This window comes from Burkholderia sp. AU45388 (assembly GCF_030481585.1).
Taxonomy (GTDB): Bacteria; Pseudomonadota; Gammaproteobacteria; order Burkholderiales; family Burkholderiaceae; genus Burkholderia; species Burkholderia sola.
This window is the reverse complement of the sequence record NZ_JAUJPV010000018.1, coordinates 54520-158446: the sequence shown is the minus strand read 5'-3', so window position 1 is coordinate 158446 and position 103927 is coordinate 54520. Positions and strand designations below refer to the sequence as shown.

Here is a 103927-nt window from a genome sequence, read left to right as displayed (position 1 = left end):
CGACTACGTCTGGTCGCGCTACTCAAAGAAGAACGGCCCGCTCGAAAATTCGAGCGGGCCGTGAAGGCTGTGCCAAAACGCTATGCCGTCCGTGTCCTTAAAAAGAACCTTAACTGAACGGCATTAGCGCCGCGGCGCCCGTTTTTTCCGTCCGGCGGCGGCCGGCAACGTGCGTCACGCGTCGTCCGCGTCGGCGCCTTCGGCCCCGTCCGCGCCGAGCAGCCCCGCCGCCGTGTCGCCCGGCAGCGCCTCGACCTGCTTCAGCTTGCGGCTCATCACACGCGTGCGCTGCTCGGCGGACTCGATCGAGCGCGTGACCGTTTCGAGCTGCGCCTTCGTGCGCGCGAGCACGTCGCCGAACTTGCCGAACTCGGTCTTGACCGCGCCGAGCACCTGCCAGACCTCGCTCGAGCGCTGCTCGATCGCGAGCGTGCGGAACCCCATCTGCAGACTGTTCAGCAGCGCGGTGAGCGTGGTCGGCCCCGCAACCGTCACGCGGTAGTCGCGCTGCAGCAGGTCGGTCAGCCCCGGGCGGCGCAGGATTTCCGCATAGAGCCCCTCGGTCGGCAGGAACAGCAGCGCGAAATCGGTCGTGTGCGGCGGCGCGACGTACTTCTCGGCGATCGTGCGCGCCTCCATCCGCACCCGCGCCTCGAGCGCACGCGCCGCCTCCTCGACGGCCACCGCATCGGCGCGCTCCTGCGCGTCGATCAACCGCTCGTAGTCTTCGCGCGGAAATTTCGCGTCGATCGGCAGCCACACCGGCGGCGCGTCGCGCGTGCCGGCGTCGCGCCCCGGCAACCGGATCGCGAATTCGACGCGCTCGGTGCTCTTCGGCACCGTCGCGACGTTCTTCGCGTACTGGTCGGGCGTCAGCATCTGTTCGAGCAGCGCCTCGAGCTGCACTTCGCCCCAGGTGCCGCGCGTCTTCACGTTGGTCAGCACCTTCTTCAGGTCGCCGACGCCGGCCGCGAGCGTCTGCATCTCGCCGAGCCCGCGATGCACCTGTTCGAGCCGGTCCGACACGAGCTTGAACGATTCGCCGAGCCGCTGCTCGAGCGTCGCGTGCAGTTTCTCGTCGACGGTGCGGCGCATCTCCTCGAGCTTCGCCGCGTTGTTCGTCTCGATTTCCTTCAGCCGCTGTTCGAGCGTCGCACGCACTTCGCCGATCCGACGGTCGTTCGCCTCGGTCAATTGCGTGAGCTGCCGGTTCAGCGTGTCGCCGAACACGCGCAGCGCGCCCGCCTGTTCCTCGCGCGCCTGCTGGGCCTGGCGCTGCACGCTCTCGCGCATCGCGTCGAACTGCTGCGCATTGCCGGCGACGAGCTTGCCGAGCTGCTGCGCGAACCCCTCGATCTGGTTGTTCTGCACGGTCGCCACGCTCGTCAGTTGCGCGGCGAGCGTCTGCTGCAACTGGGCGAAGCTGCCGGCCAGCTCGGTGCGCGAGCCGCGTGCGTTCTCGACGATCTCGCCGCGCAATTCGCGTTCGAGCCGCTCGACGGCACGCGCCTGCGCATGCGCGGCGTCCTCGATCTGGTCGCCGAGCACGGCCGCATCGTCGTGGCGGCCGCCGCCGCGCACGAGCGCGACGATCGCCGCCGCGAGCGCGACGGCCAGCACGACGACCGCCGCCAACAACAACGTCATCGTCATGCGCGCGGCTTCCCGATCACGTCGGGGTTGATCGGATTCGGCGGCTGCCCCGCACGCGGCCCCTCGCCGAGCGCGGCGATCAGGTTGTCGGCAGCGAGGTTCGCCATCGCGCGGCGGGTCTTTTCGGTCGCGCTCGCGATATGCGGCGTCAGCACGACGTTCGGCACCTCGAGCAGCGCCGGATGCACGCTCGGCTCGCCCTCGTACACGTCGAGGCCGGCCGCGGCGATCGTCCCGTCGCGCAGCGCGGCGGCCAGCGCCGCGTCGTCGACGATCCCGCCGCGCGCGATGTTGGTCAGCGTCGCCGTGGGTTTCATCTTCGCGAGTTCGGCCGCGCCGATCGTGTGATGGTTCTCCTTCGTGTACGGCAGCACGAGCACGACATGATCGGCGCGCGCGAGCAGCACATCCTTCGACACGTATTCGGCATTCAGCTCGGCCTCGATCTCGGGCGCGACGCGCGACCGGTTGTGATAGATCACCTGCATCCCGAAGCCGCGCGCGCGGCGCGCGAGCGCCTGGCCGATACGCCCCATCCCGATCACGCCGAGCGTCGAGCCGTGGATGTCGGTGCCGAGGAAGCCGTCGTACGCCCACTTCCGCCAATGACCGGCGCGCAACCAGTGTTCGGATTCGGCGATCCGGCGCGCGGCGGCCATCATCAGCGCCCAGCCGAAATCGGCGGTCGACTCGTTCAGCACGTCGGGCGTGTTGGTGCCGAGCACGTTCGCCGCGTTGAATGCGGCCATGTCGAAGTTGTTGTAACCGACCGCCATGTTCGCCACGACGCGCAGGCGCGGCGCCGCCGCGAGCGTCGCCGCGCCGACCGGATCGCCGGCCGTCAGCGCGCCGTCCTTGTCGGCCAGGCGCGCGGCGAGCGCGTCGGGCGCGAGCGCGTCGCCGTCGTTCCAGTCGACGTCGAAATACTGCTTGAGCCGTTCGATCACGTCCGGAAAGATCGGACGCGCGACCAGGATCTTCTGCATCGCCATCTCCGCATGCCGCGAACGGATCGCGGCGCGCCATGCGCCGCCGGAGCCGCCCGCTCGGGGTTGAAAAACGTCAGCTTACGCCGTGAAGAAAAGCCACGACGTCAGCAGGAATACCGGTATCAGCACGACGAGCGCCCAGCCGAGGTACGCGAAGAAGCTCGGCATCTTCACGCCGCGCGATTCGGCGATCGCCTTCACCATGAAGTTCGGCGCGTTGCCGATATAGCTGTTCGCGCCCATGAACACCGCGCCGGCGGAAATCGCGGCGAGCGTCGACGCGCCGGCCGTCATCAGCGTCTGCGCATCGCCGCCGGCGAGGTTGAAGAACACGAGGTAGGTCGGCGCGTTGTCGAGGAACGACGACAGGATGCCCGTCGCCCAGAAGTACATCGCGTCGACCGGCTTGCCGTCGGGCCCGGTGACGAGATGGACGATCTGCGCGAACGCGCCGTCGGCGCCCGCGCGCAAGATCACGATCACCGGCGCGATCGTCACGAAGATCCCCGCGAACAGCTTCGCGACTTCCTCGATCGGCGCCCAGTTGAATGCGTTGCCCTCGCGCGCGGAACGCGGCGTCAGCGCGAGCGACGCGAGCGTCACGACCACGAGCGCGACATCGCGCACGAGATTCTGCAGCGCGACGTGCGTGCCCCACACGTCGAACGAGATGCCCGGCTTCCACACGCCGCTCATCAGCACGAGCGCGATCACGGCCGCGAGCAGCACGAAGTTGATCTTGCCGTCGATCGACAGCGCCGCGCCGTCGGGCGTCGGATCGAGCGCGGCCGGCCGCTCCTCGCCGCCCTTCCGGTAGAAGTACGTATCGAGCGCGAAGAACAGCGTCAGCAGCACCACGCAGATGAACAGCATCGGCAGCGCGAGATGGGTGGTCGTCCAGAAGAAGCTCACGCCGTTCAGGAAGCCGAGGAACAGCGGCGGATCGCCGAGCGGCGACAGCGAGCCGCCTGCGTTCGCGACGAGGAAGATAAAGAAGATCACGACGTGCACGACATGCTTGCGGTTGTCGTTGGCGCGCAGCAGCGGCCGGATCAGCAGCATCGCGGCGCCCGTCGTGCCCATCACGCTCGCGAGCAGCGTGCCGAGCGCGAGGATCGCGGTATTCAGCTTCGGCGAACCGTGCAGGTTGCCGTTCACGCAGATGCCGCCCGCGACCGTATAGAGCGCGGTGAGCAGCACGATGAACGGAATATATTCCTCGAGCAGCGCATGCACGAGCGTGCCGAACGCGGCGCCCGCGCCGAACGCGACCGCGAACGGCGCGAGGAACACGATCGCCCAGCCGGCCGCGATCTTGCCGAAGTGGTGATGCCAGAACACGGGGGCGACGAGCGGGAACAGCGCGATGGACAGCAGGATCCCGGCGAACGGGATGCCCCAGAGCGCGGATAACGTGGCACCGTCGAGCGTGGCGGCCGATGCGAGCGCGGGAGCGGCGCCAAGCGCGATTCCCGACGCCATGCCTGCCCAGGCGGCATGTCGTTTCATGCGGAACTTCCTTGTTCGAAACTGTGAATGGGGCGGGCGCGTCATGCGCCCCGTACGACGATCGCGTGCACGCGGTACGGGCCGTGCGCGCCCAGAATGATCGTTTGCTCGATGTCGCCCGTGCGCGACGGGCCCGACACGAAATTGACCGCGCGCGGCAACTCGCCGCACTCCGCGCGAATCAGCGCGAACGCGTCTTCATGACCGGCGACGATACGCGACGCCGGCACGATCGCGAGGTGGGTTTCCGGCAGCAGGCCGGCCGATGCGTAAGTGTCGGGGCCGGACAGCAGCACCAGCGACCCCGTTTCGGCGGTTGCGCAGAAGCAGCCGGTCAGGCCGACGAGATCGCCGTCGCGCGGCTTGCGGCACTCGACCGACAGGCCGGCGCCGGCCCAGTCGAGATCGGCCAGCGTGCGCCATGCGACGGCCTGCGTCGGCAGACCATGAGCGGCAAGATAGCGGGCGGCGGCGGCAGGCACGTCGGCCAGCGTCGCGACTTCGTCGACCGTGGTCGACAGGCGCCCCGCTTCGTCGACGAACGCGGCGACGAGATCGACCGGCGCCGGCGGGCGCGGACCCTGCGGATGACGGGCGAGATAGTCGGCGACGCCGTCGCGCTCCGCTGCATCGGGTTCGGCCGCGCGCCCCTGCGCCGCGCGAATGCGCGCGAGGATCTGGCGACGGGCAGCGGAAGTGTCCATGAACGGTCCTCGTGACGTTGGCGTGCAATACGTCGGATTATACCGGCCACCCCTGCCGCGACACACCTTCGGCCGAACGGCCAACGCCTACTTCGACGTGTCTTCCTCGACCGGCTGCGCGATGCCGAACACCTGGCGCAGGTACGCGAGATAGGCCTTGTCGTCGCACATGCTCTTGCCCGGCGAATCCGACAGCTTCGCGACCGGCTGGCCGTTGCAGCGAACCATCTTGATCACGATCTGCAGCGGCACGTAGCCGAGATCGTTGGTGAGGTTGGTGCCGACGCCGAACGCAAGCTTGCAGCGGCCGCGGAACCGTTCGTACAGCTGCATGACCTTCGGAATGTCGAGCGCGTCCGAGAACACGAGCACCTTGGTGCGCGGGTCGCAGCGGTTCGCCTCGTAGTGGCGCAGCATCCGCTCGCCCCAGTCGAACGGGTCGCCCGAATCGTGGCGCGCGCCGTCGAACAGCTTGCAGAAGTACATGTCGAAGTCGTTCAGGAACGCGTCCATGCCGTAGACGTCCGACAGCGCGATCCCGAGGTCGCCGCGATATTCCTTCGCCCACATCTCGAAGCCGTAGATCTGCGAATCGCGCAGCCGCGGGCCGAGCGCCTGGCACGCCTGCAGGTATTCGTGCGCCATCGTGCCGAGCGGCGTGATGTCGTGCTTCATCGCGTACAGCACGTTGCTCGTGCCCGCGAACTGCGGGCCGAGCCCGTCGCGCAGCGTGAGCGCGACTTCCTCGTGCCAGACCTTCGAGAAGCGCCGGCGCGTGCCGTAGTCGGCGATCTTGCAGTCGGCGAATTCCGGCTTCGCGCCGAGCAGCTTGATCTTCTCGCGCAGCCGCTCGCGCCCCTCGCGATAGTCCGGCTCGCGCTGCGTGTTGCGGAAATACACTTCGTTGACGATCGCGAGCACCGGGATCTCGAACAGGATCGTATGCAGCCACGGCCCCTCGATCACGACGTCGATCTCGCCGTTGCCCTTCGGCGACGGGGTGATCGAAATGTACTTCTCGTTCAGGTGGAACAGCGCGAGGAAGTCGACGAAGTCGCTCTTGATGAAGCGCATCCGCCGCAGGTAGTCGAGTTCGACGTCGGCAAAGCGCAGCGAGCACAGGCCGCGCACCTCGTCGCGAATCTCGTCGATGTACGGCACGAGATCGACGCCGGGCGTGCGGCAGCGGAACCGGTATTCGACGTTTGCAGCGGGAAAGTGATGCAGGACGACCTGCATCATCGTGAACTTGTAGAGATCCGTGTCCAGCAGCGAAGTGATGATCATGATGACGGCAGCGCCAATATCGTGACAGGGCACCGGCGCACCGCGCGCCGCCCGGTCTGCCGGCCATGTTACCCGAATGCGGGCCGGACCATCGTGAAACCGCGCCGCCGCGTCGCCCCATCGCGCCCGTGCGTGGCGTGCGGGTACGCGTGTCGCGCATCCCATAAACTAATCACGAAACGATATAAGCCGGATAGCCGAGCTCGTCATGCGGTTTTGGCGCTTCAGTTACAATGCCGCTTTTGGCGCAAACGCCACCCCATATATACCGCCAAGCAGGAGCGTTTTGATGACTCACGTTGTGACCGAAGGCTGCATCAAGTGCAAATACACGGATTGCGTGGATGTGTGCCCGGTGGATTGCTTCCGTGAAGGTCCCAACTTTCTCGCCATCGATCCGGACGAGTGCATCGACTGCGCCGTGTGCGTCGCCGAATGCCCGACCAATGCGATCTATGCCGAAGAAGACGTTCCGGGCGACCAGCAGCAGTTCACCGAGCTGAACGCGGAGCTGGCGAAGAACTGGCCGTCGATCACGAAGACCAAGCCGGCGCCGGCCGACGCGGACGAGTGGAAGGACGTGCAGGACAAACTGCACCTGCTCGAGCGCTGATCGCACGGCGGCGACTGCAAAAAATTTCATGCGGCGCGGCTTTGAAGTGTTGACAGGTTAGCGAACACTCCATACAATCTCGTTTCTCTGCTGTTGTTGTTTGTTCCCCGATAGCTCAGTCGGTAGAGCGCCGGACTGTTAATCCGTAGGTCCCTGGTTCGAGCCCAGGTCGGGGAGCCAAAAACACAAAGGCCCGTTGAAAGTGGACGGGTTTTTTGTTGGACGACACAACACGCAGATGTACCGATTTATTCCCCGATAGCTCAGTCGGTAGAGCGCCGGACTGTTAATCCGTAGGTCCCTGGTTCGAGCCCAGGTCGGGGAGCCAAACAGCGAAAGGCCCGTCATTCGACGGGCCTTTTTGTTTTTCCGGCCACCGCGATCCATTTTCCTGCTTGTCGTGGCCCGGTCATGCGCATGCTAGAGTCTCTGTCCCGCATCCGCACTCGGTTCCGTCGATGAAGCATCGCCTCCTGCGTTTCGCCCCCGCCGCCCTCCTGCTCTCCGCCGTCGCCGCCGCACCGCTCGCGCACGCGGAGGAAGTCGGCAGCGTCAACACCCATTTCCGCGTCACGGGTTCCGATCGCGTGGTCGTCGAGGCCTATGACGATCCGGTCGTGAACGGCGTGACCTGCTACGTGTCGCGCGCGCGCACCGGCGGGATCAAGGGCACGCTCGGCGTCGCCGAGGATCCGAGCGAAGCGTCGATCGCCTGCCGGCAGGTCGGCCCGATCAGCTTCAAGGAACCGCTCAAGCAGCAGGCCGACGTATTCAGCGAACGCATGTCGTTCATCTTCAAGACGCTGCACGTCGTGCGCGTGGTCGACAAGAAACGCAATACGATCGTCTACCTGACCTACAGCGACCGTATCGTCAGCGGCAGCCCGAAGAACGCCGTCACCGCGGTGCCGATGCCGGCCGGCACGACGATTCCGGTCAAGTAAGCCCGCATCCGACGGGCGCGCGAGCGATACACTGTCGGTTCGACCGCTCCCGCGCCCGATCATGTCCGCCACCCGCCTTCCCGATTCCGCACGCTACTGGCGCACGCCGCTCGTGCCGGACGCGGATCTGCTCACGGCCACCTATCGCGATCACGCGTTCGCGCCCCACTGGCACGATGCGTACACGATCCCCGTGATTCTCGAAGGCGCGGAACGCTTCACCTATCGCGGCACCGGCCATGTCGCCGAAACGGGCACCGTGCCCGTGATCAATCCGGGCGAAGTGCATACGGGGTCGCGTGCCGCCGACGAGGGCTGGTGCTATCGCGTCAGCTACATGCCGATCGAATTCATCCGCGAACTTGCGAGGGCCATCGCGGGCCGTCCGCAGGCTGCGCCTTGGTTTGCCCCCGACGTGATCCGCGACGCCGATCTCGCGGCCCGGCTCACGCGCGCGCACCGGATGCTGGAAGCCGGCAGCGAGCGCGCGCTATCGTCGCATGCGGCCGACGCTCCGGCGGCCGGCGATCCGGCGGCCGGCGATCCGGCGGCCGGCGCTCCAGCTCCCGACGCGCCGCGCCTCTACGATCCGCTCGCCGCCGAAACCGCGATGCTCGATGCGCTGTCGACGCTGATCGCGCGCCATGCCGACGTGCGGCCGCAGCCGGCGCGGCTCGCGGCCGACGAACCGCGCGTCGACGCGATGCGCGAGCGGCTCGCCGCCGATCTGACGTCCACGGTGACGCTCGACGACGTCGCGCAGGCGGTCGGCCTGTCGCCGTTTCATGCCGCGCGCCTGTTCACGCGCACGACCGGCATGCCGCCGCATGCGTGGCGCAACCAGTTGCGGCTGCAGCGCGCGCTGGCGCCGTTGCGCGCGGGCGTGCCGGTCGCCGATGTCGCGGCGGCCAGCGGTTTCGTCGACCAGAGCCACTTCACGCGGCATTTCAAACGGATGTTCGGCGTGCCGCCCGGGCGCTGGCAGGCAAGCTGACGCACGGCTTCCCGCCGTCGTCGGCCGCGCCGCACGGCGATCCGCGCCGGCCGGCACTCAGGCACCGGCAGCGGCCTCGCGCCGGCGAGCGCAAGAACATACAAGCCGGCCGGCCACCGGCCCGCTATCCTCCAGCGCATGGAGGAGCGTTTCTTGAACAAGACACCCGCATCGTCCCCGCGCCGCCCGCTCAACGAATGGCTCGACGGCGCGCGCGACACGATTCCGATGATGATCGGCGCGGCGCCGTTCGGCGTGATTTTCGGTACGCTCGTCGGCAGCGGCCCGCTCGCCGCCTGGCACGGCGCGCTGATGTCGCTCGCCGTATTCGCAGGCTCCGCGCAGTTCATCGCGCTCGGCCTGATCGCCGGCAGCGCGGGTTTCGCCGTCGTGCTCGCCACGACGCTGATCGTGAACCTGCGCCATCTGCTGTACAGCGCGACGCTCGCGCCCTATGTCGCGCATCTGCCGCTGCGCTGGCGCGCGACGCTCGGCGCGTTGACGACCGACGAGGTGTTCGCGGTCGCCTACGGGCACTACCGGCACCATCCGCCCGGCACGATCGGCCCCCACTACTTTTTCGGCTCCGGGCTCGCGATGTACCTGAACTGGCAGGTCTGGACGCTCGCGGGCATCGGCTTCGGCACGGCGTTCCCCGGCCTGCAGTCGCTCGGCCTCGATTTCGCGATGGCGGCGACCTTCATCGCGATCGTCGTCCCGCAACTCGGCACGCTGCGCTACTTCGCGGCGGCCGCCACGGCCGGCACGCTCGCGTACTTCTGGCAGGGCTGGCCGTACAAGCTCGGGCTGCTCGGCGCGGTCGCCGCCGGCGTCGCGATCGGCGTCGTGCTCACGCTGCGGCACGATCGCACGCGCGCCCGCTCCCGCCCGGAGGCCGCCTCGTGAGCTACGCGCTGTTGATCCTCGGCATGGCCGTCATCACGTACGCGATCCGCTCGACACTGTTCCTGTTCGGCGAGCGGCTGACGTTCCCGCCGCTCGTGCGGACCGCGCTCGGCTTCGTACCGGTCACCGTGCTGACCGCGATCATCGTGCCGATGACCGTCTCGCCGCACGGCGGCACGGCCGAGCTGACCTGGCGCAATCCGCAGCTCGTCGGCGCGCTCGCGGCCGTGCTCGTGTCGGCCGCGACCCGCCGCCCGCTCATGACGATCGCCGCCGGCCTCGCGGTGTTCTTCCTGTGGCAAGGGGTCGTCCTGCCGCATTGGCCGCCCGCCTGAGCGCCCGCTCCATTACACGCGCTCAAGTTTCCGTCCGGTGCGCCGATATAGAAGAGGAAGACCGCCACCGGCCCCGGCGCGCATCGGTCAGTCGACGCTGCGCCCGTTCCGGTGCGCCGTGCCGGCGCCGGCTTGCGCGGGGCGCCATCGAGACGATTCATGGGCCAGATCACCCTTTCCCTCAAGGACGACACGCTCGAGTCCCTGCGCAAGGACTACGACGCGTTCGTGCGCGTGTCGCTGAAACTCGACCCGCAATTCGCGACGCCGTCGTTCGAGGATTTCCTGCGCGCCAAGCTGCTCGACAACATGGTGCCGCTCACCGAGCACGCCGTGCAGCGCATGCTGCAGGGCGGCCAGTATGCGTGGGCCAAGCGCACGCTCGACAAGGAATTTCCGGACGTCGTCGCGATCCTGATGCGGCAGGCCGGCGAATTCGGCTTCGGCTTCGCGTCGCGCTCCGAATGGACGCCCGACGAACTCGCGAAGGCATGCCGCGACTGGGCGAAGGCGATCGTCGCCGAAGCGCAGGGCGACGCGTCGCTGATCGACCCGCTCGCGGCGCAGATCAAGGGCGCGGCGCAGGACATCCAGACGCTCGAGGAACTGATGCAGACGCCTGCGTGGCGGCTCGCGGAATCGCTGCGGCAGCGGATCTACGAGGCCAAGCTCGCGTGCGAGATGAGCGTCGGCAGCACCGCGCGCGACAAGCTCGGCGAACTGCGCGGGCTGCTGCGCCTCGGGCTCGCGCACGGCTCGTTCCAGAAGCAGGAAGCGCAGCAGATCATGGAATACCTGCGGCTGTTGAAGCCGGAAATCTTCGTCGAGGAACCGTACGACGTCTTCGCGCGCCTCGCCGCGTGGCTGCGCAGCGTATTCACCCCGGCTGCGGTGCGGCCGGCCCAGGGGCAGGGGCAAGGCCAGCGCCGGCCGTAAGCGCGCGTCCGGCCGCACGTATCGCCTCATGAAAACGGCCCGATTCGCGCGAAGCGAACCGGGCCGCCAGAGGATCGCCCGTCGCGACACGCCGTCCGAACACGCGCGTCGCGACGAGCGCCGGGCACCGCTTACTGCGTGGCGCCCTGCGCCGATGCACCGCCCTGCGCGCCGACCGAGGCGCCGCCTTCGGTCGCGTCGTCGGCCTTCTTCTTGGCCGAGCCCGCATGGCTCTTGGCCGACTTCGCCGCATGCTTCGTGTGCTTCTTGGTCGAATGGACGGCCGACGATGTCGTATCCTTCGCGCCATCGGCTGCCGCGCCGACCGCATCGGTCGCCCCGCCCGCCGCATTGCCCGACGCGTTCGCGCCGGCACCGCCCTGCACGCCTGCACCGACGCCTGCCGCCGGCGTCTGCGCCTGCATGCCGGCACCGGCCGCGCCTTGCGCCGTCGTGCCCGTCTGGGCGAATGCGGCCGACGTGGCGAACGCCGTCAGCGCGGCACCGATCAGCATCGTACGAATCTTGGACATGGCAATTCTCCTCGAGAAGTTGTGAGCGCCGACCGCGGCGATGCGGTCCGTCGCTTCCCCGCCGCAACACGCGACAGGTACGACAGAAGACCCGCGGCCCGCGCGGCCGGTTCGCGAATCTCTCAGACTGTTACCCACCGTTTCATTTGCTGACGAATCGCTCACAGTCCTTTACAACGTGCGGCGGCGGCCCGCGCTCGCGTGCCGGCCCGCGGTGCCGTATGATGCGGAGCGTTTCCTCCCGCGCGTCGCGCCCCTTCCTCGTCATGCCCAATCTGGATTTCACGCTGACCGGCGAATACGTCGAGCTGCACAACCTTCTCAAGATCACCGGCCTCGCGGACAGCGGCGGCACCGCGAAGCTGATCGTCGCGTCCGGCGCCGTGAAAGTCGACGGCGCGGTCGAGCTGCGCAAGACCTGCAAGATCCGCGCGGGCCAGGTCGTGCTGCTCGGCGACACGCGCATCGCGGTACGCGAGGCGTAAGGCCCGTTCATGCCGATAACGGGCTTGCGCCGGCCCCCTGGGCCGTTCCCCTGCCCGCGACATGGCCATCGGCGCACGCGTTCGACACGGTACGAATAAAGCCGTAAGCTAGCCGTCTCTCAAAATAACGACAAAAGCGCGGGCCCGCACCCGCGCGAGCGCCCATTCCATGTCGCATTCCGGTCTCACGCGGACGGCCGCCGCGCCGCCGTCCCTGTCCAGTCACGCCGCCGATACCGCGCGCCTTGCCGCCCCGCTCGCGATCGCGCAACTGTCCCAGATGGCGATGAGCGTCACCGACACGGTGCTGCTCGGTTCGCTCGGCCCCGACTCGCTCGCGGCGGGCGGGCTCGGCGCGAACTTCTTCTTCGTGATCGTGACGATCCTGCAAGGCGTGCTGTCGTCGGTCAGCGTGAGCGTCGCGCACGCGCGCGGCGCACAGGCCGAGGATCGCGTGCCGCACATCTACTGGACGGGCTTCGCGCTGTCCGTGCTGCTCGCGATTCCGGCGATCGTCGCGCTGTCGCTGGCCGAACCGATCCTGCTGATGTTCCACGAGCCGCCGCTGCTTGCGCATCACGTCGGCGAATACACGGGCATCCTGCGCTTCGCGGCGCTCGGCAGCCTGATCGGCGTCGGGCTGATGCGCGCGTTCCTGCCGGCGATCGGCGCCGCGCGGCGGCTGTTGTGGGTGTCGATCGGCGGCGTGGGCGTCAACGGCGTGCTGAACTACGGGCTGATCCATGGCGCATTCGGGCTGCCGCGGCTCGGCTTTCTCGGTTCGGCCGTCGCGACGACGATCACGATCTGGCTCACCGCGCTCGCGCTGATCTGGCTGCTGCACGGCCGGCAGCGCTTCCGCCATTTCGTGACCGCCGCGCGCCCGAGGCTGCCCGTGATGGGCGAACTGATCGGCATCGGCTGGCCGGTCGCGATCACGTACGGAGTCGAATCGACGCTGTTTCTCGCCACCGGCCTCACGGTCGGCGTGCTGGGCGCGACGTCGCTCGCCGCGCACCAGATCGCGCTGAACGTCGCGTCGGTGTCGTTCATGGTGCCGCTCGCGATCGGCCAGGCGGCCAACGTGCGCGTCGGCTACTGGATCGGCGCGGGCTCGCCCGTCGCCGCGCGGCACGCGGGCTTCGTCGCGCTCGCGCTCGGCGTCGGCTTCATGTCGCTGTCGGGCCTCGTGATGATCGTCGCGCCGCATACGATCGTCGGCCTGTACCTGCACCTCGACGACCCGGCCAACGCGGGCACGGTGTCGCTCGCCGCGTCGCTGCTCGGCATCGCCGCGGTGTTCCAGATCGTCGACGGGATGCAGACCGTCGGGTCCGGTGCGCTGCGCGGCCTGAAGGACACGCGCATCCCGATGCTCGCCGCGACCCTCGGCTACTGGGGCATCGGCTTCCCGACCGGCTACTGGTTCGCGTTCCACGCGGGCATGGGCGCACGCGGCCTGTGGTGGGGGCTCGCGGCGGGCCTCGCGAGCGTCGCCGTGCTGATGGCATGGCGCTTTCACCGCAAGACCGCGTCGCTCATCGCGGCGGCGCGCTAGCGTCGGCTTGCGCGCGTCACGCGCCGTCGGCGCGACACGACACGAAATCGCGGCCGGCGCTATGCTTGTCGGCTGAACCCGTCGAGACGCCGCACCAGCGGCGCGGTTGCCTCACGATACGTCCGATTACGTCTGACGCCGCGCGACGACGCGCGGCCTTTCCCCTTTCCAGGAGGAGTGCATCATGAATGAAGCAGTTCGGATGGAACGCGACACGTTCGGCGAGATCGCCGTGCCGGCCGACCGGCTCTGGGGCGCGCAGACCGAGCGCTCGCTGCAGAATTTCCGGATCTCGACGGAGAAGCAGTCGCCCGAGCTGATCCATGCGCTCGCGATCGTCAAGCGCGCCGCGGCGGCCGTGAACCAGTCGCTCGGCGTGCTCGCCGACGACAAGGCCCACGCGATCATCGAAGCCGCCGACGAGATCATCGCCGGCAAGCATTCGCGCGAATTCCCGCTCGCGGTGTGGCAGACGGGCTCCGGCACGCAGACCAACATGAACCTCAACGAGGTGATCGCGAACCGCGCAAGCGAGTTGCTGGGCGGCGAGCGCGGCGAGGCGCGCAAGGTTCATCCGAACGACGACGTGAATCGCGGCCAGTCGTCGAACGACGTGTTCCCGACCGCGATGCACGTCGCGGCCGCGTATGCGATCGTCAATCACCTGCTGCCGGCGCTGTGCACGCTGCGCGCGACGCTCGACGCGAAGTCGAAGGCGTTCGCCGACATCGTGAAGATCGGCCGCACGCACTTGCAGGACGCCACACCGCTCACGCTCGGCCAGGAGTTCTCCGGCTATGTCGCGCAGCTCGACCAGGGCATCCGTCACGTCGAATCGGCGCTGCCGCACCTGTACGAGCTCGCGCTCGGCGGCACCGCGGTCGGCACGGGGCTGAATGCGCATCCGGAATTCGCGGTGCGCGTGGCCGACGAGATCGGCCGGCTCGCGAAGCTGCCGTTCGTGACGGCGCCGAGCAAGTTCGAGGTGATGGCGGCGGCCGACGCGCTGGTCTTCGCGCACGGCGCGCTGAAGACGGTCGCGGCGAGCCTGATGAAGATCGCGAACGACGTGCGCTGGCTCGCGAGCGGGCCGCGCTGCGGGCTCGGCGAGCTGTCGATCCCGGAAAACGAGCCGGGCAGCTCGATCATGCCGGGCAAGGTGAACCCGACGCAGTCGGAAGCCGTGACGATGCTGTGCTGCCAAGTGTTCGGCAACGACGTCGCGGTCAACGTCGGCGGCGCGAGCGGCAATTTCGAGCTGAACGTGTTCCGGCCGATGATCGCGCACAACGTGCTGCAGTCGGTGCGGCTGCTTGCCGACGGCGCACAGAGCTTCAACGATCACTGCGCGGTGGGCATCGAGCCGAACCGCTCGCGCATCGACCTGTTGCTGAACGAATCACTGATGCTCGTGACGGCGCTCAATCCGCACATCGGCTACGACAAGTCCGCGCAGATCGCGAAGAAGGCGCACAAGGAAGGCACGACGCTGAAGGCGGCCGCGCTCGCGCTTGGCTACCTGACCGAGGCGGAATTCGATGCATGGGTGCGTCCCGAGCAGATGATCGGGACGCGATAAAGGCAGGACGGGGGCGCGACGAGCGCGGCGCCCGCGGCACTCAGACGGTGCCCTTCGCGACCTCTTCCGGCTTCATCTCGACGATCTTGTCGAGCGCGGCCCGCACGTCGGCCGCATATTTCGCGAGCACCTTCTGCTCGTCGGTCTCCGGCACGAACGGCGGCACCGGCACCGGGTTGCCGTTCTCGTCGACCGCGACGAACACGACGAGGCAATCGGTCGTCTGGCGCAGCACGCCGCCTTTCGGATCGCCGGCGTGCACCGACACGTGGATGTGCATGCTGGTGCGGCCCGTCGCGACGACGCGCGCCTTCAGCTCGACCAGATTGCCGACCAGGATCGGACGCTGGAAACGGATGTTGCCGACGCTGACCGTCACGCAATAGCGGCTCGACCAGACGGCCGCGCACGCATACGCGACCTCGTCGATCCACTTCATCAGCGCGCCGCCATGCACCTTGCCGCCGAAGTTCACGGACGAAGGCTCGGCAAGGAAGCGGAATACGGTTTCGGTGCGGTCGAGAGCGGCCGGCACGGGGGACGGTTGGGGCATCGTTATGGCTCCAGGCGGCAGGGGCGCTGTAATCGGGCCATTATACGTTGCAATGCGGCAATGCGTCGCGGCAAGCCCCGCGTGGCGGGGCGCCGGCGCCCATGCCGGCTCGCGCGCGGAACGGCGGTCAGCGGCGCACCGTGACGCCCTGGTCGATCGTCCCGTACATCTCGATACTGCCGCTGCGCTCGCCGGTCGTGCCCGTACCCGCGCCGCCCGACGCACAGGCCGCACACACGAGCGCGGCCGCCAACACACAGAAAATCGTCTTCATCGTTGCATCGCGTCACGTGCGGCGGCCCGCTGCCGCCGCGTCCGGCCATTCTACGCGTGCCCTGCAACGGGCCGCAGTCCGGTCCGCGCAGGCGCCCCGCCGCCGTATCCGACATTTCATCCGGAAGCGAAACATCGAATGCGCGCCCGGACTACACTGCCTGTCATCCCGCTCGACGAGACACGACGATGACCGATCAAGACGACCACCATTTTCCGGGCCTGAGCCGCATCGGCGCACTGATCGCCGATCCCGGCCGCGCCGCGATGCTGTGGGTGCTGATGGACGGCAGCGCGCGACCGGCCGGCGAACTGACGATGATCGCGGGGCTGTCGCCGTCGGCGGCGAGCGCGCACCTCGCTCGCCTGACCGAGGGCGGGCTGCTGGCCCTCGAGGTGCGCGGCCGGCATCGCTACTACCGCATTGCGTCGGCCGACATCGGCGCCTCGCTCGAAGCGCTCGCGAACGTCGCCCGCGCGGCCGCGCCGCATCGGCCGGTTCCGCCTCCGTCGCGCACGGTCCCGGCCGAACTGCGCTATGCACGCACCTGCTACGACCACATGGCCGGCGAGCTCGCGGTGCGCATCTTCGACGGCCTCACCGCGCGCGGCTGGCTGCTCGCCCACGGCGACGCGATCGAGACCACCGAACTCGGCACGCAGGCGCTCGCGCAATGGGGCATCGACGTCGCGCAGCAGCGCGCGCGCCGGCGCCGCTTCGCGTGCGGCTGCCTCGACTGGAGCGAGCGGCGCGCGCATCTCGGCGGCGCACTCGGCGCCGCGCTGCTGGACAGCTTCTGTGCACACGGCTGGATCGAGCGCGCCGCCCGACCGCGCGTGCTGCGCGTCACGGTGCCGGGACAACAGGTTTTCGACGCATGGCTTACGTCCGCTTGACGCCGGGATTGCAGCTGCACGACAACGGCGCGCGATGGACAGGTTTTGTTACATCGCGTGCCACTCGACTTACAAAACACCGTGCCTTGAAACAGGCCAAGCGGATATCGTGAACTGCACGGCACGAATCGACGCGCCGCGATCACAACGATGACGCTCACCATGGCCTCCCTGTTCGCGCTCAAGCGCACCGCCCGCTCCACACTGCTCGCATTCGCCGCGCTGGCGGCGCTGCCGCCCGCCTTCGCGCAATCGGCGGATGCGCCGCCGGCTGCGGCCGCGGCACGGCAACCGGGCGGCGATCCGCCTGGCCGCGTCGCGCGGCTCAATTACCTGTCGGGCGCCGTGACGACCGAACCGGCCGGCACCGATACCTGGTCGTATGCGGCGGTGAACCGGCCGCTGACGACCGGCGACCAGCTGTGGAACGATGCCGGCGCACGCTCGGAACTGCACATCGGCTCGACGGCGGTGCGGCTCGGCGAATCGACGAGCCTGTCGGTGCTGAACCTCGACGACACGACGACGCAGTTGAAGGTGGGCCTCGGCACCGTGTCGACGCACGTGCGCGGTCTGCCGCCCGGCGGCTCGTACGAAATCGACACGCCGAACCTCGCGCTCGGCATCACGGGCCCCGGCGACTATCGCGTCGACGTCGCGCCGAACGGCGCGAGCACGACGGTGACGATGCGCAGCGGCAGCGCGACCGTCTATGGCAGCAACGGGCAGTATCCGCTGTCGCCCGGGCAGCAGGTCGTGTTTACCGGCACCGACCTCCAGGTCGCGCAACAATCGGCCGCACCGGGCCCCGACGCGCTCGACCAGTGGGCCGCCAGCCGCGACGCGGCCGAAGCGCGCTCGGTGTCGGCCCGCTACGTGTCCCGCGACGTTCCCGGCTACCAGGATCTCGACGCGAACGGCACGTGGCGCGAAACTCCGAATTACGGCGCGTTATGGGTGCCGAACGACACGCCGGCCGACTGGGCGCCGTATCACGACGGCCACTGGATCTGGCAGGCGCCGTGGGGCTGGACCTGGGTCGACGACGCGCCGTGGGGCTTTGCGCCGTATCACTACGGCCGCTGGGCGTACGTGGACGACAGCTGGGCATGGGTGCCGGGCCCGATGGCCGTGAGCCAGCCGCCCGTCTACGCGCCGGCGCTCGTCGCGTTCGTGGGCGGCGGGGGCGGCGGCGGTTCCGACTGGAGCGTCGCGCTCACGGTCGGCGGCGTCGCCGCGGCCGGCTGCGCCTGGTTCGCGCTCGGTCCGGGCGAACCGTGGCATCCGGGCTGGGGCGGCTGGAGCCCGCACTACTACGACCGCGTCAACCGCAACATCGTGGTGAACAACGTCAACGTGAACAAGACCGTGAACGTGACGAACATCGCCAATATCACCAACATCAACAAGACGTACGTGAACTTCCGCGCGCCGCACGCGATCACGGCCGTGCCGGCCGCCGCATTCGTGCACGGGCAGCCGGTCGCGCACTTCTCGCAGCACGTCGATCCGCGGCAATGGCGCAACGCGCACGTCACGCCGGGCACGCCCGGCATCGCGCCGGTGCGCCAGAGCTTCACCGGCGGGCTGCGAACCGCCAGCTATCGTCCGCCGGCGGCGATCGCGCAACACCCGTACGTCGCGACGCGCAATCCGGCCGTGCCGCCTGCGTATCGCGACCAGGCCGCCGCCCATCTCGCGCAGCAAGGCGGGCGCGTCCCGGGCGCCGGCGCGCCCGTCGTGAAGACGAACGTGCCGGCCGACTATACGGCGCGCCCGGTCCGTGTTCCGGGCACGCCGGGCGGCGGCGCCTGGGCGATGCACAACGTGCGGCTCGTGAATCCGCACGGCCCCGTCGTGCAGCCGGGCCGCGCGCCGCGCGAAGGCAGGCCGGCCGGCGAGCAGGCGGGCCGGCCGGGCGTACCGACGCCGGGCATGCCGAACGTCGGCCGGCCGGCGAACGGCGAAAGCCCCACCGCGCCCCGCTTCGCCAACGGCGGCGCGCCGCAGGCGCCCGGCAGCCCGATCCCGCATCAGGCGTTCGCGCCCGGCAACGGCGTTCCGCATCCGCCGGGCGCGAACAACGCTCCGACGGGCATCGGCAATGCACATGCAGCAGCCGCGCCGTCGTCACCCGCGTGGATGCAGCCGCACACGCCGATGGAGCGTCAGCGCGCCGCGCCACCCACCGCGCTGCATGCGGCAGGACAGAATGCGCTGCCGCCCGTACGCAGCGCCGCGCTGCCGCACCCGGACGGCGCGCCGACCCCGCAGGGCATCCAGCCCGGCGGCCGGAACGAAACGCCGCGCGCGCAGCCGCAGTCGGGCCCTATCGCGCAGATTCCGCAACCGCGGCCGCGCCCCGATCTCCCGACGCCGGCCCGCCAAGCGCAGCCGCAGCCCGAACGGGCCGCCCCCGCGCCGCACCCGCGCCAGGACTTCGCGCAACCGGCGCCCCATCGCGAAATCGCGCCGCCGCGCGTGAACGAGTACCGCCCGCCGGCACCCGCCGTGCATGACATGCCGCGCCCGCAACCGCAGGCGCCGCGCGTGGAGCCGCGACCGCAACCCCAGCCGGCGCCGCGGATGGAGCCACGCCCGTCGATGCCCGCCCCCCGGATGGAGCCACGGCCACAGCCGGCGCCGCACGTCGAGGCACCGCGTCCGGGCAATCCGCCGCCGCAGGGCGGCCACGAGGAGCGGCATCGCCAGTAAGTGCGGCAAACCTGAAACAAAAAGGCTCGACCGGTATCAGCCGGTCGAGCCTTTTTTGCAGAGAACGGAGCAATGAAACCGCGCGGCCCCGGCCGGGCGATCAGACCGCCATCGGCGCGGTCAGCGGCTCATGGTGCCGGTAGCCGACGAGCGAGAAATCGGACGGCTCGACCTTCTCCAGCCATTCGGGCGCATAGACCCCCGTCTTCGCGTACTCGGGCACGCGCTCGGCGATCTCGAGCCGCGGGCTTTCGTACGGCTCGCGCGTGAGCTGCTGCTGCAGCATGTCGAGCTGGTTCTCGTAGATGTGCGCGTCGCCGATGAAATACGTGAACCAGCGCGGCGTATAGCCCGTCAGCCGGCCGACGAGCGACAGCAGCGCGGCCCCTTCCGTCAGGTTGAACGGCGTGCCGAGGCCGACGTCGTTGCTGCGGATGTACAGGCACAGCGAGATCTCGCGCTTCGTCGCGTTCGGCAGGAACTGATACAGCAGATGGCACGCGGGCAGCGCGATCTGGTCGAGCACGGCTGGATTCCACGCGTGAAACAGGATGCGGCGATCGGACGGGTTCTCCATGATCGTGTCCAGGCACTGGCGCAACTGGTCGATCGCCTTGTACAGCAGCACCTTCGGCGCGCCGTCTTCGTCGAAACGCGTGACGATCCGGAAGCCACGGCGCGTCGCGTCGGCGATCTGCGCGTCGGCGCTCGCATCGAGCACCTTGTAGCCCGGCCACTGGCGCCATTGCACGCCGTATACGTCGCCGAGATCGTCGGCGCCCTGACGATACGGGTTCGCGAGCCACTGCGCGTTCTCGTTCGCGTTCGCATCCCACACCTTGCAGCCGAGCGCGCGGAAATCGGCCGCGCTGCGCGACGCACGCAGGAAGCCGACCAGTTCGCCGATCGCGGACTTGAACGCGAGCTTCTTGGTCGTCACGGCCGGAAAGCCTTGCTGCAGGTCGAAGCGCAGCATCGCGCCCGGCATGCTGATGGTGCGAATTCCCGTGCGGTTCTCCTGCCAGGTGCCGGTATCGAGAATGGTACGAACGAGATCGAGATACTGTTTCATGCGGGTTCCTTCGGCCGCGAGGGGCGACCGTACCCGTCGATTTTAGCAAGCGTGGCGCGGAAGCTCCGGCAACGGCGCCGAAAACCCTGCCAGCGTGTCGCCGCGATCGCGCATGCCGTGCGCGCACATCAGCCGGTAGAGCGTGACGCGCGACACGCCGAGCTCACGCGCGGCATCGGCAAAACGGCCGCGATGGCGCAGCAGCGCCTGCTCGATCGCCTGCCGTTCGGCCGCCTCGCGCGCCTCCAGCAGCGACACCGGCGCGAGCGTCGCATAGTCGTTCAGCTCGAGATCGGCCGCGGTGATCATCCGGCCTTCCGACATCACGATCGCGCGCCGCACGCGGTTGATCAACTCGCGCACGTTGCCCGGCCACGAATAGCCGTACAGCGACGCGACCGCGTCCGGGGAAAAGCCGCGCAGGCGGCGATGCGCATCGCCCTTGAAGCGCTCGAGCATGTGGCGCGCGAGCACCTCGATGTCCTTGCCGCGCGCGCGCAGCGGCGGCTCCTCGATCTTCAGCACGCACAGCCGGTGAAACAGATCCTCGCGGAAGCGCCCTTCGCGCAGCGCCGCTTCCATGTTCACGTGCGTCGCGCAGATCACGCGGACATCGACCGGCATCGACACGTGGGCGCCGAGCCGCTCGATCTTGCCTTCCTGCAGGAAACGCAGCAGGCTCGCCTGGCTTTCGAGCGGCAGGTCGCCGATCTCGTCGAGAAACAGCGTGCCGCCGTTGGCGGCCTCGACGCGACCGATCTTGCGCTGGTTCGCACCGGTGAACGCGCCGCGTTCGTAGCCGAACAGTTCGGCCTGCAGCAGCGTCGACGGTATCGCACCGCAATTGATCGCGATGAACGGCGCCTGCGCGCGCGACGAACGCTCGTGAATCGCGACAGCCGTCAGTTCCTTGCCCGTGCCCGACTCGCCCGAGATGAACACCGGTGCGTCGGTCGCCGCGACCCGGCGAATCGTCCTGAAGAGCCCGAGCATCGCATCGCAGGTGCCGACCATCTCGCCTTCGCTGCGCCCGGCGCCGACCGGCGGCGCGACAGGATCGGTCAAGGCGACCATGCCGTGCGCATGGCCCACGGTCTCGACGATCCGCGCCGTTTCGTACGGCATCGTCACGTAGTCGAAGCAATAGTCGCGGATGAGATGCCGCAGCATCGCGTCCTGCAACTGGCCGCGCCGCGTCGCCGCGATCCAGCCGATGTGCTGGATGCTCAGGCAGGCTTCGAGTTCGCGCAAATCCGACGGCTTGAAGCCCGGCGAGAAATCGAGCAGGCCGGCGGTGGCCACGCCGTGCTGAACGACGCGCCGTACGTCGCGCACGGTCTCGGCGAGATCGACGCGCCAGCCGCGTTCGTCGAAATGGCCGCGCAACGCGTCGTTCGGTTCGCGCGAATAGTAGATCACGTGCCGCTGATCGGCTCCCATATGCTCACCCCGTTCATCAACCGTCTAACGATTGCCGCACACGTCAAATCGCGTGCAAAAGGATCGAATCGGGTCAGCCAGAGGTGGCTCGATTCGCCATGCCGATGCGCGGCAACGACAAAGCCTCGCATGATGGCGCTTATCTCGCGTCCAATAATTTTTGACAAGACAACTTGGTTATAGGCGCTGAATACGACAAACCCGTTTCAGCACCGATGGCGATGCGGCCAAATCGCTCAGGAGGTCGATGCAGATCAATCCTCTGCACATAATGGATGCGCACGAAGGGCTTCGTCACCAACACACGCGCCGATTTTCATCCTTCGAGCGTATCGGTTGAATCAGCAATATTCCCGAGCCGCCTCGTTTCAGGCCTGAAACATTTCCAGGCGTTTTCGGCCGCCATTCGAAATGCTCGGGCACGAATCGCAATGGCGGCAACGGTCCCGATACGGTGGCATGTATTTCGCTGAATACGGAGACGACCGGAGACAGTCGCCATGCGAAAACTTTTTTTACTTTCCTTCGTGCCGATGACGCTCGTGCTATCGGCCGCCGGCCCGCCTGCACCGGCCTGCGCGGACGAAGGCAGGCAGCCGCATCGCGCCACGCTGCTTGCCGAAAACACGCCGGGCAAACCCGACAATGGGTTCGGCATCGTGACCGTGTCGGCGCCGCAACCGCTGCCGGCACGCCAGGCCTCCGTGACGCTGTGGGACGAGATTTCACCGCCGCCCCAGTTGCCGCTGCCGGCGCCGCTGCCAGTGCCGCAGCCGGGCGATATCCGACATGCGATGGAAGGCGACGCGCGAGTCAATACGCATCCCTGATCATTCGACACCTCGATTCGATCGGGATTGCGTATCGACCTGACGATCCTGTCGGACGGGAGACCATCGAGCGGAACCGGTATCGCCGATCTCGCGATACCGAAAGTTTTTGTGCTCCGTCCCCCGGCGGGCACTCTTTTTATTCGGACGGCCGCCGCGGCGCGCGAGCATCCCACGTCGCGGCGCACGCCGCAAGCAACGCGGGCGCCCGTGCAGGCACGCGGAACCCGGCGCGCGCCGCCGTTCCGGTAAAATCGGCCCGTTCCGTCTTCCCTCTTCCCCGACCTTCATGACGACGTTGACCCTGATCGTCGCGCGTGCCCGCAACGGCATCATCGGCCGCGACAACCAGTTGCCCTGGAAACTTCCCGAGGATCTCGCGTTCTTCAAGCGCACGACGATGGGCGCGCCGATCGTGATGGGCCGCAAGACCCACGAATCGATCGGCCGGCCGCTGCCCGGCCGCCGCAATATCGTCGTCACGCGCGACGCCTCGCGCCGTTTCGACGGCTGCGACACCGTCACGTCGCTCGCCGACGCACTGGCGCTGGCCGCGCACGACGGCGTACCCGAGGCATTCCTGATCGGCGGCGCGCAACTCTACGCGGAAGGTCTCACGCTCGCCGACAAGCTGATCGTCACCGAGATCGATGCCGATTTCGACGGCGACGCGTCGTTCCCGGCGCCCAACGCCGCGCACTGGCAGGAAATCTCGCGCGACGCGCATCAGGCCGCCGCGCCGAACACGTTCGGCTATGCGTTCGTCGTATACATGCGCAAGCACGTCTGACGCCTTCTGCCGCACGATGAAAAAAGCCCGACCGGCGCGCTCGCGCCGGTCGGGCTTTTCGTTTCCTGGCGGCCGGCGCCGCGCGCGGCTTACTGCCCCGCGATCGTCATCTGCTCGATCAGCACCGAGCCGGTTTCCTTCGTACCGCGCACGATCGAATCCGCACCAATCGCGACGATATGGCGGAACATCTCCTGCAGCGTGCTGGCGACGGTGATTTCCTCGACCGGATACTGGATCACGCCGTTCTCCACCCAGAAGCCCGCCGCGCCGCGAGAATAGTCGCCCGTCACGTAGTTCACGCCCTGCCCCATCAGCTCGGTCAGCAGCAGGCCCGTGCCGAGCTTCTTCAGCATCGCGTCGAAGTCGTCGCCCGCCTGCGTGTTCGAGCTGCGCAGCGCGAGGTTGTGCGAGCCGCCCGCGTTGCCCGTGGTTTGCGTGCCGAGCTTGCGTGCCGAATAGGTCGACAGGAAATAGCCTTCGACGACGCCGTCCTTCACGACACTGCGCGCACGCGTGCGCACGCCCTCCTCGTCGAACGGCGCGCTGCCCATCGCGCGCGGCACGTGCGGATCCTCGACCACCTGGATGTGCGGCGCGAACACCGGCTTGCCGAGGCTGTCGACGAGGAACGACGTCTTGCGATACAGCGCGCCGCCGCTCACCGCCTGCACGAACGCGCCGAGCAGGCCGGCCGCGAGCGGCGCTTCGAACAGCACCGGCACCTTGCGCGTGTCGAGACGGCGCGCACCCATCCGCGCGAGCGCGCGTTCGGCCGCGTAGCGGCCCACCGCTTCGGGCGCGGCGAGATCGATCGCGCTGCGCTTCGACGAATACCAGTCGTCGCGCTGCATGTGGCGGCCGCTGCCCGCGATCGGCGCGCAGGCGATGTAGTGGCGCGAGTACGGATAGCCGGCCAGGAAACCGCGCGACGTCGCGAGCACGAACTGCGAGTGCTGCGCCGACACGCTCGCGCCTTCCGAATTGCGGATCTGCGGGCTGACCGCGAACGCGGCGTCTTCCGCGCGGCGGGCGAGCTCGACGGCCTCGTCGGCACTCAGCGCCCACGGGTGGTACAGATCGAGGTCGCGCGGGTCGGTTTCGAGCAGCTCGGCTTCGGCGAGGCCGGCCGCTTCGTCCTCGGCCGTGAAGCGCGCGATGTTGTAGGCGGCGGCGACGGTATCCTTGATCGCGGCCGGCGAGAAGTCCGACGTGCTCGCGTTGCCGCGCTTCTTGCCGATGAACACGGTGACGCCGACCATCTTGTCGCGGTTGTGCTCGATCGTTTCGACTTCGCCGCGGCGCACCGACACCGACAGGCCGTCGCCCTCGGAGATTTCGGTCGCGGCGTCGGTCGCGCCGAGCGCCTTCGCATGGCGAAGGATGTCCGATGCGATTTCCTTGAGCTGGTCCTGCGTGTGCGGGAAATAGCGCGCTTGTACGTCGAGATTGGCTGCCATCGTCTTGGTATCCGGTGGCGGGCGGGCGCCCGCATGGTCAAAATGTTGCGTATCCCGCGATCATAGCAAGGTCCGGGGCCGCGCACAGACAAGCTTGGGGTGTCCGCGCCGCGATACAATGCGGCCCATGACACGCAAAACCCGAATCCAGCCGATCGAGCCTGTCGCCGAAGAAGACGACAACGGCTACGATCGCCCCAGCAAATCCCAGTTGAAGCGCGAAATGCACGAGTTGCAGGTGCTCGGCCAGGCGCTCGTCGATCTGCCGAAAGACGCACTGAAGCGCATGCCGATGCCTGAAAGCCTCGCGGACGCCGTGCGCGAGGCGCGCCGGATCACCGATCACGAAGGCAAGCGCCGCCAGCTCCAGTACGTCGGCCGCGTGATGCGCTCGCTGACCGACGACGAAACGGCCGCGCTGCGCACCGCCCTCGACGCGCAACGCGGCGTGAACAAGGCCGCCACCGCCCGCCTGCACTGGATCGAGCGCACGCGCGAGCAGCTGCTCGCGAGCGACGACGCGCTGACCGAATTCCTGCGCCAGCACCCCGACGCCGACATCCAGGAAGGCCGCACGCTGATCCGCAATGCCCGCAAGGAAGCGCAGCAAGGCAAGCCGCCGCGCTATTTCCGCGAGCTGTTCCAGTGGATCAAGGCGGCCGGCGGCGCGTCCGACAGCGACGACGAAGCGGCCGACGAGGCCGGAGACGACCATGACGACGACGAAGCGTAACCACCCGGACGAGCTCGTGGTCGGTCTCGTGTCGATCAGCGACCGCGCGAGTACGGGGGTCTACGAAGACAAGGGCATTCCGGCGCTGCAGGAATGGCTCGCCGGCACGCTGGTTTCGCCGTGGCGTGCCGAAACGCGCCTGATCCAGGACGACGCACCGACGATCTCGGCCACGCTGACCGAACTCGTCGACGTCGCCGGCTGCGACCTCGTGCTGACGACGGGCGGCACGGGCCCCGCGCGTCGCGACGTGACGCCGGAAGCGACGCTGGCCGTGGCGACGAAGGAAATGCCGGGATTCGGCGAACAGATGCGGCAGATCAGCCTGAATTTCGTGCCGACCGCGATCCTGTCGCGGCAGATCGCGGTGATCCGCGAAACGGCCGACCATGCGGCGCTGATCATCAACCTGCCCGGCCAGCCGAAGTCGATCCGGGAAACGCTGGAAGGGCTGCGCGACACCGACGGCAAGTCGACCGTGCCCGGCATCTTCGCCGCAGTGCCCTACTGCATCGACCTGATCGGCGGCCCGTATATCGAGACCGACGCCGCGGTGGTCGCGGCGTTCCGGCCGAAAAGCGCGCGGCGCTGAGCGTTTGCCGAGCGCCCCGCGCGTGCCGGCCCGCTCAGGCCGCCGGCACGGAATCGCCCGCCGGCGCCGACGCGGCCGGAATCAGGAAATGCTCGCGGTAGTACTTCAGCTCGTCGATCGACTCGTGGATGTCGGCCAGGGCCGTATGCATCGCCCGCTTCTGGAAACCCTTGTAGATGGCCGGCTGCCAGCGGCGGCACAGCTCCTTGAGCGTGCTGACGTCGAGGTTGCGGTAGTGGAAGAACCGCTCGAATTCCGGCATCCAGCGCGCCATGAAGCGGCGATCCTGGCAAATCGAGTTGCCGCACATCGGCGACTTGCCCGGCGACACGTACTGCGCGAGGAACGCCTGCAGTTGCGCGGCGGCTTGCGCCTCGGTCACGGTCGATGCGCGCACGCGGTCGATCAGCCCCGAGCGGCCGTGCGTCGACTTGTTCCAGTCGTCCATCTTCGCGAGCGTCTCGTCGCTCTGGTGAATCGCGAACACCGGGCCCTCGACGGCGACGTCGAGCGTGGAATTGGTCACGACGACCGCGATCTCGATGATGCGGTCGTTATCCGGGTCGAGGCCCGTCATCTCCATGTCGAGCCAGACGAGGTTCAACTCGTTGCGCACGAGCGCGGGCTGGCTGGCGGAAGCGGCGGTATCGGTCATGATTCATCCTGGAAAATAGCGAACCGGGCGCGCCGATGCGGCGCCACCCGTGCGGCCGGCATCGCATCAGCGGGGCCGGTCCGCAAGAACATATAATTCTCGCATAGAACCCTTTGGCGCCTTCGATGTCACCCTTTTCGTTCACCCTGCTGTTCGCGATCGCCGTACTCGCGATGGTCGTCACCAAGCTGTGGCTCGCGTCGCGGCAGATCCGCTTCGTCGCCGCGCACCGCAACGGCGTGCCCGCGCAGTTCAGCGCCACCATCCCGCTGACCGCCCACCAGCGCGCGGCCGATTACACGGTCGAGCGCACCCGGCTGACGATGCTCGAGATCGTCGTCAGCGCGGCCGTGCTGGTCGGCCTCACGCTGCTCGGCGGCGTCGGCGCGCTCGACACGCTGCTGACCGGCTGGCTCGGCCGCGGCTACGGGCAGCAGGTCGCGCTCGTTGCTGCCGTGCTCGCGATCACGGGCGTGATCGACGTCCCGTTCGAGTATTACCGCCAGTTCGGGATCGAGCAGCGCTTCGGCTTCAACCGGATGACGAAGCGGCTGTTCTTCACCGACATGCTGAAAAACACGTTGCTCGGCGCCGTCCTCGGCCTGCCGCTGCTGTTCGTCGTGCTGTGGCTGATGAACCAGGCCGGCAACCTGTGGTGGCTGTGGACCTGGATCGTGTGGGTCGCGTTCCAGATGCTCGTGCTGCTGATCTATCCGACCTTCATCGCGCCGCTGTTCAACAAGTTCGAGCCGCTGAAGGACGACGCGCTGCGCTCGCGCATCGAGTCCCTGATGAAGCGCTGCGGCTTCGCAGCCAAGGGGCTGTTCGTGATGGACGGCAGCCGCCGCTCCGCGCACGGCAACGCGTACTTCACGGGCTTCGGCGCATCGAAGCGGATCGTGTTCTTCGACACGCTGCTCGCGCGTCTGTCCGGCCAGGAGATCGAAGCCGTGCTCGCGCACGAACTCGGTCACTTCAAGCGCCGCCACGTGATGAAGCGGATGCTCGTGTCGTTCGTGCTGAGCCTCGTGCTGCTCGGGCTGCTCGGCTGGCTCGCGCAACGCACGTGGTTCTATACGGGGCTCGGCGTCACGCCGTCGCTCGACACCAGCAACGCGGGCACCGCACTCGTGCTGTTCTTCCTCGCGATTCCGGTGTTCCTGTTCTTCGCGACACCGTTCAGCAGCCTCACGTCGCGCAAGCACGAATTCGAGGCCGACGCGTTCGCGGCCAGCCAGACCGACGCGCAGGATCTCGTCAGCGCGCTCGTGAAACTCTATGAGGACAACGCGTCGACGCTGACGCCCGACCCCGTCTACACGGCCTTCTACTACTCGCATCCGCCTGCGTCGCAGCGGATCGACCGCCTGCTGCAGCACGCATGAGCCGGCCGACCTCCCGCCAGCCGGCCCCGCGCGCCTCGGGCGCGCAGCGGGCCGAAGGCCGCGTGATCGCGGCGCACGGCCGCCACTACATCGTCGCGCCCGACGACGGCGGGCCGATGCTGCAATGCTTCCCGCGCGGCAAGAAGAGCGACATCGCGGTCGGCGACCGCGTCGTGTACGAACTCGCATCGGCCGACCAGGGCGTGATCGTGGAAATCGGCGAACGGCGCAACCTGCTGTACCGCTCCGACCAGTTCAAGTCGAAGCTGTTCGCGGCGAACCTCGACCAGTTGCTGATCGTGCTCGCGACCGAGCCCTATTTCAGCGAGGATCTGCTCGGCCGCGCGCTGATCGCGGCCGAGGCGAACGAGCTGAAGCCGCTCGTCGTGCTCAACAAGATCGACGTCGAGGCCGCGCTGCCGGTTGCGCGCGAGCGTCTCGCGCCGTACCGCGCGCTCGGCTACGACGTGCTCGAGCTCTCCGTGAAAGGTGCGCCGGACGACGCGCGCGCGCAGTTGATGCCGCACCTCGCCGGGCATTCGACGATCCTGCTCGGCCAGTCCGGGATGGGCAAATCGACGCTCGTGAACCTGCTCGTGCCCGACGCCGAAGCCGCGACCCGCGAGATTTCGGCCGCGCTCAACAGCGGCCGTCACACGACCACGTTCACGCGCCTGTACCCGCTGGAAGGCGGCGGTGCGCTGATCGATTCGCCGGGCTTCCAGGAATTCGGCCTCTACCACCTGACCGAAGGCTGCCTCGAACGCGCGTTTCCGGAGTTCCGGCCGCTGCTCGCGGACTGCCGTTTCTATAATTGCCATCATCTGCACGAGCCCGGCTGCGCGATCCTCGAAGCCGTCGCCGACGGCCGCATCGCGCCGTCCCGGCACGCGCTGTACGCGCAGCTCGTGCACGAGGCAAACCAGATCGTGCGCTGATCGCGCGACGTATGCGACGGCCGGCCGCCGCCAGCCGGGCCGGCCTTCATCGACAGGAGCCGCGATGCGTTTCAAGGCACCCGACCTCGCGACCGCACAGCATTGGGCCAACGTGCTCCAGGTGGCCGGCATCGGCTGCGAGCTGCACAACTGCTACGCGACCGGCGCGCTCGGCGGCCTGCCCGCCGACGCGTGCACGCCCGAACTGTGGCTGAACGACGAACGCGACGACGCGCTCGCCCGTCGGCTCCTCGACGCCGCGTCGCACGGCCCGTCGGCCGGCGCGGCACCCTGGTGCTGCCGGCAGTGCGGCGAAGCGCTGGAAGCGCAATTCACCGCGTGCTGGCAATGCGGCGCCGTGCGCGATCCACTCGACGACTGAACGCACAGCGCCGACGCACAGCGAAAAGGCCGGCATCGAGCCGGCCTTTTCATTTCATCGGGCGCTGGGCTAGCGCGTCATTCACGATACCCAGACGGCCAGCGTCAGCATCAACAGCAGGATCATCCACAGGATCACCGCACGCCACACGAGGCCGACCGCCGACTGCAGCGTGCGCGGCGTGCAATCGTCACCGACCGTCAACGGACCGCTGTCGCCGACCGCCAGCGCATCGAGGCTCGACGGTTCCGCGAGCGGCCCCGCGAGACGCGCGCCGAGCGCACCGCTGCCCGCAGCCAGCAATACGCCGTCGTTCGGGTCGGGCCACTGGCGCGTATGGTTGCGCCACGCATAGATCGCATCCTCGAAATTGCCGACGATCGCGAAGCCGAGCGCCGTCAGTCGGGACGGAATCCAGTCGATCACGAAGAACGCGCGCTGCGCGAACGTCGAGAATGCGGCCGTGCGGTCGTCGCCCGGCGTCGACCAGCTACGCGCGAGGTATTCGGAAATCCGGTACAGCACGGCGCCGGCCGGGCCGATCGGCAGCACGTACCAGAAGAACACGCCGAACACGTGCCGATGCGATGCGACGACCGCGTGAATCAGCGTATGGCGGACGATTTCGCCGACCGGCATGTCGACCGTGTCGAGGCCCGTCCACTCGTGCAGGATCTCGCGCGCGCGCGGCACGTCGTCGTTGTTGAGCGCGAGATGGATATCGGTGAAGTAGTGGCTGAACTGGCGGAAGCCGAGCGTGAAATACACGACGGCGACGTTCCACATGAACGCGAGCACGAAGCTCACCTTGTACAGCAGGAAATAGATCAGCGCGACGATCAGCACCCATGGTAGCACGACCGCGAGCCATGCGAGGATCCCGTGCTTCTGCTTGCCGGCGTCGAGGCCATGCGCGACGGTTTCCGCATGAAACTGGAACAGTGCGAACACCGGATTGCTCGGCGACAACGCGCGGACCTGTTCGATGATGAGAGCGAGGAGAACCGAAAAGAAAGTCATGCGTGGCGCCGTCTTCGGAGTTATGTCATTTTTTGCATAACGATAGCACAGCGTCAGCCGCGCATGGCTGCCGGCGCGGTCGCCGCGCGGGCGCTCGCGCGCACCGGCCGGCGCGCCCGCCTACCCGGCGGCCAAGAAGCGATACAGATTGCGAAACATGGCGGCAGTTGCGCCCCAGATGAAGTAATGCCCGTCCGATTCGTCGTTCGGATAGGGCATGGCAAAAAAACGACGCTCGCCGCCTTCCCACCGGAACACGCGAACCTGATGGTTCGCGGGATTCATCACGAACGCGAGTGGCACTTCGAAAATCTCGGCGACTTCGAACGTGTCGGCCTGCACGGTGAACGGCGGATGCACGAGGCCGACGATCGGCGTCACGCAGAAACCCGTGCCGGTCAGGTAGTCGGGCAACGCACCGAGAATCTCGACGCGTTCGGCGGCCAGCCCGATCTCCTCCTTCGCCTCGCGCAAAGCGGTGGCGGTCGCATCGCGGTCGAACGGCTCGCGACGGCCGCCGGGAAAACTGATTTGCCCGGCGTGGTCGTTCAGGTGATCGGCGCGCTGCGTCAGCAGGACGGTGAGGCCCGACTCGCGGACGACGAGCGGCATGAGGACGGCGGCGCTGCGTGGATCGACGCCTTCCTGCAACTTCGCTTCGCCGGGCTCGACGCTCCATTCGAGCGTGCGCGCGAAACGTTCGCGCAGGCCGGACGGCGTCATCAGCCCGGAATCGATGACAGGCAGGCCGGCGCCGGTGCCTTCGACCGGCAATACTTCGGGATCGATGATGGGGCGGCGATTCAATGGGGCTCTCGGGTTCGTGTCGTATCGAGCATATTGTCGCGCCAGAATGAAAAAAGCACCCGGTTGGGTGCTTTTTCCTTACAGCTCTTACTCTTGGGAAGCTGCTGCGGCGCGATCCTTCGACACCAGCTTTTCCTTGATACGAGCCGACTTGCCCGAACGCTCGCGCAGGTAGTACAGCTTCGCACGACGCACATCACCGCGACGCTTCACGACGATGCTTGCCAGCAGCGGCGAGTACGTCTGGAACGTACGCTCGACGCCTTCGCCCGACGAGATCTTGCGGACGATGAAGTTCGAGTTCAGACCACGATTGCGAATCGCGATCACGACGCCTTCGTAAGCCTGAACGCGCTTGCGGTTACCTTCAACCACGTTCACGTTCACGATCACCGTGTCGCCCGGGGCGAAATCGGGGATGGTCTTGCCGGCGAGCGCGCGCTCGATTTCTTCCTGCTCAAGTTTTGCGATCAGATTCATTACTGACTCCTTATGCCATCGTGTCGGCGTTCACACCCGCCTGCTTCCAGGCCTGGCCCCGATAGAGGATGGATTCACATCAGGCGCCGCACACGCATGTACGGCACCGCCAATTCCCGCTCGCGCAGCCGCCTCAGGAGGCGTCCTTCGCTTCGCGTGCGAGGTTCGCGAGCCACGCCTCGTCGGCGCGGCTCAGCAACTTCTCGCGGCGCGCCCGGACGATCAGGTCCGGCCGCTTCCGCAACGTATTCCTCAATGCTTCCTGCCGCCGCCACTTCTCGATCTCGGCATGATGCCCGCCGAGCAGCACGTCCGGCACGCGCACACCGTCGTATTCCTCGGGACGCGTGTAGTGCGGACAATCGAGCAGGCCGTCCGCGAAGCTGTCCTGCACGGCCGACAGCGAATCGTTCAGCACGCCGGGCAGCAACCGCACGACGGCATCCATCATCGCCATCGCCGGCAATTCACCGCCCGACAGCACGAAATCGCCGAGGCTGATTTCCTCGTCGACGCAACGATCGAGCAGGCGCTGGTCGATCGCTTCGTAGCGACCGCACAGCACGACGACGCCGGGTTCCTGCGCCATCCGCACCGCCCGATCGTGCGTGAGCGGCGCGCCTTGCGGCGACATCATCACGACACGCGTGCTCGCGATGCCCTGCTCCGCCTGCGCCGCTTTCGCGGCGTCGATCGCGGCTTCGAGCGGCCTGGCCAGCATCACCATGCCCGGACCGCCGCCGTACGGACGATCGTCGACCGTGCGATAGTTGTCCGTCGTGAAATCACGCGGGTTCCAGGTGCGCAGCCCGAAGCGCCCCTGCTTCACGGCCCGGCTGGTGATCCCCCAGTCGGTCAGTGCACGGAACATCTCGGGAAAGAGCGTGACGACGTCGAACTGCACCGCGCTCTCGGTAACCTGGTTCATTTCAGTAATCGGCTTCCCAGTCGACGACGATGCGACGCGCCGCCTGATCCACCGTTTTGACGTAGACGCCGACGAACGGAATCAACCGCTCGTCGGTGGTCGGCTGACCGTCTTTGCCGGTTGCCGGATACTCGACACGCATGATCGAATGCACGCCGTTGTCGATCATCCCGCTCACCTTCCCGAGCGCCACCGATTGCTCGTTGACGACCTCGAGACCGATCAGGTCGACCCAATAGAATTCGTCCGCGGCCAGTGCCGGGAAATCTTCCCGGCGCACGAACACGCGAAAGCCGCGCATGGACAGCGCAGCATCGCGGTCGCTGACGCCCGCGGGTTGCGCAACGACAGTGTCGCTGTGCGTCTTCGACTGCATGATGCGGACGGAAAGCCGCTCCGCACCGCGTTCCAGCCACCAGCGACGCGCGTTGAGCAGCGCGTCGCCACCGCGACCGGCATCGGCATGCGTCGCCACCTTGACCCAGCCCTTCAGGCCGTAGGCGTCGACCACCGCTCCGACCTCGACGGCATCGTCGGGCCAGGCTTGCGTCGCTTCGGGACTGCCTCGTTCGGCAGCCTGACCGGCGTTCGCGACCGCGTCGCGCTCGACCGGCTTGCGGACGAATGCGCCGAATGACGCACGCCCGCGCCTTGCATTACCGGAATCGTGACCCGCCATCAATGCACCTCACAGCCGGCACGACCGGCACACCGTGCCATGTCAGGCAGCCGGTTGCGCCTTTTGCGCTTCCTTCACGAGACGCTGGACGGTCGGCGACAGTTGCGCGCCAACGCCTTGCCAGTACGTCAGGCGATCCTGAGCGATACGCAGCGATTCGCCCTTCGTGGCGACCGGGTTGTAGAAGCCGACGCGCTCGATGAAGCGGCCGTCACGACGGTTGCGCGAATCGGTAGCAACGATGTTGTAGAACGGGCGCTTCTTCGAGCCGCCACGAGCCAGACGGATGATAACCATATGATGTCCTTCGGGAAAACCGGGTTCGAAACTACTGAAACACGCGATTATAGCCGGAAACCAGAGGTACAACAAACACTTACGCGTAAAAATCCGCGGACGGCCCGTGCGCCGGGCATACAATCGTCGTATCCAGGATGCTCCCGACCGTCATGCCATCCCTTCGCGCCGCCCCGATGCGCCGCGTGCAGCACCCGTTCGCGGCGCTGCTTGCCGGCCTTGCCTGCCTCGCGTGCGCCCCGGCGTTTGCCGCGCCGTTGCCGGTGAACGAACTCGTCCTTCCGCCCGGCTTCCATGTGGACGTGCTGACCGACGCCGTACCGGCCGCACGGGAAATGGCGTGGTCGCCGCGCGGCATCCTGTATGTCGGCACGCGGGAGGGCCGCGTCCATGCGCTGGTGATGCACGAGGGCCGGATCAGCGCACGCTACGTCATCGCGTCGAGACTCGACATGCCCGTCGGCGTGGCCTACCGCGGCGGCTCCCTTTATATATCCGCCGTGTCACGCATCCTGCGCCTCGACCATATCGACGACCGGCTCGCGAAACCGCCCGCGCCCGTCGTCGTGACCGACGCCCTGCCGACCGATCACCATCACGGCTGGAAATTCATCGCGTTCGGCCCCGACGGCAAGCTGTACGTGCCGATCGGCGCGCCGTGCAACGTCTGCCTCGCGGATCGCGGCCGCTACGCGATCATCGCGCGGATGAACGCCGACGGCAGCGGGCGCGAAGTGTTCGCTCGCGGCATACGCAATACGGTCGGCTTTGCATGGCACCCCGATTCGGGCGAGCTGTGGTTCACCGACAACGGGCGCGACATGATGGGCGACGACGTACCGGACGACAAGCTGAACCGCGCGCCGCGCGCCGGCCTCGATTTCGGCTTTCCATACTGCCACGGCGGCGATACGCCCGACCCCGAATTCGGCAGCGCCGACGTCTGCCGACGTTATGTGCCGCCCGTCCTGAAACTCGGCGCGCATGTCGCGGCGCTCGGGATGCGCTTCTACACCGGGCCGATGTTTCCCGCGTCGTATCGAAATAATGTCTTCATTGCCGAACACGGCTCGTGGAACCGCAGCACGAAGGTCGGTTACCGCGTGACGCGCGTGGTCGCCTCCGCGGACGGCGGCCACGCTCATCAAACGCCGTTCGTCACGGGCTGGCTGCGGCCCGACGGCACGGCATGGGGACGCCCGGCTGATGTATTGCCGCTGCCAGACGGCTCGCTGCTCATCAGCGACGATTACGCAGGCGCGATCTACCGGGTGACTTATGCGGCACCTTGACGCAGGCGAGGGGTGACCGGCCCCGACCGGGCATCGTAGAATGCGTGCCGGGCCGCGCGCCCGCGCCGGCCTGCCGGCCCCGCCCATGCCAACGACGATACGCCGCCATCCATGTCCAGCAGCACCGCATCGCCCCGCCGCTTCCGCTCCAAGACGCTCACCGCCGCCCTCGCATTCCTGCTCGGATCGCTCGGCGCACACCGCTTCTATCTGTACGGCTTTCGCGACGTGTACGGCTGGGCGCACCTGCTCGCGACGATCGTCGGCATCCCGGGCTTCCTCCTGCTCGCCGAAACCCAACGCAGCGCCGGCCTCGGCTGGTGGCTCGCGGCACCCGGTGCCATCTCGCTGCTGGCGGCGTTCCTCGCCGCACTTGTCTACGGGCTGCGCCCCGACGAAAAATGGGATGCGCAATTCAACGCGGACACCGGCAAGCACAGCCGGTCGGGCTGGACCGTGATCTTCGTCGTGATCTTCTCGCTGTTGATCGGCGCGTTCCTGTTGATGACCGCCCTCGCACTGTCGTTCCAGACGTACTTCGAATCGCAGGTCGAAGCAGCCAAGCAGATTTCGCAGTAAGCACGACCAATACGGTCGATACGGCCCACCGACGGCTGCGTTGGTCGCCGGTCAGAACAGGTTCAACTGCATGTCGTCGCGCGACTTCGCGCCGGCTGCACGAACCGCGACGCGCGGCGCCGGCACCCCGGCGCCAGACGCAGCGCGGAACCGCGACAGATCGAGGATGCCGTTCGTACGCTCGTTCAACCCGAGCCGCTTGACGGCCTGGCGGAAGCGCTGCCGCAACAGGTCGGCCCAGATCCCCTCGCCCTTCATCCGTTTCGAGAAATCCGAGTCGTAATCCTTGCCGCCGCGCATGTCGCGCACACGGTTCATCACGCGCTCCGCACGATCGGGAAAATGCGCGGCAAGCCACTGCTTGAACAACGGCGCGACCTCCCACGGCAACCTCAGGATGATGTAGCTCGCGTGCGTCGCACCGGCTTCCGCGCAGGCTTCGAGCACGCGCTCCATGTCGGGCTCGGTCACGAACGGAATCACCGGCGCAATGCTCACGCCGACCGGCACGCCCGCATCGCGCAGCGCACGGATCGTGCGCAACCGCCGCGCCGGCGTGGCCGCGCGCGGCTCGAGCGTGCGCGCGAGTTCGGCATCGAGCGTCGTGATCGTGACCGCCGCCATCACCTGCCCGCGTTCGGCCATTGGCGCGAGCAGGTCGAGATCGCGCTCGATCAGCGATGACTTCGTGATCGCCGCGAACGGCAGCCCGCGGTCGTGCATCACCTGGATCACGCTGCGCGTGATGCGCAGGTCGCGCTCGACCGGCTGGTACGCGTCGGTGTTGACGCCGAGCGCGATCGGCTCCGGCACGTAGCGCTTGCGCGAAATCTCGCGCTCGAGCAGTTCGGCTGCGTTGACCTTCGCGTAGATGCGGCTTTCGAAATCGAGACCCGGCGACAGCCCGAGGTAGCTGTGCGTCGGCCGCGCGAAGCAGTAGATGCAGCCGTGCTCGCAGCCGCGATACGGATTGAGCGACACGCTGAACGGAATATCGGGCGACTGGTTGTGCGTCAGGATGCTCTTCGCCCGTTCCTCGAAGACCTGCGTGCGCAGCGGCGCGGGGAAATCGGCATCGTCGGACTCGTGCGTCCAGCCGTCGTCCACCGCTTCGCGCTGCGCGATTTCATACCGCCCCTGCAGGTTGTCGACCGCACCGCGCCCCTTGCGGGGCACGGGCGGCGCTATCGGAAATTCGTTGTCGGACCGATCGTCCATGTGCCCACCCATTCGACTGCGCCCAATACTGTACATTTATACAGTATTGGGCGCAGCATGCCAAGCACGGGATAAAGGGCCGGACGACGGGCCGCGGGCGCGTCACTCGCCGACGGCGATCGTCAGCGTTTCCTTGATTTCTTCCATCACGACATAGCTCTTCGACTGCACGGCGCCCGGCAACTGCAGCAGGATGTCGCCGAGCAGCTTCCGGTAGTCGGCCATCTCGCCGATCCGCGCCTTGATCAGGTAGTCGAAATCGCCGGAGACGAGGTGGCATTCGAGCACCTCGTCGATCTTCATCACTTCCCGGCGGAATTGCTCGAACATGTTGCCGCCCTTGTGGCCGAGCGTGATCTCGACGAAAACCAGCAGCGCGGCCCCCAATTGGCCCGGGTCGACTCGCGCGTGATAGCCGGTGATCACGCCGTCGCGCTCCATGCGCCGCACGCGCTCGATGCACGGCGTGACGGTCAATCCGACCTGTTCCGCGAGGTCTTTCATCGCCATCCGGCCGTCGTCCTGGAGCAGTTTCAGGATGCGCCGGTCGAGCTTGTCGAGCGAGCGTACGGGCTGACGTTGCGTTCTCATTTGTTTATGCTGAAAACCAGAAAAATACAATAACAAAAACTGCACATTCGACAATACCATAGCGCAAAAAACTAGATCAGCTAGAGGTTACACGGAGCCGCGGGTGCGCCCGGCCTCGACCTGGTTCCTTCCATCTGGAGCAGCTATGCGAGTCGTCATTCTGGGCAGCGGTGTCGTGGGCGTGGCAAGCGCGTATTACCTTGCGCGCGCCGGTCATGAAGTCACGGTGATCGACCGGGAAGCCGGCCCGGCGCTGGAGACGAGCTTCGCGAACGCAGGCCAGATCTCGCCCGGCTATGCGGCACCGTGGGCCGCGCCCGGCGTGCCGCTGAAGGCCGTCAAATGGATGTTCGAAAAGCATGCGCCGCTCGCGATCCGCCTCGACGGCACGCGCTTCCAGCTCCAGTGGATGGTTCAGATGCTGCGCAACTGCACGGCCGAGCGCTATGCGGTCAACAAGGGCCGGATGGTCCGTCTCGCCGAATACAGCCGCGACTGCCTGCAGGCGCTGCGCGCCGATACCGGCATCGAATACGAAGGCCGCACGGGTGGCACGCTGCAATTGTTCCGCACGCAGCAGCAGCTCGACGGCGCGGCGAAGGACATCGCCGTGCTGCAGGAAGCGAACGTGCCGTTCGAACTGCTGTCGCCGGCCGATCTGAAAAAAGCCGAACCGGCGCTCGCCGCCGTCTCGCACAAGCTGACGGGCGGCCTGCGCCTGCCGGGCGACGAAACCGGCGATTGCCAGCTGTTCACGACGCGCCTCGCCGCGCTCGCCGAATCGCTCGGCGTCAAGTTCCGCTACAACACGCCGATCGACGCGCTCGCGATCGCGGGCGGCAAGATCGCCGGCGTGCAGTGCGGCAGCGAGACGGTGCGTGCCGACGCGTACGTCGTCGCGCTCGGCTCGTACTCGACGAATTTCATCTCGAACCTGATGAAGATTCCGGTCTATCCGCTCAAGGGTTATTCGATCACCGCGCCGATCGTCAACGAAGCCGCCGCGCCCGTATCGACCGTGCTCGACGAGACCTACAAGATCGCGATCACGCGCTTCGACCAGCGCATCCGCGTCGGCGGCATGGCGGAAATCGTCGGCTTCGACAAGACGCTGCGCGCGGCGCGCCGCGAAACGCTCGAGATGTGCGTGAACGACCTGTTCCCGGGCGGCGGCGACACGTCGACGGCCACGTTCTGGACGGGCCTGCGCCCGATGACGCCGGACGGCACGCCGATCGTCGGCCGCACGCCGGTGTCGAACCTGTTCCTGAACACCGGCCACGGCACGCTCGGATGGACGATGTCGTGCGGCTCGGGTCAACTGCTCGCGGACCTGATCTCGGGCAAGATGCCCGCGATCCAGGCCGACGACCTGTCGGTGCATCGTTACCTGAAGGACGTGCCCGGTCGGACCCGCCCGGCCTACGCGTAAACCGGCACGGCCCGCGGCGATGCGGGCCCGTTGCATCAACGAGAAAGGCGTCCGAGGGCGCTTTCCTCGTTTCGGCGGCTGCGGCTGCGAGTGGCGACCCGGCACGAGGCCTCGGGCGACGGGCGCATGCCATCATCGCCCGTCGAACGAATCGACGTTGCCGGTCGCGTACGCGACGACATGTTCCGCCCGCCACGATACGAGCGCGGATCGTCTGGACGAACGACACCCGCTCCTCATTCGGCGACGACACAACGAAAAAGGGGCGCTCGTCGCGCCCCTCTTCTTGTGTGCTTACCGCTGAAGCGTCACGCCGCGTCAGCCGAGTTCGGTCACGAGCTCCGGCACGAGCGAGAACAGATCGCCGACGAGGCCGTAATCGGCCACGCTGAAGATCGGCGCTTCCGGATCCTTGTTGATCGCGACGATCACCTTCGAATCCTTCATGCCGGCCAGATGCTGGATCGCACCCGAGATGCCGACCGCGATGTACAGCTGCGGCGCGACGATCTTGCCGGTCTGGCCGACCTGGTAGTCGTTCGGCACGTAGCCGGCATCGACCGCCGCGCGCGATGCGCCGAGCGCTGCGTTCAGCTTGTCGGCGAGCGGCTCCAGCACCTTCGTGTAATTCTCGCCGCTGCCCAGCCCGCGGCCGCCCGACACGATGATGCTCGCCGACGTCAGTTCCGGACGGTCCAGCTTCGTCACTTCACGGCTCACGAACTGCGACTTGCCGGCGTCCGCCGCTGCTTCGAGCTTGTCGACCGATGCGCTGCCGCCTTCCGCCGCGACCGGATCGAAACCCGTTGCACGCACCGTGATGACCTTGATCGGGTCGCTCGACTGCACCGTCGCGATCGCGTTGCCCGCGTAGATCGGGCGCTCGAACGTATCGGCCGAATCGACTGCCGTGATGTCCGAGATCTGCGCGACGTCCAGCTTCGCGGCGATGCGCGGCGCGATGTTCTTGCCGTAGGCCGTCGCCGGCGCGAGGATGTGTGAGTAGTCCTTCGCGATGTTCAGCGCGGTCGCTTCGACGTTTTCCGCGAGGCCTTCGGCCAGTTGCGGCGCGTCGGCCAGCAGCACCTTCGAAACACCTGCGATTTTTGCCGCCGCATCGGCTGCCGCTTGCGCGTTGTGGCCCGCGACCAGCACGTGGATGTCGCCGCCGATCTTCGCGGCCGCCGCCACCGTGTTCAGCGTCGCGGCCTTGATCGACGCGTTGTCGTGTTCTGCAATCACCAGAATCGTCATTTCTTTGCGCTCCCTCTTACAGCACCTTGGCTTCGGTCTTCAGCTTCTCGACCAGCGTCTTCACGTCCGGCACCTTCACGCCGGCCGCGCGCTTCGGCGGCTCGACCACCTTCAGCGTCTTCAGGCGCGGCGCGACGTCCACACCGAGGTCCTCCGGCTTCACGGTTTCCAGCGGCTTCTTCTTCGCCTTCATGATGTTCGGCAGCGTCACGTAGCGCGGCTCGTTCAGGCGCAGGTCGGTCGTGACCACCGCCGGCAGCGTCAGCGACAGCGTTTCCGCGCCGCCGTCGACTTCGCGTGCGACCGTTGCCTTGCCGTCGGCCACCGTCACCTTCGACGCGAACGTCGCTTGCGGGAGACCTGCCAGCGCGGCCAGCATCTGGCCCGTCTGGTTCGAATCGTCGTCGATCGCCTGCTTGCCGAGGATCACCAGTTGCGGCTGTTCCTTGTCGACCAGTGCTTTCAGGATTTTCGCGACGGCCAGCGGCTCCACGCTGTCGTTCGACTCGACGAGGATCGCGCGATCCGCGCCGATCGCCAGCGCCGTGCGCAGCGTTTCCTGCGCTTGCGTCACGCCCACCGACACCGCGATCACTTCGGTCGCCACGCCCGCTTCCTTGAGGCGCACCGCTTCTTCCACCGCGATTTCGTCGAACGGGTTCATCGACATCTTCACGTTCGCGATGTCGACGCCCGTGTTGTCCGACTTCACGCGGACCTTCACGTTGTAATCGACGACTCTTTTCACTGGCACCAGGATTTTCATGCACACGCTCCAAAGTTACGAATACGACCAGAGGCCATTTTATAGCGAGGCCTCGTGACTGCGCGGCCAGGCGGACCCAACCATGATGGTTGTCGAGGATACCGCTTCTTGGCGACGCGCCAATGATAGCGAACGGTCGTTCTATTTTAAAAGAGAAAAAACCCGGACGCAAAGCCCGGGTTTTCGATCATCGACTCTAATCCCGCCGGGCGTGCGTGCTCTGCCCGTTACCAGGCGGCAATGACCGCGCCGCCGAACTTGCCTTCGATGAACTGCTTCACGTCGGCCGAGTGGTACGCCGCGATCAGCTTCGCGACCCACGGCTTGTTCCGGTCCACCTCGCGGATCGCGAGGACGTTCGCGTACGGGCCGTTCGGGCCCTCGATCGCGATCGCGTCCTGTTTCGGTTTCAACCCCGCTTCCATCGCGTAATTGGTGTTGATCGCGGCCGCGTCGACGTCGCCGAGCGAACGCGGAATTTGCGCGGCGTCGAGTTCGACGATCTTCAGCTTGCGCGGATTGTCGACGATATCGAGCGGCGTCGCCTTCAGCCCGGCATCCGCGCGCAGCTTCAGCAGCCCCTGCTTCTGCAGCAACAGCAGCGCGCGGCCGCCGTTGGTCGGATCGTTCGGCACCGCGACGCGCGCGCCCGGCTTCAGTTCGGCCAGCGACTTCACGCGCTTCGAATAGATGCCCATCGGGAACGTGACGGTGTCCGCGACCTTGATCAGCTTGTAGCCGCGATCCTTCACCTGCGCCTGCAGATACGGATCGTGCTGGTAGCTGTTCGCGTCGAGATCGCCCGACGCGAGCGCGGCGTTCGGCTGCACGTAATCGGAGAATTCGACGATGCGAATCTCCAGGCCGTCCTTCGCCGCGACCTTCTTCACCACTTCCATGATCTGCGCGTGCGGGCCGCCCGTCACGCCGACCTTGATGGTTTCGGCCTGCGCATGCGCACCCGCGAACAGCGCGGCCGCGCCCAGCGCCGCCGCGAATTTCAGCATGAAGCGTCGTTGCATCGTTTCTCCCCTGTCGAATCGGTTGGGTCTTATTTGTGGCTCAGCCGGCGCACCAGCCAGTCGCCGAACGATTGCACGATCTGCACGAACACGATCAGGATCGCGACGACCGTCCACATCACTTCCGGCAGATAGCGCTGGTAACCGTAGCGGATCCCGAGATCGCCGAGCCCGCCGCCGCCGATCGCGCCCGCCATCGCCGAATAGCCGACCAGCGACACGAACGTGATCGTCAGGCCCGCGACGATGCCGGGCAGCGATTCGGGCAACAGCACCTTGAAGACGATCTGCGACGTGGTCGCGCCCATCGATTGCGCGGCCTCGATCAGCCCGCGGTCGACTTCGCGCAGCGCCGTCTCGACGAGACGCGCGATGAACGGCGCGGACGCGAGCGTCAGCGGCACGACCGCCGCGGCCGTGCCGATCGACGAGCCCGTGACGAGCCGCGTGAACGGAATCACCGCGACCAGCAGGATGATGAACGGCGTCGAGCGGACTGCGTTCACGATGCCGCCCAGCACGCGGTTCACCGCGAGATTCTGCAGCACGCCCTGGCGGTCGGTCAGGTAGAGCAGCACGCCGAGCGGCAGGCCGACGAGCGCGCCGACCGCCCCGGAGATGCCGACCATGATCAGCGTCTCCCAGAACGACTGCACGAACATATCGAACATCTCACTCAACATACGAAAGCTCCTCTACCACCACACCTTGCTCGCGCAGGAACGCGAGCGCCTGCCCGACCTTGCCCGGCTCGCCGCCCGCGAGCACCGCGAGCGAACCGAATGCCTGCCCCTGGATCTCGTCGATCTGGCCGTGCAGGATATTGAAATCGAGTTCGTACCGGCGGATCGTCTCCGACAGGATCGGCTGGTCGACCCCCGAGCCCGTGAACGCGAGCCGCAGCAGATGCCCGCTGCCCGTCTTCAGCCGCTCGGCCACGCGCGCCTTCAGCGCGGGCGGCAGTTCCTGCGCGATCACGTCGCCGATCAGCGCGCGCGTCACTTCATGATGCGGCTGCAGGAACACGTCGATCACGCGGCCTTCCTCGACCACGCGACCCGCATCGAGCACCGCGACGCGATCGCAGACCTGCTTGATCACTTCCATCTGGTGCGTGATCAGCACGATCGTCAGGCCGAGCTCGCGGTTGATGCGCTTCAACAGATCGAGGATCGAACGCGTGGTTTCGGGGTCGAGCGCGGACGTCGCTTCGTCCGACAGCAGCACCTTCGGCTGGCTCGCCAGCGCACGGGCGATGCCGACGCGCTGCTTCTGCCCGCCGCTGATCTGCGACGGATAGCGGTCCTTCTGCGCGGACAGCCCGACCAGGTCGAGCAGCGGCAGCACCGCGGCCTCGATGTCGGCACGGCTCGCGCCGGCCAGCTCGAGCGGCAGCGCGACGTTGTCGAACACCGTGCGCGACGACAGCAGGTTGAAGTGCTGGAAGATCATGCCGATCTCGCGGCGCGCTTCGCGCAGCGCGCCGGCCGACAGCAGCGTGAGATCGCGCCCGCCGACGACGACATTGCCTTCGCTCGGCCGCGTCAGCAGGTTGATGGTGCGCACGAGCGTGCTCTTGCCGGCGCCGCTTCGGCCGATGATGCCGAACACCTCGCCTTGCGGGATCGTCAGGTTGACGTTGTGCAACGCTTCGACCCAGCCGCCCGGGCCAGCGAAACGCTGCGAGAGATTGCGTAATTCGATCATGTAAAAAACAAAACGGCGGCCGGCCGGCGAGTGGGCCCGCCAGTCGGCCGCCGATGCATCTGGAATAGCCGGCGATTTTACCGCAAACCCCTCATTCCCCTTAATAATCGATTTCGATCTTTTCATAACCAGACGAAATTAGAGGAGCGCGGCTGGGCTCGCGCCGGAAGGCCGCGACTATGATCGCGAAACGCACATGCCAACGAACAGGAGACACGCCCGATGAGCACCCCCACCACGCCGGCCACCGCATCCGCCGCCACCGGGTCGGCGCCTTCGGCGCCCGCGCCGCGCATGGGCCGGCTGCGTACCGCGGACGGGCTCGAACTGGCGTCGTACCGCTGGCCGGCGGGCGACGGCACCGCGCCGCCGCGCGCGACGATCGCGCTGGTGCACGGCCTCGCCGAGCACGCGGGCCGCTATGCCGCGCTCGCTGGCCGCCTGAACGCAGTGGGCATCGACGTGCTGGCGATCGATCTGCGCGGGCATGGCCAGTCGCCCGGCAAGCGCGTGTGGGTCGAGCGTTTCGACGGCTACCTGAACGATGCGGACGCGCTGGTCGCCGAAGCCGCGCGCGGCGATGCGCCGCTGTTCCTGATGGGGCACAGCATGGGCGGCGCGGTCGCGGCGCTCTACGCGATCGAACGCGCCACGGCCCGCGGCCACGCGCTGGCGGGCCTCGTGCTGTCGAGCCCGGCGCTTGCGCCCGGGCGCGACGTGCCGCGCTGGATGCTCGCGCTCAGCCGCGTCATCAGCCGTGTGTGGCCCACTTTCCCCGCGATCAGGATCGATGCGGCCCTGCTGTCGCGCGATCCGGCCATCGTCGCGGCCAATCGCGCCGATCCGCTCGTGCATCACGGCACGGTGCCCGCACGCACCGGCGCGGAGATTCTCGACGCGATGGCGCGCATCGAAACCGGCCGCGGCGCGCTGCGCGTGCCGGTGCTCGTCTATCACGGCACCGAGGACAAGCTGACCGAACCCGACGGCAGCCGCGCGTTCGGCGCGCACGTCGGCTCGCCCGATCGTACGCTGACGCTGTACGAAGGCGGCTTCCACGAAACGATGAACGATCTCGAACGCGACCGCGTGATCGACGCGCTGATCGCGTGGATTCACGCGCGCGCGCCGACGCGCTGAGCGCACCCGGCCCGGCCGGCCGAGCGGGAATCAGATCCCGGCGAGCACGCGCAGGTGCGCGACGACGCTGCGGCCGAGCGCGGACAGGTTGTAACCGCCCTCGAGGCAGCTGACGATACGGCCCTGCGCATGTCGGCGCGCGACGTCGACGACCCGCGCGGTCAGCCATTCGAAGTCGGCTTCGACGAGGCCGAGATTGCCGATGTCGTCCTCGCGATGCGCGTCGAAGCCGGCCGACACGAACAGCATCTGCGGCTTGAACGCGTCGAGGCGCGGCAGCCACAGCATGTCGACGGCTTCGCGGATCGCCATCCCGTTGCTGCGTGCGGGCATCGGCAGGTTGACCATGTTCGGCGCCTGATGATCGACGCCCGAGAACGGATACAGCGGATGCTGGAAGAAGCTGCACATCAGCACGCGTTCGTCGTTCGCGAACGCCGCCTCGGTGCCGTTGCCGTGGTGCACGTCGAAATCGATGATCGCGACACGCTCGATGCCGTGTACGTCGAGTGCGTGCCGCGCGGCGATCGCGACGTTGTTGAAGAAGCAGAAGCCCATCGCACGCGCCGGCTCCGCATGATGACCTGGCGGGCGGACGCCGCAGAACGCATTCGCGTAGCGGCCTTCGATCACCGCGTCGGTCGCCGCGATCGCGGCGCCGGCCGCGCGCAGTGCCGCGCGCCACGTGTCGCGATTCATCAGCGTATCGGGATCGATCTCGACGTAGCCGTCGACCGGCGTCATGCTGCGGATGTAGTCGATGTGCGCCTGCGTATGCACGCGGCCCAGCGCGACCTCGCTCGCGAACGGCGCGGTTTCGTGCACGATCAGGTCGTCGATACGGCTCGCGATCAGTTGATCCTGGATCGCCGACAGGCGGGCCGGACATTCCGGATGCCATTCCCCCATTTCGTGCAGCATGCAGTCGGGGTGCGTATAGAAAGCGGTTGCCATAAGCTGTCATCCGCGGCGCGCGGTGCGTCGCAGGTCTCCCTCAATGATGTCCATCGTCTGCCGCGAATTCGCCGCTAACTTACCACAACGGGGGCCGGCTTCGGCCCGGCGCGCCGGATGCGTCGGGTATACTGCGCCGAACACCATCGCCCTGTCCGCCCGCTTCGACATGAATTCCAGCAAGCCTGCCGCCCTTCTCTCCGCGCTGTTCCGTGTCCGCGCTCCGCTCGTCGCCGCTGCCGTCGCCGCTGCCCTCGGCACCGCGCCTGCCGTCGCGCAGACGCAGCCGGCGAAGCCCGCCGGCATGCTCGTCGCCCAGTCGCAGCCGCAGCAGCCGACCCCGCAAGGCCAGACCTTCGAAGAGGAAATCGTTCCGCAGCGTTACGCGAACAACGCGAAGGTCGACGCGTTTATCGACGAGATGGTGAGCCGCAACGGCTTCGATTCGGCGAGCCTGCATGCGCTGTTTTCGCGCATCAGCTATTCGGCGACGGCCGTCAAGCTCGTGAAGCCGGCTCCGACGCCCTCGGTCAAGAACTGGCGCGTCTATCGCTCGCGCTTCATCGAGCCGATCCGTATCAACGCGGGCGTGAAGTTCTGGAAGGCGAACCAGGCGGCGCTGCAGCGCGCGTCCGAGCAGTTCGGCGTGCCGCCCGAGGTGATCGTCGGCATCATCGGCGTCGAAACCATCTATGGCCGCTACATGGGCAATTTCCGTGTGCTGGACGCGCTGACGACGCTCACGTTCGACTACCCGGACACGCCGAATCGCGACAGCCGCCAGGCCACGTTCCGCAAGAACCTCGAAGACTTCCTCGTCTGGACCCGCGACAACCAGCTCGACCCGACCACCGTGCTCGGTTCGTACACCGGCGCGATCGGGATTCCGCAGTTCCTGCCGAGCAGCATCCGGGAATATGCGGTCGACTTCGACGGCTCGGGCCACGTCGATCTGCGCAGCAGTCCTGTCGATGCGATCGGCAGCGTCGCGAACTACCTGAAACAGCACGGCTGGGAAACCGACCGCCCGGTGGTCTGGCAGATCACGCCCGACACGGGCAGCCTGGGCATCGCACAGGCCGCCGCCGACGGCCAGCCCGAACCGCACTGGGCGCTGTCGCAACTGCTGCGCGCGGGCATGACGCTGAACGAGCCGACGGTCAACATCACGACCGAAGCCGGCACGCCGGTGACCGTGGTCGACCTGCCGACGCCGGGGCGCGCGACCGAATACATGCTCGGCCTGAAGAACTTCTACGTGCTGACGCGCTACAACCGCAGTTTCTTCTACGCACTCACCGTGTACCAGCTCGGCGAAGCCGTGAAAGCGCAGATGGAAGCGAGCGGCGCGCTGCAACCCACCGCTGACGACGCGCAGCCGCAGTAATCACCGGCCACGCCCAAAGCAAAAGCGCCGCAGTTCATAGAACGCGGCGCTTTTTTCATCGATGCGCGAATCGCGCACCCCTGTCGCTCACGCGGGAAACACGCCCGTGGACAGGTAGCGGTCGCCGCGATCGCAGACGATGAACACGATCGTCGCATTCTCGACCTGGCGCGCGATGCGCATCGCGACTTCGCATGCGCCGCCCGACGAAATGCCCGCGAAGATGCCTTCGACCGCCGCGAGCCGGCGCGTCATCGTTTCCGACGCTGCCTGGCTCACGCTCTCGACGCGGTCGACGCGGCTGCGATCGAAGATGGTCGGCATGTACGCTTCCGGCCACTTGCGGATGCCCGGGATACGCGAGCCGTCTTCCGGCTGCGCACCGACGATCTCGATCGCCGGACTCCGTTCCTTCAGGTAACGCGACGTGCCCATGATCGTACCCGTCGTGCCCATCGCGGACACGAAGTGCGTGATACGCCCTTCGGTATCGCGCCAGATCTCCGGCCCCGTTGCTTCGTAGTGCGCGACGGGATTGTCGGGGTTGCCGAACTGGTCGAGGATCACGCCCTTGCCTTCGCGCTGCATCTGCTCCGCGAGGTCGCGCGCCAGTTCCATCCCGCCCTTCACCGGCGTCAGGATGATTTCGGCGCCGTACGCCGCCATGCTCTGGCGGCGCTCGACCGACAGATCCTCCGGCATGATCAGCACCATCTTGTAGCCGCGGATCGCCGCGGCCATCGCGAGCGCGATGCCCGTGTTGCCGCTCGTCGCCTCGATCAGCGTATCGCCCGGCTTGATGCGGCCACGCGCCTCGGCCTTGCTGATCATCGACAGCGCCGGGCGATCCTTCACGGAACCGGCCGGATTGTTGCCCTCGAGCTTCGCGAGCAGCACGTTGTTGCGCGCGCGAATCTCGTCGTCCGGCAGGCGGACCAGTTGCACGAGCGGCGTATTGCCGATCGTGTCTTCGATAGTTTTGTAAGCCATGGATATACCGTGAGTGCGAGGCCGATCAATCGATCGATTGTAAACCAGCACCGGCACCCGCGCCGGCAACCCCATTGCGACGATGGAATACGCGTGCCGCGCGGTTCGCGGTTCGCGTTTCGCCGCGCACGTGGTCCCACGCAAAAAACCCGCGGCATGCCGCGGGAAGCCGTCGCAACGACGGCGACTGAAGGAGCCCTGTGTCGGGTACGCGCGACCCGTTATTTCTGCGCGGTGCGGGCCGGTGCGGCGGCAGGCTTCGCTGCCGCCGGTTTGGTTGCGGCCGACGGCGTGGCACCCGGACTGGCCACCGCACCGATCGTCAACCCTTCCTGCTGAAGCCGCTCGACGGTATGCCCGCCCATGCCCTTCACGCGCGCGGCGAGATCGTCCGCATTCCTGAACGGACCGCGCGCGCCGCGCTCGTCGAGAATCGCCTTCGCCCGCGCCGGCCCGATGCCCTTGATGCCGACGAGCGCGTCCTCGTTCGCGGTGTTGACGTCGACGGCCGCCCACGCCGACGCCACTGCGCCGAGCATGACCGCTGCGGCAAACCATTTCCTGATCATGTGCTGGATCTCCGAAGAAAAACGGCCGGCGGCTGCCGACCGTGAGACCCAGTCTATCGATGCAACGCGCCGGTTTAAACCTGGCCGGATAGCCAACGCACGTAGCGGTCGACGCCTTCCTGCACGGTCAGGAACGGTGCGTCGTAGCCGGCCGCGCGCAGTTTCGTCTGGTCCGCCTGCGTGAAGCACTGGTACTTGCCGCGCAGCGCATCGGGAAACGGCACGTACTCGATCAAGCCCTGCTCGACCTGTTGCGCGAGCGTCAGCGGCGGCTGGTTGTCGAGCGCGCGCAGCGTGTTCACGACCGTCGACGCGATATCGTTGAACGGCTGCGCCCGGCCCGTGCCGAGGTTGAAGATGCCCGACTTCTCCGGATGATCGAAGAAGAACAGGTTCACCTTGGTCACGTCCTCGACCGACACGAAATCGCGCGTCTGTTCGCCCGGCGCATATCCGTTGTACTCGCCGAACAGCTTCACCTTGCCTTCCGCGCGGAACTGGTTGAAGTTGTGGAACGCGACCGACGCCATGCGGCCCTTGTGCGTCTCGCGCGGGCCGTACACGTTGAAATAGCGGAAGCCCGCGATCTGGCTCGTCGCGCTCGGCAGCACGCGTCGGATCACCTGGTCGAACAGGAACTTCGAGTAGCCGTACACGTTCAGCGGCGCCTCGACGTCGCGCTCCTCGACGAAGCGTGTCGAGCCGCCGTAGATCGCGGCCGACGATGCATACAGGAACTGCGTGCCCTGCGCGAGGCAGGTATCGAGCACCGCGCGGCTGTAGCGGAAGTTGTTGTCCATCATGTAGCGGCCGTCGGTTTCCATCGTGTCCGAACAGGCGCCTTCATGAAATACCGCGCGTACCTTGCCGAAATCGCCGCGCGCGAAGCGTTCGACGAATTCGGTCTTGTCGAGATAGTCGTCGATCTCGCAGTCGACGAGATTGCGGAACTTGTCCGCGCGCGTCAGATTGTCGACCGCGATGATGCGCGTCTCGCCGCGCGCGTTGAGCGCCTTGACGATGTTCGCGCCGATAAAACCGGCTGCGCCGGTGACGATGAGGGTCATGATCGTCCTGCCTGAAAAGTGCGAGCCATTCGCGCGGCGCGCTCGTCGCGCCGCCGAATGCGCTCAGTGAAACAGTTCGTCGTAGTCCACCGTGGCCGTGCCGAGCTTGCCGACCACGATGCCTGCCGCGCGATTCGCGAGCACCACGGCGTCGACGAGCGGCACACCGGCGCCGAGCATCGTCGCGACCGTCGCGATCACGGTGTCGCCCGCGCCCGACACGTCGAACACTTCGCGTGCGAGCGCCGGCGCATGCAGTTCGCCGCCCGCGGAAAAAAGCGTCATGCCCTCTTCCGAACGCGTGAGCAGCAGCGCGTCGATGCCGAGATCCGCACGCAGAGTCGCGACGCGTGCGCGCAGGTCGTCTTCCGATTTCCACTGCCCGACCACCTCGCGCAATTCCGCGCGATTCGGCGTGATCAGCGAGGCGCCGCGATAGCGTGCCCAGTCGTCGCCCTTCGGATCGACCAGCACCGCCTTGCCGGCCGCACGCGCCTTCTCGATCATCGTCGTGACGTGCGTGAGGCCGCCTTTGGCGTAATCCGACATCAGCACGACGTCGTGCTGCGGCAGCAGCGCATCGAAGCGCGCGAGCCCCGCGAGCAGCACCTCGTGCGTCGGCATCGCCTCGAAGTCGACGCGCAGCAGTTGCTGCTGGCGCGCGAGCACGCGCAGCTTGATCGTGGTCGGCAACGCCGGATCGCGCTCGAGATGCGGCGTCACGCCGCTACTGCCGAGCAGCTCGACGATCCGCTCGCCGGGTTCGTCGCAACCGACGACGCAAAGCAGCCCGGCCTGGCCGCCGAGCGTCACGGCATTGCGCGCGACGTTGGCCGCGCCGCCGAGCCGTTCTTCCTGACGCTGCACGTGCACGACCGGCACCGGCGCTTCAGGCGAAATGCGATCGACGTTGCCGAACCAGTAGCGGTCGAGCATCACGTCGCCGACGACGAGCACACGCGAACGCGCGAGTTGCTCGCGCGGCACCGGAACGACTTCGCGAAGAGTATTCATCGTACGTTCAGCCACGGGAAAACGACTGGGGATCGACGTACGGCCGGCCGATCGCGTAGTAGTCGATGCCGAGTTCGGCCATCGCGTCCGGCTCGTACAGGTTGCGCCCGTCGAAGATCACCGGCGCCTTCAGCTCGGCCTTCAGGCGCGTGAAATCGGGGCTGCGGAATTCCTTCCACTCGGTCACGATCACGAGGGCGTCCGCACCCGTAACCGCGGCGTCCTGCGTGTCGACGAGATGCAGTCGCGCCAGCGCGGTCGCATCGTCGCCGAAATCCAGCGCGAACACGCGCCGCGCTTCGTCGACGGCCACCGGATCGTAGGCGCGCACGGTCGCGCCGCGCTCGAGCAGCGCGGCGATCAGGCGACGGCTCGGCGCCTCGCGCATGTCGTCGGTGTTCGGCTTGAATGCCAGGCCCCAGACCGCGAACTCGCGGCCCGTGAGGTCGACGCCGAAGCGCTGCTCGATCTTGCCGATCAGCACGTCCTTCTGCGCATGGTTGGCGGCCTCGACGGCCTCCAGGATGCGCAACGGCTGGCCGTTCTCGCCCGCGGTGCGGATCAGCGCCTGCACGTCCTTCGGGAAGCACGAGCCGCCGTAGCCGACGCCGGCGTACAGGAAGTGGTAGCCGATGCGCGGATCGGAGCCGATCCCGCGGCGCACGGCCTCGATGTCGGCGCCGACCTTGTCGGCGAGATTCGACATCTCGTTCATGAACGAGATACGCGTCGCGAGCATCGCGTTCGCCGCGTACTTCGCGAACTCCGCCGACCGCACGTCCATGTAGATCGTGCGCTCGTGATTGCGGTTGAACGGCGCGTAGAGCTTCTTCATCTTCTCGCGCGCGATCGTGCCGGTTTCGTCGTCGTCGACGCCGATGATGATCCGGTCCGGGCGCATGAAATCCTCGACCGCTGCGCCTTCCTTCAGGAATTCCGGGTTCGAGACGACCGAGAAGCGATGCGCGACGCTCCCCGCGAGCCCACGGGCGGCCAGCGCCTCGTCAACCACGCCGCGCACGCGACGTGCGGTGCCGACCGGCACCGTCGACTTGTCGACGATCACCTTGAAGCCCGTCATGTGGCGGCCGATGTTGCGCGCGGCCTCGAGCACGTATTGCAGGTCGGCCGAGCCGTCCTCGTCGGGCGGCGTGCCGACCGCGATGAACTGGATCTCGCCATGCGCGACGCTCGCCTCGATGTCGGTCGAGAAACGCAGGCGCCCCGCCGTGCGGTTGCGCGCAATGATGTCCAGCAGCCCCGGTTCGTGAATCGGCATCCCGCCGTTGTTCAGGATGTCGATCTTGCGCGGATCGACGTCGAGACAGAAGACGTCGTGACCGATCTCCGCGAGGCAGGCGCCCGTGACGAGACCGACATAGCCGGTGCCGATGATGGTGATTTTCATAGATGTTCCGGTACTTCCCGGTAATTGACTAACTTGGCCGCCGGGCCGGACCCGGCGGCAACCGCAGCGCGTTGGCTCCGCGTGCCCGGATCAGCCCGGCATCGCGGGTTCGACGCGGCGCGGCGCATAGGTTTCCCAGCCGCTGCATCCGGGGCACTGCCAGTAGAAGAGCCGTGCCCGGAAACCGCAATTCTGGCACGTATACCGTGGCAGATTTTTCGTGCGCTGCTTGATCAGCGCACGCATCATTTCAAGTTCCTTACGGCGCGGTTCGTCGGCCGCCGCGATCTGCGCATCGAGCAGGTGCAGCATTCCCGACAGGTTCGGCGACTTTTCCATCTGCGTGCGTGCGAGCGTGTGCGCCGCATCCTGGCCGCGCAACCCGGCAATATGCTGATAGGCGATGTCGAGCAGGTCGTTCGACGGATAACGATCGACGTACCCCATCAGCAGTTCGGCGCCTTCGACGTTCTTGCCGAGCGCGACATACGCCTTCATCAGCTTGTCCGCAACGAGCGGCAGATACGCCGGGTTCTGCGCTTCGACGCGCTTCCAGTGCTCGATCGCGGCCGCGTGGTCATCCGCCGCTTGCGCCGCGTCGCCCGACAGGATCGTCGCACGGACATTCTGCGGATTCACGGTCAGCGCAAGGCGCAACTGCTCGGCCGCCGCCGCGGCATGCTTGCGCTGCAGCGCGTCCTGCGCGAGTTCGCAGTGAAACTGCGCAATTTCGATGCCAAGCGGCTTGTCGCTCATCGATTCGATGCGTTTCGCCGTATCGATCGACTTGTTCCAGTCCTTCTCGATCTCGTAGATCGTCAGCAGCGCCCGCTGTGCGCCGAGCGCGTAGTCGCCGTCCGCGAGCTTGTGGAACGCCTCTTCGGCGCGATCCAGCAGCCCGGCTTTCAGGAAATCCTGGCCCAGTTCGTACAGCGCGTGGTCGCGCTCGTTGACCGGCAGATCGGTACGGCTCAGCAGGTTCTGGTGCACGCGAATCGCGCGGTCGGTCTCGCCGCGGCGGCGAAACAGGTTGCCGAGCGCGAAGTGCAGCTCGACCGTTTCGGGGTCGAGCTTGGCCACCTCGATGAACGCATCGATCGCCTTGTCGGGTTGTTCGTTCAACAGAAAATTCAGGCCGCGAAAATACGAGCGCGGCAGGTTGGCGCTCTCCGACAGGAGATTCTTCAGGTCATAGCGTGACGCCGCCCAACCGAGCGCGAACGCGACCGGAATCGCGAGCAACCACCAGAAATCCAGATCCATGCGAAATATCGAAGCAGAGACGAAAACCGCGCGATTGATCGCGCGGCGTCCGGGTTAAATGACGGGCGGCATCGGCGGCTGATCGATGACGGCAGGCGTTTCGCGCGCCGCACGCAGATCGCGCTTCAAACGCCCGTTCTCGAGACGCAGACGGAAGATCGAAGGCAGCGCGGACAGCAGGCCGGCCAGCAGCCCCACGGCGAAGAATGCCAGGCCGATCAGGATCAGCGGCGCTTGCCATGCGTAGCCGGCAACGAAATTCAGCGTCGCGGTTTGTGTATTGGCCAGCGCAAGCACCAGCAGCAGGACGAACACCAATACCCGGATCAGCCAGACGATAAACTTCATGAAGCCCTCTCTTTGTTGAGGTTTGCCGCGGCGCGCGACTCCCCTTCGTCGCACCGAATCGAGCCGTATTGTAAAGGAAGCGTTTCCGCGGCTGCGCACATCCTGTGCGCAGCATTGCGGGTCGGTTGCCGGACATGCCGCCGGAAATGAAAAAAGCGCCCGCAAGGGGCGCTTTTCTTTTCAGCCTTCGCCGGACAGGTTCCGGGCACACCGAACGACGCTCAATGCTCGTCGTCCGGATCGTCAGCCTTCAGCGGTTCACCGGCGCGGCCATCGACGCGTTCACGCAATTCCTTGCCGGGTTTGAAGTGCGGCACGAACTTCTCGGGCACCTGCACTTTCTCCCCCGACTTCGGGTTGCGTCCGACGCGCGCCGGGCGACGATTGAGGCCGAAGCTGCCGAAACCCCGAATTTCAATGCGATGCCCTTTCGCCAGGGCGTCGGACATCGCATCGAGCATCGTTTTCACCGCGAAATCCGCATCCTTGAGGACAAGTTGCGGAAATCGCGATGCCAGCTGCGCGACCAACTCGGATTTGGTCATACTTCAGCAGACCTCGTAAGGCTTACTGGTTCTGGCCGTCGAGCTTCGCCTTCAGCAGCGCGCCGAGGTTGGTCGTACCGGTCGCAGCAGCGCTGGAGTCCGACTGCAGGCCGCGGATCGCTTCCTGTTGTTCAGCCGAATCCTTCGCCTTGATCGACAGGTTGATGCCGCGCGACTTGCGATCGATGTTGATCACCATCGCGTTGACCTTGTCGCCTTCCTTCAGCACGTTGCGTGCATCTTCGACGCGATCCTGCGAAATTTCCGATGCACGCAGGTAGCCTTCGATGTCGCCCGTCAGCGTGACGACCGCACCCTTCGCATCGACCGTCTTCACGACGCCGTCGACGATCGAGCCCTTGTCGTTCATTGCAACGTAGTTGCTGAACGGGTCGCCTTCGAGCTGCTTGATGCCGAGCGAAATGCGCTCCTTCTCGACGTCGATACCGAGCACGATCGCTTCGACTTCGTCGCCCTTCTTGTACTTGCGAACGGCTTCTTCGCCGGCTTCGCTCCACGACAGGTCCGACAGGTGGACCAGGCCGTCGATGCCGCCCGGCAGACCGATGAACACGCCGAAGTCGGTGATCGACTTGATTGCACCCGTGATCTTGTCGCCCTTCTTGAAGTTGCGGCTGAAGTCATCCCACGGATTCGGCTTGCACTGCTTCATGCCGAGGCTGATACGACGACGATCTTCGTCGATCTCGAGGACCATGACTTCGACTTCGTCGCCCAGCTGGACAACCTTCGACGGCGCAACGTTCTTGTTGGTCCAGTCCATTTCCGACACGTGGACGAGGCCTTCGATGCCCGATTCCACTTCGACGAATGCGCCGTAGTCGGTGATGTTCGTGACCTTGCCGAACAGGCGCGTGCCCGACGGGTAACGGCGCGAGATGCCTTCCCACGGATCGTCGCCCAGTTGCTTGATGCCCAGCGACACGCGGTTCTTCTCTTGGTCGAACTTGAGGATCTTCGCGGTGACTTCCTGGCCAACCGACAGGACTTCGCTCGGGTGACGCACGCGACGCCATGCGATGTCGGTGATGTGCAGCAGGCCGTCGATGCCGCCGAGGTCGACGAACGCGCCGTAATCGGTGATGTTCTTGACCACGCCGTTGACGATCGCGCCTTCCTTCAGCGTCTCGAGCAGCTTCGCGCGCTCTTCGCCTTGGGTTGCTTCGATCACTGCACGACGCGACAGCACGACGTTGTTACGCTTGCGATCGAGCTTGATCACGCGGAACTCGAGCGTCTTGCCTTCGTACGGCGTCGTGTCCTTGACCGGACGCGTGTCGACCAGCGAACCCGGCAGGAACGCGCGGATGCCGTTGACCATCACGGTCATGCCGCCCTTCACCTTGCCGGTGATCGTGCCGGTGACGAGTTCGTTGTTGTCGAGCGCCTTTTCCAGCGACAGCCACGATGCAAGGCGTTTTGCCTTGTCGCGCGACAGGATCGTGTCGCCGTAGCCGTTTTCGAGTGCGTCGATCGCGACGGACACGAAATCGCCCGACTGCACCTCAACCTCGCCCTGATCGTTCAGGAATTCCTCGATCGGAATGTAAGCCTCGGACTTCAGGCCTGCATTGACGACCACGAAGTTGTGGTCGACGCGCACGACTTCGGCGGAAATCACTTCGCCGGCGCGCATGTCTTGGCGGGTCAGCGACTCTTCGAACAGAGCCGCAAAGGATTCGGTATTCGGGGTGGAGGTTTGCAGGTCGGACATAAAAATCTGATTGTGCATGGCTCGCTGTGCCACGCCGGCCGGAATGGCAGGCTGAAAGGGCCAGATCGAGGACCACACGGGGTTAAGGGTTCGAAACACGCTCCGCGCTTGCGACGCGGAGCACCTACCGCTGCCCGCCTTCTCAGGCGGGCTGGCCGAGCGCCCGGTACCACTGCAGCACCTGGTCGACGGCTTCATCGACCGAAAGCGCCGACGTATCGAGCAGCTTGGCATCTGCCGCAGGCTTCAGCGGCGCGGCTGCGCGATTGCTGTCGCGCGCGTCACGTTCACGAAGATCCCGGAGCAAGTCATCTATATTAGCAGAAAAACCTTTTTGCATCAATTGCTTATGCCGCCTGGCCGCGCGCGCCTCGGCGCTGGCCGTCAGGAACACCTTCAGCACGGCGTCCGGGAAGATCACCGTGCCCATGTCGCGCCCGTCCGCGACGAGGCCCGGCGTCTTGCGGAACGCGCGCTGGCGCGCGACGAGCGCGGTGCGCACGGGGCCGTGCACGGCGATCGCCGACGCGCGGTTGCCGACCGCTTCGGCACGAATGTCGTTCGACACGTCGACGCCGTCGAGCTGCGCACAACCTTCACGGAACGTGATGTGCAGATCGTCGATCAGCTTCACCAGCGCGTCGATGTCTTCCGCGGCGATCCCGTAGCGCACGCTCGCGAGCGCGGCGAGCCGGTACAGCGCGCCGCTGTCGAGCAGGTGGAAGCCGAGGTGCGCGGCGACGAGCGCCGCGACGGTCCCCTTGCCGGAAGCGGTCGGGCCGTCGATCGTGATGACGGGGGTCGGGTGAAAGGGTCGGGTCGATTTCATCGGGTCAGTCGGGTCAGGCCTTGGCGAGCGCGGCGAAGCGGTCGAAATAGTCGGGGAACGTCTTGCCGACGCACTTCGGATCGTTGATCCGCACGGGCACGCCGCCCAGGCTGACGAGCGAGAAGCACATCGCCATCCGGTGATCGTCGTACGTATCGATCGCCGCGTTCGGCGTGAGCTTTTCCGGCGGCGTGACGACGAGATAGTCGGGGCCTTCCTCGACGATCGCGCCGACCTTGCGCAGCTCGGTCGCCATCGCGGCGATGCGGTCCGTCTCCTTCACGCGCCAGCTCGCGATGTTGCGCAGCGTGCTCGTGCCGTTCGCGAACAGCGCCGCGACCGCGATGGTCATCGCCGCGTCGGGAATCAGGTTGAAGTCCATGTCGATCGGCTCGAGCTTGCCGTGATCGTGACCGATGCCGCGCACGTCGATCCAGTCGTCGCCCATCGTCACGTTCGCGCCCATCTGCATCAGCGCGTTCGCGAAACCGACGTCGCCCTGGATGCTCGCCCGCCCGACGCCCTCGACCCGCAGCGGGCCGCCGCCCAGCGCGCCGGCCGCGAGGAAGTACGACGCGGACGACGCGTCGCCCTCGACCATGATCCGCCCCGGCGAGCGGTAGCGGACGCCGGCCGGCACGACGAAACGCTGCCAGCCGTCGCGCTCGACGGTCACGCCGAAGCGCGCCATCAACCGGATCGTGATGTCGATGTACGGCTTCGAGATCAGCTCGCCGTCGACTTCGACGACGGTCCTGCCGTCCTTCGCCTTCACGAGCGGCAGCGTCATCAGCAGCGCGGTGAGGAACTGGCTCGACACGTCGCCGCGCACGCGGATCGGCGCATCGACCGAAATCGTCGCGGGCTTGATCCGCAGCGGCGGGTAGCCTTCGTTCAGCTCGTAGTCGATCTGCGCGCCGATCTGGCGCAAGCCGTCGACGAGATCGCCGATCGGCCGTTCATGCATGCGCGGCACGCCGTGCACGCGATAGTCGCCGCCGTTTACCGCGAGCGCGGCGGTCAGCGGCCGGACGGCCGTGCCCGCGTTCCCGAGGAACAGGTCGGCCGTCTTCGCGGTGAACGCGCCGCGCGTGCCGGCGACCACGCAGGTGTCGCCGTCGCGCGCGAGCTTCACGCCGAGCTTGCCGAGCGCGTCGAGCATCACGCGCGTGTCGTCGGAGTCGAGCAGGTTGGTGATCGTCGTTTCGCCTTCGGCGAGCGCCGCGAGCAGCAGCACGCGATTCGAAATGCTCTTCGAGCCGGGCAGGCGCACGGTGCCCGAAGCGCTGGAATACGGGCCGAGATCGAGGTAGTCCATGGGAATCGTCCTGTTATTTCTTGACCGGTTCGGCGGCGGGCGCGCCGCCGCGCTCCTGCCATGCCTTGCGTGCGGCGCGCGAGCGCGTGAATACGGCTTCGAGCGCCGCGCCGTCGCCGGCGTCGATCGCCGCGCGCAGCCGCGTGAGCACGCGCGTATAGCCGTCGAGTTCGTCGAGCAGCGCCGCGCGGTTCGCGACGCACACGTCGCGCCACATTTCCGGGTTCGACGCCGCGATGCGCGTGAAATCGCGGAAACCGCCGGCCGCGTACGAGAATTTCAGTTCCGCGTCGGCCTCGCCGAGAATCTGCTCGACGAGCGCGAACGACAGCACGTGCGGCAGATGGCTGATCGATGCAAATACGCGATCGTGCTGTTCGGTGCTCATCATGCGCACGTCGGCGCCGGTCGCGCGCCACATCGCGTCGATCCGGGCCACCGCGTCGGGCGCGTTCTCCGGCAGCGGACACAGCACGACGTTGCGGCCGACGTAGAGATCCGGCAACGCTGCCTCGACACCGCTCGATTCGCGCCCCGCGATCGGATGACCGGGCACGAACTGCGCGATCCGCTCGCCGAGCGCGTCGCGCGCGGCCGCGACGACGTCGGACTTGGTGCTGCCCGCATCGGTGACGATCGTCGCGCCGTCGAGCCACGGCGCGATGCGCGCGAGCAACGGGCCCGTCTGCGCGACGGGCGCGGCCAGCAGGACGAGATCGGCGCCGGCGAGCGCGTCGCGCAACTGCGCGTCGTCGTCGTCGAGCGCCGCCGCGCGGTCGATCACGCCGAGCGACAGCGCGCGCTCGACCGACGCACGCGAACGGCCGACGCCGACGATCTCGCCCGCGCCGCCCGGCGCGCGCTCGCGCAGCGCGCGGGCCAGCGATCCGCCGATCAGGCCGACGCCGAAGATGACCAGTTTGTTGAATGCAAAGCCTGACACGACAAGAGCCAAGTTACGCGCGCGAAACGACGCCCCGCACGCGGAATTCCAGATTCCGGGCAACGGGCCCGCACCCGGCACAACCTGCGCCGGATACCGCCCGAACCCGCCTTCGACAGCGCCGATCGGCCTGCCCTGCCCGCCCGGCCGCCCCGCCTGCGTCAAGCACGCGACGGCCGCCGCGCGTCAGCGTGCGCGAGGATACGAACCGAGTATCTTCAGGAACGCGGCCTTCTGGCCGAGTTCCGCGAGCGCGGCCGCCACCGCCGCATCGTCGCGATGCCCTTCGATGTCGATGTAGAAGTAGTACTCCCACGTGCCGACGCGGGCCGGACGCGACTCGAAGCGCGTCATCGACACGCCGTGCCGCGCGAGCGGCTCGAGCAGCTTGAACACGGCGCCCGGCTCGTTCTTCACGGACACGATCAACGACGTCTGGTCGTGACCGCTCTGGCCGGCCGGCTGCTTGCCGACGATCACGAAGCGCGTGCGGTTGTGCGGATCGTCCTGAATCAGCGAGAACGCGATCTGCAATCCATAGTGTGCGGCCGCGCGGTCGCCGGCGATCGCCGCGACGGTCGGGTCGGCCGCCGCGAGGCGCGCGGCCTCCGCGTTGCTCGCCACGGCCTGCCGCTCGAGCTGCGGCGCATTCGCCGCGAGCCACTGCTGGCATTGCGCGAGCGCTTGCGCATGCGCGCAGACGCGCTTCACGCCGTCGAGCGTGCCGCTCTGCGTGAGCAGGTTGTGATGGATCGGCAGCGCGAGCTCGCCGCTGATCACCAGTTGGGTCTGCAGCAGGAGGTCGAGCGTGCGCGATACGGCGCCTTCGGTCGAATTCTCGACCGGCGCGATACCAAACGCGGACGCACCGGCCTCGACCGAGCGGAACACCTCGTCGATCGACGGGCACGGCAGCCCTTCGATCGACTGGCCGAAATACTCGAGCATCGCCTGTTCGCTGTACGTGCCGACCGGCCCGAGGAACGCGACGTGGATCGTCTGCTCGAGCGCGCGGCTCGCCGCCATGATCTCGCGCCAGATGGCGCTGATGTGCTCGCTCGCGAGCGGCCCGGCGCTCATGTCCTGCAGCCGCGCGATCACCTGCAGCTCGCGCTCCGGCCGGAACACCGGCGCGTTGAAATGCTTCTTGACCTCGCCCACCTCGAGCGCCACCGCGGCGCGCTGGTTCAGGAGCGCGATCAGCTGCGCGTCGATCGCGTCGATGCGGTCGCGCAGCGGTTTCAGGCGGGAATTCAGTTCGTCGTCCATGCGTTTTGCCGTGCTGTTTGAACCGCGCCGCCGTCAGGCGCCGCGCTGCTCGAAGTCCTTCATGTACTCGACGAGCGCCTTCACGCCCTCGAGCGGCACCGCGTTGTAGATCGACGCCCGCATGCCGCCGACGGACTTGTGGCCCTTCAGCTGCAGCAGCCCGCGCGCCTTTGCGCCGGCAAGGAAGTCTTCGTTGCGCGTTTCGTCGGCCAGGAAAAACGGCACGTTCATCCGCGAACGTGCTGCCGGCTCGACCTTGTTCAGATAGAAGCTGCTCGCGTCGATCGTGTCGTAGAGCAGCTTCGATTTTTCGATGTTGCGAGCCTCGATCGCTTCGAGGCCGCCCTGCCGCTTCAGCCACTGGAACACCAGGCCCGCGATGTAGATCGCGTAGGTGGGCGGCGTGTTGTACAGCGAATTGTTCGCGGCGATGGTCTTCCATTCGAACGCGGACGGGCAGATCGACAGCGCGCGATCGAGCAGATCCTCGCGCACGATCACGACCGTCACGCCGGCCATCCCGATGTTCTTCTGCGCGCCGCCGAACAGCACGCCGTACTTCGCGACGTCCATCGGGCGCGACAGGATGTGCGACGAGACGTCCGCGACCAGCGGCACGTCGCCGAGATCGGGAATCTCGAACGTCTCGACGCCATCGATCGTCTCGTTGGTGCACAGATGCACGTAGGCCGGATCGTCCGACAGCTGCCACTCGGCGCGCGCGGGCGCACGCGTGAAGCCGTCTTCCGTCTTGCCGCTCGCGGCCAGATGCGGCGTGCAGAACTTCTTCGCCTCGCCGAACGATTTCTGCGACCACGAACCCGTCACGACGAAGTCGGCCGTCTTGCGCGCGCCGAGCAGGTTCATCGGCACGATCGCGTTTTCCGCGATGCCGCCGCCCTGCAGGAACAGGATCCGGTGGCTCGCCGGCACGTCGAGCAGGTCGCGCAGGTCGGTCAGCGCGGCCTCGTGGATCGACATGAATTCCTTGCCGCGATGGCTCATCTCCATCACGCTCATGCCGCTGCCGTGCCAGTCGAGCATTTCGTCGGCGGCCTGCCGCAGCACTTCCTCGGGCATCGCCGCAGGGCCGGCGGAGAAATTAAAGACGCGCATCGTGAAAACCTCGGGAGGGACGCGACCGGCTTGCGCCGGCAGACCGCGCCAGAAAAGAAATGGCCGCTTGCGCTCGCGCGCAAACGGCCATTATCGCACTGTCGTCAGGCTCCCGCCAAACCCGGCCGAACGGCCGGGGGCGCGCCCGGACAGCTTACTTGCCCGGCTTGACTGCTGCGACTTCCTTGTCAGCCTGCGTACGCGTTGCCTGGATCGCTTGCGGCATGTACTTCTGCATCAGGCCGTTGACCACGTCGCGACCGACCTGATCCTGAACCTGGATGAACTTGCGGCCCGTCGGGCTCTTGTAGAACGTCGTCAGATCCTTGATCTCCGACGTGCTGTAGTACTTCGCGTATGCGTCGTACTGAGCCGACATCGCGTCGCTCTGGAACTGTTGCGTGCCGAACACCTTGCCCGCGCCGTCGACCAGCTTCGGCACCGCGTTCTTCTGCAGCGTCGGAACGGCAGCCTGCTTCTGCTTGTCGTTCAGCGTCTTGTTTTCCGACAGCGCGTCCGACAGGATAGCCGGCACGAGCTGCTTCGCCTGCATTTCGGCGCTGTTGCCGATTGCCGACACGAGCTTCGGCGCGTCGATCGCGTCGAGCAGATCCTTGATCGCTGCCTTCTTGTCGGCGTCGATCGGCGCAGCTGCCGCCGGAGCAGCCGGTGCGGAATTCGACAGCGCTTGCGCCATCGCGAACGTCGGCACCAGTGCAGCCAGCAGAACCAGTTGCTTGAATTGCTTTTGCATCATCACTCCCTTTTGGAAATATGAATGGTTGCTCGCCGGCCGCGGCGCTTTGCGCCCGCGGCGGCCAGAGTCTCATCCGTTCTTCAGGCTTCGCCGTCCGACGCCTCGTCGGCCTCGCCCTCTCCCTCTTCGGCCTCCGCGATCTGCTGCAGGCCAGAGAGCTTCGTACCCTCATCGAGACTGATGAGTGTAACACCTTGCGTGGCGCGACCCATCTCGCGTATCTCGGAAACACGGGTGCGAATCAACACGCCGGCCGTCGTGATCAGCATGATCTGATCCTCGGCGTCGACGAGCGTAGCGGCCACGACCTTGCCGTTGCGCTCGGACGTCTGGATCGCGATCATACCCTTCGTGCCGCGGCCATGGCGCGTGTACTCGGTGATCGGCGTGCGCTTGCCGTAGCCGTTTTCGGTCGCGGTGAGCACGGTCTGCTCCTCGCTGCCCGCGACCAGCATCGCGATGACCTGCTGCCCCTCCTCGAGCTGCATGCCGCGCACGCCGCGTGCCTCGCGCCCCATCGGACGCACGTCGTTCTCGTCGAAACGCACGGCCTTGCCGGAGTCCGAGAACAGCATCACGTCGTGCGCGCCGTCGGTGATCGACGCACCGATCAGGTAGTCGCCGTCGTCGAGGCCGACCGCGATGATGCCTTTCTTCATCGGGCGGCTGAACGCTTCGAGCGGCGTCTTCTTCACGGTGCCGAGCGACGTCGCCATGAAGATGAACTTGTCGGCCGAGAATTCCTTGACCGGCAGCACGACGTTGATCTTCTCGCCTTCCTGCAGCGGGAACATGTTGACGATCGGGCGACCGCGCGAGTTGCGCGAACCCTGCGGCACTTCGTAGACCTTGACCCAGTACACGCGGCCGCGGTTCGAGAAGCAGAGGATGTAGTCGTGCGTGTTCGCGATGAAGAGCGTCTCGATCCAGTCGTCTTCCTTCATCTGCGTCGCCTGCTTGCCGCGGCCGCCGCGCTTCTGCGCACGGTACTCGGACAGCGGCTGCGACTTCACGTAGCCCGCGTGCGACATCGTGACGACCATGTCCTGCGGCGTGATCAGATCCTCGGTGTTCAGCTCGGTCGCGTTCAGCTCGATCCTCGAGCGGCGCGCGTCGCCGAATTCGGCCTTCACCGCGGTCAGTTCCTCGCCGATCATCGTCGTGATCCGCTCGGGGCGCGCGAGGATGTCCAGCAGGTCGGCGATCTGTGCCATCACGTCGCGGTACTCGCCGATGATCTTGTCCTGCTCGAGGCCGGTCAGGCGCTGCAGACGCATCTGCAGGATTTCCTGTGCCTGCGTGTCGGACAGGCGATACAGCCCGTCGGTCTGCATCCCGAACGCCGGGTTCAGGCCTTCCGGACGGTACGCGGAACGGCCGCCGGCCGCCGCGTTCTCACTCTCGGCGCGCGTCAGCATCTCGCGCACGAGCGACGAATCCCACGGCTTCGCCATCAACTCCTGCTTCGCGATCGGCGGCGTCGGCGCGGCCTTGATGATCGCGATGAACTCGTCGATGTTCGCGAGCGCGACCGCGAGACCTTCGAGCACGTGGCCGCGTTCGCGGGCCTTGCGCAGTTCGTAGATCGTGCGGCGCGTCAGCACTTCGCGTCGGTGCGACAGGAAGCACTGCAGGATTTCCTTCAGGTTCAGCAGCTTCGGCTGGCCGTCGACGAGCGCGACCATGTTCATGCCGAACGTGTCCTGCAGCTGCGTCGCCTTGTACAGGTTGTTCAGCACCACTTCCGGCACTTCGCCGCGCTTGAGCTCGATCACCACGCGCATGCCGCTCTTGTCGGACTCGTCGCGGATGTCGGAAATGCCTTCGAGCTTCTTTTCGTTGACGAGCTCGGCGATCCGCTCGAGCAGCGAGCGCTTGTTCACCTGGTACGGCAGCTCGTCGACGATGATCGCCATCCGCTGACCGCGGTCGATCTCCTCGAAGTGCGTGGCCGCACGCATCACGACGCGGCCGCGCCCGGTGCGATAGCCGTCGCGCACGCCGGCGACGCCGTAGATGATGCCGGCCGTCGGGAAGTCCGGCGCGGGGATGATCTCGATCAGCTCGTCGATCGTCGCCTCCGGGTTGCCGAGCAGATGCTGGCACGCGTCGACGACTTCGTTCAGGTTGTGCGGCGGGATGTTGGTCGCCATGCCGACCGCGATGCCCGACGAGCCGTTGATCAGCAGGTTCGGAATGCGCGACGGCAGGACCGACGGCTGCATTTCGTTGCCGTCGTAGTTCGGCTCGAAATCGACCGTTTCCTTGTCGATGTCGGCGAGCAGCTCGTGACCGATCTTCGCCATGCGAATTTCGGTGTAACGCATCGCCGCGGCATTGTCGCCGTCGATCGAGCCGAAGTTGCCCTGCCCGTCGATCAGCATGTAGCGCAGCGAGAAATCCTGCGCCATCCGCACGATCGTGTCGTAGACCGCGGTATCGCCGTGCGGGTGGTATTTACCGATCACGTCGCCGACGATACGCGCCGACTTCTTGTACGCGCGGTTCCAGTCGTTGTTCAGTTCGTGCATCGCGAACAACACGCGCCGGTGCACCGGCTTGAGGCCATCGCGGACATCCGGGAGGGCACGTCCGACGATCACGCTCATCGCGTAATCGAGATACGAACGGCGCATTTCCTCCTCTAGGGAGGTGGGCAGGGTCTCTTTGGCGAATTGATCCATGTATCCGTATCGTTTCGGAGCGAAGACGGCGAACGCCTTTCGCGTGGGCGCTGCATGCGCAACGCAACGCGAGATTCTAACATGCGCCCATCAGCCGCCAATCCGCCTCCCCCTCTATATGTAAACAGCAAAAATCGCGGCCGCGACGAATCGACCGACATCATCGGTCGGAATCCGCACCGGCGAAATGACACGCGACGCGACGTCGAAGGCGATCGCATCCGCCATGTTTCCCGCGCACGAGTAAACAACTGCACGCGATCGCGCGATTTCGCCGCCCCGCTCTTGACAATCTCTAAAAGTTACGGCAGGCCGGTGTTGCGCATGCACCACAAAGTTGAAGCGATCTTGGGGTGGGGAGGATTTTTTTTCGTAGGAAGGGAACGATATGGCAAAATGCCAACGCACTGAAAGTTAGACGCTGCTCGAAGTCTACACAGAGCGGTGCCGCGTTTTTTGTGCCGCACCAATGTTATACTTCGAGCAATGTATGACTTGTCACCGTCAACAGGCTCGCAGTAAACCTGCGGTAATCTCAATTTCGAGAGGAGAAATATGAATAAACTTTCAAAGCTCGCGTTCATTGCAGCTACCGCAGTTATGGCTGCATCCGCTTCGGCACAGTCGGTGCCGGCGTCGCGTCAAGCCGTCAATGACAACTGGGTGAACGGCACGGGCGAATGGGTGTGGATGAACGGCACGAACGAGCTCTGCTGGCGCGATGCGTTCTGGACGCCGGCCACCGCCAACGCGAAGTGCGATGGCGCACTGGTCGCCCAGGCACCGCAGCCGCCGGTCGCTCCGGTCGCTCCGGCCATCACGAGCCAGAAGATCACGTATCAAGCTGATGCACTGTTCGACTTCGACAAGGCAACGCTCAAGCCGCTGGGCAAGCAAAAGCTGGACGAACTGGCTTCGAAGATCGAAGGCATGAACACGGAAGTGGTCGTCGCAACGGGCTACACGGACCGCATCGGTTCGGACAAGTACAACGACCGTCTGTCGCTGCGCCGTGCGCAAGCCGTGAAGTCGTACCTGGTCAGCAAGGGTGTGCCGGCCAACAAGATCTACACGGAAGGCAAGGGCAAGCGCAACCCGGTTACGACTGGCTGCAACCAGAAGAACCGCAAGCAACTCATCGCCTGCCTCGCACCGGATCGCCGCGTGGAAGTCGAAGTGGTTGGTACGCAGCAAGTGCAGAAGACGACCGTTCCGGCAAACTAAGCCGCGGTTTTCGACTGCTTCAAAGCCCCGCTCCGGCGGGGCTTTTTCATTGACGCCCGTCCAGGCGCTCGCTGGCCTCGTCGTCCGCCCGCTTATATACTCGGGGCTGACGCACCGAAGCACCGCCCTCCTCTCGTAGCCCGTTTGCCGACATGACCAACGCCGATCCGCACGAACTCCAGAAATTCAGCGACCTCGCCCACCGGTGGTGGGATCCGAATGCCGAATTCAAACCGCTGCACGACCTGAACCCGGTCCGGCTCGGCTGGATCGACGCGCATGCGCACCTGGTCGGCAAGCGCGTGCTCGACATCGGCTGCGGCGGCGGCATCCTGTCCGAATCGATGGCCGGACTCGGCGCCCAGGTGAAAGGCATCGACCTGTCGACCGAAGCGCTCGGCGTGGCCGACCTGCACAGCCTCGAAAGCGGCATTTCGGTCGATTACGAGGCGATCGCCGCCGAAGCGATCGCCGCGCGCGAACCGGGCACCTACGACGTCGTCACGTGCATGGAGATGCTCGAGCACGTGCCGTCGCCCGGCGATATCGTGGCCGCGTGCGCGACGCTCGTGAAGCCGGGCGGCTGGGTGTTCTTCTCGACGCTGAACCGCAACCTGAAGTCCTACCTGTTCGCGGTGATCGGCGCGGAATACATCGCACAAATGCTGCCGAAGGGCACGCACGATTACGCACGCTTCATCCGCCCGTCGGAACTGGCCGGCTTCGTGCGCGCGACGGATCTGCACATCGCCGAGATCAAGGGCATCACGTATCACCCGATCGGCAAGCGCTTTGCGCTGTCCAACGACACCGACATCAACTACCTCGTCGCATGCCGACGCGGCGCATGACCTTTTGACCGGCATGACGACTCCCCTTTCGACCGCGCGGATCGCAGACGAACCGCGCCTGTTGCACTGCGATGCGGTCCTGTTCGATCTGGACGGCACGCTCGCCGACACGGCGCCCGATCTCGCGGCAGCCGTCAACAAGATGCAGCGCGAGCGCGGCCTGCCCGAAACGTCGATCGACGTGCTGCGGCCGCTGGCCTCGGCCGGCGCGCGCGGGCTGCTCGGCGGCGCGTTCGGCATCGATCCGCACACGCCCGGCTACGAGGCGATGCGCGACGAGTTCCTGGCCAACTACGCGGCCGACCTCTGCGTGCATACGACGCTGTTTCCCGGCATCGGCGACGTGCTCGACGAACTCGATGCGCGCGGGGTGCGCTGGGGCATCGTCACGAACAAGGCAATGCGGCTCACGGCGCCGCTCGTCGAACTGCTCGGCCTCGCGCCGCGCGCGGCCTGCATCGTCGGGGGCGACACAACGCCGCACCCGAAGCCGCATCCGGCCCCGCTGCTGCATGCGGCCGACCAGCTGACGCTCGCGCCCGCGCGCATCGTCTACGTCGGCGACGACCTGCGCGACATTCAGGCCGGCAGCGCCGCCGGGATGGCCACCGTCGCGGCCGCGTACGGCTATTGCGGCGACGGCGTCGCGCCGGCCGACTGGCAGGCCCAGCACCTCGTCGACACGACGCAGGAACTGCAGGCCCTGCTGCGCGATGTTGGGCTATAATGATCGATCTTATCCGCGGGGGCGACCTGGTTTCGACAGGGGTTGTGAAGCGGCTAGGGCATGTCGAGGACCCGTCACCTCGTTAATCAATGGGAAAATCGTAACTGCAAACGACGATACGTTCGCACTGGCAGCCTAAGGGCCGCCGTCCTCTGCCTAGTTCACTGACGGGCTAGTGTCGCAAGACCGGTAGCAATACCGCCAGAGGTCATTTACGTCAGTTAAGCCCTGTCGGCGTCGCGACGCCAGGGTCGAAAATCTAGCGAATCGCCGTAGTGCAGCGTGTTCGTCCGCGTCGCTGCGGTTAAATCAAAAGACTGGACTAAACATGTAGAACTAGTCGTGGAGCGCTTCTGGACGCGGGTTCGATTCCCGCCGCCTCCACCAAATTCCGCGCTCGTCGCACGAACCCCGCATGACGCAAGTCTGCGGGGTTTTTTGTTGCCGGCGAAACGCGCACGCCTGCCTCCTTCCCTTCCGAAAAAGCGCCCAGCCGCGGACGGGCCGGGCGGAATGCCGCCGGTATTCGGCGGCCGGAGGTGACCGATGTTTCTGCCGCGCCCGGGCCATCATCGATCGCGCCGGGCGGCGGCCGGCCCGGCGGCCAGGCTTCGGGCAACGCACGACGCGTCGCCGCGCCAGCGCCGCCCATACCGGGCGATGTGCGGCTTAGCTGCCGCGATACAGCGACTTCATTTCTTCCGCGCTGGCCGGGCGTACGCCCATTGCTCGCGAACCCGACGCCGATGCGCCCTGTGCCTGCGCACCGTAGCCACTGGCGTCGGCGCCTTGCGCTTGTGCGAGCGCACCGCGCTGCTGCTCCGCGATACGCGCCGTTGCGGCCTGGATGGCTTCCGGATAATGCGGATCCTCGCCGCGGGCGGTGTTGTAACCGGCCTGCTGGAGTTGAACCAGTTCGGCACGGACCTGCGCACGGGTGATCGCCGAACCCGACTGGGCGAACGACACGACCGGAGCAACGAGAGCTGCAGCAACGACGACGGCTTGAACGAGCGATTTCATGATGACCTACCTCCAGATTTGTCTGATTCGGCGGTGAACACCTTGATCAGCGCCGACAAACCGAAGTTTATGTAGGTGGATGCTTAAGAATAAGGCAGGTTTCAGGAAGACAGCCTTCCTGATTTACGGGTTAACCCTGAATTGCTTTCGGCGCGGCGTCGGCGAACGGCGGCCTCCTCCATGCTTGCATGGCACGAACGCTCGCAGAAAAGCACGAGCCCCGCGAAGCGACGGGCTTCGCGGGGCTCGAATCGAGCGGGATGGGGACGAAACGTACGCAGCGTCTGTCAGTTGATCAGGTCGCGGCGCAGAAGACAGACGCCCCGCTCGGAACGCCGACACGTTGCCTGCGCGTTACCGGGTATCCATTGGGCACTTCAGGTTGCAGCCGTTCGGGTCGCCCAGGTCACCCTTGCGGCGCAATGCGGACTTCTTGCCGCTCTGGTATTTCTCCGACGGCGCCGACGCCGCGAACGGCATCTGCGGATGTTCGTTCAGGCGGAACTGTTCGCTCAGGATGCCGCCGGGCACACCGGGGGAATTCTGCGCGAACGCCAACGGAGAAGCGACGACCAGCAGCCCCGCGGTCAACGCTGCCGCGGCAAGGGGAACGGAAAATTTCATGGCGGGATGACGCCTGAACGGCGTGCTTGTTGGAACGTTGATCAAGCGGCAAGCGTAGCGCAAATCCCCCGCTGCTGCAGCGCGGTTCGATCGCCGTCTCGTTACCGGAAATTGCCGTCCGGCACACTCGCGCCGTCGCCGCCGGCCAGCCCGGCCGCGATGTATTCCAGCGCACCGCACGCGGCCGGATCGTAGCCGTCGAGATGCGCGACGCGCTCGACGAAGCGTGCGTCGCGCAACAGCGCCAGCACATCGGCCAGCGGCCGCACATCGAGCCGCGCGCGTTCGCATGCGAAGTAATAGTCCTCGTCGACGACCGGGATGAAGTCCAGCCCGAAATGACGGGCAGCCGGCTCGACGCCGAAACCGAGATCGGCCATGCCGCTCGCGACGAACGCCGCGATCGCCGAATGCGTGAGTTCGGCCGACGCATAGCCATCGATGCGCTCCGGATCGATGCCGATCGCGCGCAGCGCGAGATCGAGCAGCATCCGCGTGCCCGACCCCGGCTGGCGGTTGACGAAGCGGATGTCGTTGCGTGCCAGATCCACAAGCCCGCGCACCTGTTTCGGGTTGCCGCGGGGGACGAACAGCCCCTGCTGGCGGCGCGTCAGGTCGATCAGCACGTGGCGCGTGTCGTCGAGCCACGGCCGGTAGATTTGCGCGCACTGCGCGCGAAACGCACCGCGCGGCAAATGGAAGCCGGCAAGGTCGCATTCGCCGCGCGCAAGCGCCTGCACGGCCTCGACGCTCTCGCGGTATTTGATGTCGACGGCCGCCTGCGCATCGACGAGCGCGGAAACGAGCGTCGCCACCGCATACCCGTGCGACGCATGAATGCGCACGGCCCCGTCGCGCTGCGCGAGCCGCCGGTTCAACTCGCTGGCCACTTCGGCCGCCAGCGTGCGCAGGTTCCCGTCGAGGCGGCTGCGCGCGAGGCGCTGCGCGTCGACGACCGCCTGCCCGAGCGCCGACAACGTCGAACCCTTGCCGCGCGCGGTTTCGATCAACTCGCCGCCGATGCACGACTCCAGCGCGCGGAGCATGCCCCACGCGTGCCGGTACGACAGCCCCTTGGCTTGCGCGGCCTGCGAGATGCTGCCCGTATCGGCCACGAGCTCCAGCAGCGGCGCGACGTCGGACAGGCTGGCCGACCGGCCTTCGGTGTCGCGTACGGTCAGATACGCGTCGCATTCGATCCGAATCAATTATGCACTCCGATTTCCTATTGCGACCGCGAAATCTTCCGCTTATCGTTGGTGAAAATCAATCAGAACGAAGTCCCGCTGCGCACTATATGAATTTTGAGCGCATATGAGACTTTGGAGGAGCATAACCGATGTCCCCGAATTCCCCTGCGCCCGATGCGCTCGTCGAGCGCCATGCGCGCGCCGGCCGGTCGCTCGTCGCGATCCTGCATGCGATCCAGGACGATGCGGGCTACGTGCCGTCGGGCTGCGTCGCGCCGCTCGCCAAGGCGCTGAACCTGTCGCGCGCGGAAGTGCACGGCGTCCTGACCTACTACCACCATTTCCGCACCGCGCCGCCCGCGCGCGTGACGATCCAGATGTGCCGCGCCGAAGCGTGCCGCAGCATGGGCTGCGAAACGCTCGCCGCCCACGCGGAAGCCCGCACCGGCTGCCGGTTCGACGCCGCGCACGGCGATGGCGCCGCGGGCCGCACACCGGACGACGTCGCGCTCGAATCGGTCTACTGCCTCGGACTGTGCGCGCAATCGCCGTCGATGACGGTCAACGGCGTGCTCCACGCCAAGGTCACGCCGGAGAAGTTCGACGCGCTGCTGGCCGACGCGGTCGCCCATACGCCGGAGGCCGCATGACGACCCGCATCTACGTTCCGCGCGATTCGTCCGCGCTGGCGCTCGGCGCCGACGCACTCGCCGCCGCGATCGCGGCCGAAGCCGCACGCCGCGGCATCGCGATCGAACTGGTCCGCAACGGCTCGCGCGGGCTGCTGTGGCTGGAGCCGCTCGTCGAGGTCGGGACGGCCGCGGGCCGCGTCGGCTATGCGAACCTGTCGGCCGCCGACGTGCCGGCCCTGTTCGACGCCAACTGGCTCGACGGCGGCGCGCATCCGAGCGGCGTCGGCCTCGTCGACGCGCTGCCCTATCTGGCGCGCCAGCAACGGCTCACGTTCGCGCGGATCGGCCTGACCGATCCACTGTCGATCGACGACTACCTGCAACACGAAGGCCTCGCCGGCCTGAAGAACGCACTGGCGCTCGACGGCGATGCCGCATGCGAAACGCTGATCGAGTCGGGTCTGCGCGGCCGCGGCGGCGCGGCGTTCCCGGCCGGCATCAAGTGGCGCACCGTGCGGCAAGCCCGCGCCGCGCAGAAATACATCGTCTGCAACGCGGACGAAGGCGATTCCGGCACGTTCTCCGACCGCCTGCTGATGGAATGCGATCCGTACTGCCTGATCGAAGGGATGATCATCGCGGGCGTCGCCACCGGCGCGACGGTCGGCTACATCTACGTGCGCAGCGAATACCCGCACGCGATCGCCACGCTCGAAGCCGCGATCGTCCGCGCGCGCGAAGCCGGCTGGCTCGGCGAGCACGTGCTCGGCTCCGCGCACGCATTCGAGCTGTACGTCGCGAAAGGCGCGGGCTCGTACGTATGCGGCGAGGAAACGGCGCTGCTCGAATCGCTCGAGGGCAAGCGCGGCGTCGTGCGCGCGAAGCCGCCGCTGCCCGCGCTCGCCGGCCTGTTCGGCCAGCCGACCGTGATCAACAACGTGATCACGCTCGCGACCGCGCCCGTGATCTTCGCGCGCGGGGCCGCGTTCTATCGCGACTACGGGATGGGCCGCTCGCGCGGCACGCTGCCGTTCCAGCTTGCCGGCAACCTCCGTCACGGCGGCCTCGTCGAGCTCGCGTTCGGCGTCACGCTGCGCGAGCTGCTGTTCGACTTCGGCGGCGGCACGGCCAGCGGCCGGCCGGCCCGCGCCGCGCAGGTCGGCGGCCCGCTCGGCACCTACCTGCCCGACCACCAGTGGGACGTGCCGCTCGACTACGAGGCGTACACGGCGATCGGCGCGGTGGTCGGCCACGGCGGCATCGTGCTGCACGACGACACGTCGAATCTCGCCGAGCTGGCCGAATACGCGATGAAGTTCTGCGCGATCGAATCGTGCGGCAAGTGCACGCCGTGCCGGATCGGTTCGACGCGCGGCGTCGAGACGATCGCGCGGATTCGCGACGGCGACACGTCGGAGCGGCAAATCACGCTGTTGCGCGACCTCTGCGACACGATGCTCGCCGGTTCGCTGTGCGCGATGGGCGGCATGACGCCGTACCCGGTGCTGTCCGCGCTCGACCATTTCCCCGAAGATTTCGGGCTCGCTGCCGGCAAGGATGCCGCGTCGGGCCCGGTCAAGGCTGCGGCCTGACCCAGAAGGAGCCCTGCATGTCCCTCGACACGAACAACGTCCGCCAAGGCGGCTGCGGCTCGGGCCAATGCGCGTGCAAGAGCGCCGCCCAGGCGCGCGCACGCGATCCGCACAACGAAACCGACTACGGCACGCCGCAACGGTACGCCGATACCGACGTCACGCTCGAAATCGACGGCCAGCCGGTCACGGTGCCGGCCGGCACGTCGGTGATGCGCGCGGCGATCGAAGCCGGCGTCAACGTCCCGAAGCTGTGCGCGACCGATTCGCTCGAGCCGTTCGGCTCGTGCCGGCTGTGCCTCGTCGAGATCGAAGGCCGGCGCGGCTATCCGGCGTCGTGCACGACGCCGGCCGAAGCCGGCATGAAGGTGCGCACGCAATCGGACCGGCTGCAGTCGCTGCGCCGCAACGTGATGGAGCTGTACATCTCCGACCACCCGCTCGACTGCCTCACCTGCCCGGCCAACGGCGACTGCGAACTGCAGGACATGGCCGGCGTGGTCGGCCTGCGCGAAGTGCGTTACGGCTTCGATGGCGCGAATCACCTGAAGGACACGAAGGACGAATCGAATCCGTACTTCACGTACGATCCGTCGAAGTGCATCGTCTGCAACCGCTGCGTGCGCGCGTGCGAGGAAACGCAGGGCACGTTCGCGCTGACGATCGCCGCGCGCGGCTTCGAATCGCGTGTCGCCGCCGGCGAAAGCGAATCGTTCATGGCGTCGGAATGCGTGTCGTGCGGCGCTTGCGTGGCCGCCTGCCCGACGGCCACGCTGCAGGAAAAATCCGTCGTGCAGCTCGGGCAGGCCGAGCACTCGGTCGTCACGACCTGCGCGTACTGCGGCGTCGGCTGCTCGTTCAAGGCCGAGATGAAGGGTACGCAGGTCGTGCGCATGACGCCGCACAAGAACGGTCTCGCGAACGAAGGCCACGCATGCGTGAAAGGACGCTTCGCGTGGGGCTATGCGACGCACAAGGACCGCATCACGAAGCCGATGATCCGCGAGAAGATCACCGACCCGTGGCGCGAAGTGAGCTGGGACGAAGCCCTCACCTACGCGGCGACGCAATTCCGCAAGCTGCAGCAGAAGTACGGCCGCGATTCGATCGGCGGGATTACGTCGTCGCGCTGCACGAACGAGGAAACCTATCTCGTGCAGAAGCTCGTGCGCGCCGCGTTCGGCAACAACAACGTCGATACCTGCGCACGCGTGTGCCACTCGCCGACCGGCTATGGCCTCAAGACGACGCTCGGCGAATCGGCCGGCACGCAGACGTTCGCCTCGGTCGGCCAGGCCGACGTGATCGTCGTGATGGGCGCGAACCCGACCGACGGCCATCCGGTGTTCGGCTCGCGGCTGAAGCGGCGCGTGCGCGAAGGCGCGAAGCTGATCGTGATCGACCCGCGCCGCATCGACGTCGTCGACGGCCCGCACGTGAAGGCCACGCATCATCTGCAGTTGCGCCCCGGCACCAACGTCGCGATCGTCAACGCGCTGGCGCACGTGATCGTCACCGAAGGGCTGGTGGCCGACGCCTTCGTCGCCGAGCGCTGCGACACGCGCGCGTTCGAGCAATGGCGCGACTTCGTCGCGCAGGCGGACAATTCGCCCGAGGCGACCGCGGACGTGACGGGCGTGCCGGCCGGGCTGGTGCGCGAGGCCGCGCGCCTGTACGCGACGGGCGGCAACGCCGCGATCTATTACGGCCTGGGCGTCACCGAACACGCGCAAGGCTCGACGACGGTGATGGGCATCGCGAACCTCGCGATGGCAACCGGCAACGTCGGCCGCGAGGGCGTCGGCGTCAATCCGCTGCGCGGCCAGAACAACGTGCAAGGTTCGTGCGACATGGGCTCGTTCCCGCACGAACTGCCCGGCTACCGGCACATCAGCGACGCGGTCGTACGCACGCAGTTCGAACAGGCGTGGTCGGCCACGCTGCAGCCGGAGCCGGGGCTGCGCATCCCGAACATGTTCGACGCGGCGCTCGACGGCAGCTTCAAGGGGCTTTACTGCCAGGGCGAGGACATCGTCCAGTCGGACCCGAACACGCAGCACGTCGCGGCCGCGCTGTCGGCGATGGAATGCATCGTCGTGCAGGACATCTTCCTGAACGAAACCGCGAAATACGCGCACGTGCTGCTGCCGGGCTCGACGTTCCTCGAAAAGGACGGCACGTTCACGAACGCGGAGCGCCGGATCTCGCGCGTGCGCAAGGTGATGCCGCCGCTCGCGGGCTACGCGGACTGGGAGGTCACGCTGCTGCTGTCGCAGGCGCTCGGCTACGACATGCACTACACGCATCCGTCGGAAATCATGGACGAAATCGCGCGGCTCACGCCGACCTTCTCGGGCGTGTCGTACGAGAAGCTCGACGCGCTCGGCAGCATCCAGTGGCCGTGCAACGAACACGCGCCGGAAGGCACGCCGACCATGCACATCGACACGTTCGTGCGCGGCAAGGGCCGGTTCGTGATCACCAAGTTCATTCCGACGCCGGAGAAAGTCACGCAGCGCTATCCGCTGATCCTGACGACGGGCCGCATCCTGTCGCAATACAACGTCGGCGCACAGACGCGCCGGACCGAAAACGTCCGGTGGCATGAAGAGGATCGCCTCGAGATCCATCCGCACGACGCCGAGGATCGCGGGATCCGCACCGGCGACTGGGTCGGCATCGAATCGCGCGCCGGGCAGACCGTGTTGCGCGCGCTGGTGTCCGATCGCATGCAGCCGGGCGTCGTGTACACGACGTTCCACTTCCCCGAATCGGGGGCGAACGTGATCACGACGGAGAGCTCCGACTGGGCGACGAACTGCCCGGAATACAAGGTGACGGCCGTGCAGGTGATGCCGGTTGCGCAACCGTCCGACTGGCAGCAGGCGTATGCGCGCTTCAACTCGGAGCAACTCGATCTGCTCGAGCGCCGCGCCGCCGCGCCGGCCATCGCGACGACGGGCAAGTGAGGCAGCCATGGACCACGACCACCTGATCGACATGGCCAACCAGATCGGCGCGTTCTTCGAATCGATGCCCGATCGCGACGAAGCGCTGGGCGGCATCGCCGAGCATATCCGGCGCTTCTGGGAACCGCGGATGCGTCGCGCGTTGCTCGCCGCGCTCGACGACCCGTCGAGCGAAGCCGGGCAACGCGCGGCGCCGATCGTGCGCGACGCGATCGCCGCGCATCGCGCGTCGCTCGTGCCTGCCGCGGCGCCCGCCTGAGCGCGCGGCTACGCGGACACCGACATGCCCGCGAACCAGCTTTCGCAGTGGCGCAGCAACGCGTTCGCGTCGGTCGCCGTGCGCCCGCGCGCGGCGACATAGCCGTCGGGCCGCAGCAGATAGAACGACGGCCGCGAGCGGCCGTATTCCTGCGCAAGCCCCGCCGCACCGTCGCCTTCGGCATCGGCGACGCGCCACACGCGCACCGCTTCCGGCATGATCCGTTCGAGCCCCTGCACGAGCGCCTGCGCATCGGCCGGGATCGGCGGCACCTCGCCGGCGTCGGCATTCGCCGGCTCTTCCAGCAGCAACAGCGTGAAACTCGCCGGATCGTGAAGATCGTATAGTCGCGCCGTGCCGGGCGCGCGACCGAGCGGCCCGTCGAGCACGTGCACGAGCGCATCGGGCGCGCGCTCGCCCGCGCGCGGGCCGCCGTCGAGCACGCGCTCGAGCGTGAGCGGACTCTTCCGGTACTGCACGCCGAGCTCGCTCACCGTGCGCCTGACCGCGTCGCGCATCGGCCCGAACGACGCGAGCAGCGGCACGACGTGATCGCGCAGCAGCTTCATCGCACCGCGCTCGGCTTCGACGACCTGCGTGACGAAACCGGTCTGCCGCAACACGTCGCGCTCGATCGGATGGCGCTCCGCGTGATACGTGTCGAGCAACCGCTCGGGCGCGCCGGCGCGAATCACGCGCGCGAGTTTCCAGCCGAGGTTGAACGCCTCCTGGATGCCGGTGTTCATGCCCTGCGCGCCGGCCGGGCTGTGGACGTGCGCGGCGTCGCCCGCGAAGAACACGCGGCCGTGACGCAGCCGGTCGACCATCCGGCTGTGCAGATGGAAATAGGACGACCACGCGAGATCGCTTGGCGAGATCGATGCGCCGACGCGCGCGCGGATGATCGCGTCGCATTCCTCGAGCGACGGCGCCGCCGCGTCGGGCGACGCGCCGCTGCCGGGCGGCCGGTCCGCGACGAGCCGGTAACGGCCGCCGCCCATCGGAAACAGGCCCGCGATGCCCGCGGGTGTCGTGAACAGGTGGATTTCCTCGTCCGGCCAGTCGGGTATCGCCGCGAAATCGGCCAGCAGGAAAGTCTGTTCGAACGCATGCCCGGCAAAGCCCAGGCCGAGCAGGTGCCTGACCGTGCTGTGCGCGCCGTCGGCGGCAATCAGGTACGACGGGGCGAACGACTCGTCGCGACCGTCGGCGCCGCGCAGCGTCACGTCGAGCGACGTGCCGCCCGTCCCGCCCGTGTCGCACGCGGTCAGCGCCGTACCGCGTTCGACGGTCACACCCATTCCGGCCAGGTGCTCCACGAGCAGCCGCTCGGTGATGCTCTGGTCGAGAAACATCAGATACGGATAGCGCGTTTGCAGCGGATCGAAATCGAGCCGCGCGATCACGCGGCCGTCGGCATGCAGCTCGGCGGCATGGGCGCGATGGCCGAGCGCGAGAAACGGTTCGACCGCACGATGCTGCTCCAGCAGTTCGAGCGTGCGCGCCTGGATGCCGATCGCACGCGAAAACGGCGCGGGCGCGACGAGCCGATCGATGATGCGCACCGGCACGCGGGCCCGCGTGAGGCTCATCGCCGCGGCAAGGCCGGTCGGCCCCGCGCCGACGATCAGCACGGGTGGGATATCGGACTGTGTGTCAGCCATGGAGACCTCGATGACACGCGACCCTGCCAGTCTACGCCGCTCCGCGTGACGGGGCCATATGCCGGACGGACGATGCGCGGCCCCGCCGCGCGGTGTGGGAAAATACGCGCTTTCCGCCAGTTATCGCGTCATGGATTCCGCATTCGACCGGGCGTACGCCGCACATCGTGCGGGCCGCCTCGCCGAGGCCGAGCACGGCTATCGCCACGCGCTCGCCTCCAACCCCGCCAACGCCGACGCGCTGCACCTGTTCGGCGTGCTGCGGCACCAGCAGGGCCAGCATGCCGAGGCAGCCGATCTCGTCGGCCGCGCCGTCGCGCTGCGTCCGGACGACGCCGCGCTGCAGCTCAATCTCGGCAACGCGCTGAAAGCGCTCGGCCGGCTCGACGAAGCGATCGACCGATTCCGCAACGCGCTGACGCTCGCGCCCGAATTTCCGCTCGCGCACTACAACCTCGGCAACGCGTATGCGGCGCTGCAGCGTCACGACGACGCGATCGACGCGTTCAGCCGGGCGCTGCGGCTCACGCCCGACGACGCGTCGATCCACAACAATCTCGGCAACGCGCTGAACGCGCTCGGCCGCCACGACGACGCGCTCGCCGCGTTCGGTCGCGCGCTCGAGCTCCGGCCCGGGCATGCGGGCGCGCACAACAACCTCGCGATGGCGCTGAGCGCGATGGGTCGCGCCGACGATGCGATCGCGCACTTCCAGGCCGCGATCGCCGCGCAGCCGCGATTCGTCGCCGCGCATTTCAATCTCGGCAACACGTTCGATGCGGTCGGCCGGCATGCGGAGGCCGCCGCGGCATTCGAAGCCGCGCTCGCGCTGCACCCGCCGTTTCCGCTCGCGCTGTTCGGGCTCGCGAACGCGCTCTGCGCGCAAGCGCGCCATCGCGACGCGCTGCCCTACTACGAGCGCGCCGTCGGGCTCGATCCGTCGTTCGGGCTCGCATGGCTGAATCTCGGCAACGCGCATCACGCGCTCGGCGCGCACGAGATGGCGCTGCGCGCATTCGACCAGGCGCTGCGCGTCGCGCCCGATCTCACGCTCGCGCGGCTGCATCGCGCGGTCACGCTGCTGACGCTGCGCGACTTCACGCGCGGCCTGCCCGCGTACGAAGCGCGCCACGAGACGCCCGGCGCGACGCCGCTCGGCGCGCTGCCGCGCTGGCAGGGCGAGCCGATTGCGTCGCGCACGCTGCTGATCCGCGCGGAACAGGGGTTCGGCGATACGCTGCAGTTCGTCCGCTTCGTGCCGCAGGTGCGCGCACGCTGCGCGCGGGTCACGCTCGAGGTTCAGCCCGAACTCGTCGCGCTGCTGACGCCGGCCGCCGCGCGCTGGCGCGTGACGCTCGTCCCGCAAGGCACCGCGAAGCCGCCGGCCGCGGATGTCGCCTGCACGCTGATGAGCCTGCCGTTCCTGCTCGGGCTTCAGCCGGAGGACATCGTCGGCTCGCGCTACCTCGATGCGCCCGACGGCGCCCGGCGGCGCTTTCGCGGCTCGCTCGGCGGGCAGTCGAAGCGCAAGTTCGGCCTCGCATGGTCGGGGCGCCGGCAGGCGCAGGAAAACCGCTCGATGCCGTTCGACGCGCTCGCGCCGCTGCTCGCGCTGCCGGACATCGACTGGATCGTGCTGCAGCCCGCGCTGGACGACGAAGAACGGGCGCGCGTCGACGCGCATCCGCGCGTGCATCGCCTCGACGGCCGGCTGAACGACTTTGCCGATACGGCCGCGCTGATCGAGCGGCTCGACGGCGTCGTCACGATCGACACGGCCGTCGCGCACCTCGCGGGCGCGCTCGGCAAGCCGCTGTGGGTCATGCTGCCGTTCGCGGCCGACTGGCGCTGGTTCACCGGCGGCGACTGCCCGTGGTACGCGCGCGCCCGCATCGCCCGCCAGCCTGCACCGGGCGCGTGGCCCGACGTGGCGGCCGCGGTGGCCGGCATGCTGCGCGAAGCCTGAGCGCGAACGAACAAGGGAGCGCAATGCGCTCCCTTTTTTCAACGCGATGCGCGGTGGACACCGCGCGCTATGCCGGCCGCCGTCAGGCCGACTTGTACTGGTTGCGCGCGTCGGACGTGCGGTACAGCACGAGCGTCGCGATCAAGCCGCAGATCGCGGCCACACTCAACCACATCCCCGGCGCCGCCTTGTTGCCCGTCTGGTGGATCAGCAGCGTCGAGATCGCCGGCGTGAAACCGCCGATCGTCGTTGCCAGGCTGTACGCGAGCGAGAAGCCGGCCGTCCGCACGTCGGCCGGCATCACTTCGGTCAGCGCGACGACCATCGCGCCGTTGTACGACGCGTACAGGAACGACAGCCACAGCTCGACCGCGAGCAGCCGCAGGAACGACGGATCGCCGACGAGCCACAACACGGCCGGGTAAGCCGACAGCAGCGTCAGCACGGTGAACGCGATCAGCACCGGGCGGCGGCCGATGCGATCGGACAGCGCACCGGACAGCGGCAGCCACACGAGATTCGAGATCCCGACGCAGACGGTCACGACGAGCGCGTCGAGCGACGACAGGTGCAGCACTTCCTTGCCGAAGGTCGGCGTGTACGCGGTAATCATGTAGAACGACACCGTCGTCATGATCACCATCCCCATGCCGGCCACCACGACACTCCAGTTGTCGAGCATCGAGCGCATGATCTCGCCCATCGTCGGGCGGTGACGCTTCGCCAGGAATTCGTCGGTCTCCTTCAGCGAACGGCGGATCAGGAACAGGAACGGCACGATCAGGCAGCCGATCAGGAACGGAATGCGCCAGCCCCACGCGGTCATTTCCTCGACCGGCAGCGCGCGGTTCAGCACGACGCCGACGAACGCGGCGAACACGACGGCGACCTGCTGGCTGCCCGACTGCCACGACGTATAGAACCCCTTGTGGCCCTTCGTCGCGATCTCCGACAGATAGACCGACACGCCGCCGAGTTCGACGCCCGCCGAAAAGCCCTGCAACAACCGGCCGAGCAGCACGAGCACCGGCGCGAGCACGCCGATCGTCGCATAGCCCGGTATCGCGGCCACGGTGAGCGTGCCGATCGCCATCAGCCCGAGGGTCAGGATCAGCCCCTTACGGCGGCCGTGATGGTCAATGTACGCGCCGAGCACGATCGCACCGACCGGCCGCATCAGGAAGCCCGCGCCGAATACCGACAGCGACAGCATCAGCGACGCGAAGGCGTTGCCGCTCGGAAAGTACGTTTTCGCGATGGCCGACGCGTAATACCCGTAGACCATGAAGTCGTACATTTCCAGGAAGTTGCCGCTGACGACGCGGAAGACGGTGCGGACTTTCGATTCCTGCGCGATGGCAGGCGACGCTGTGGACATGTTTTCTCGCTCAGCTCGGATGGCGCGCATACCGCGCCGCATGGATCCGGCGACGCGCGCCGCGCCGGACCGGGCCGACGCGCACGGGCATCGCTGCCCGCCGGCGGCACCGCGCGTAACGGCGCGCCGCCGGCATGATTCGCGAATCATGCCACGGCAAGCCGACATTTGCCTTGTAGCGCGCTCGTCACCGGCGTCGCGGTGGCCGCCTCGTACAAGTCGCCCGGAAACGGGCACAAGAATCAGATCGATCCGATCGACCGACCTTCGCCGGCTGACCACAATGTCAGGATTTGCGACGACATTTTCACGCCGCGTCGGCACGGGTCGCCCGTGTCGCACGACGCCCCCGCCATGATCCCATCCCCCCTCGTCCCGGTCGAAGGCGCGCTTGCCCGCCCTCGCGCCACCCCGCTCGACCACGTCCCGCCGTTCGGCCGCGAATGGCGATTTAGCGACGCACGGGGTGCCGGGCCCGGCAGGCACTGCCTCGCGACCCTGACGACGTCCTGCATCGATGTCGACCGACCGCACCGCGCGTGCCAATGGCAGCCGCTATCCGTGACGGCGGCGCTGCCGGCCTCGGCCGGGTTGACTGTCACGCCGGCTGTCGTCCCCGGCCGGCGCTTGCGCCATCCGGCCCGCCGCCCTCGCGACCGGCGCGCGATGTACGCCGCCTGCTGGAGCATCGGCACACTCGGCATCATCGGCTGGCTGATCGGCGCGTACGAGCCACCGGCGGGTTTCGGCTCCCCGTACACGATTCAAGCCGCCGGCGGCGCGCCCGCGCACACCACGATATCGACCGGCACCGTACGTGTCGCCGAGGCTGAACCGACCCCGTCGACGAACGCCATGCCGCGGCGCAAGATGGCGACGCGTGTCGCGAACACGACGGAATCGTCGCCCGTCGCGCACCACATTCCGCTCCGCCACGCGTCGCTTCACCCGCAAGCGACCTCCGAGGTGCGGCACGCCGCCCCTGCTTCGCCACGTCGGGCAACGGGCCCGCGCACGACGCAAGCATCGCCCCGCACACCGGTCGTGCCGCGACCGGCTGCGCATGCGCCGCTCCCGCGCGCCGCGGGCGACACCCGCACACGCGATCGGCTCGCCCGGCCGCCGCGCATGGCAGACACGCGCGATACGCGCGACTCGCTCGACGATCCGGCCACGTTGATTGCCATCGCGAACGCGCTGCCCGTAACGCAGCCGACACACGCGCCCGCGGCCGGCTTCGACTGGACGACGCGACTGTCGCATCGCCGCTTGACCGACGTGCCGGACGCGTTCGCGCATTGACGTCCGCCCAATAAAAACCCCGGCGAAGATCGCTTCGCCGGGGTTTTCGCTCGTCTCGTTCCGTCCGTTCGACGAATCGTTACTTGTGCATGGACAGCCCCGTTTCGGTCTGCTTCTCGAGTTGCCGCACCTGCTCCTGCAGATCGCGCAACTGCAACTGCGCCGCCCGCTTCTCGACCTGCAGCGCCTGCGCCTGCTCCTGCGCCGACTTCTGCCGCTGCGCGACTTCGGCCTGCTGGCTGCGCGCGACGCTCAAGTCGGCCTGCAACTGCTGCGCACGATTCGCCTGCAGCGCGATCACGCGTTCGAGAAATGCCTTCTGCGCCTGCAGCTCGGTCCGGCGAATCTCGATATCGGCGAGCTGCGCCGTCTGCTGAACGAAATTCGCGTACACCATCTCCGCGCGATTCTTTTCCTGCGAACGGATCACGCGCCACAGGTTCTTGTCCTGGAACAAGGCGACGTAATACGTCATCTCGCGCGGATCGAACATCAGGCTCGCACCGTAGCTGCCGTTGTAGGTCGTGCGCATCTCGACGATCCGGCCGTCGTGCAGCATCTGCGTCAGCTCGGCGACGTTGCCTTGCGCGGCGGTGTCCGACGCGACCGAGGCCGATGCCGATGGCGCCGACGACGCGCTGCCGCTCAGGCTCGTGACTGCCGGACGCGTACCGGCGACGGGTGCGGTCGCATCGGCGGACCAGGCCGCGCCCGCTTGCGCGCAGGCGGCCAGCGCAACGATCCACGTTGCGCATCGTGCAGGGAAGAAGTTTCGGAAAGCCAACGTCAGACTCCGGCGAACAAATCGGAACTGGCGATTATCGTGCAAAACGAAACGGCCGCATCTCGAATTTATCGGGATGCGGCCGGCCTGCGTGCCACGCGAAAAATACGGCGTGCTACAAGCGCGTTTCGCGTGCCGCGCGCAGGAACGCGTCGAGCAGCGGCGTGCAGTCGAGCAGTTCGGAACCGCCCGCGCGATGGAACTCCGGATGCCACTGCACGCCGACGACGAACGGCGAACGACGATGGCGAATGCCTTCGATGATCCCGTCGCCGGCCGACACGGCCTCGATGTTCAGATCGCGACCGAGATCGCGGATCGCCTGGTGGTGAATCGAGTTGACGATCGCTTCGCTGCGCCCCGGGAACATGCTCGCGAGCGTCGACGAATCGGGAAAGCGGATCGCGTGACGATGCTGGTCGTAATGCTCGCTCACGTGCGCGTTCGCGGTCGGCACGTCGGTGGCGATGTCCTGGTACAGCGAACCGCCGAACGCGACGTTGATCAACTGGCAGCCGCGACATACGCCGAGCACGGGTTTGCCGGACTCGACGAATTCGTGCAGCAGCTCGAGCTCGTACATGTCGCGCACGCGATCGCCGGGCCATTCGGGGCGCGCATCCGACGCCGCGTAGGTCTGCGGCGACACGTCGGCGCCGCCTTGCAGCAGCAGGCCGTCGAGATGCTTCGCGTAATCGCGCAGACGGATGTTGCTCGGATGGATCATGCCTTGATGGCCGACGGTCGGAATCATGAATACGAGCACGTCGCGCGACATCACCCAGTGGGCGATCGATTCCTCGAGATACTGCAGCGTCTTGCCGCGCAGCCCCTTCGCGCCCGGCTCCGGATGGAAGATCCGCGCCGATACGCCGATGCGCAGCGTGCGTTGCGTGATGCGCTGGCCGGCGCGGTCGAACAGCCGCCGTGCGCGGGCCGCGACGATCCGGCCGAATACCGACCACGGCGTGTCGCTCTGCTTCAGATAGGCGGGCGGCGCATTCTGCGCGTTCGCCGGCGGCGGTCGCGGCGTGTCGAAATCGGGCGGCGCGCCGAAGCCGGGCGGCGGCGCGCCTGGCTTCAGCGGTGCGACCGCGGCGGCGTCATCGCCGACGGCGCCTGCCGCACCGGGCGCGCCCGGCTCGGAGGCGGCCGTGACGGGCGATGCACCGTCATCGGCGACATGCTCCGCGGCGGCCTGCGTGGCCGGCGCATCGGGCGTTTTCGCCGGATCGGGACGAGGGGAATCGGAAGAAGCGGAAGAGGTGCCGGGCAGACCGGCCGGGGAAGGCGTGTTTTCGCTCATGACGATAGTCTGATGCGTCGCTCGCGCGTAGGGATAGACGAGGATTCATTATGCTTCAGTGCACGATCGCGCGGTAAACCTGCAACATCCTGTCGATATTGTTGCAAGTGGCGGCCACCCGCACCGGGATCGTTACCCCCGTATCGCACGCGCTGGACATCGGTGATATATCACAATAATATCCAGCGATCGTCCATGCTTCCCGAGCCTCCGCGCCATGATCGCGCCCTTCCCGGCCGCCGCGCCGCAACCGGCATGAGTACCGTGACCGACCTTACCCCCGACCGCGCCGCCGCGTCGCCGGCCAGTCTCGCCGACCGCGCGTACGCGCTGATCCAGCGGGACATCATCACGATGCGCCTGAAGCCGGGCGCCGCGCTGAACGAAGCCGACCTCGTCGCGCGCACGGGCATCGGCCGCACGCCGGTGCACCAGGCCGTGCATCGGCTCGTGCTCGAAGGGCTGCTGTCGGTGATCCCGCGCAAGGGCTTGATGGTGCAGCCGCTGTCGCTCGAGGACATCGTCGCGGTGATCGACGTGCGGCGCGTCAACGAAGCGCACTGCGCCGACCTCGCCGCGCGCCACGCGACCCCCGACGATCTCGCGCGCCTGGCCGCGCTGCTCGACGACGGGCAGGCCTGTGTCGACACCCACGACGTCGAGGGCATGATGGAGCTCGACCGCGCGTTTCATCAGACGATCGCGGCGGCCACGCGCAATGCGGTGCTCGCCGACATCCTGCGCGCGCTGCACGAGCGCTCGCTGCGTTTCTGGTTCGTCACGCTGTCCGAACCGCACCACCTCGCCGACGTCCAGCACGAACACCGCGCGCTGTTCGACCGGCTGTCCGCACGCGACGCCGCCGGCGCGCGCGCAGCCGTCGAAAGCCATATCGATTCGTTCCGCTCCACGCTTCTCCAACGTCTTCGCCCCTGAGTCGCCATGACCACTTTCACGCCGTTCCCCCCGCTCGCCCAGCTCGCCGCCGACCTCGCCGCCGGCCGGACCACGAGCCGCGCGCTCGTCGACACCGCACTCGACCGGATCGCCGATCCGTCGGGCCAGGGCGCCGTCGTCTTCACCGAAGTCGATGCCGACAACGCCCGCGCGGCCGCCGACGCGCACGACCGGCTGCGCGCCGCGGGCACCGTGCTGTCGCCGCTCGCGGGCATTCCCGTGTCGATCAAGGACCTGTTCGACGTCGCGGGCCAGGTCACGCGCGCGGGGTCGCGCGTACTCGACGGCGCGCCGGCCGCGCGCACCGATGCGGTCGCCGTCGCGCGGCTCAAGCGTGCGGGCGCGGTGCTGGTCGGCCGCACCAACATGAGCGAGTTCGCGTTCTCGGGGCTCGGGCTGAATCCGCACTTCGGCAACCCGCGCTCGCCGTATCACCGCGACGTGCCGGGCGATGCGCGGATTTCGGGCGGCTCGTCGTCGGGGGCGGCCGCGTCGGTCGCCGACGGGATGGCCGCCGTCGCGCTCGGCACCGACACCGGCGGCTCGATCCGCATTCCGGCCGCGCTGTGCGGGCTGACCGGCTTCAAGCCGACCGCGAGCCGGATTCCGACGCAAGGCGGCGTGCCGCTGTCGACGACGCTCGACTCGTTCGGCCCGATCGGCCTGACGGTCGCGTGCTGCGCACTGGTCGACCGGATGCTCGCGGGGCTCGAGCCGCACGTGCCGGCCGCCCGGCCGCTCGAAGGCGTACGGCTCGGCGTGCTGACGAACTATGTGACGGATGGCGTCGATGCCGACGTCGCGGCGGCGCTCGACACCGCGCTCAAGCATCTCGAAGCGGCCGGCGCGATCGTCACCGAAGTACGCTTCCCCGCGCTCGACCGGCTGCCGGAAATCAACCGTTTCGGCTTCTCGCCGATCGAAGCGTACGCGTGGCATCGTCCGCTGCTCGCCCAGCATCGCGACCAGTACGACCCGCGCGTGCTGACGCGAATCCTGAAGGGCGAACCCGCAAGCGCGGCCGACTATCTCGACCTGCTCGCCGCGCGCGCCGCGATGCTCGACGAAGCCGCGCACACGGTCTGGTCGCGCTTCGATGCGCTCGTCGCGCCGACGGTGCCGGTCGTGCCGCCGCGCATCGCCGAACTCGAAACGGACGACGACGCGTTCACGCGCACCAACGCGCTGATCCTGCGCAACCCGAGCGCGTTCAACTTCCTCGATGCGTGCGGCCTGTCGCTGCCGTGCCATCCGCGCGACGCGGCGCCGGTCGGCCTGATGCTCGCGGCGGCGCCGCATCGCGACGACGCGCTGCTCGCGATCGGCCAGTCGGTCGAGGCCGTGCTGAACACGATCCGCTGACCGCACCGGCCGATGGCAAGCCGGTCGCGCACCGATCGCCGTCGGCCCGCGCGCGGTGCGGCAGGCCGCCGCACGGCCGATGTCAGTTTCGTGCCAGATCATTCGCGCTAAAATCGCGCGATTGTTTTACGGACCGACCGACGAGGACCCCCGCCGACATGAACGACTACACGCTTGCACTCCGCCGCGAACGCCGCCTGCTGATGCTGCTCGGATGGGTGTGCATCGCCCTGCTGGCCGGCGCGCTGTACCTGCAGTACGTGAAGAACGAAGACCCGTGCCCGCTGTGCATCATCCAGCGCTATTTCTTCTGCGCGATCGGGATCTTCGCGTTCCTGGCCGCCGGGATCCGCAACTGGCGCGGCGTCTGGGTGCTCGAACTGCTGATCGCGATCGCCGCGGCCGGCGGTGTCGGCACGGCCGCGCGGCACCTGTCGATCCAGATGAATCCGGGCTTCAGCTGCGGCTTCGACACGCTGCAGCCGATCGTCGACAGCCTGCCGCCCGCGCAGTGGTTCCCCGGCATGTTCAAGGTCGCCGGGCTGTGCGAGACCGTCTACCCGCCGATCCTCGGCATCCTGCTGCCCGGCTGGGCGCTGATCGGCTTCGCCTTGATCCTGGTCGCGGTCGTCGCGAGCCTCTGGCGCCATCGCCGCAAGCTCGCGGGCTGACCCCCTGGCCGCGGTGCCGGCCCGTCGCATGCGCGGCCCGCGCGAATGGGCCGCGCGCCGCCGGCGCGTCGTCACCCCGGCTGCGGCCTGCGCCGGCCCCGCCCGGCCGCCGCGCGTAAACACCTACCCCGCCGCCGCCCGGATTTCCGGGCGGGCGGGCGTCGCGCGATCGCCGCGCACCTGCCCCGCCACGCATGCGTTTCGGCCCGATGTGCATGCATCGGTCCCCCGATCCCACGCGGCGGGCCTATGATCGACATGATCGCCGCCTGATAGCCCGGATCACCGCCCGGCCATGTTCCCGCCGCGTGGCGGTGCTATCTTCGGGGCTGGATGGCGATCTACGTGCGCGAGGCCAGGCGGTCTCACCGCTGCCTGCGTAACGCGCGCCCGATCCGCAATGTCGACTGGATTCATCATGACAACGCACACCATCCGCATCCGTCACCCTCATGGCGTCCGCGCGTCCGGCGGCGCCGTTCGCGCACGCCGTCGGTCGGCCGCCGCCGCATGGCATCCGCCGTGCAGCCGGCCTGCCGCGCCCCCGTTCGTTCTCGTTGCCGCCGCGTCCGCCAGAGCGCGCCGCGCGTCGTGCCGCGTCGTCCCGAACGGAGCGTGCTGATGGAAGCCTGGCTCGGCGATCTGCAGCAACTGCTCGCGCACGGCGAAGCGGCCGTGCTCGTGACGGTCGCGCACACCGACGGCTCCGCGCCGCGCGAGGCCGGCACCAAGATGCTCGTCACGCGCGACACGGCCCGCCATACGATCGGCGGCGGTCATCTGGAATGGAAGGCGATCGAGATCGCGCGGCACCTGCTGAAGGACGGCGCGCACGTGCCGCACGCGCGCCGGCTCGAGCGGCTCGCGCTCGGCCCGAGCCTCGGCCAGTGCTGCGGCGGCGCCGTGGTGCTCGCGTTCGAGCGGCTCGACGTCGGCGACCTCGGCTGGATCATGTCGCTCGCGAAGCGCGTCGCGGCCGGCGCCGCGACCGTGCGTAGCGTATCATTCGGCCCCTCGCCGGGCGCGCCGCTGTTGACCGAGCCCGAATCGGAAGCCGCGCGCGCCGACTGCCTGCTGTGGGAAACCGGCGGCGTCTCGCTGATGACCGAAACGATCGCGCCGTATGCGTTCCCCGTCGTGCTGTTCGGCGCGGGGCACATCGGCACCGCGCTCGTGAAAGTGCTGGCGACGCTGCCGTGCCAGGTGCGCTGGATCGACCGGCCCGATGCGGTGTTCCCGCCGGCCGACGCGCTCGCCGGCATCGGCAACCTCGCGATCGACGCGGCCGCTTCCCCGGCGGACGCAGTCGACGCAGCGCCGCCGCAGTCCTACTTCGTCGTGATGACGCACGACCATGCACTCGATTTCGTGCTGGCCGAGCGCATCCTGCGACGCGGCGACTATGCGTACTTCGGGATGACCGGCTCGCAGACGAAACGCACGCAGTTCGATCATCGCCTCGCCGCGATCGGCATCGACCCGGCCCAGGTCGCGCGGATGCGCTGCCCGATCGGCGTCGAAGGCATCATCGACAAGGCGCCCGAAGTGATCGCGATCTCGGTGGCCGCGCAGTTGCTGCAGGCCGTCGAGGCGAATGCGTCCGCGCAGGCTTCCCCTACTGACTGACCGACCAAAACGACGCCATGACCCCGACATTCAAGAACAAGATTGCCCGCGCGCCGAAAGCGGAGCTGCACATCCACATCGAAGGCTCACTCGAGCCGGAACTGATCTTCGCGCTCGCGCAGCGCAACGGCGTGAAGCTCGCGTACGACTCGATCGACGCGCTGCGCGCCGCGTACGCGTTCACCGACCTGCAATCGTTCCTCGACATCTACTACGCCGGCGCGAGCGTGCTGCTCACCGAGCAGGATTTCTACGACATGACGGCCGCGTACTGCGAGCGCGCGCTCGCCGACAACGTCGTCCACACCGAACTGTTCTTCGACCCGCAGACGCACACCGAGCGCGGCGTGCCGATCGAGACGGTCGTCGCGGGCATCGAGCGCGCGCTCGCCGATGCCGAAGCGCGCGGGCTGTCGAGCAAGCTGATTTTGTGCTTCCTGCGCCACCTGTCCGAAGAGGACGCGCTCGCGACGTTCGAAGCCGCATTGCCGCTGTTCGAGCGCTATCGCCATCGGCTGATCGGCGTGGGCCTCGATTCGTCCGAGCTCGGCCATCCGCCGACGAAGTTCGCCCGCGTATTCGAGAAGGCGCGCGCGCTCGGGCTGAAGCTCGTCGCCCATGCGGGCGAGGAAGGCCCGCCCGCGTACATCTACGAAGCGCTCGACGTGCTGAAGGTCGACCGGATCGACCACGGCGTGCGCAGCATCGAGGATGCGGCGCTCGTCGAGCGGCTCGCGAAAACGCGCACGGCGCTCACCGTGTGCCCGCTGTCGAACCTGAAGCTGTGCGTGTTCGACGACATGGCGAAGCACACGCTGAAGGCGCTGCTCGACCGCGGCGTCGCGGTGACGATCAACTCCGACGATCCGGCCTATTTCGGCGGCTACGTCAACGAAAACTACTTCGCGACGGTCGAAGGGCTGCAACTCACGGATGCCGAAGTCCATGCGGTGATCCGCAACGGCTTCGAGGCGTCGTTCATCGAACCGGCGCAGCGCGACGCACTGTACGCGCGCCTCGACGCGTACTGGCAGGCCGCGTGACGGCCCGCATCGAGACACGCTGACAGATGAAACACGGCAACGGCATCCGCTTCGCGAATCCCCGTTCGGCGTCGCGCCGAGCTGGTCGGCTGCATGCAGGCGTCGCGATCGCGCGGTACGGCGTCGCTCGCACGCACCGGCCGTCGCGGCTTGCCGTGCCGTTCGCCGTCGTATGGGTTGCGGACGTATCGGTTGCGGATGTACCAGTTGCGAACGCAACGGCCGCGAGGTGCGCCCGCAACCACTCGCGGGCGGCTTCGGCCGCCACGTTCGCCCGCGCAATCGCCTCCGGCCGTGCCGCACATCACGTGCCGCCGCAGCCGCCCGCGAAGCACCGCCCCGCCCCCGTGCGGCGTCGATCGATTTCTTCTGTTCGCCTTACCTTGATGCAGGACCCTTCGTCATGACGCAAAACGCTTTCCGTTCCCAACTGCTGACCTTCAACGGCGACCCGGCGCAATCGAGCCAGGCCGCGAACTACGAGACCGACGGGCTCCTGATCGTCGACGACGGCAAGGTCGTCGCGGCCGGCCCGTACGCCCGGCTCGCCGCGACGCTCGCACGCGACGCGGTGATCCACGACCTGCGCGACAAGCTGATCGTGCCCGGCTTCATCGACACGCACATCCACTATCCGCAGACGGACATGATCGCGTCGCCGGCGCCGGGCCTGCTGCCGTGGCTCGACAAGTACACGTTCCCGACCGAGCGCCAGTTCGGCGATCCCGAGCATGCGCGCGAAGTCGCCGACTTCTTCGTCGACGAACTCCTCGCGTGCGGCACGACGAGCGCGCTCGTCTACTGCACCGTGCACAAGCAGTCGGCCGATGCGCTGTTCGCGGCGAGCGACGCACGCGACCTGCGGATGATCGCGGGCAAGGTGCTGATGGATCGCAACTGCCCCGAATTCCTGCGCGACACCGCGCAGTCGGGCTACGACGACAGCGCCGAGCTGATCGACCGCTGGCACGGCAAGGGCCGCCAGATGTACGCGCTCACGCCGCGCTTCGCGCCGACGTCGACCGAGGCGCAGCTCGAGGCGTGCGGCGAACTCGCGCGCCGCCATCCGGACGTGTTCGTGCAAAGCCACGTCGCGGAAAACGTCGACGAGGTGAAATGGGTGGCCGAGCTGTTCCCCGGCCATCGCAGCTATCTCGACATCTACGACCGCTACGGGCTGCTGCGTCCGCGCGCGGTGTACGGCCACTGCATCCACCTCGACGACGAGGATCGCCGCCGGATGGCCGAGACGCGCACCGTCGTCGCACACTGCCCGACGTCGAACTTCTTCCTCGGCAGCGGGCTGTTCGATTTCGACAAGGCCGGCGAATACGACGTGCCGGTCACGCTCGCGACCGACGTCGGCGGCGGCACGTCGTTCTCGATGCTGCAGACGATGAACGAGGCGCACAAGGTCGCGCGGCTGTCGGGGCACCACCTGACCGCCACGCGGATGTTCTGGCTCGCGACGGCCGGCGCCGCGCAGGCGCTCGACCTCGCCGACACGGTCGGCACGCTCGCACCGCGCACCGAGGCCGACTTCGTCGTGCTCGATCCGCACGCGACGCCGCTGCTCGCGCGCCGCACGCAGCGCGCGGATTCGCTCGAGGAACTGCTGTTCGCGTTCGCGCTGCTCGGCGACGACCGCGCGGTATACCGCACCTATGCGGCCGGCGAACTCGTGCACGAACGCGGCGCCGCGCGCCGACCGGCCACCGCGTAACGCCTCGCGGGTACGCCGTCGCGGCAGCGCGGCCGCTTCGCCGTCGCGCTGCCGGGAATCGCGCGCATGGCGCGCCGCACGGCGGCCCCGGCCGCTTTCCCGTGCGCAACACGCCGTGCTAGAATTCGCCGCTCATTGGGGAGTAGCCGCTCCGCTCGATGTCCCGCGCCCCCGGCGCGCATCGTGACGGAGGCGTCCGTCAACAGACTTGGCCGTTCGGCCATGGCGGACGCAGCCACGTTGGCCTGGCGAGACCGATGGTTCACTGCGCGCCGCATCAGGGCCCGGCGCGCGGTGAATCGTCGCTCGCACGCACAACAACGGCCCGTGGAACCCCATTCGTGTCTCAAGCCTTCCTGATCTCCACCGGCGCCGTCGCCCTCGCTGAAATCGGCGACAAAACCCAACTGCTTTCCCTCGTTCTGGCCGCGCGCTATCGCAAGCCGGTACCGATCATTCTCGGCGTGCTCGTCGCGACGCTCGTCAACCACGGTTTCGCCGGCGCGCTCGGCGAATGGCTGGGCGTGCTCGTCACGCCGTCGATCATGCGCTGGGCGCTCGCGTTCTCGTTCATCGCGATGGGGCTGTGGATCCTGGTGCCGGACAAGCTCGACGAGGACGAAGCCAAAGCGACCCGCTCGCGGCTCGGCGTGTTCGGCGCGACGCTCGTCGCATTCTTCCTCGCGGAGATGGGCGACAAGACGCAGATCGCGACCGTCGCGCTGGCCGCCCGCTTCCAGGATTACATCGGCGTGGTGGCCGGCACGACGTTCGGGATGATGCTCGCGAACGTGCCGGCGATCCTGCTCGGCGACCGCTTCGCGCACCGCTTGCCGACGAAGCTCGTGCACGGGATCGCGGCCGTGCTGTTCGTCGGGCTCGGCGCGCTGGCGCTGCTGGGTGTCGGGGTCTGACGAAAAGGCAGGTGGCCGGCGCGGCCGGGCGGCCGCGCCGAGAGGGATGCCGCGTTACTTCGCGGCGGCCGCGCCCGACGCTGGCGCCGCCGGCACCGCGCGCTCGTTGACGGCCGGCGCCGCCGGCCCGCCGCGCTTGTCGACCGGCAGCCTGACCGTGCGGACCGCGCCGTTCGACAATGGGAAATCGGCGAGCGCGCTGCGCGCGAGGAACGGCATCGCGTAAAGCAGCGTGCCGTTGTCGCCGGTCGTGCGCGCGGACACGTTGTAGACCTCCTTGCCCGTCGCGCGCTCGGCGATGCGGATGCCGAGCGTGTAGTCGAATACCTGGTACGTCTGCGCGACGTAGCCGGCCGGCATCGGCCCCCAGGGACCCCACGGGCCCCAAGGGCTCCACGGCCCGCCTCGCCAGTACGGCCCGGGCCCCATGAACCATGGGTCGTAGTAGACGGGTTGCGGCACCGTCACGAGATCGCTGCCGACCGAATAGGTCAGCCCGACGAGATAGCGGGCCTGCGACGGCGGCACCTGACGGAACGCATACGCGGACAGCTCGTTCGCGACGATCGGCTCGTAGGTCGACTGCTCGATGCTGTTCTTCTGCGCGTCCGTGCGCGTGAACGCATAGGTGCGGGTCGCGTCGCTGCCGCTCCAGTCGGAGAAGGCCGTGACCTGGGTGGTCACGTAGCTGGTGCAGCCGGTCAGCAGCGCGACGCACAGCGCCGCCGCCCAGCCCGCACCGCGAAAAATCCATTCGCGTTTCATGTTGATCCTCGTCGATCCGTCACCCGTTCGTCGCACCGCGCGAAGCACAACGGGATGCCGATAATACGCGGACTCCCGGAAGCGGTAAAAAGTTCGCCCGGCACGCGGCCGCAAGCCTTTGTACAATGGCCCGGTTCGCCCGGCCCGCGCGACGGGCCCGTCTCCCACTCCACCGATCTCGACGACCATGTCCGACAACGCCTCCTCCACCGTGATCCGCCGCGCCGACTACACGCCGCCGGCCTTCCTCATCGATTCCGTCGCACTCGAATTCGATCTCGCGCCGGCCCGCACGATCGTCAGGAACACGATGCGCGTGCGCCGCAATCCGGACGCCGCGCCCACGCCCCACCTGGAGCTGATGGGCGAAGCGCTCGAATTCCTCGACGCGCGGCTCGACGGCGCGCCGCACGGCGCTGTGCGCGCGCACGAACACGGCCTGACGGTCGAGAACGTGCCCGACGCGTTCGAGCTGACGCTCGAAAGCGCATGCGCGCCCGATCAGAATACGACGCTGTCTGGCCTCTACGTGTCGAGCGGCAACTTCTTCACGCAGTGCGAAGCCGAAGGCTTTCGCCGCATCACCTACTTCCTCGACCGCCCCGACGTGATGGCGTCGTACACGGTCACGCTGCGCGCCGACAAGGCCGCGTACCCGGTGCTGCTGTCGAACGGCAACCTCGTCGATTCGGGCGACCTGCCCGACGGCCGCCACTTCGCGAAATGGGAAGACCCGTTCCGCAAGCCGAGCTACCTGTTCGCGCTGGTCGCGGGCAAGCTGGTCTCGATCGAGGAAACGATCAAGACCGGTTCCGGCAAGGAAAAGCTGCTGCAGGTGTGGGTCGAGCCGGCCGATCTCGACAAGACGCGTCACGCGATGGATTCGCTGATCCACTCGATCCGCTGGGACGAGAAGCGCTTCGGCCTCGAGCTCGATCTCGACCGCTTCATGATCGTCGCGGTCGGCGACTTCAACATGGGCGCGATGGAGAACAAGGGGCTCAACATCTTCAACACGAAGTACGTGCTCGCGAACCCCGAGACCGCGACCGACACCGATTTCGCGAACATCGAGTCGGTGGTCGGCCACGAGTACTTCCACAACTGGACCGGCAACCGCGTGACCTGCCGCGACTGGTTCCAGCTGAGCCTGAAGGAAGGCCTGACGGTATTCCGCGACCAGGAGTTCTCGGCCGACATGGCCGCGGGCGACGACGTCGAATCGGCGGCCCGCGCGGTCAAGCGCATCGAGGACGTGCGCGTGCTGCGCCAGTTGCAGTTCGCCGAGGACGCCGGCCCGATGGCGCACCCGGTGCGTCCGGAGAGCTACGTCGAGATCAACAACTTCTACACGATGACCGTCTACGAGAAAGGCTCGGAAGTCGTGCGGATGTACCAGACGCTGTTCGGCCGCGACGGCTTCCGCAAGGGGATGGATCTCTACTTCAAGCGCCACGACGGCCACGCGGTGACCTGCGACGACTTCCGTCACGCGATGGCCGACGCGAACGGGCGCGACCTCGCGCAGTTCGAGCGCTGGTACAGCCAGGCCGGCACGCCGCGCGTGTCGGTGCGCACCGCGTACGACGCGGCCGCGCGCCGCTATACGGTCACTCTCGCGCAAGGCTACGGCGACGCGTCGCCCGCCGCGCGCGAAACGCAGCAAGGGCCGCTGCTGATCCCGTTCGCGATCGGCCTGATCGGCCGCGACGGCCGCGACCTGCCGCTGCGCCTGGACGGCGAAGCCGCCGCATCGGGCACGACGCGCGTGCTCGAGTTCACCGCCACCGAGCAGACCTTCACGTTCATCGACGTGCCGGAAGCGCCGCTGCCGTCGCTGCTGCGCAACTTCTCGTCGCCGGTGATCGTCGAGTACGACTACAGCGACGACGATCTCGCGTTCCTGCTCGCGCACGACAGCGATCCGTTCAACCGCTGGGAAGCCGGCCAGCGCCTCGCGACGCGCGCGCTGCTGACGCTCGCCGCCCGTGCCGCCGCCGACGCGCCGCTCGCGCTCGGCGAGAACTTCGTCGCCGCGTTCCGCCGCGTGCTGACCGATGAAAGCCTGTCGCCGGCGTTCCGCGAACTCGCGCTGACGCTGCCGTCGGAAACCTACCTCGCCGACCAGATGGCCGAGGCCGACCCGGCCGCCGTGCATCGCGCGCGCCAGTTCGTGCGCCGCCAGCTCGCGACCGCGCTGCGCGCCGACTGGCTCGCCGCGTACGCGCAGCACCAGACGCCCGGCGCCTACGAGCCGACACCGGAAGCGTCGGGCCGCCGCGCGCTGAAGAATCTCGCGCTCGCGTATCTCGCCGAACTCGACGATCCGGCCGATGCCGTGCGCCTCGCCACGGCCCAGTACGACGCGGCGAACAACATGACCGATCGCGCGGCGGCGCTCGGCGCGCTGCTGTCCGCGGCCGCCGCAGGCGCGAACGGGCCTGCCGAGCAGGCGCTCGACGACTTCTACCGTCGCTTCGAGAAAGAGGCGCTCGTGATCGACAAGTGGTTCGCGATGCAGGCGGCGCAACGCGGTACGCCCGCGCAGCCGACGCTCGCGAAGGTGCGCAAGCTGCTCGCGCACCCGGCGTTCAACCTGAAGAACCCGAACCGCGCGCGCTCGCTGATCTTCAGCTTCTGCGCGGCCAACCCCGCGCAATTCCACGCGGCCGACGGTTCCGGCTACGCGTTCTGGGCCGAACAGGTGCTCGCGCTCGACGCGATCAATCCGCAGGTCGCGGCGCGCCTCGCACGCTCGCTCGAACTGTGGCGCCGCTTCACGCCGGCGCTGCGCGACCGGATGCGCGAAGCGCTCGAACAGGTCGCCGCCGGCGCGAAGTCGCGCGACGTGCGCGAGATCGTCGAGAAGGCGCTCGCGTAAGTCACGCGATCGCCCCTGTCGCGTCCGGGCGATCGAGCCGGCGCCGCTTCACGCGGCGCCGGCTTTTTTATTGCACGAGCACGGCTGCAATCGCACCACGCGCGGGGTCGGACCGCTCGGGCGGCCTCCGGGGCGGGGCGCGCCCCGCCCCGCGTCGTCGCCCGATACCGCGCCGATTCGGCGGCCCGGCCATGTAACCGGACGAAAAAAGCCGGCGGCACCGAAGGCGCGACGGGTAAAATTGCGGCCATTCAAGGATTCTTTGGCCTTTCGGAGTCTGTCATGTCCATTGCCCGCCGCACCACGCTGTCGAAGTTCCTGATCGAACAGCAACGTGAGACCAACAACCTCCCCGCCGACCTGCGCCTGTTGATCGAAGTCGTCGCCCGCGCGTGCAAGGCGATCAGCTACAACGTGTCGAAGGGCGCGCTCGGCGAAGCGCTCGGCACCGCCGGCAGCGAGAACGTCCAGGGCGAAGTGCAGAAGAAGCTCGACATCCTGTCGAACGAAATCCTGCTCGACGCGAACGAATGGGGCGGCAACCTCGCCGCGATGGCGTCGGAAGAAATGGAAACGTTCTTCCCGATCCCGGCGAACTACCCGCGCGGCGAATACCTGCTCGTGTTCGATCCGCTCGACGGCTCGTCGAACATCGACGTGAACGTGTCGATCGGCACGATCTTCTCGGTGCTGCGCTGCCCGGACGGCAAGCAGGCGACCGAAGAATCGTTCCTGCAGCCCGGCACGCAGCAGGTCGCGGCCGGCTACGCCGTCTACGGCCCGCAGACGGTGTTCGTGCTGACGACCGGCAACGGCGTGAACTGCTTCACGCTCGACCGCGAAGTCGGCTCGTGGGTACTCACGCAGAGCAACATGCAGATCCCGGCCGACACGCGCGAATACGCGATCAATGCATCGAACGCGCGCCACTGGTACGACCCGGTGAAGCGCTACGTCGACGAACTGAACGCCGGCAAGGACGGCCCTCGCGGCGACAACTTCAACATGCGCTGGATCGCGTCGATGGTGGCCGACGTGCATCGGATCCTGAACCGCGGCGGCATCTTCATGTATCCGGCCGACAAGCGCACGCCCGATCGTCCGGGCAAGCTGCGCCTGATGTACGAAGCGAACCCGATGTCGTTCATCGTCGAACAGGCGGGCGGCGCGGCGACGACCGGCACGCAGCGCATCATGGAAGTGCAGCCGACCGGCCTGCATCAGCGCGTGCCCGTGTTCCTCGGTTCGAAGAACGAAGTCGAGCGCGTGACCGGCTATCACGACGAAGCGAAATAATCGCACTGCAGCACTGGACGCAGGGGCGAGACATCAGTACAATCGCGCCTTCGCGATGTGGCCCTAACGGGTCGCGTCGCGGTGAAGTGAAAGCGGAAAGTCCGCCGGATCGAGGGTTTCGCGAAGCAGCGGCAGCACGCTGAAAAAAATTCGCAAAACCTATTGCCAAGATCTCGGATTTCACCATATAATTTCATTTCTCTGCTGCCGGTGTAGCTCAGTTGGTAGAGCAGCGCATTCGTAATGCGAAGGTCGTAGGTTCGACTCCTATCTCCGGCACCAAGACATAAAGGTCTGACAAGCGTCGCTTGTCAGACCTTTTCTCTTTTGCGGCGCCGAAATCGTGAAGTCGTTCGACGGCGCACTACCCGATCACGCCGCGCACGGTGTTGGCGTCTTGGCGTACGAATTCGGCAATCTCGCCTGCGCGTTGTCCGGGGCCGATCCTCGCCGCGGCGCGTTATCTGCGCAACATCCGCACGACATACCCACGCACTCGGCGGCCGCCGGCCAATCGTATCGCCCCTCTTGCGGTGCGTAACAGCACAGCCTGCGGCGGCCATGACGACGATGGCCGACTTGCCCGACCTAGGCAGCCCGCGCAACGGCATCCGCTTTTCCCCGCACCCCGACCGTCAAGCGCTCGCCGGCACGACGCGTACGCCGACGACATGACTGCACACTCTATCTCCCGCCCCCTCCGCACACATCATTCGAAGCCGATCCCTCAGGATCCCGAATGATGGCGGATATCGGATACGGCACACGCTACATCGATCTGTCCCACACGATGCCGCCGATCGGCGAACCGATACGCCGCGCTTCCCCACCCGTTTCGCGCTTCTGTCGATCGAAGCAATCGGCGATGCCGCGACCCTCGGGCGCGTGATCCCCGACGCAACCGACGGACTACCCGAGGCCACCGTGCCACTAACGACGCTGGAGCGATGGCGTGCCCGACGGACGGACTTCCGCGACAGCCCATCCTTACAGATTCATTTCGCCATGCACGGGGCGCGCACCGCGCATGTACTAGGCAGACAAATCCCCCTGGAAAATCTGTTTAAGGGTGCATAACATTACTTAACGATCCTGACCCGTCTATCGCGTTACATTGCGTGGGCGGCGCGACGGCCGCATGCCGCTTTCAACCCACTTGCAGCGTGCGACAGCCGGTGCCCGGTCATTTCGACTCAACCCAAGGAGAGGACCACCATGACTCATGGCTTGATTATGTGGCTCATCATCGGCGCGATCGCCGGCTGGCTTGCCGGCTTGCTCGTGAAGGGCGGCGGCTTCGGGCTGATCGTCGACATCATCGTCGGGATCGTCGGCGCGGTGATCGGCGGCTGGCTCGCCGGGCTGCTCGGCATCAGCATCGGCAGCGGCTTCATCGGCTCGGTGATCGTCGCGGTCATCGGCGCGGTGATCCTGCTGTTCGTGATCCGGCTATTCAGGCGAGCGGCCTGACGTTTCTGACCACGCGCCTTCGGGCGCGTTTTCGCATCGGGCCGGCGCGCGGCCCGTTCGCCGCGCGCCACCCGCCCCGTCAACGCTTCGCGTACCGCAATCAGCCGTCGAGCACGTCGGCCGTCAACCATCCGCCGAACGCTTCATGCACACCATCGCGCCCGATCCACACGGTGCGCGGCATCTCCCCTCTCCATTCCGCACCGAGCGCTGCCCGTGGCCGCTCGGGCATGGGCTCCGCGTTCTCATACTGCGCGATCTGCGGATCGGCGGCTTTCGGCATGCCGGGCGCCTCGTGCGCACCGGCCCCGACGGCGCCGCGTGCCACGGCCCCGTATCCCGCCGCGAACGATTTCACAGCGACCATTTCAGTTCTCCATAGAAAGTGCGGCCCGGATACGGGTGGAACACGTAGTAGCGGCGGTCCGTCAGGTTGTCGATGCCGGCCGACGCGGTCCAGTGACGATCGAAGCGGTAGCGCGCCTTCAGATCGACGACGGTAAACGAACTCGTGCCGCCGTAGACGTCCGGATTCACGTCGCTGTTGTCGAGCGTGTTGAACTGGCGGCCCGAGTAGCGCACGCCGACGCTCGCGAGCCAGTGCTCGTCGAATCGATACGACGCGAGCAGGTTCGCGCGCATGCGCGGAATGCGCGGGAAACGCGAACCGACATAGGCCGGATTCGCGGCATCGGCGAGGATTTGCGCGTTGCTCGCCGACACGTTCGCGTCGAGATCGAGCCCGCGCAGCCCGACGTTCTCCCCGCTGAACGCGAGTTCGGCGCCGCGCACGCGCACGCGGTCGACGTTCGAGACGTTGGTGACGGTCGTCGCGCCCGACACCGTCGTCTGACTGTAGATCGAATCGCGCAAGTCGCTCTGGAACACGCTCGCGCGCACCACGCCGACACCCACGTCGCGCTCGGCCGTGAAGTCCCAGTCGATCGCCTTTTCCGGACGCAGGTTCGGGTTGTTGTTGACGATCGCGTTGTTCGAGATCGTGCCCTGGAACAGCTCGCCGACCGTCGGGAACCGCGTGCCGGTCGCGAACGACAGCCGGAAGCGCCAGACCTCCGTCGCATCCCATTGCAGCGCGGCTTTCGGCGACAGCGCATTCGCGCCGCGATCCGCGTAGCCGAGCGTGCCGTTGGCATTGCCGAGGGCGCCGCCGTACGCCTCCCAGCGCTCGTAGCGCAGCCCGAGCGTCGCGAGCCAGCCCGGCGCGAAACGCCACGCGTCCTGCCCGAACAGCGCCTGCGTGCGCGTGTCGCCGCGATAGACGCTCGCGAGCGACGTGGCCGGCCCGGCCAGCCAGTCGGCCGTGTTGACCGTGACGTTGCGCAGGAAGTAATTGTCGTAGTGATAGCCGAACGTGAACGTATGGCCCTTCACTTCCGGCGCCTCGGCCTTCAGATCGAGCGTGCGCCAGCCGGTGCCGTCGCCCTGGAACAGCGTGCCCGCCCCGCCCTGCACGGTCGAGGCCGCGCGCAGCACGTCGCGCGACACGTCGTACGCGGACACCACGCCCGATAGCCGCCAGCCGGAATCGAGCCGGCCGTTCAGGCCGAGCGCATACAGCCAGTTCTCCTGGTCGCCGCGTTGCGGGGCAAACGCGTTCGGCGCGACCGTCATGTTCTGTCCGCCGATCGACACGTTGCCGCCGTAAACCGGGTTGCCCGTCGCATCGCGCAGGAAGGTCTCGCCGTGCTGCCGGTAGTGGTTCTCCCAATGCCCGAGCGTCAGCGACGCGTCGACACGATCGGTGAACGCATAGCCCATCCGAACCGTCTCGTTGAGCTGCTCGGTCCGCTCGATCGTCTGCGCGCCGACGATGGTCCGCGGCTTGCCGTTGGGTCCGATGTCGGTCGCGGCGCCCGTCACGGGCACGGCGGCGCCCAGTTTCGGGTTGTAGGCCGAATTGGGGCTCGCGTACTGCATCGGCTGGCCGTCGTTCTCCAGCCGGTCGAGCGACAGCGCGAACCGGAACCGGCCGACGCGGTTCGCGATCCGCGCGGTCTGGTGATTGCCGCCGAAGCTGTCCGCCAACCCGTAGCCGTCGCGGTAGCGCTGCGTGAAGAATTGCGTCGACAGCGACGCCTCGAGCCGGTCGGGGCGGCGCGTGGTGAGCAGCACGGTCGAGCCGATCGCGTTGCCCGGGTACAGCGCGGAAAAGGGGCCATAGAGCACGTCGACGCGCGCGATGTCGTCGGGCGGAATCAGCGACCAGCGCGGCGGGTACGCATAGCTCGACCCGAGCAGGTTCGACAGCAGCACGCCGTCGGCATAGACGAGCCCGCGCGCGCTCTGCAATTCGTTGAAGTCGCGGCCCGCGAATACGCTGTTGCGGTCGCCGATGTAGCGCTTGCGGACCATCAGGTTCGGCGCGTACTTCAGCGCGTCCTCGGTGGTGACGTTGGTGTGCGCATCGATCTGCTCGCGCGTGATCGACGTGACGACGGCCGGCGTATCGGGGTCGACCGGCTGCCGCTGCGCGGTCACGCTGACGGCGGTCAGCGTGTCGCCTGCGGGGGCGGCCGCCGCGTCGACATCCATGGACGCCGACGCCCCGGCGGCGAGACGATCGATGCCACCGTTGCGGGCCGCGTCGGCGCGGGCATCGTCGGTCGACGCCGCGTGAGCGGCCGGCCATGCGAAAGCGGCCGCGCATGCGAGCGCGAGCCGGCCGCGCGACGACCGCGCGGCAAGGGGAGACGACATGAGTGCGTTCCTGAAAACGTGATCGGACGCCGCCGGGCATGGGGCGCGCGACGCGCACGTACGGCGCGACGCGCGGGCCGAGGCCGCAGGCGGCTCGCGCGCCACCGGGGCGCGCGCAGGACATCAATCAGACCGGAACGTTTTCAGGCGGGGCGCGCGGCTGCGCGAGACGGATGCCCTTGCGGGGCACGTCGGGAACGATCGGTGCAACCGCCCGATACGCGAACGTGCGTACGAAGCGCGGCATCGCGGGAAGGCTCGTGCCCAGCGCGACGTTCGCCGCGAAGCCGGGGCAATACACGCAATGCGGGACGCCGGCATGGTCGGCCGACGACGTGTCGCGCTCGTCGCCCGCTTGCGCGAGCACGATTTGACGCGCGCCCGCTGCACTGCACAACTCGAGCGTGAGCGCGCCGGAACCGCTCGACGCAAGGCGCGCGTAGCCGACGACGGGCGACAGTACGTTCAGTACCAGCGCCAGCCATACGAGGCCGATCCATCGCGTCGTTCGTCTCATCGCGGTCCAGGAAAAAGTGCGCGCAAGTATAGCAAGCGGCCCGCTGGATGCCGATCGCGCGGCGCGTGATAGCGGGCATCACACTTCGCGCCGGCACGCATGTGCCGTTAATACAACAGAGACAAAATCTAACGATTCGCCGCTGGCATAAATCCGAGCACGAGGTTGATAATCATTGAACCTGCTGGAGAAACGATCATGGACGAAAGACCAACTCGCATGCCCCCGCCCGAGCAAGTGATGAGCCCGGATCCGGAACCCGTCGGCGTGGAATTCCTCGCCGAATTGCCCGAGCACGTTCGGGCATTCTTCGACGAGCAGCACCGGCTGTACTCGCCGAAGTGAACGTCAGTTCGGTTCTGTAACCGCCACGTGTCGATCATCGCTATCGTGCGGTTCATCCCTGCGCTTCGCGCGCAATTCGCCTCGCACCCGGGCCGCAACAGCCTGACGGTGCCGGATCAGCTCGCCTGCTGATTCTCCTGTCGCGACGCTACGCCGCGCGACTGTCTTCGTCTATCCTTCTGTTTTTCCACGTCCGGCCCGCCCGGCTCTCCCGATCGTTCCGATGAAGCAAGCCATTCGTGCCAGCATCGCTGTCGCCGCGCTCGGCGTCGCCCTCCTTTCGTCGCCCCCTACCGCCCGCGCGGACGGCGACGACACCGCCCTCACCAACGTCGTGGCGCTCGCGTCGCAGCGCCTCGCGCTCGCCGAACCGGTCGCGCGATGGAAATGGGCGAATCACAAGGCCATCGAGGACCAGCCGCGTGAAGCGGCCCTGCTCACCGCCGTCGAAAAGCGCGCGGCCCAGGCCGGCGTCGACCCCGCCTTCGCTCGCACGTTCTTCGAGGATCAGATCACCGCAAGCAAGGACGTGCAGAACGCACTGTTCGCGACCTGGCGCACGACGCGGCCGCCGGAAGGCACGCCGCCCGATCTCGCGACCAGCACGCGGCCCGCCCTCGATCGGCTGACGCAGAAAATGCTCGCCGGTCTCGCGCAGGTTGCCCCGCTGCGCGATGCGCCCGATTGCCAGGCGCGGCTCGCGCGCAGCATCGCGAACTGGAAGACGCTCACGCGCTACGATTCCACGCAGACGCGGGCACTCGATACCGCGCTGTCGCATGTCTGCTCCGCCGGCGGAGCCAGCGCGATCGGCTGACGGGGGCAGGCGCGGATCGTCCCGCGGCGCTCAGTCCGCAGGCGTCAGCGCCATGAGCGGAATCACCTGCAGGCCGCGCGCGAGATGCGTCTGCAGCAGGCGATGGGTGAAAGGTTCGAACGTGGCGGCCGCCGCGTCGGCCACGAGCCGTGCGGCCGCATCGAGCGAGTCCGCCGAACCGAG

97 protein-coding genes, 3 tRNA genes, 1 other RNA gene, 1 pseudogene and 1 riboswitch (1 of these 103 cut by a window edge) are annotated in these 103927 nt (G+C 67.4%); of the genes and pseudogenes, 48 read left to right on the top strand and 54 right to left on the bottom strand.

The features are described 5' to 3' along the window. Positions 1–174 precede the first annotated feature (174 nt). The 5 genes from rmuC to pncB all read right to left on the bottom strand — a co-directional run bounded on the left by rmuC (position 175) and on the right by pncB (position 6142). Positions 175–1653 (bottom strand): DNA recombination protein RmuC, encoded by a 1479-nt coding sequence (rmuC, locus tag QZM72_RS25540; protein WP_089466971.1) that lies wholly within the window; start codon positions 1651–1653, stop codon positions 175–177. After that, the gene (locus QZM72_RS25535; RefSeq protein WP_089467912.1) at positions 1650–2639 is read right to left on the bottom strand and encodes a D-glycerate dehydrogenase; all 990 of its coding nucleotides are present in this window, start codon (positions 2637–2639) and stop codon (positions 1650–1652) included. Before QZM72_RS25535 ends, rmuC begins: the two co-directional genes overlap by 4 nt. Positions 2640–2720: 81 nt before the next feature. Beyond that, positions 2721–4151 (bottom strand): sodium:proton antiporter, encoded by a 1431-nt coding sequence (locus QZM72_RS25530; RefSeq protein WP_089466970.1) that lies wholly within the window; start codon positions 4149–4151, stop codon positions 2721–2723. Between the two features lie 41 nt (positions 4152–4192). Next, positions 4193–4855, bottom strand: a complete 663-nt coding sequence (locus QZM72_RS25525; RefSeq protein WP_089466969.1) for a lactate utilization protein C — start codon at positions 4853–4855, stop codon at positions 4193–4195. An 87-nt stretch (positions 4856–4942) separates the two neighbouring features. After that, the gene (gene pncB / locus QZM72_RS25520) at positions 4943–6142 is read right to left on the bottom strand and encodes a nicotinate phosphoribosyltransferase (protein ID WP_089466968.1); all 1200 of its coding nucleotides are present in this window, start codon (positions 6140–6142) and stop codon (positions 4943–4945) included. A gap of 289 nt (positions 6143–6431) precedes the next feature. Between pncB and fdxA the strand changes: the two genes are divergently transcribed. From fdxA to QZM72_RS25480, 8 genes are all read left to right on the top strand, one after another. Further along, the gene (gene fdxA, locus QZM72_RS25515) at positions 6432–6755 is read left to right on the top strand and encodes a ferredoxin FdxA (protein ID WP_011544919.1); all 324 of its coding nucleotides are present in this window, start codon (positions 6432–6434) and stop codon (positions 6753–6755) included. A gap of 104 nt (positions 6756–6859) precedes the next feature. Next, a tRNA-Asn gene (locus QZM72_RS25510) sits at positions 6860–6935 on the top strand. A gap of 72 nt (positions 6936–7007) precedes the next feature. Next, positions 7008–7083 (top strand) — tRNA-Asn (locus QZM72_RS25505). Positions 7084–7213: 130 nt separating this feature from the next. Then, positions 7214–7699: a CreA family protein gene (locus QZM72_RS25500; protein ID WP_050011493.1), complete on the top strand. Its 486-nt coding sequence runs from the start codon at positions 7214–7216 to the stop codon at positions 7697–7699. A 61-nt stretch (positions 7700–7760) separates the two neighbouring features. After that, complete coding sequence (locus QZM72_RS25495) at positions 7761–8693, top strand: AraC family transcriptional regulator (protein WP_089466967.1); 933 nt, start codon at positions 7761–7763, stop codon at positions 8691–8693. Between the two features lie 138 nt (positions 8694–8831). Then, positions 8832–9599, top strand: a complete 768-nt coding sequence (locus QZM72_RS25490; protein WP_089466966.1) for an AzlC family ABC transporter permease — start codon at positions 8832–8834, stop codon at positions 9597–9599. Next, positions 9596–9934 carry an AzlD domain-containing protein gene (locus QZM72_RS25485; RefSeq protein WP_089466965.1) on the top strand — a complete coding sequence of 113 codons (339 nt, stop codon included), beginning with the start codon at positions 9596–9598 and terminating at the stop codon, positions 9932–9934. Before QZM72_RS25490 ends, QZM72_RS25485 begins: the two co-directional genes overlap by 4 nt. Positions 9935–10093: 159 nt before the next feature. Continuing rightward, on the top strand, positions 10094–10870 hold the full coding sequence (locus tag QZM72_RS25480) for a DUF4088 family protein (RefSeq protein WP_089466964.1): 777 nt from the start codon (positions 10094–10096) through the stop codon (positions 10868–10870). Between the two features lie 131 nt (positions 10871–11001). On the opposite strand, the gene QZM72_RS25475 is transcribed toward QZM72_RS25480, so the two are convergent. Then, positions 11002–11403 (bottom strand): hypothetical protein, encoded by a 402-nt coding sequence (locus QZM72_RS25475; RefSeq protein ID WP_301739533.1) that lies wholly within the window; start codon positions 11401–11403, stop codon positions 11002–11004. Between the two features lie 266 nt (positions 11404–11669). On the opposite strand from QZM72_RS25475, the gene QZM72_RS25470 reads away from it, so the two are divergent. From QZM72_RS25470 to fumC, 3 genes are all read left to right on the top strand, one after another. Continuing rightward, the gene (locus QZM72_RS25470; RefSeq protein ID WP_006486208.1) at positions 11670–11888 is read left to right on the top strand and encodes an RNA-binding S4 domain-containing protein; all 219 of its coding nucleotides are present in this window, start codon (positions 11670–11672) and stop codon (positions 11886–11888) included. 169 nt (positions 11889–12057) lie between these two features. Further along, positions 12058–13446, top strand: coding sequence for a multidrug efflux MATE transporter NorM (gene norM, locus QZM72_RS25465; protein ID WP_089466961.1), 1389 nt, complete (start codon positions 12058–12060; stop codon positions 13444–13446). 184 nt (positions 13447–13630) lie between these two features. After that, positions 13631–15025, top strand: a complete 1395-nt coding sequence (fumC, locus tag QZM72_RS25460; RefSeq protein ID WP_301739532.1) for a class II fumarate hydratase — start codon at positions 13631–13633, stop codon at positions 15023–15025. A 40-nt stretch (positions 15026–15065) separates the two neighbouring features. Here the strand turns inward: fumC and QZM72_RS25455 are convergent, their stop codons facing one another. Beyond that, a complete protein-coding gene (locus QZM72_RS25455) occupies positions 15066–15578 on the bottom strand; it encodes an acyl-CoA thioesterase (protein WP_027811985.1) in 513 nt (170 codons plus the stop codon). Between the two features lie 127 nt (positions 15579–15705). Continuing rightward, positions 15706–15852, bottom strand: a complete 147-nt coding sequence (locus tag QZM72_RS25450) for a hypothetical protein (RefSeq protein ID WP_301739531.1) — start codon at positions 15850–15852, stop codon at positions 15706–15708. A gap of 188 nt (positions 15853–16040) precedes the next feature. Here QZM72_RS25450 and QZM72_RS25445 point away from each other — a divergent pair, with 188 nt between their 5' ends. After that, the gene (locus QZM72_RS25445; RefSeq protein WP_301739530.1) at positions 16041–16748 is read left to right on the top strand and encodes a helix-turn-helix transcriptional regulator; all 708 of its coding nucleotides are present in this window, start codon (positions 16041–16043) and stop codon (positions 16746–16748) included. 150 nt (positions 16749–16898) lie between these two features. Continuing rightward, positions 16899–19463 carry a DUF6600 domain-containing protein gene (locus QZM72_RS25440; protein ID WP_301739529.1) on the top strand — a complete coding sequence of 855 codons (2565 nt, stop codon included), beginning with the start codon at positions 16899–16901 and terminating at the stop codon, positions 19461–19463. A gap of 100 nt (positions 19464–19563) precedes the next feature. Here the strand turns inward: QZM72_RS25440 and QZM72_RS25435 are convergent, their stop codons facing one another. Both QZM72_RS25435 and QZM72_RS25430 read right to left on the bottom strand, forming a co-directional pair. Next, complete coding sequence (locus QZM72_RS25435) at positions 19564–20535, bottom strand: thymidylate synthase (RefSeq protein WP_301739528.1); 972 nt, start codon at positions 20533–20535, stop codon at positions 19564–19566. Positions 20536–20577: 42 nt separating this feature from the next. Further along, a complete protein-coding gene (locus QZM72_RS25430; RefSeq protein WP_301739527.1) occupies positions 20578–21975 on the bottom strand; it encodes a sigma-54 dependent transcriptional regulator in 1398 nt (465 codons plus the stop codon). 500 nt (positions 21976–22475) lie between these two features. Between QZM72_RS25430 and QZM72_RS25425 the strand changes: the two genes are divergently transcribed. Both QZM72_RS25425 and QZM72_RS25420 read left to right on the top strand, forming a co-directional pair. Continuing rightward, the gene (locus tag QZM72_RS25425) at positions 22476–22805 is read left to right on the top strand and encodes a hypothetical protein (RefSeq protein WP_301739526.1); all 330 of its coding nucleotides are present in this window, start codon (positions 22476–22478) and stop codon (positions 22803–22805) included. A gap of 289 nt (positions 22806–23094) precedes the next feature. Further along, positions 23095–23595 carry a dihydrofolate reductase gene (locus QZM72_RS25420; protein WP_301739525.1) on the top strand — a complete coding sequence of 167 codons (501 nt, stop codon included), beginning with the start codon at positions 23095–23097 and terminating at the stop codon, positions 23593–23595. 89 nt (positions 23596–23684) lie between these two features. Here the strand turns inward: QZM72_RS25420 and pmbA are convergent, their stop codons facing one another. Continuing rightward, entirely contained in the window at positions 23685–25055 is a 1371-nt protein-coding gene (gene pmbA, locus QZM72_RS25415; RefSeq protein ID WP_059574040.1) for a metalloprotease PmbA, read from the bottom strand. A gap of 127 nt (positions 25056–25182) precedes the next feature. Between pmbA and yjgA the strand changes: the two genes are divergently transcribed. Together yjgA and mog are read left to right on the top strand one after the other, a co-directional pair. Further along, positions 25183–25788 carry a ribosome biogenesis factor YjgA gene (yjgA, locus tag QZM72_RS25410; protein ID WP_301739524.1) on the top strand — a complete coding sequence of 202 codons (606 nt, stop codon included), beginning with the start codon at positions 25183–25185 and terminating at the stop codon, positions 25786–25788. Continuing rightward, positions 25769–26380 (top strand): molybdopterin adenylyltransferase, encoded by a 612-nt coding sequence (mog, locus tag QZM72_RS25405; RefSeq protein WP_301739523.1) that lies wholly within the window; start codon positions 25769–25771, stop codon positions 26378–26380. Before yjgA ends, mog begins: the two co-directional genes overlap by 20 nt. Before the next feature lie 34 nt (positions 26381–26414). On the opposite strand, the gene orn is transcribed toward mog, so the two are convergent. Beyond that, entirely contained in the window at positions 26415–27035 is a 621-nt protein-coding gene (gene orn, locus QZM72_RS25400; protein ID WP_089466951.1) for an oligoribonuclease, read from the bottom strand. Between the two features lie 125 nt (positions 27036–27160). On the opposite strand from orn, the gene QZM72_RS25395 reads away from it, so the two are divergent. From QZM72_RS25395 to QZM72_RS25385, 3 genes are all read left to right on the top strand, one after another. Continuing rightward, positions 27161–28420, top strand: a complete 1260-nt coding sequence (locus QZM72_RS25395; protein ID WP_301739522.1) for a M48 family metallopeptidase — start codon at positions 27161–27163, stop codon at positions 28418–28420. Next, the gene (gene rsgA, locus QZM72_RS25390) at positions 28417–29358 is read left to right on the top strand and encodes a ribosome small subunit-dependent GTPase A (RefSeq protein WP_301739521.1); all 942 of its coding nucleotides are present in this window, start codon (positions 28417–28419) and stop codon (positions 29356–29358) included. The genes QZM72_RS25395 and rsgA overlap by 4 nt, the downstream gene beginning before the upstream one ends. 64 nt (positions 29359–29422) lie before the next feature. Next, positions 29423–29740 carry a hypothetical protein gene (locus QZM72_RS25385; protein WP_089466949.1) on the top strand — a complete coding sequence of 106 codons (318 nt, stop codon included), beginning with the start codon at positions 29423–29425 and terminating at the stop codon, positions 29738–29740. Between the two features lie 81 nt (positions 29741–29821). Here QZM72_RS25385 and QZM72_RS25380 read toward each other — a convergent pair whose 3' ends face one another. The 6 genes from QZM72_RS25380 to rpsP form a co-directional block, all read right to left on the bottom strand. Further along, positions 29822–30760, bottom strand: coding sequence for a CobD/CbiB family protein (locus tag QZM72_RS25380; RefSeq protein WP_301739520.1), 939 nt, complete (start codon positions 30758–30760; stop codon positions 29822–29824). Between the two features lie 120 nt (positions 30761–30880). Then, a complete protein-coding gene (locus QZM72_RS25375; RefSeq protein ID WP_089466948.1) occupies positions 30881–31567 on the bottom strand; it encodes a CoA pyrophosphatase in 687 nt (228 codons plus the stop codon). A gap of 87 nt (positions 31568–31654) precedes the next feature. Then, a complete protein-coding gene (gene rplS, locus QZM72_RS25370; RefSeq protein WP_006486838.1) occupies positions 31655–32047 on the bottom strand; it encodes a 50S ribosomal protein L19 in 393 nt (130 codons plus the stop codon). 133 nt (positions 32048–32180) lie between these two features. Then, entirely contained in the window at positions 32181–32975 is a 795-nt protein-coding gene (trmD, locus tag QZM72_RS25365) for a tRNA (guanosine(37)-N1)-methyltransferase TrmD (RefSeq protein WP_006476548.1), read from the bottom strand. 1 nt (position 32976) lies between these two features. After that, a complete protein-coding gene (gene rimM, locus QZM72_RS25360) occupies positions 32977–33654 on the bottom strand; it encodes a ribosome maturation factor RimM (RefSeq protein WP_301739519.1) in 678 nt (225 codons plus the stop codon). A gap of 42 nt (positions 33655–33696) precedes the next feature. Then, positions 33697–33951 (bottom strand): 30S ribosomal protein S16, encoded by a 255-nt coding sequence (rpsP, locus tag QZM72_RS25355; RefSeq protein WP_006476550.1) that lies wholly within the window; start codon positions 33949–33951, stop codon positions 33697–33699. Positions 33952–34103: 152 nt separating this feature from the next. On the opposite strand from rpsP, the gene QZM72_RS25350 reads away from it, so the two are divergent. Next, positions 34104–35243 (top strand): sorbosone dehydrogenase family protein, encoded by a 1140-nt coding sequence (locus QZM72_RS25350; RefSeq protein ID WP_301739518.1) that lies wholly within the window; start codon positions 34104–34106, stop codon positions 35241–35243. A 111-nt stretch (positions 35244–35354) separates the two neighbouring features. After that, positions 35355–35822 carry a TM2 domain-containing protein gene (locus tag QZM72_RS25345; RefSeq protein WP_301739517.1) on the top strand — a complete coding sequence of 156 codons (468 nt, stop codon included), beginning with the start codon at positions 35355–35357 and terminating at the stop codon, positions 35820–35822. Positions 35823–35873: 51 nt separating this feature from the next. Here QZM72_RS25345 and QZM72_RS25340 read toward each other — a convergent pair whose 3' ends face one another. Next, entirely contained in the window at positions 35874–37052 is a 1179-nt protein-coding gene (locus tag QZM72_RS25340; RefSeq protein WP_301739516.1) for a PA0069 family radical SAM protein, read from the bottom strand. A gap of 90 nt (positions 37053–37142) precedes the next feature. Beyond that, entirely contained in the window at positions 37143–37631 is a 489-nt protein-coding gene (locus tag QZM72_RS25335; RefSeq protein WP_012492860.1) for an Lrp/AsnC ligand binding domain-containing protein, read from the bottom strand. Positions 37632–37776: 145 nt separating this feature from the next. Between QZM72_RS25335 and QZM72_RS25330 the strand changes: the two genes are divergently transcribed. After that, positions 37777–39063 (top strand): D-amino acid dehydrogenase, encoded by a 1287-nt coding sequence (locus QZM72_RS25330; RefSeq protein ID WP_301739515.1) that lies wholly within the window; start codon positions 37777–37779, stop codon positions 39061–39063. Positions 39064–39381: 318 nt separating this feature from the next. Here QZM72_RS25330 and QZM72_RS25325 read toward each other — a convergent pair whose 3' ends face one another. From QZM72_RS25325 to QZM72_RS25305, 5 genes are all read right to left on the bottom strand, one after another. Beyond that, positions 39382–40317 (bottom strand): electron transfer flavoprotein subunit alpha/FixB family protein, encoded by a 936-nt coding sequence (locus QZM72_RS25325; RefSeq protein ID WP_301739514.1) that lies wholly within the window; start codon positions 40315–40317, stop codon positions 39382–39384. Between the two features lie 16 nt (positions 40318–40333). Beyond that, complete coding sequence (locus tag QZM72_RS25320) at positions 40334–41083, bottom strand: electron transfer flavoprotein subunit beta/FixA family protein (RefSeq protein ID WP_006496532.1); 750 nt, start codon at positions 41081–41083, stop codon at positions 40334–40336. A gap of 227 nt (positions 41084–41310) precedes the next feature. Further along, complete coding sequence (locus QZM72_RS25315) at positions 41311–42105, bottom strand: MetQ/NlpA family ABC transporter substrate-binding protein (RefSeq protein WP_301739513.1); 795 nt, start codon at positions 42103–42105, stop codon at positions 41311–41313. A 29-nt stretch (positions 42106–42134) separates the two neighbouring features. After that, a complete protein-coding gene (locus tag QZM72_RS25310) occupies positions 42135–42788 on the bottom strand; it encodes a methionine ABC transporter permease (RefSeq protein ID WP_006476559.1) in 654 nt (217 codons plus the stop codon). Then, positions 42778–43812: a methionine ABC transporter ATP-binding protein gene (locus tag QZM72_RS25305; protein ID WP_301739512.1), complete on the bottom strand. Its 1035-nt coding sequence runs from the start codon at positions 43810–43812 to the stop codon at positions 42778–42780. The genes QZM72_RS25310 and QZM72_RS25305 overlap by 11 nt, the downstream gene beginning before the upstream one ends. 222 nt (positions 43813–44034) lie before the next feature. Between QZM72_RS25305 and QZM72_RS25300 the strand changes: the two genes are divergently transcribed. Then, positions 44035–44952: an alpha/beta hydrolase gene (locus QZM72_RS25300; protein WP_301739511.1), complete on the top strand. Its 918-nt coding sequence runs from the start codon at positions 44035–44037 to the stop codon at positions 44950–44952. A gap of 30 nt (positions 44953–44982) precedes the next feature. On the opposite strand, the gene QZM72_RS25295 is transcribed toward QZM72_RS25300, so the two are convergent. Next, a complete protein-coding gene (locus QZM72_RS25295) occupies positions 44983–45906 on the bottom strand; it encodes a histone deacetylase family protein (protein ID WP_301739510.1) in 924 nt (307 codons plus the stop codon). 43 nt (positions 45907–45949) lie between these two features. Between QZM72_RS25295 and mltB the strand changes: the two genes are divergently transcribed. Beyond that, positions 45950–47293, top strand: a complete 1344-nt coding sequence (gene mltB, locus QZM72_RS25290) for a lytic murein transglycosylase B (protein WP_301739509.1) — start codon at positions 45950–45952, stop codon at positions 47291–47293. A gap of 87 nt (positions 47294–47380) precedes the next feature. On the opposite strand, the gene cysM is transcribed toward mltB, so the two are convergent. From cysM to gyrA, 16 genes are all read right to left on the bottom strand, one after another. Further along, on the bottom strand, positions 47381–48283 hold the full coding sequence (cysM, locus tag QZM72_RS25285) for a cysteine synthase CysM (RefSeq protein WP_301739508.1): 903 nt from the start codon (positions 48281–48283) through the stop codon (positions 47381–47383). A gap of 221 nt (positions 48284–48504) precedes the next feature. Continuing rightward, positions 48505–48852 (bottom strand): helix-hairpin-helix domain-containing protein, encoded by a 348-nt coding sequence (locus QZM72_RS25280; RefSeq protein ID WP_089466937.1) that lies wholly within the window; start codon positions 48850–48852, stop codon positions 48505–48507. A gap of 74 nt (positions 48853–48926) precedes the next feature. Then, on the bottom strand, positions 48927–49919 hold the full coding sequence (gene rfaD, locus QZM72_RS25275) for an ADP-glyceromanno-heptose 6-epimerase (protein ID WP_089466936.1): 993 nt from the start codon (positions 49917–49919) through the stop codon (positions 48927–48929). A gap of 63 nt (positions 49920–49982) precedes the next feature. Beyond that, the gene (rfaE1, locus tag QZM72_RS25270) at positions 49983–50933 is read right to left on the bottom strand and encodes a D-glycero-beta-D-manno-heptose-7-phosphate kinase (RefSeq protein WP_089466935.1); all 951 of its coding nucleotides are present in this window, start codon (positions 50931–50933) and stop codon (positions 49983–49985) included. 7 nt (positions 50934–50940) lie between these two features. Then, on the bottom strand, positions 50941–52341 hold the full coding sequence (locus tag QZM72_RS25265) for a UDP-glucose/GDP-mannose dehydrogenase family protein (protein WP_301739507.1): 1401 nt from the start codon (positions 52339–52341) through the stop codon (positions 50941–50943). Positions 52342–52431: 90 nt separating this feature from the next. Continuing rightward, positions 52432–53604, bottom strand: coding sequence for a lipopolysaccharide assembly protein LapB (gene lapB, locus QZM72_RS25260; RefSeq protein WP_301739506.1), 1173 nt, complete (start codon positions 53602–53604; stop codon positions 52432–52434). Positions 53605–53658: 54 nt separating this feature from the next. Continuing rightward, entirely contained in the window at positions 53659–53952 is a 294-nt protein-coding gene (locus QZM72_RS25255; protein WP_012328123.1) for a lipopolysaccharide assembly protein LapA domain-containing protein, read from the bottom strand. Between the two features lie 221 nt (positions 53953–54173). Beyond that, positions 54174–54497, bottom strand: coding sequence for an integration host factor subunit beta (locus QZM72_RS25250; RefSeq protein ID WP_089466932.1), 324 nt, complete (start codon positions 54495–54497; stop codon positions 54174–54176). Positions 54498–54519: 22 nt separating this feature from the next. After that, complete coding sequence (rpsA, locus tag QZM72_RS25245) at positions 54520–56250, bottom strand: 30S ribosomal protein S1 (RefSeq protein WP_011694214.1); 1731 nt, start codon at positions 56248–56250, stop codon at positions 54520–54522. Positions 56251–56374: 124 nt separating this feature from the next. After that, positions 56375–57061, bottom strand: coding sequence for a (d)CMP kinase (gene cmk, locus QZM72_RS25240; RefSeq protein WP_044844836.1), 687 nt, complete (start codon positions 57059–57061; stop codon positions 56375–56377). A 13-nt stretch (positions 57062–57074) separates the two neighbouring features. Next, a complete protein-coding gene (gene aroA, locus QZM72_RS25235) occupies positions 57075–58379 on the bottom strand; it encodes a 3-phosphoshikimate 1-carboxyvinyltransferase (protein ID WP_089466931.1) in 1305 nt (434 codons plus the stop codon). A 13-nt stretch (positions 58380–58392) separates the two neighbouring features. After that, on the bottom strand, positions 58393–59322 hold the full coding sequence (locus QZM72_RS25230; RefSeq protein ID WP_089466930.1) for a prephenate dehydrogenase/arogenate dehydrogenase family protein: 930 nt from the start codon (positions 59320–59322) through the stop codon (positions 58393–58395). Between the two features lie 186 nt (positions 59323–59508). Then, positions 59509–60591: a prephenate dehydratase gene (gene pheA, locus QZM72_RS25225; protein WP_034206715.1), complete on the bottom strand. Its 1083-nt coding sequence runs from the start codon at positions 60589–60591 to the stop codon at positions 59509–59511. A gap of 33 nt (positions 60592–60624) precedes the next feature. Next, the gene (gene serC, locus QZM72_RS25220) at positions 60625–61707 is read right to left on the bottom strand and encodes a 3-phosphoserine/phosphohydroxythreonine transaminase (protein ID WP_089466929.1); all 1083 of its coding nucleotides are present in this window, start codon (positions 61705–61707) and stop codon (positions 60625–60627) included. A gap of 154 nt (positions 61708–61861) precedes the next feature. Further along, positions 61862–62461: a DUF2059 domain-containing protein gene (locus tag QZM72_RS25215; protein ID WP_006486966.1), complete on the bottom strand. Its 600-nt coding sequence runs from the start codon at positions 62459–62461 to the stop codon at positions 61862–61864. A gap of 83 nt (positions 62462–62544) precedes the next feature. Then, positions 62545–65148: a DNA gyrase subunit A gene (gene gyrA / locus QZM72_RS25210; protein ID WP_089466928.1), complete on the bottom strand. Its 2604-nt coding sequence runs from the start codon at positions 65146–65148 to the stop codon at positions 62545–62547. 555 nt (positions 65149–65703) lie between these two features. Between gyrA and ompA the strand changes: the two genes are divergently transcribed. The 4 genes from ompA (at position 65704) to ssrA (ending at position 68337) form a co-directional block, all read left to right on the top strand. Beyond that, a complete protein-coding gene (gene ompA, locus QZM72_RS25205) occupies positions 65704–66372 on the top strand; it encodes an outer membrane protein OmpA (protein WP_006476579.1) in 669 nt (222 codons plus the stop codon). A 152-nt stretch (positions 66373–66524) separates the two neighbouring features. Next, positions 66525–67223, top strand: a complete 699-nt coding sequence (gene ubiG / locus QZM72_RS25200) for a bifunctional 2-polyprenyl-6-hydroxyphenol methylase/3-demethylubiquinol 3-O-methyltransferase UbiG (RefSeq protein ID WP_301739505.1) — start codon at positions 66525–66527, stop codon at positions 67221–67223. Positions 67224–67236: 13 nt separating this feature from the next. Beyond that, positions 67237–67950, top strand: coding sequence for a phosphoglycolate phosphatase (gene gph / locus QZM72_RS25195; protein WP_089466926.1), 714 nt, complete (start codon positions 67237–67239; stop codon positions 67948–67950). 17 nt (positions 67951–67967) lie between these two features. After that, positions 67968–68337, top strand: a transfer-messenger RNA (tmRNA) gene (ssrA, locus tag QZM72_RS25190). A 282-nt stretch (positions 68338–68619) separates the two neighbouring features. Here the strand turns inward: ssrA and QZM72_RS25185 are convergent. From QZM72_RS25185 to QZM72_RS25175, 3 genes are all read right to left on the bottom strand, one after another. Continuing rightward, the gene (locus tag QZM72_RS25185) at positions 68620–68973 is read right to left on the bottom strand and encodes a DUF4148 domain-containing protein (protein WP_089466925.1); all 354 of its coding nucleotides are present in this window, start codon (positions 68971–68973) and stop codon (positions 68620–68622) included. A 354-nt stretch (positions 68974–69327) separates the two neighbouring features. Further along, a complete protein-coding gene (locus QZM72_RS25180; protein ID WP_011544877.1) occupies positions 69328–69597 on the bottom strand; it encodes a hypothetical protein in 270 nt (89 codons plus the stop codon). Between the two features lie 101 nt (positions 69598–69698). Further along, complete coding sequence (locus QZM72_RS25175; RefSeq protein ID WP_301739504.1) at positions 69699–70805, bottom strand: substrate-binding domain-containing protein; 1107 nt, start codon at positions 70803–70805, stop codon at positions 69699–69701. Positions 70806–70936: 131 nt separating this feature from the next. On the opposite strand from QZM72_RS25175, the gene QZM72_RS25170 reads away from it, so the two are divergent. Genes QZM72_RS25170 through QZM72_RS25155 form a run of 4 tightly spaced genes read left to right on the top strand, consistent with a single transcriptional unit; the run spans position 70937 to position 76239 of the window. Then, positions 70937–71437 carry an NAD(P)H-dependent oxidoreductase subunit E gene (locus tag QZM72_RS25170; RefSeq protein WP_301739503.1) on the top strand — a complete coding sequence of 167 codons (501 nt, stop codon included), beginning with the start codon at positions 70937–70939 and terminating at the stop codon, positions 71435–71437. After that, a complete protein-coding gene (locus tag QZM72_RS25165; protein ID WP_301739502.1) occupies positions 71434–73011 on the top strand; it encodes an NADH-quinone oxidoreductase subunit NuoF in 1578 nt (525 codons plus the stop codon). Before QZM72_RS25170 ends, QZM72_RS25165 begins: the two co-directional genes overlap by 4 nt. Positions 73012–73028: 17 nt before the next feature. Beyond that, on the top strand, positions 73029–75980 hold the full coding sequence (gene fdhF, locus QZM72_RS25160) for a formate dehydrogenase subunit alpha (RefSeq protein WP_301739501.1): 2952 nt from the start codon (positions 73029–73031) through the stop codon (positions 75978–75980). Positions 75981–75987: 7 nt separating this feature from the next. After that, positions 75988–76239, top strand: a complete 252-nt coding sequence (locus tag QZM72_RS25155; protein WP_089466919.1) for a formate dehydrogenase subunit delta — start codon at positions 75988–75990, stop codon at positions 76237–76239. Positions 76240–76247: 8 nt separating this feature from the next. On the opposite strand, the gene QZM72_RS25150 is transcribed toward QZM72_RS25155, so the two are convergent. Continuing rightward, positions 76248–77903 carry an FAD-dependent monooxygenase gene (locus QZM72_RS25150; RefSeq protein ID WP_301739500.1) on the bottom strand — a complete coding sequence of 552 codons (1656 nt, stop codon included), beginning with the start codon at positions 77901–77903 and terminating at the stop codon, positions 76248–76250. Between the two features lie 58 nt (positions 77904–77961). Between QZM72_RS25150 and QZM72_RS25145 the strand changes: the two genes are divergently transcribed. Next, positions 77962–79869, top strand: coding sequence for a tetratricopeptide repeat protein (locus QZM72_RS25145; protein WP_301739499.1), 1908 nt, complete (start codon positions 77962–77964; stop codon positions 79867–79869). 82 nt (positions 79870–79951) lie between these two features. Here QZM72_RS25145 and QZM72_RS25140 read toward each other — a convergent pair whose 3' ends face one another. Beyond that, positions 79952–81247, bottom strand: coding sequence for an MFS transporter (locus tag QZM72_RS25140; RefSeq protein WP_301739498.1), 1296 nt, complete (start codon positions 81245–81247; stop codon positions 79952–79954). 201 nt (positions 81248–81448) lie between these two features. Between QZM72_RS25140 and QZM72_RS25135 the strand changes: the two genes are divergently transcribed. Next, positions 81449–82549, top strand: a complete 1101-nt coding sequence (locus QZM72_RS25135; protein ID WP_301739497.1) for a hypothetical protein — start codon at positions 81449–81451, stop codon at positions 82547–82549. A 79-nt stretch (positions 82550–82628) separates the two neighbouring features. Here QZM72_RS25135 and QZM72_RS25130 read toward each other — a convergent pair whose 3' ends face one another. Both QZM72_RS25130 and QZM72_RS25125 read right to left on the bottom strand, forming a co-directional pair. Beyond that, the gene (locus tag QZM72_RS25130) at positions 82629–83333 is read right to left on the bottom strand and encodes a DUF2968 domain-containing protein (protein ID WP_089466915.1); all 705 of its coding nucleotides are present in this window, start codon (positions 83331–83333) and stop codon (positions 82629–82631) included. Positions 83334–83448: 115 nt separating this feature from the next. Continuing rightward, positions 83449–84639 (bottom strand): gamma-glutamyl-gamma-aminobutyrate hydrolase family protein, encoded by a 1191-nt coding sequence (locus tag QZM72_RS25125; protein WP_301739496.1) that lies wholly within the window; start codon positions 84637–84639, stop codon positions 83449–83451. Between the two features lie 255 nt (positions 84640–84894). Here QZM72_RS25125 and QZM72_RS25120 point away from each other — a divergent pair, with 255 nt between their 5' ends. From QZM72_RS25120 to QZM72_RS25090, 7 genes are all read left to right on the top strand, one after another. After that, the gene (locus QZM72_RS25120) at positions 84895–85575 is read left to right on the top strand and encodes a GntR family transcriptional regulator (protein WP_301739495.1); all 681 of its coding nucleotides are present in this window, start codon (positions 84895–84897) and stop codon (positions 85573–85575) included. Positions 85576–85581: 6 nt separating this feature from the next. Then, positions 85582–86958: an amidase gene (locus tag QZM72_RS25115; RefSeq protein ID WP_301739494.1), complete on the top strand. Its 1377-nt coding sequence runs from the start codon at positions 85582–85584 to the stop codon at positions 86956–86958. 158 nt (positions 86959–87116) lie between these two features. Beyond that, the gene (locus QZM72_RS25110) at positions 87117–87629 is read left to right on the top strand and encodes a disulfide bond formation protein B (RefSeq protein WP_089466911.1); all 513 of its coding nucleotides are present in this window, start codon (positions 87117–87119) and stop codon (positions 87627–87629) included. Between the two features lie 621 nt (positions 87630–88250). Further along, on the top strand, positions 88251–89255 hold the full coding sequence (xdhC, locus tag QZM72_RS25105) for a xanthine dehydrogenase accessory protein XdhC (RefSeq protein ID WP_301739493.1): 1005 nt from the start codon (positions 88251–88253) through the stop codon (positions 89253–89255). Between the two features lie 17 nt (positions 89256–89272). After that, on the top strand, positions 89273–90298 hold the full coding sequence (locus tag QZM72_RS25100; RefSeq protein WP_301739492.1) for an adenosine deaminase: 1026 nt from the start codon (positions 89273–89275) through the stop codon (positions 90296–90298). A gap of 403 nt (positions 90299–90701) precedes the next feature. Beyond that, complete coding sequence (guaD, locus tag QZM72_RS25095) at positions 90702–92021, top strand: guanine deaminase (protein WP_301739491.1); 1320 nt, start codon at positions 90702–90704, stop codon at positions 92019–92021. Positions 92022–92146: 125 nt separating this feature from the next. Then, positions 92147–92284, top strand: a riboswitch (yybP-ykoY riboswitch). A gap of 78 nt (positions 92285–92362) precedes the next feature. Then, positions 92363–92935 carry a TMEM165/GDT1 family protein gene (locus tag QZM72_RS25090; RefSeq protein WP_301739490.1) on the top strand — a complete coding sequence of 191 codons (573 nt, stop codon included), beginning with the start codon at positions 92363–92365 and terminating at the stop codon, positions 92933–92935. 54 nt (positions 92936–92989) lie between these two features. Here the strand turns inward: QZM72_RS25090 and QZM72_RS25085 are convergent, their stop codons facing one another. After that, entirely contained in the window at positions 92990–93700 is a 711-nt protein-coding gene (locus QZM72_RS25085) for a DUF4136 domain-containing protein (RefSeq protein ID WP_301739489.1), read from the bottom strand. 187 nt (positions 93701–93887) lie between these two features. Here QZM72_RS25085 and pepN point away from each other — a divergent pair, with 187 nt between their 5' ends. The 4 genes from pepN (at position 93888) to QZM72_RS25065 (ending at position 99347) form a co-directional block, all read left to right on the top strand. Beyond that, complete coding sequence (gene pepN / locus QZM72_RS25080; RefSeq protein WP_301739488.1) at positions 93888–96581, top strand: aminopeptidase N; 2694 nt, start codon at positions 93888–93890, stop codon at positions 96579–96581. A gap of 282 nt (positions 96582–96863) precedes the next feature. Beyond that, entirely contained in the window at positions 96864–97877 is a 1014-nt protein-coding gene (locus QZM72_RS25075; protein WP_006485729.1) for a class 1 fructose-bisphosphatase, read from the top strand. A 206-nt stretch (positions 97878–98083) separates the two neighbouring features. After that, positions 98084–98159: transfer RNA gene (locus tag QZM72_RS25070), tRNA-Thr, on the top strand. A 933-nt stretch (positions 98160–99092) separates the two neighbouring features. Continuing rightward, on the top strand, positions 99093–99347 hold the full coding sequence (locus QZM72_RS25065) for a GlsB/YeaQ/YmgE family stress response membrane protein (RefSeq protein ID WP_006476609.1): 255 nt from the start codon (positions 99093–99095) through the stop codon (positions 99345–99347). A gap of 100 nt (positions 99348–99447) precedes the next feature. On the opposite strand, the pseudogene QZM72_RS25060 reads toward QZM72_RS25065, so the two are convergent. From QZM72_RS25060 to QZM72_RS25050, 3 genes and pseudogenes are all read right to left on the bottom strand, one after another. After that, positions 99448–99612, bottom strand: a pseudogene (locus QZM72_RS25060) (TlpA family protein disulfide reductase); the annotation flags it as partial. Between the two features lie 89 nt (positions 99613–99701). Then, positions 99702–102065, bottom strand: coding sequence for a TonB-dependent receptor (locus QZM72_RS25055; protein WP_089466904.1), 2364 nt, complete (start codon positions 102063–102065; stop codon positions 99702–99704). A gap of 127 nt (positions 102066–102192) precedes the next feature. Continuing rightward, on the bottom strand, positions 102193–102582 hold the full coding sequence (locus QZM72_RS25050; RefSeq protein ID WP_089466903.1) for a DUF2946 domain-containing protein: 390 nt from the start codon (positions 102580–102582) through the stop codon (positions 102193–102195). A 240-nt stretch (positions 102583–102822) separates the two neighbouring features. On the opposite strand from QZM72_RS25050, the gene QZM72_RS25045 reads away from it, so the two are divergent. After that, complete coding sequence (locus QZM72_RS25045) at positions 102823–102927, top strand: chorismate mutase (protein ID WP_179233363.1); 105 nt, start codon at positions 102823–102825, stop codon at positions 102925–102927. Positions 102928–103150: 223 nt separating this feature from the next. Next, positions 103151–103744, top strand: a complete 594-nt coding sequence (locus QZM72_RS25040) for a chorismate mutase (RefSeq protein ID WP_301739487.1) — start codon at positions 103151–103153, stop codon at positions 103742–103744. Between the two features lie 30 nt (positions 103745–103774). Here the strand turns inward: QZM72_RS25040 and QZM72_RS25035 are convergent, their stop codons facing one another. After that, positions 103775–103927: the end of an exonuclease domain-containing protein gene (locus QZM72_RS25035; protein ID WP_089466901.1), read on the bottom strand. 975 nt of this gene lie beyond the right edge of the window; 153 of the gene's 1128 nt are visible here — the last part of the coding sequence; its start codon lies off the right edge, out of view; the stop codon is at positions 103775–103777.

What these genes read in the sequence shown, in the direction of transcription:
- QZM72_RS25045 (WP_179233363.1), top strand. Translation starts at nt 102,823, where the DNA reads ATGAGCCCGGATCCGGAACCCGTCGGCGTGGAATTCCTCGCCGAATTG.
- QZM72_RS25530 (WP_089466970.1), bottom strand. Translation starts at nt 4,151, where the DNA reads ATGAAACGACATGCCGCCTGGGCAGGCATGGCGTCGGGAATCGCGCTT.
- QZM72_RS25525 (WP_089466969.1), bottom strand. Translation starts at nt 4,855, where the DNA reads ATGGACACTTCCGCTGCCCGTCGCCAGATCCTCGCGCGCATTCGCGCG.
- lapB (WP_301739506.1), bottom strand. Translation starts at nt 53,604, where the DNA reads ATGGATCTGGATTTCTGGTGGTTGCTCGCGATTCCGGTCGCGTTCGCG.
- fdxA (WP_011544919.1), top strand. Translation starts at nt 6,432, where the DNA reads ATGACTCACGTTGTGACCGAAGGCTGCATCAAGTGCAAATACACGGAT.
- QZM72_RS25050 (WP_089466903.1), bottom strand. Translation starts at nt 102,582, where the DNA reads ATGAGACGAACGACGCGATGGATCGGCCTCGTATGGCTGGCGCTGGTA.
- QZM72_RS25340 (WP_301739516.1), bottom strand. Translation starts at nt 37,052, where the DNA reads ATGGGTGGGCACATGGACGATCGGTCCGACAACGAATTTCCGATAGCG.
- QZM72_RS25310 (WP_006476559.1), bottom strand. Translation starts at nt 42,788, where the DNA reads ATGTTGAGTGAGATGTTCGATATGTTCGTGCAGTCGTTCTGGGAGACG.
- QZM72_RS25145 (WP_301739499.1), top strand. Translation starts at nt 77,962, where the DNA reads ATGCCGGACGGACGATGCGCGGCCCCGCCGCGCGGTGTGGGAAAATAC.
- QZM72_RS25470 (WP_006486208.1), top strand. Translation starts at nt 11,670, where the DNA reads ATGCCCAATCTGGATTTCACGCTGACCGGCGAATACGTCGAGCTGCAC.
- QZM72_RS25120 (WP_301739495.1), top strand. Translation starts at nt 84,895, where the DNA reads ATGAGTACCGTGACCGACCTTACCCCCGACCGCGCCGCCGCGTCGCCG.
- rmuC (WP_089466971.1), bottom strand. Translation starts at nt 1,653, where the DNA reads ATGACGATGACGTTGTTGTTGGCGGCGGTCGTCGTGCTGGCCGTCGCG.
- QZM72_RS25150 (WP_301739500.1), bottom strand. Translation starts at nt 77,903, where the DNA reads ATGGCTGACACACAGTCCGATATCCCACCCGTGCTGATCGTCGGCGCG.
- QZM72_RS25040 (WP_301739487.1), top strand. Translation starts at nt 103,151, where the DNA reads ATGAAGCAAGCCATTCGTGCCAGCATCGCTGTCGCCGCGCTCGGCGTC.
- QZM72_RS25315 (WP_301739513.1), bottom strand. Translation starts at nt 42,105, where the DNA reads ATGCAACGACGCTTCATGCTGAAATTCGCGGCGGCGCTGGGCGCGGCC.
- mog (WP_301739523.1), top strand. Translation starts at nt 25,769, where the DNA reads ATGACGACGACGAAGCGTAACCACCCGGACGAGCTCGTGGTCGGTCTC.
- QZM72_RS25320 (WP_006496532.1), bottom strand. Translation starts at nt 41,083, where the DNA reads ATGAAAATCCTGGTGCCAGTGAAAAGAGTCGTCGATTACAACGTGAAG.
- QZM72_RS25345 (WP_301739517.1), top strand. Translation starts at nt 35,355, where the DNA reads ATGTCCAGCAGCACCGCATCGCCCCGCCGCTTCCGCTCCAAGACGCTC.
- QZM72_RS25055 (WP_089466904.1), bottom strand. Translation starts at nt 102,065, where the DNA reads ATGTCGTCTCCCCTTGCCGCGCGGTCGTCGCGCGGCCGGCTCGCGCTC.
- QZM72_RS25325 (WP_301739514.1), bottom strand. Translation starts at nt 40,317, where the DNA reads ATGACGATTCTGGTGATTGCAGAACACGACAACGCGTCGATCAAGGCC.
- QZM72_RS25330 (WP_301739515.1), top strand. Translation starts at nt 37,777, where the DNA reads ATGCGAGTCGTCATTCTGGGCAGCGGTGTCGTGGGCGTGGCAAGCGCG.
- QZM72_RS25455 (WP_027811985.1), bottom strand. Translation starts at nt 15,578, where the DNA reads ATGCCCCAACCGTCCCCCGTGCCGGCCGCTCTCGACCGCACCGAAACC.
- QZM72_RS25165 (WP_301739502.1), top strand. Translation starts at nt 71,434, where the DNA reads ATGACGACCCGCATCTACGTTCCGCGCGATTCGTCCGCGCTGGCGCTC.
- fumC (WP_301739532.1), top strand. Translation starts at nt 13,631, where the DNA reads ATGAATGAAGCAGTTCGGATGGAACGCGACACGTTCGGCGAGATCGCC.
- QZM72_RS25075 (WP_006485729.1), top strand. Translation starts at nt 96,864, where the DNA reads ATGTCCATTGCCCGCCGCACCACGCTGTCGAAGTTCCTGATCGAACAG.
- cysM (WP_301739508.1), bottom strand. Translation starts at nt 48,283, where the DNA reads ATGGCTTACAAAACTATCGAAGACACGATCGGCAATACGCCGCTCGTG.
- ompA (WP_006476579.1), top strand. Translation starts at nt 65,704, where the DNA reads ATGAATAAACTTTCAAAGCTCGCGTTCATTGCAGCTACCGCAGTTATG.
- QZM72_RS25265 (WP_301739507.1), bottom strand. Translation starts at nt 52,341, where the DNA reads ATGAAAATCACCATCATCGGCACCGGCTATGTCGGTCTCGTCACGGGC.
- rfaE1 (WP_089466935.1), bottom strand. Translation starts at nt 50,933, where the DNA reads ATGAATACTCTTCGCGAAGTCGTTCCGGTGCCGCGCGAGCAACTCGCG.
- QZM72_RS25535 (WP_089467912.1), bottom strand. Translation starts at nt 2,639, where the DNA reads ATGCAGAAGATCCTGGTCGCGCGTCCGATCTTTCCGGACGTGATCGAA.
- fdhF (WP_301739501.1), top strand. Translation starts at nt 73,029, where the DNA reads ATGTCCCTCGACACGAACAACGTCCGCCAAGGCGGCTGCGGCTCGGGC.
- QZM72_RS25180 (WP_011544877.1), bottom strand. Translation starts at nt 69,597, where the DNA reads ATGAAATTTTCCGTTCCCCTTGCCGCGGCAGCGTTGACCGCGGGGCTG.
- QZM72_RS25215 (WP_006486966.1), bottom strand. Translation starts at nt 62,461, where the DNA reads ATGCAAAAGCAATTCAAGCAACTGGTTCTGCTGGCTGCACTGGTGCCG.
- trmD (WP_006476548.1), bottom strand. Translation starts at nt 32,975, where the DNA reads ATGAACCAGGTTACCGAGAGCGCGGTGCAGTTCGACGTCGTCACGCTC.
- QZM72_RS25475 (WP_301739533.1), bottom strand. Translation starts at nt 11,403, where the DNA reads ATGTCCAAGATTCGTACGATGCTGATCGGTGCCGCGCTGACGGCGTTC.
- QZM72_RS25300 (WP_301739511.1), top strand. Translation starts at nt 44,035, where the DNA reads ATGAGCACCCCCACCACGCCGGCCACCGCATCCGCCGCCACCGGGTCG.
- orn (WP_089466951.1), bottom strand. Translation starts at nt 27,035, where the DNA reads ATGACCGATACCGCCGCTTCCGCCAGCCAGCCCGCGCTCGTGCGCAAC.
- rplS (WP_006486838.1), bottom strand. Translation starts at nt 32,047, where the DNA reads ATGAATCTGATCGCAAAACTTGAGCAGGAAGAAATCGAGCGCGCGCTC.
- QZM72_RS25125 (WP_301739496.1), bottom strand. Translation starts at nt 84,639, where the DNA reads ATGAGCGAAAACACGCCTTCCCCGGCCGGTCTGCCCGGCACCTCTTCC.
- QZM72_RS25500 (WP_050011493.1), top strand. Translation starts at nt 7,214, where the DNA reads ATGAAGCATCGCCTCCTGCGTTTCGCCCCCGCCGCCCTCCTGCTCTCC.
- QZM72_RS25100 (WP_301739492.1), top strand. Translation starts at nt 89,273, where the DNA reads ATGACCCCGACATTCAAGAACAAGATTGCCCGCGCGCCGAAAGCGGAG.
- QZM72_RS25255 (WP_012328123.1), bottom strand. Translation starts at nt 53,952, where the DNA reads ATGAAGTTTATCGTCTGGCTGATCCGGGTATTGGTGTTCGTCCTGCTG.
- ubiG (WP_301739505.1), top strand. Translation starts at nt 66,525, where the DNA reads ATGACCAACGCCGATCCGCACGAACTCCAGAAATTCAGCGACCTCGCC.
- QZM72_RS25110 (WP_089466911.1), top strand. Translation starts at nt 87,117, where the DNA reads ATGAACGACTACACGCTTGCACTCCGCCGCGAACGCCGCCTGCTGATG.
- QZM72_RS25140 (WP_301739498.1), bottom strand. Translation starts at nt 81,247, where the DNA reads ATGTCCACAGCGTCGCCTGCCATCGCGCAGGAATCGAAAGTCCGCACC.
- xdhC (WP_301739493.1), top strand. Translation starts at nt 88,251, where the DNA reads ATGGAAGCCTGGCTCGGCGATCTGCAGCAACTGCTCGCGCACGGCGAA.
- QZM72_RS25385 (WP_089466949.1), top strand. Translation starts at nt 29,423, where the DNA reads ATGCGTTTCAAGGCACCCGACCTCGCGACCGCACAGCATTGGGCCAAC.
- QZM72_RS25305 (WP_301739512.1), bottom strand. Translation starts at nt 43,812, where the DNA reads ATGATCGAATTACGCAATCTCTCGCAGCGTTTCGCTGGCCCGGGCGGC.
- QZM72_RS25085 (WP_301739489.1), bottom strand. Translation starts at nt 93,700, where the DNA reads ATGAAACGCGAATGGATTTTTCGCGGTGCGGGCTGGGCGGCGGCGCTG.
- QZM72_RS25170 (WP_301739503.1), top strand. Translation starts at nt 70,937, where the DNA reads ATGTCCCCGAATTCCCCTGCGCCCGATGCGCTCGTCGAGCGCCATGCG.
- cmk (WP_044844836.1), bottom strand. Translation starts at nt 57,061, where the DNA reads ATGAAATCGACCCGACCCTTTCACCCGACCCCCGTCATCACGATCGAC.
- QZM72_RS25435 (WP_301739528.1), bottom strand. Translation starts at nt 20,535, where the DNA reads ATGAAACAGTATCTCGATCTCGTTCGTACCATTCTCGATACCGGCACC.
- QZM72_RS25155 (WP_089466919.1), top strand. Translation starts at nt 75,988, where the DNA reads ATGGACCACGACCACCTGATCGACATGGCCAACCAGATCGGCGCGTTC.
- QZM72_RS25185 (WP_089466925.1), bottom strand. Translation starts at nt 68,973, where the DNA reads ATGAAATCGCTCGTTCAAGCCGTCGTCGTTGCTGCAGCTCTCGTTGCT.
- QZM72_RS25430 (WP_301739527.1), bottom strand. Translation starts at nt 21,975, where the DNA reads ATGGGAGCCGATCAGCGGCACGTGATCTACTATTCGCGCGAACCGAAC.
- pmbA (WP_059574040.1), bottom strand. Translation starts at nt 25,055, where the DNA reads ATGGCAGCCAATCTCGACGTACAAGCGCGCTATTTCCCGCACACGCAG.
- rimM (WP_301739519.1), bottom strand. Translation starts at nt 33,654, where the DNA reads ATGGCGGGTCACGATTCCGGTAATGCAAGGCGCGGGCGTGCGTCATTC.
- rpsP (WP_006476550.1), bottom strand. Translation starts at nt 33,951, where the DNA reads ATGGTTATCATCCGTCTGGCTCGTGGCGGCTCGAAGAAGCGCCCGTTC.
- pepN (WP_301739488.1), top strand. Translation starts at nt 93,888, where the DNA reads ATGTCCGACAACGCCTCCTCCACCGTGATCCGCCGCGCCGACTACACG.
- QZM72_RS25440 (WP_301739529.1), top strand. Translation starts at nt 16,899, where the DNA reads ATGACGCTCACCATGGCCTCCCTGTTCGCGCTCAAGCGCACCGCCCGC.
- QZM72_RS25490 (WP_089466966.1), top strand. Translation starts at nt 8,832, where the DNA reads ATGGAGGAGCGTTTCTTGAACAAGACACCCGCATCGTCCCCGCGCCGC.
- QZM72_RS25480 (WP_089466964.1), top strand. Translation starts at nt 10,094, where the DNA reads ATGGGCCAGATCACCCTTTCCCTCAAGGACGACACGCTCGAGTCCCTG.
- pheA (WP_034206715.1), bottom strand. Translation starts at nt 60,591, where the DNA reads ATGGACGACGAACTGAATTCCCGCCTGAAACCGCTGCGCGACCGCATC.
- QZM72_RS25250 (WP_089466932.1), bottom strand. Translation starts at nt 54,497, where the DNA reads ATGACCAAATCCGAGTTGGTCGCGCAGCTGGCATCGCGATTTCCGCAA.
- QZM72_RS25280 (WP_089466937.1), bottom strand. Translation starts at nt 48,852, where the DNA reads ATGATCAGGAAATGGTTTGCCGCAGCGGTCATGCTCGGCGCAGTGGCG.
- QZM72_RS25335 (WP_012492860.1), bottom strand. Translation starts at nt 37,631, where the DNA reads ATGAGAACGCAACGTCAGCCCGTACGCTCGCTCGACAAGCTCGACCGG.
- QZM72_RS25395 (WP_301739522.1), top strand. Translation starts at nt 27,161, where the DNA reads ATGTCACCCTTTTCGTTCACCCTGCTGTTCGCGATCGCCGTACTCGCG.
- rpsA (WP_011694214.1), bottom strand. Translation starts at nt 56,250, where the DNA reads ATGCACAATCAGATTTTTATGTCCGACCTGCAAACCTCCACCCCGAAT.
- QZM72_RS25450 (WP_301739531.1), bottom strand. Translation starts at nt 15,852, where the DNA reads ATGAAGACGATTTTCTGTGTGTTGGCGGCCGCGCTCGTGTGTGCGGCC.
- gph (WP_089466926.1), top strand. Translation starts at nt 67,237, where the DNA reads ATGACGACTCCCCTTTCGACCGCGCGGATCGCAGACGAACCGCGCCTG.
- QZM72_RS25065 (WP_006476609.1), top strand. Translation starts at nt 99,093, where the DNA reads ATGACTCATGGCTTGATTATGTGGCTCATCATCGGCGCGATCGCCGGC.
- QZM72_RS25115 (WP_301739494.1), top strand. Translation starts at nt 85,582, where the DNA reads ATGACCACTTTCACGCCGTTCCCCCCGCTCGCCCAGCTCGCCGCCGAC.
- QZM72_RS25420 (WP_301739525.1), top strand. Translation starts at nt 23,095, where the DNA reads ATGACGACGTTGACCCTGATCGTCGCGCGTGCCCGCAACGGCATCATC.
- gyrA (WP_089466928.1), bottom strand. Translation starts at nt 65,148, where the DNA reads ATGGATCAATTCGCCAAAGAGACCCTGCCCACCTCCCTAGAGGAGGAA.
- rsgA (WP_301739521.1), top strand. Translation starts at nt 28,417, where the DNA reads ATGAGCCGGCCGACCTCCCGCCAGCCGGCCCCGCGCGCCTCGGGCGCG.
- QZM72_RS25425 (WP_301739526.1), top strand. Translation starts at nt 22,476, where the DNA reads ATGCGAAAACTTTTTTTACTTTCCTTCGTGCCGATGACGCTCGTGCTA.
- aroA (WP_089466931.1), bottom strand. Translation starts at nt 58,379, where the DNA reads ATGGACTACCTCGATCTCGGCCCGTATTCCAGCGCTTCGGGCACCGTG.
- QZM72_RS25350 (WP_301739518.1), top strand. Translation starts at nt 34,104, where the DNA reads ATGCCATCCCTTCGCGCCGCCCCGATGCGCCGCGTGCAGCACCCGTTC.
- QZM72_RS25380 (WP_301739520.1), bottom strand. Translation starts at nt 30,760, where the DNA reads ATGACTTTCTTTTCGGTTCTCCTCGCTCTCATCATCGAACAGGTCCGC.
- yjgA (WP_301739524.1), top strand. Translation starts at nt 25,183, where the DNA reads ATGACACGCAAAACCCGAATCCAGCCGATCGAGCCTGTCGCCGAAGAA.
- guaD (WP_301739491.1), top strand. Translation starts at nt 90,702, where the DNA reads ATGACGCAAAACGCTTTCCGTTCCCAACTGCTGACCTTCAACGGCGAC.
- mltB (WP_301739509.1), top strand. Translation starts at nt 45,950, where the DNA reads ATGATGTCCATCGTCTGCCGCGAATTCGCCGCTAACTTACCACAACGG.
- QZM72_RS25445 (WP_301739530.1), top strand. Translation starts at nt 16,041, where the DNA reads ATGACCGATCAAGACGACCACCATTTTCCGGGCCTGAGCCGCATCGGC.
- rfaD (WP_089466936.1), bottom strand. Translation starts at nt 49,919, where the DNA reads ATGACCCTCATCGTCACCGGCGCAGCCGGTTTTATCGGCGCGAACATC.
- QZM72_RS25495 (WP_089466967.1), top strand. Translation starts at nt 7,761, where the DNA reads ATGTCCGCCACCCGCCTTCCCGATTCCGCACGCTACTGGCGCACGCCG.
- QZM72_RS25295 (WP_301739510.1), bottom strand. Translation starts at nt 45,906, where the DNA reads ATGGCAACCGCTTTCTATACGCACCCCGACTGCATGCTGCACGAAATG.
- norM (WP_089466961.1), top strand. Translation starts at nt 12,058, where the DNA reads ATGTCGCATTCCGGTCTCACGCGGACGGCCGCCGCGCCGCCGTCCCTG.
- pncB (WP_089466968.1), bottom strand. Translation starts at nt 6,142, where the DNA reads ATGATCATCACTTCGCTGCTGGACACGGATCTCTACAAGTTCACGATG.
- serC (WP_089466929.1), bottom strand. Translation starts at nt 61,707, where the DNA reads ATGCGCGTCTTTAATTTCTCCGCCGGCCCTGCGGCGATGCCCGAGGAA.